The sequence below is a fragment of the Arcobacter roscoffensis genome, assembly GCF_024267655.1.
GTDB classification, from domain to species: Bacteria; Campylobacterota; Campylobacteria; order Campylobacterales; family Arcobacteraceae; genus Arcobacter_B; species Arcobacter_B roscoffensis.
On the sequence record NZ_CP100595.1, the window covers coordinates 2,018,507 to 2,133,849 of the forward strand.

Consider the following 115,343-nt stretch of genomic DNA (forward strand, 5'->3'; position numbering starts at 1 on the left):
TGGATTTAATAGTTATAGAAAAAGCCTTTGAGCAAATAAAGAAGACTAATTATAAAGGCTTATTATTTATAAATTTATCTCCCAAATCCCTAATAGTAGGTGATTTTATAAATAAAATAAATGATTTAGTAAAAGAGTACGAAATACAAAAAGATCATATTGTTTTTGAAATCACAGAAAGAGAAACTGTTAAAAACTTCTCACTATTAGAAAGATTTGTACAAAATCTAAAAGCTGAGGGATATAAGTTTGCTATTGATGACTTTGGTTCTGGATTTTCTTCATTTCATTATATTAAGAAGTTTCCTATTGATTATCTTAAAATTGATGGAGATTTTATTATCAATATCAATAAAGATGAAAAAGATAAAGCCTTTGTAAATAGTATTTCAACACTTGCACAAGAATTAAATGTCAAAACAATTGCTGAGTTTGTAGAAAATCAGGAGATAGTTGAAACCTTAGATACTTTAAATATAGATTACTGTCAAGGTTATCATATGGGAAGACCAGCTTTAGAGTTTCAATCTAAATAAAAAGAAGCACTAAACTAGTGCTTCACTCAACATTCCTATAACAAAACCTAAATTAACTCCCATTGCCAAAAATCTACTATTTTTAATTCTAATTGATGGAGCTATATCTTGAAAAATCAAATAAAGTATTCCACCTGCTGCAAATATCATTAAAGCAGATGTTATCTCATAAGTATCTTTTAATAAATAGTATCCCAATAAAGAAAAAATAAGCCCTATAAAACTCAAACAAAAAAGTATAACTAAAGACTTATATTTAGAAAAATGAGAATTTCTTAATTCAATATAAGAATTAAAAGATTCAGGGAAATTTTGAAATGCAATAAAAATAGCAAGTAGCACACCTACATTATGATCATATACAAATAGTGCTCCTAAAGCTATTGATTCAGGAATAAAGTCTAAAAGCATTGCTAAAACCTGAGGAATATTAGCACTATTCTTTTCAATAAAACTATCTAAGTAGTAAAATGTAAGTGCCCCTAATAAAAATATAACTACACTAGAGCCAATATTTAAACCTTCCATACCCTTTGGAATTAAAACAAATGCTACAGCAGACAACATAATACCAGTTACAAAAGCCGTCAAAAAATGAACTATTTTTCTTTTTACGACTCTATTTGTAATAGTTTTTTCAAAAAAGTATGAGATTAAACCACCTAAAAATACAGTGATACCCGCAATAAATGAAAAGAGAATAATCTCAATAAGCATAATTAACCCTATAAATATAATATTTCTATTATATCATAGAGTTAATTTTTAAGTATTAATTCTTTTGTTTTTTCTTTTTTTCAATAGTTTTAATATTTATAAGCATTAATATTGAAACTATAAAAGCAAGTACAAAGAATCCAGCAAAAACATATAGTGTTTGAGAATAAGACCCTGTTGAGTCTTTTACAAGTGAGATAATTAAAGGACCAACTAATCCTGCTGCTGCCCAAGCTGTAAGTATATAACCATGAATAGCACCTAATTCTTTTGTTCCAAAAATATCTCCAATATAAGCAGGTATTGAAGCAAAACCTCCACCATAACAGCTCATAATAAAGTAAATAATCACTTGGAAAATAACTATCTCAGTAATTGAAGGAAGTACATAAAATGCAATTGCTTGTGTTAAAAAGAAGATTATATAAACAACAGGTCTTGTTAAATAATCAGATAATGAGGCCCATACAATTCTTCCTGCACCATTAAATATTCCCATAAGTCCAACAGCAGCAGCTGCTGCTATTGCTGAAATACCTATAACTTCTTGAAGCAAGGGTGAAGCAACACCAATTAGTGCAATACCACATGTTACATTGATAAATAGCATTATCCAAAGACCATAAAATCTTGGTGTTTTAATAGCTTCATTTAATGTCAATAATGATAAATCTTCTTTTAATTTCTTTTTACCCTCTTTTAGTTTCTTTTTAAACTTTTTAGGAAGATAATTCTCTTCTGGCTTTTCTAAATACAGTGCAGAAGCAAACATCACTACAAAATAAATAGCCCCTAAAATAAAGAATGTTCCAGAAATTCCAACTTTTTCAATCAAGATTTTAATAGTAGGCCCCCAAACAGCAGAAGCAAAACCAAATCCCATTATTGCTAAACCTGTAGCCATACCTCTTTTATCAGGGAACCATTTTACTAAAGTTGATACAGGTGAAATATACCCTATTCCTAATCCACATCCACCTAAAACTCCATAAAAAAAGTATAAAAGCAGTTTTGACTCCATCAAAATTGCTAAACCAGAACCAGCTGTTCCTAAACCAAAAAGTGATGCTGCAATAATTGCAGATACTCTAGGACCATTTTTCTCAACAAACTTCCCCATAAGTGCTGCTGATAATCCTAAAAAGAAAATTGCAATACTAAATGCAATTGTAACATCAGTTAATGTCCAAGACATTTGCTCTTGTATTGGATTTACATATACACTCCAAGCATATACAGACCCAATACAAATATGTACACCCACAGCACTTAATGCCATAAGCCATCTATTTTTTTCAACCATAACTCTTCTTTCTTATAAAATGTAAATGAATTTTATAAAAAGATTGTATAAGAGTATATTAAGTATATGACTTATATGAGATAAATCATTTTTTAAAAACTAAATTTTTAAGACTTCTTTCTTCATCACTACTTGGAAAAGTATCTAAATTACTTAATCTTTTTACATACTGGAAACTTCTTGCATTTTTTGAAAATATATCTTTTAAAAATTGAACATCAAGTTCTGGGGCATTTAAACAAGCTAAAACAACACACTCATCATTTGCTAGTTCATCAAGTTTTTTTATAATCTTTTCATAATCTTTTGTAGCTGCAAAACTTCCTTTTTGAAAGCTTGGTGGATCAATAATGATAATATCATAGGGTCCATCTTTTCTTATTCTACTCCAAGATTTCAAAATATTATATGGCATAAACTTAATATTTTTAGTATCCAAATTATTTATATGATGATTTTTACGCCCTTGACTTAAAGCGCCTTTTGACATATCAACATTTACTACCTTTGAAGCTTTTGACTTACTTGCTACAACAGAAAAAGCACAAGTATAAGAAAAAAGGTTTAAGACATTTTTATTTTCACAAATAGAAGAAATGAACTCACGACCTTTTTTCATATCAAAAAATAAGCCTATATTTTTGTTTTTGAAGTTTAAAGTATATTTCAAGTCATTCTCAAGAGTAAAAGAGTCTTCTTTTAACTCTCCTTTTATAAGTTCAATAGGAGAATTAGACAAAAATCTTTTTTGAAGTAAAAGAGTTTCAAATTCATACTCCTCATAGATTTCTAAAAAAAGCTTTTTTAAATCTTCTTCTAATCCTAAAGGAATTTTCTCAAATAAACTTACATATAAAATCTTATCAATTGAATCAATTGTTAAAAAGTTGTAAGCCCTATAAAAATTACCTCTACCATGAAAAACTCTTTTAACTTCATCTGTTTTATTATTTAGATTATTTTTTATAATTAATTTTAACTCTTCTATATTCATTATCTACCTTATGATAAACTTGCCATTTTTATCTCTATTATTTCATACTCAAAAATTTTTGAGTTTATACTAAATTCAAATTCATCATCTATGCTTTTGCCAAAAAGTGCTTTCCCTAAGGGTGATTTTATTGAAATTCTATTTGCACTAGGATTTGTCTCATATGTTCCCACTATTGTAAACTCTTTTGTTTCATTGTTTTCCAAATCAAGAAGCTTTACATGTGAACCAAAGTTTACTTTTTGATGATTTAGTGTTGTAATATCAATTACCTCTGAATTATTTATAATTTTATCCAAAAATCTCAATCTCTTATCTATATTTCTTATTTGTTCTTTTGCACTAATATATTCTGCATTTTCACTTCTGTCCCCATGTTGGGCTGCTATTTGTTTTTCTTTTACCCAGTAAGGTTTTTGGTTTTGAAGTAAATCTTTAAACTCTTTAAGGATTTTATCGTAGCCATTTAAACTAATTAATTCTTTTTTCATTCTCTTATTATATTTAATTTTTCAAAAAAAGTCATAAAATTTGTATTTAAACTATCTTTATGCTAAAATAATTTTAGTACTGGGTTTTATATTTAAACAATATATTCAATTGCAAATAGAAAAAAACCAAGGTAGATACTATGAAATCTATATTTTTTAAACTAACTATTATACTTCTTTTAATCAACACACTATTTGCAAATTCTAGAATTAGAGAAAATAATGAAAATGTAATACTACAATTGCAGTGGAAAAACCAATTTCAATTTGCAGGATACTACATAGCAAAAGAAAAAGGTTTCTACAAAGACTATAAAATAAATGTAACTATAAAACAAAGAGAATACGGACAAAATGTTGTAAATGAAGTATTAAATAAAAAAGCACACTTTGCTACAGGTAGATCATCTCTTATAATAGACAGAGTAGATGGTAAAAAAGTGGTTTTATTAGCCTCTATTTTTCAATCTTCCCCTGATATATTAATAGCACTTAAAAATTCTAATATTAAAAACTTACAAGACTTAAAAAATAAAAGAGTTATGATTACAGGAAATGCAAAAAATGATATAGTTCTAAAAAGTATGCTTTTTTCAAAAAAGATACAAGATAAAGATATTATCGTTCAAAAACATACATTTGATTTAGCTGATTTAGTCTATGGAAATACTGATGTTATGGCTTCTTATATTTCAAATGAACCTTTTATTTTAAAAAATAAGTACCATTTAGAAAGTAAAATCTTTGACCCTAAAGATTATGGTTTTGATTTTTACTCAGATATTTTATTTACCCATGAAGATTTTGTTAAGAAAAACCCTATGTTAGTCAAAAAGTTTAAACAAGCTTCATTAAAAGGTTGGGAGTATGCCTTTGAAAATATAAATGAAACTGTAAATATTATATATGAAAAATATAATACTCAAAACAAATCTAAAAAAGCCCTACTTTATGAAGCAAAAGAGTTAAAAAAACTTGCTTTTTATAATACAAAAAAATTAGGTGAAATCAAAAAAGAAAAAGTGGAAAAAATATATAACTTCTATAAATTAATGGGAGAAGTTAATAAAGAAATAGACTATGATAAATTTATTTTTAAAAGCAATGCTTTGCAACTTAACTCTACGCAGTTACAGTATTTAGAAAATAAAAAAAGATTAAAGCTATGTATTGATCCAAACTGGCTTCCTTTTGAAAAGTTTGATAAAAATAAAAAACATGTGGGATTAACAAAAGATTATTATGATATGTTCTCAAAAAAATTAAAAATTGATATAAAGCCTGTTTATACAAACTCTTGGAATCAAACCTTAGAGTTTATCAAAGAAAAAAAGTGTGATATTTTATCCCTAGCAATGCAAACAAAAAAAAGAGAAGAGTATCTTAATTTTACAAGTAGTTATGTAACTGTTCCTTTAGTATTAGCAACAAAAATAAATATTCCTTTTGTAGATAATCTAATGCAAATAAAAAATAAAAAAGTTGGTATTGTTAGTGGATATGCCTTTGAAGAAACTCTTAAAAATCATTATAAAGACATTGAGTTTGTATCTATTAAAAATATCAAAGATGGACTAAAGAAAGTCGCTGAAGAGAAAATATTTGGAGTTATAAGTAGTATTGCTGATATAAGCTTTGAAATTAGAAACAACTATACAAATGAACTTAAAATCACTGCTAAATTGGATGAGAAACTTGAAATGGCAATAGGTCTTAGAAAAGATGAACCTATTTTAAAAGATATTTTTCAAAAACTTTTAGACAATTTAAACCCTAAATTTATTACAGATATTCAAAATAAATACTTTAGTTCTCAAGTTGAAAAATACAAAGATTATACACTTTTTTGGCAAACTACTATTTTCTTCTTATTTATAATTACAATTATTTTATATTGGAGTTATAAACTAAAAATAGAAAAAACTAGAAATGAAGAGATTTTAAAAGAGTTAAAAGCTACACAAAATGAATTAAAAATAAAAAATAAAAGATTAAAGTTTTTAGCTAGAGTTGATAAACTCACAGGAGTATACAACAGAACAAAACTAGATGAAGTTTTAGAAAAAGAGATAAATAGATCAAAAAGATTTAAAAGAGATTTTTCTATTATGTTAATAGATATTGATGATTTTAAAAATATAAATGATACATATGGTCATCTAGTTGGAGATAAAATACTTATTGCCCTAGCAGATCTTCTAAAAATACACACTAGAAATGTAGATACTGTTGGTAGATGGGGTGGAGAGGAGTTTTTGATTATTTGTCCTGAAACAGATAAACTAGGTGCAGTAAAACTTGCTAAATATTTACAAGTAAAAATAAATGAATTTACTTTTGAAGAAAATCTAAAAATCACTGTTAGTATAGGTCTTTCAATGTTCAAAGAAGACACAAGCGATACAATCCTTAAAAAAGCAGATATAGCCTTATATGATGTAAAAGAGAATGGGAAAAACTCTATTGAATTTATGGATGATTTACCTAAGGATTGATAGGTAAATCAACATAGAAACATGCTCCCTCTTTGCCATTATAAACTCCTATTTCACCATTAAAATGCTTTTCTACAATAGTTTTGCACATATAAAGACCTAAACCTGTACCTGATTTTTCATCTTTTGTACTAAAATATGGTTCAAATAGTTTATCTGTAATATTTTCAGGAATACCACCTGCGTTATCGCATATTGTAGTTCTTAATATTTTATCATTTAATGTAAATATCTTAACTCTTACTTCTCTTTTTTCTTTCCTGTTTTGAACCAAGGCTTCTTTAGCATTCTTAAAGATATTTAAATACACTTGAAGTAATTCTCTTGAATAAAGCATAACTTCAATAGAACTAGTTTCATCAATAATAATCTCTATCTCATTATTTTCTAAAGCTTTTTCCATAATTTTTAAAGATTCTTCTAAAACTCTTAAGCATGTTGTTTTCTCTTTTTCTTTATTGGGTCTAAAGAAATCTCTAAAATCTTCTATAGTTTGAGATAAATATTTAGTTTGTTCTAACATAGACTCTGTATTTTCTCTTAATTCATCATTATCAAGCATTTCAAGTTCTATATCTGCTAAAGTATTATTTGCAGCCATTGCAATAACAGATATAGGCTGTCTCCATTGGTGAGCAATCATTGAAATCATCTCACCCATAGCTGCATGTCTTGATTGGGCTATCATAATCTCCTCTTTATCTTTTAGCTCTTGTTTTAACTCTTCTATTTTTGTAATATCAGCATGAACACCAAGCATTCTAACAGCTTGACCTTTTTCATCAAAAATAGTTTTACCCTTATCTAAAATCCAAACCCAAGAACCATCTTTATGCTTTATTCTATGAATATTTTCATAAAATTCAGTCTCTCCTGCTTGATTTGCTTTTATTTGGGAAATTGCTTTTTGTTTATCATCAGGATGAACTCTAGTTTCCCAAGACTCTAGTAAACTAGGTAATTCTTCATCTTCAAAACCTAACATTTTTTTCCAAATTTTTGAGAAATAAACTTCATTTGTTTTCAAATTCCAATCCCATAAACCAAGATTTGATCCAGTAACTGCATAATCATATCTATCGTAAAGAATTTTATATTTGTTTTTTAACTCTCTTACATGTAATTGATTTTTATAAATCCTATTGATAATCATAAATAAAATAATAAAAATAATAATTGCAAAACCAACAACCAATACTCTTTGATAAGTATAGTTTTGATTTAATACTTCAAAATTCTCTTCATAAACTTCCAAGGGTATGGTAACTCTAATTCCACCTCTTGTTTGACCTATTTCATAACCTTGCACGGCATGACATTGTAAACAACTTTCCTTCACTGTAAGTTTACCCATAAAATTGAAAACGTCATTTTCTTTATCAAGTTTTGTATAATAATTAATATCTGGATTCTTATCAAACTCACTTAAAGCCTCAACTTCAAACCCATAAGCTTTATTATCAGGATTCATAGGCTTTAAACTTGTGATTTTATAATTATAATCAGTTAAGATATTCATCATTTCTGAAACTTGTTTTGTCATCCAAGCAGGGTTGATTTTAATTAATCTCTCACCTTCATTTGTAAATAGCTGATTATTTACCAAATATTTATTAGGTTTTATACCTTCTTGCTCTTTTACATAAACGCCATTATATTGGGCATTCCAAGCTCTAAAGACTTTAAAATACTCAAAATGAGTTTGTGCTTCTTGAAAGATTGTTTTATTAAAATACTCTTTATTAGTTTCATGTATTTTTTTTTGATAAGTTAATATTTGAAAAGTAAAAATAAATATTAAAGCAAATACACTTAGAATTATTAGATTTTTTATATTTTTCATTTTAATCCTATGAATGCTGGAATTTTTCTTTAAATTCTTCGATTAATTCTGCTTCTCTTTTAAAAATAAATTTTTGTAAAGTAGATTCTGTTTTAACATTTTCTTCTTTTATTAAAACTCTCATATCCACACTATTATTATCTTGGTGATCAATTTTAAATAAAGTAAGATTTAAATTTAAATACTCAATTGGTTTTTGATTTTCATCAATTGATAAAATAAGCACCAGTTTTAATACATCATGTTTATCGTAAATAAATTTGTCTTCTTCCATATTTAAAAATAATTCTTTTCTTGAAATACCTAAAACCTTAACTTCAATTCTTGTTTTAGCATCTTTTAAAATATAAGCTTTCATGGATTCGTGGGGTTGAACTATTATCTCATCCCTTTGTTTAGAATCAGGATAAAACACTTCTTCTTTTTTTAACACTACTTCATAGTCATCATTTTTTATCTCTACTAGTGAGCATTTTATATCTTCACTAACTAGTGAGGAATCAAGAATAGCAAAACCTTCTTCTTTGATTGCTAGAAGTTGAATATTTGTAGTTCTTAAAGTAATATTATCATCTTCTATTTTTACTATTTTGCCACTATTTATTATTGGTACGCCTTTATAATGATTTACAATATCTAATTTCGTGCCATTCTCATATAAAAACTTTAAAATCTCTGAACTATCCTTACTTAACTCACCTACTCCTCCAGCTAACTCTAGAAACTGGTACTCTTTTCTTTTCAGATTTGATAATACTTTTAGAAAAACAGTTATCATTTTGGGAGCATTAACAGGCTTTGCTATAAAATCACTAACTCCTATATGAAAAGACTTCATTAAAGTTTCACTATCTGAGTGAGCTGACAAGATTATAATTTCAGCATCAGGATTTATTTTTTTTATTTCTCTTATCATTTCATGACCTGTCATCTTTGGCATCGTAAGATCAGTCAAAATTAAATCGGGCTTTTTATCTTCATACATTATTAAGCCTTCTTGTCCATCAGAAGCTACATAAACTTCTTTAAATAGTTTACTTAAAAACTTCATTATTTGTTTTTGTAAAGCCTTACTATCTTCAACAAAAAGTATTGTATGATTTTTTGCGATTTCTTTTAACTTAACTATATGTTCCATATTTTCCATATCTAAATCCTTATGACCTATATTGTTTTTCTAAAGTATCAATTATTTCTCTTAATTTATTTGTATCTAAACCAAAGTTTTCACTAAGTTCTAATGCTTTTAAAATATTATCTTTTCCAAAAGGTTTTGTAAAATCACCTAAAGTACTTATAACCCTTAGAATTCTACTCTCGCTTATAGTATTTACATCATCTAAAGACTCAATTATATTAATAAAAGTATCGTTAATTTCCCATTTTCTTAATATCTTAGCACTTAAATCATTTGATTTTATACCTACAAAACTATCTTCTATTTGATAAATATTACTTTGTTTTATCAAAGCATTAAAGTTTGAACTTTTACCTTCTTTTACTAAGTAATCAGATATAAAAAACTTTCCAATATCTTTTAAAAAAAGCGGTAATATCAAGTTCTCTTTTAAAGAGGCTTTATCCTCACTTATCCAAGAAAAAAGAGTTTTAAATAAGAAATCATTTAATTTTGTAAACTCACTTATTTGTATTCCATAAGGTTTTAAATTAAACCTAAGTGAATTTAATATTAACTCAACTACACAAACACAAACAGTAAAATTTAAACCAAATAAACTTGAAGCTTGTGTTGCACTATAAATCTTATTTGTAAAACCAAAATGTTTTGAATTTGCTAATTGAAGTATTCTTGTGGATAAAATTGGATCATATTCAATAATTTGTGATAATTTTTTTGTATCGTAATTTCCACTGCTTTTTATATCTAAAAGTATATTTACTTTATCAGGTAATATGGGTAGTTTTTCAAGTCTTTGTGCTATATTTAACATGATGTTATACTCTATTATTTTTATTTATAATAACATAATATTTTTTACTTTAACGAAAAAAAAGATAAGTTTAGTATTATTATACAATTTATTGTAAAGGTATGTAATGAAATTTGAAAAACTATATAAGGGTAAACTAGTAAAAAGATATAAAAGATTTTTAGCTGATGTTATTTTAGAAAACGAAGAAGAAGTAACTGCTCATGTACCAAATAGCGGTGCTATGACTTCATGTATTGAAGATAATTGTCCTGTTTGGGTCACTTATCATGACAATCCAAAAAGAAAATTAAAATACACATTAGAACTTACAAAAATGGGTGAAAACCTAATCTGTACAAATACAGGAGTTGCAAATAAAATAGCAATTGAAGCAATTAAAAATAAAACTATAAAAGAACTGCAAGGCTATGATACTTTAAAGCCAGAACAAAAATATGGTCAAAACAGCAGAATTGATATTTTACTTTCAAATGAAAATGATGAAAAAAAATGTTATGTAGAAATAAAAAGTGTAAGTCTAAGACTTGATAATACATTGGCATTTCCAGATGCTGTTACAACAAGAGGAACAAAACATCTAAATGAGTTAATGGATATGGTAAAAGAAGGACATAGAGCTGTTATGCTTTATATTATTCAAAGAACTGATGATTTAGGATTTGAGATTGCCAAACAAATTGATCCTAAGTATTTTGAAGCTTTCCAAATTGCCAAGGATAAAGGTGTTGAAATATTAGTTTATCAATCAGATATAAGTTTAGATGGAATAAATGTAGCAAAAAAAGTTGAGTTTAAAAGCCTATAAAAACATAATATAAGTAATTCCTAACTTTAGTATAAGTATAACTAATTCTTATTAAATTTAATGTAAGCTATATAAGTTATAATTATAGTATAAATTAAAAAAGGAATTAAAATGAATAAGTTTGATAAATTTAGAGCATTTTGTAGACCGTTTAGAGTTGTTATAGGATTAGTTCTTATTGCGATAGGTTTTTTTACAGGGATTGCTTGGTTTTATTTAGGAGTTATTCCACTTATTGCAGGACTTGCAGACTTCTGTCCTTTATGTATGATAACAAAAAAATGTACTCCAAAAAATTTAAATTAGATATAAAAAAAGCTTAGCTTTACGCTAAGCTTTAGTTTAATTCTACTCCACAGTTCTGACAGTTTTTTCTAAACCATCCACGTCCTGGATACTTACCACACTTTGGACATTTCCACATCAAAAACATAAATCCAAGATATATAACAAATCCTGCAATTGAAGCATTTAGCCAAGTATCTTTTGGTAATCCAAACATTTCTGTTTTTTCTTTCACTGTAAGTACTAAACTTGGAGTGAATAGTATAAAAAATAGTGCAGCTGTTATCTTAGCATTTCTAATAACCTTTGCAAACTCTTTTTTTACATCTTGATCTTTCATTCACTTCCCTTAAAAAAATTTGAATATTGTATCTTTTTATATTTTTTTTGTCAAAATAAACATAAAAAATGATAGAATTATGAAAATTCAAAATAACAAGGCAAATATAAATGTTGATGTTGACATATTTCCTAATAGCAGTAGGAATATCATTTTTATGTTCAATACTTGAAGCAGTATTACTATCAATAACACAAGCTCATATAGAAATCGTTAAAAATAAAAACTCTACACTTGGTAACTTAATGCAACACCAAAAAGATAATATTGATTTATCAATTGGTGCTATTTTAACTTTAAATACATTCGCACATACACTAGGTGCAGCAGGAGTAGGAGCAGAGGCTGTGAAACTGTTTGGGGAAGAGTATATGTTTTATATATCAGCTATTCTAACTCTACTTATTTTAGTATTTTCTGAAATTATCCCTAAAACACTGGGTGCTTATTATTGGAGTTCATTAAGTGGAATCTGTAGTAGAATAATAAAAGTATTAGTTTTAATAACTTACCCTCTTTTAATAATCATGAATAAAATGACAAATCTTCTAACTCCAAAAGAAAAAAGAGATAAAATTACAAAAGAAGAGATAAATGCAGCAGCAAATATCGCTCAAGAAAATGGAATTATAAAAGATAAAGATAGTGATATTATTGAAAATCTTCTTAATTTAGAAGATATAAAAGTAAAAGATATTCATACTCCAAGAAGTGTTATGGTTGCTTTTAATGAAGACGTAGTAATTGAAAGTTTTGAAGATGGTGAAAAAAACTTAGATTTCTCAAAATTAAAAGAATACTCAAGAATACCTGTATATTCTTCAAATGTAGATAATATCGTAGGTATGTTTTTCTCAAAAGAATACTTCCATGAGTATGTAGAAAACAATATGAAAGATAAAAGTAAAATCATCAAGCCTATTTTCAAAGTAAATGAAAACATTCCTATTTCAAAACTTTTAGATTTATTCTTATCAAGAAAAGAACAACTATTTTTAGTTGTTGATAACTATGGTCAAACTGAGGGTGTTGTAACCTTAGAAGATGCGATTGAGACTCTTTTAGGAATAGAAATAGTTGATGAACATGACCAAAATATCGACATGAGACAAGTTGCAAAAAATAGGATGAAACTTGTAAGAAACAATATTCTAAAAAAGAAAACTACTAACTAAGATTTTTTGGTAAAGAGATTTTAAAAACAGCTCCCTCTTTACCATTTTCTACACTAAGTTCGCCCTCAAAATGTTTTTCAATTATAGTTTTACACATATAAAGCCCTAATCCTGTACCTTTAAACTTGTGTTTTGTAGTAAAATATGGATCAAAAACTTTTGCTAAATTCTCTTCACTAATACCACCTGCATTATCTTCAATAATAATTTGTACAAACTTTACATCTTCTAAAAGATTTATTTTCACAAATCTACTACTTTTTATATCATTTTGAACAAAAGCATCTTTTGCATTATTCAATATATTTATTAAAACTTGTGAGAGTTCTTGTCCAACAATTTTTAACCTTACTTCTTTTTCATAATCAATATTGTTTACAAGTGTGATATGATTGTTTTTTAAAGATGCACTAACTATTTTTAGACTTTCATCAATTCTTTTTTGAAGGAGCTCTTCATTTTTGACTTTTTTTTCTTTTATAAAGTCTTGAAAGGTATCAATAGTTTCTGATAAATATTTACAATTAGACACAATAATATCCATACTCTTTGGAATATCTTCTTTTTTAATCATTTCTAATTCATGATTTAGTTTCACACCACTTGCCGCTGTTGATATGGTACTTAAAGGTTGTCTCCATTGATGGGCTATATTTGCAATCATTTCTCCCATTTGAGCCATCTTTGACTGTTCTAAGAGCTGTTTATCTTTTTGTATTATTTTATTAAAATTCTCTTTTAGTATAAGTCGTTTTAGATTTTGCTGATACACTACAAAAACAATTAGTGCAATTAAAATAAATACCATAAATTTTATCATTTTATAGTAATCATTTAAAGCTCTAAACTCATGACCTTGACTAATAATTGCTACAAATGCTAACTGATCATAACTTATACTATTTAGTATCGGTATAGTAGTGATTATTACATCGTCACTATCTAGAAACATAGAGTTTATGTTTTTTCTTTCAGCTTGGGAATAAATAGTTCTAGATGTATTCTTTGAAGGTTTTATTTCTTTTAGACTTTTATTAGCTACCCTTTGAAGCTCTTTTAAAACCTTAGTATTATGCAAAAAACCTTCATTATGAGCTTTTTGATATACATTATTTGTTTCTAAAAAACCTTTATCAAAATATTTTTCTTTTATGATTATATTACTTAGGATACTATAGTCTCTCATTAAAGAAGAAGTTAAAAATTGTTCTGAAAAAGTAATCTCAATTAAACCTAAATATTTTTTATCTTTAAATATAGGGTAAATTGAACTAAACCCTGCACTATTATTTTGAATATTATATGTATGAAGTGGAGTTTTATTCTTATAAACATAAGAATAAAGTTTTGAGTCTTTATTTATTTTGCTTGTAGCAATAAAAATATCATTTTTAAATGAAACTAACTTTATACTTTTTACAAAATTCTTATCTAAACTATTTACTCTTTTTTTTAACTTACTTAAAATTGTGTTATTGATATGATTTTTTTGTTCTTGAGTTTTGTTTTTATAATCTAAAATAATGTCTTGAAGTTCTGTTATTTCTAATATGCCTGAATAAATAACTTGTGATAGTTGTTTTTGTTGTGAAATAATATTAGTATATGCATTTGTATATATTTTTTGCACATCTTTTAAGTACTTTTTATTGTTTTCATTTTTATTAAGACCTACGATTAGGTAACTTAAAATAAATGTGATTATAAAAATGATAAAGAATTTGATTTTTAAAGATAATTTATTTCGTTCGATAATGATCCTTTGGAAAATTACTTTGAAATATTATAACATTATTTTGTGATTATTGGAAAGTGTTTTGTAAGAATTGGTTGCGGGAACAGGATTTGAACCTGTGACCTTCGGGTTATGAGCCCGACGAGCTACCGAGCTGCTCTATCCCGCGTCTTGTCTTTGTTGATGGGATTGTAGCTGTTTAAACTTAAAGGAATATCAATAAAGACTCTTTTATCAAGTAATTTGTGATATTATTGCAAATTCGCAAAAAAAGGATTGAAATTGTCAAAAGCCAGTGCAAGACATATACTAGTAAACAGTGAAAAACTAGCAAAAAAACTAAAAAAAGAGATTATCTCAAAAGATATCACATTTGAAAAAGCTGCAAAAAAGTTTTCAAAATGTCCATCAGGAAAAAGAGGTGGAAGTTTAGGAACATTTTCAAAAGGAGAAATGGTAAAAGAGTTTGATAATGTGATTTTTGCAAAAGATGCACAAATAAACAGAATCCAAGGTCCTATAAAAACACAATTTGGATTTCATCTAATAGAGATTTTAGCTAAGTATTAAAAAGAAGGTAAACTAATCCCTTCTTTTTATTTATTAAGAGTTATGTCCATTTCCTGCTGCTATTAATACACCTAGGATTGGTATTAAAATTAAAAATAGTAATTGTACTCTTTGAAACATAACTATTTTTTTAGGAATAACTACAATTTCATCTGTAGTATTCTTATTTTTACGATAATACATTGTTGGAACTATTGAAAATAAAGCCATAAGAACAAACATAGTAAATTTTACATGAAAAAGTGGATTTGAACTATAAAAGCTAGCTTCTTTTCCAACTCCTAACCATAATAAAAGACCTGTTATTAATACAACTAAGGCACTTAAACCATAAAAAATATCTGTTTTACATACATCTTTAAAGTTTGCGTTTGTAACATCACCTCTTAAAAGTAAATGTTGATGAGCTAAAGTACCACTTAAAAATATAATTCCAATAAAATGAAAATATCTAACAATTAAATCTTCCAATAAAAAATCCTTCTAAAATTTTGGTTTTAAAAGAAGTATTTTACCACTATCTGTAGAAAAATAGATTAAACCATTTGGCGATTGGACTATATTTCTTATTCTTTCATTTAAATTTTCAAGAATTCTTGTCTCTTTTAGAATATTGTTTTTACTATCTACTGTTAAAATATTTATATGAGTTAGCTTTAAAGCTCCTGCTAAAAGCTTACCTTTTAACTCTTTATACACATTACCATTATATACAATAAGTGAACTTGGTGAAATTGAAGGAACATAGTACTTTATAGGTTGAAGCATACCTTTTTTATGCGTACCCTCACCAACATCAAGTGGTCCCCAATACTCTTTTCCATAAGATATCACAGGCCAACCATAGTTTGCACCTCCTTGGATAAGATTTACCTCATCACCACCTCTTGGACCATGCTCAATTGCCCAAAAAGTACCTCTTTTCTTATCATAAAAAATACCTTGTGGATTTCTATGACCATATGAATATATCTCATCTAAAGCATTTTTATCATTTACAAAAGGGTTGTCTTTAGGAATTGAGCCGTCTAAATTAAGTCTTATTATTGTTCCAGCATGATTTGAAAGGTTTTGAGCAGTATCTCGAACCCCTCTATCTCCTACACTAAAAAACAAATGACCTTTTTCATCAAAGGTAATTCTACTTCCAAAATGTCTTGTTGTTGATGTGTTTGATTTTGTAATAAGTAAATCTTCATGTTTTACAAAACTATTGTTTTCTAATTTTGCTCTAGCAAGAGTAGTTGCACCTTGGTTATTGATATTTTTTGAGTAAGTAAAATATATCCAAGAATCTTTTTTATAATTTGGTGAGACTTTTATATCAAGTAAACCACCCTGCCCTTTATAAAAAACTTTAGGAATATTTTTTATTTCTTGTAAAGCTTTTGTTCTTAAATCTAAAACAAAAACCTTTCCATTTTTTTGAGTTAAAATAAGTCTATTTTCATCTAAAAAATCCATACCCCAAATAACACCAAGATTTGATACTATTTCTTGTGTTTTATAAGTTGTACTTGCAAATACACCTAAATTTAAAAATATTAAAAAAACTAAAGATTTTAATAAAACCTTCATAGTAACTCCTTTTATTTGCTACTTGTTTTTCCTTGTTGTTCTCTTAATTTATCTTTTTTACTCTTTCTTTTACCTTTTACAGGAGCTTTACCTTTAGGCTTTGTAAATTCTCCAATTAACTCAAAGCCTTCAATAGTTTCAAGCTCTAAATCTATCTTTAAACGCTTTTGTATTAACTTAAAATGCTCGTAATTATCTAATGTAATAAAAGATATAGCAATACCAGTTTTACCAGCTCTTGCTGTTCTTCCAATTCTATGGACATAATCAGCAGGAGATCTAGGTAAATCATAGTTTACTACACAATCAATATCATCTATATGTAAACCCCTAGAAGCTATATCAGAAGAAAAAAGAATATTGATTTTTTTAGCTTTAAAATCTTCTAAAGTATAGTTTCTCTCTTCTTGCTCTAAATTACCATGAAAAGACTCTGCATTAAAACCGTATTTTCTAAACTTGTTAGCTATATTATCAGCTGCTCTATTATTTGCCATAAATACTAAAACTTTTTTATATTTATTTGACTTTATCAACTCTCTTAAAAGAGTTGATCTATTTTCTTGATTTACTTTTATAGCTCTTTGTTTTATTAAATCTACTGTTTCATTTTCTTCTAAAACTACTTCTTTATACTCTTGACTTATTTTTGAAGCTATTTGTAATATTTTTGGTGAGTATGTAGCTGAAAAAAGTAGATTTTGTCTACTTTTTGGAAGTTCTTTTAAAAGTTGTTCTAACTCTTCGCTAAAACCTAAATCAAGCATTTTATCTGCTTCATCTATTACAAACTTTTCTACTTTTTCAAAGTTTATTTGATTTTTTCTATAAATATCAAGTAATCTTCCAGGAGTTGCTACAACTATATCACAGCCCTTTTGTACATCTAAAAGCTGTTGAGATATACCCTCTCCACCTATTATAGTTACTACTTTAGGTAATTTCTTGAAGTATTTACTTAAAGTTTCAAAATTACTTGAAACCTGTAAAGCTAACTCTCTTGTTGGTGCTAAAACCAGTACTTTTAGTTTAGCTTTGCCCTCATAAGGATTATTTAACCAATCATTTAAAATAGGCAGTGTAAAACTAGCTGTTTTTCCTGTACCTGTTTGAGCTTTAGCTACAACATCATGTCCTTGTAAAACTAAAGGTATTACTTCTTTTTGAATTTGCGTGGGTTCTTTGTAGTTATTTTCTTCTAAAGCTTGTGTAAATAAAGAAGATAAGTTAAATTGAGAAAATGCCATATATAATTGTCCTTTTAAATCTATATGGCATTTTAGAGTTTTTTTCCTTTAATATACTCTTTTATCTATTTTTTCATCCATTTATCTATTAAAGTACTTAAATCTTCTGGTACTTCCAAAGGAATATTATGGCTAGTTCCTTCTCTACATACAACTTTCATTTTATGCTCAACAGTATCAAGTCTGTGAATAGAGTTTTGATTTAGTAATCTATCATCTTTACTATAGAAGAACCAAATAGGTATATCTAAATGAGTTAAGTCTTCAAACAAATCTTTTCTATAAAAAGTAGATGTAAGTTGAGATACAAAAGTCTCTTTACCTAAATCTAAAAACATATCTTGAATTATTTTTATAAGTTCTTCATCTTCTTGCTTTTCTACTAAAGACTTTGCTTTATCATATGTAAGACCTTGAAAGCCTTCTTTTTCTATTACAATAAACTTCTCTTTTCTTCTTTCAATCTCTGCTTCTGTTGAAGCACCAGGAGTTGCTGCTACGGTAAAAAGCTTGTTTACTCTGTTTGGATAAGTAATAGCAAAATATGAAGCAATATATCCTCCTAAAGAAAACCCTATAAGATTTACTTTCTCTTCTGTAAACTGCTCAAACAATATATCAATAATCTCATCAAAATCCTCACTATGAGGAATAGGAGTATGTACTATTTCATATTTATCTTCTAATAGTGGCGTTATTCTACTCCAAAGTCTCTCATCAGTCATAAGACCTGGTATCATATAAATTTTTTCTTTCATAACAATCCTATACTTTATAATATTTATAATGTTGTATCAAAAATATTATTAAAATAGTTTTAACATCAAAAAATTATAATATATTATTGACAAGTATATCCACCATCAACTGGTACTAAAGAGCCTGTCATAAAACTATTTTCATCAGATAGTAAATAACAAGCCATATTTGCTATTTCCTCAGGTTTTGCAATTCTTTGAATAGGTTGGGCTTCTTCTAAAAGTTTTACAACCTCATCATTTTGCATACCAGTTAAAGATTTGAATTTATCAACAGCCTTATCTAAAAGTGGAGTATCTATAGTTCCTGGACATATACAATTTACTTTTATGTTATAAGGTGCATAATCAATTGCTGTACTTTTTGTAAGTTGAGCAATAGCCCCTTTAGTTAAACCATAAGCAGAGCTTTTTCCTTTTCCTACAAAAGATTGATCTGAGCCCATAAGTAAGATTTTACCTTCATTTTGAGACTTCATAATAGGAATAATTTCTTTTAAAATATAGTAAACCCCTTTGATATTTACATCAAGTACTTTTTCAAACTCTTCGATAGAAGTTTCTTCTATATTTGCAAATAAGTGAATCCCTGCATTTGCAAAAAGTAAATCGATTTTACTTTCTTTTTCAAGGACTTTTTTAACAGCACTTTTTACACTAGTATAATCACTTACATCACATTTAACAAAGTTAATACCTTTATGCTCTTTTTGAACTATATCTAGATTATAAACCTTTGCGTTTAAAGAAAGTAACTTTTTAGCTGTTGCCTCACCAATCCCTGTAGATGCACCTGTAATAATAAGCACTTTTTGAGTAAAATCCATAATGTTTCCTATAATATTTAATTTATAATAAAATTATATATGTTTATACTTTTATTTTTGATTAATTTTCATAAGTTTATTTATACTATTTTCTCTAACTTAAAAGTATATAATTTCATATAAATAATCTATTTATTACATAAAAATTGCTATATTACATTTATTAAAATATTAGGAAAACTATGAGTAAACTTCTAAAAAATGAAGAGTTAAAAAACTATTTACTAATCACCTTTGCTTCTATTATTTTAGCCTTAGGTGTTGTTGGTTTTTTCACTCCAAATATGATTATTACAGGTGGAACAGCAGGACTTTCACTTCTTTTGTATTATATTACAGATTTAAGTATTGGTACTTTAATTGTAGCTGTTAATATTCCTTTGCTTATTGTGGGCTGGAAATATTTAGGAAAAATGTTTGCAATAAAAACTGTATTTACTATTGCTATAATATCTTTACTTATTGATTTTTTTGACAAGGTTTTAAATATACAAGCTTTTGTAAAAGACCCTTTTTTAGGTTCAATATTTGGTGGTATTTTTATTGGTATAGGATTAGCTCTAGTTATAAAAGCAAATGCAAGTGCAGGTGGTTCAACTATTGTTGCTAAAATAGTAGCATCAAAAAGTGAGATAAAACCCTCAACTGTTATTATGGTAATAGATTCATTCATTATTCTTTCTTCACTATTTATCTTTGATGATACGGCAAGGGTCTTATATAGTATTGTAAGTATCTATGTAAGTTCTAAAATAATTGATACAATTTTAACAGGTAGGCTAAATAAAAAAGTGGTTTACCTTGTAACAAATGAAACAGAACTTCTAAGAAAACTAATAGCAAAGCAACTTGGACCTGAAGGAACTATAATAAAAGGTGATGGTTTATACCAAGACCAAGAGAAAAAAATGATTTTGTTAGTTGTAGAAGTTGGAAAACTACAAGTTCTAAGACAGATTGTAAAACAAAACGATCCAGATGGCTTCTTAATAATCACAGAAGCCACTGAAATGCTAGGGAGAGGTCACTAAACCTCTTTTTAGTCTCTCAAATTTGAAAGTGTTTCTTTGGCATTTGACATTCTTGCAGCTTGCGCCACTTCTTTATCAACAACAGTTTTTCCAATAGGAGCTAAAGAAATAGCAGCTAATTTTAAATGTTGTATAGAAAAAGGTATTCCTATAATAGTAATAAAACAAGCAATTGCAGAAATCATATGACCTATTGCTAGCCAAATACCTGCAAAAATAAACCATAAGATATTTCCAATAAGACCAAATTCACTAGTTCCGATATCTTCTTTATGTGTTAGCTCATCTCTTGAAATAGCTTCTCTTCCAAAGGGAAAAAAAGAAAAGCCAGATATCACAAAACAAGCCCTACCCCAAGGTATTCCAATAATACTTACAAAAGCCAAAAGACCAAAAAATGCCCAAGCAATTCCCATAAATATTCCACCAAAAATAAACCAAATTATATTTCCCAAAAGACTAAGCATTTTTTATACCTTTAAATTTATAATATGACATATTATCCAAATTATATTTAGAATTAGAAAATAAGTATTTTTAGATAAAATGTCAAAAATAAATATGTAAAAGAGATAAAATATAACATGACAACAAGAAACCTTTTTATAATTACATTTATCGCAATTATTGGTGTATATTTATATGTATTTGGAGAAATAAAAACAATAGAAATGTTAAAAGAAGAATATCTTTTTCTTTTAGCATTAGTTCCATTATTACTTGTATTTGTATTTTTTAAAGTTAAACTTAAAAACTATGAGTTAATAGATTTTAATAAAAACAGTAATCTATCCCTAAAGACTACTATTATATTTTTTCTAGTATTTCAAGTAATTGACTATGTATCTTATGATGGTTTTATAGGAATGATAAGTCAATGGATTTTATACTGGATTATGGGACTTATTGCCCTACTAGTAATAGAAAATATAAACTTTTATAGAAATTATAAACTAGCCAATAATAAGTCTTAAAAACTTGTTATTTTAGCTACTTTATTTTAATAGGTAGTAAACTCAAAAAGCTTAAAGCCTCAGGCAAAGAAAACACTGCATTTTCTATATCGTTTTGTTTTGGGTCAATCAAATAGTTTTTTGAATTCTCAAAATTTGCATTTTTTAAGTCATTGTTATAAAAAGTAGTAAGTTCTAAATCACAGTTTTGAAACACTGCTTTTTGTAAATCACACTCTTCAAAACCAGTATCTTTAATAAGTGAATCTTTAAACTTCATACTTCGTAAATTCATAAGATGAAAAGAGTTTTGTGAGATATTACAATTATTGAAAATTACATCATAAGGTTCATCACAAGAACTCCATGAAATACCAATTAGCTTAGAGTCTTTAAACTCTACATCATTGAAAGTACAAGATTTCAAACTAGTAAGGGATAAATCACAATTTATAAAAGTACATTCTGTAAACTTACAGCCTTGCATAATACTTTTTGTAAAATCACACTTTACAAAAGTACATGAGTCAAAATATATTTTATCAAACTGTTTTTCTTGAAGTTTTGTAAACTCTTCTTCCCAATAATCATTAGTTTTAAACATGCAAATCTTTTTTATTTGGATTTTAACATATTTTCAAAAAAGTCTATTTAAAAAACTTCCTAAACTCTTCTATTACTTGTGTTGCTGATTCTTCTGCTAAAAAGTGACCACAGTCTAAACTTTTGCCTTCAATATTTGAAGCATACTGTTTCCAAACATCTACTACATCGTAAGTTTTTTCTATGAAACCTTGTGCTCCCCACAGAACAAGTAAAGGCATTTCGATTTTTTTTGATAAGTCTTTTTCATCATCTTCCAAATCAATAGTAGCAGCAGCCCTATAATCTTCACATGTTGCATGAATATCTTCATAAGTTTTAAAACATCTTATATATTCATCAACAGCTTCTTTTTTGAAAGTTGAGTTATTTGCACTCCATCTAAAAAGTTTTTCCATTAGATAATACTTAGGATTGCCAGCAATCATATTTTCAGGTAAATCATTTGGCTGAATTAAAAAATACCAGTGATAATAGCCTGTAGCAAAATCTTGGTTAGTATTTTTAAACATATAATCAGTTGGAACAATATCAAGCATACAAGCTTTTTCAATCATAGAAGAATAATCTTTAGTCATTCTATGTAAAACTCTAGCTCCCCTATCATGACCTGCTGCGAAAAACTTATCATATCCTAAGTGTTTCATCAAGGTTATAATATCTTTACTCATATTTTTTTTACTATAAAGTTCATGGCTTTCATCTTTTGAGTTAGGTTTTGAGCTATCACCATAACCTCTTAAATCAGGACAAACTATATGGTAATTTAAATTTAATTCATTTGCTATGTGATGCCACATCACATGAGTCTGAGGAAAACCATGTAATAAAAGTAATGGCTTTTTTCCATAGTTATCATTGTGTCTAAAGTTTATTATTATATCTTCTTGTACTTCTAATTGTTCAAGCTTAAAATTTTTTTCAAATAACATGATGACTTTCTTTATAGTGTTTGTTTAAATATGATTAGAAGTTTATAAACTCTTATAACTTCGCCTTTTATATAAGCCAAAAAGATTATATAAAAGGATTGTAGCAATAAAGTAGTAATTTTGTTATATTTCTAATTTCTTAAAGTAGCGATCAATCTATTTTCATCTTTTAAGTATGCAAAAACATCAAAAATACTCTTAACTAAAATATCAGAATTTAGTAGAGTTTCAGTACATAATCCCTCATCTTGTAGTATGGCAATACCTAATACTGAATGCTTTAACATAAACTTATCATTTCGTCCATTTCCAACACTTAAAGTATTCTTTGCACCAATACTTTCAATAAACTCTAACTTACTCTTATCCTGTGTATTCTTGCCTATTGTAATCACATCACATTTTGTATTCTCAAGCTCTTTTTGTACGCTTCCATAGGTATCAGCTGTTATCACATAAAAGCTAAAACTACTTGAAAGTTCATTTATAATTTCAGATACACCTTCTATTAGTTTTCCATCAATAGCAATAGTGCCATTATAATCAAAAACAATATTTTTTATCTCTAGTACTTCTCTTCCCGGGATATCTATCTTCATCATTAACCTTAAACAAAATTTTTAATTTATATCTTTCATTTTAAATATATATAGAAAAAGAGTATACTAAATATTATGAAAAAGTTATATTTAATGATTTGCGTTTTACTTTTAAATTGCAATATTATTTATGCTTTTACTTGGGAGGATTGTGTAGAAAGATATGAGAAAGTAAAACAGTTTAGTGATAATATCCGATTATCATATCTGTATTTAAAATCTACAAGAACTTGTTTAGTAAAATTCAAAACTATTTTACTACAAAATCCCAACCCTGATTTTACAGTAGAAGCTATGAATGATAATATCAATATGATTGATAAAAATATAAAAAACTTATTGCCAAAATATATACATCCCAAAAATAGCTTACAAGATATTCCAAAATATATAAATATCAATACAGAAAACCCTTTAATAAACAAAAAATATACCTACATCAAAAAGTTTAAAAACTGCAATGGCATACATGCAAACAATAAAATATACACAGCAAAACACTGTAATATCAAAGATTCAAAGAATCTTCATTTTGACCTTGACTATATAAAAACAAAAACTAATTCTAAATTAAAAATAGGAAGACTTGATTTAAATAAAACAGGCGTTTTTAAATACTACTCTATGTCAAAAGTAGGAAGATTTTATACAACTCCACTAAAAGAAAAAAACTGTAAATTTTATGAGGCTAAAAACAGTATAGCAGGACTTAATCTTACTCTTGATTTAACAGATCTTACAAAAAAAGTAGAGATTAGAAGTACTTGTCTGGCAATTCCCTCAAATAGTGGTGGAGGAGTATTTCAAAATGGAAAGCTTGTTGCTATTATTTCAAAAACTGTATTTAACAAAAATAGATTTTTATATAGTATAGTTGAACCTATTATTCCAAGAAATGAAATAATAGCTTCAAATTAAACTACTTCTTACTAACTAAAATACCACCTAAAACAATAAGTGAAATTCCTATGAATGTATACATATCAGGTATTGAGTCACCTAAAATAACACCAAAACCAATAGCAAATGGTATATTTGAGTAACTTACAACTCCAATAATACTTGCCTTACTTAAACTATATGCACGAGTTAAAAACCATTGTGAAGCAGTTGAGATGATAGCCATAAAACAAATCAATCCCCAAATAAAAGGGTCAGTATGTAGTTTAAAATCAGCATAAGGAGTAAAAAATAAAGCAATAGGAATAATCATTCCAACACCCATAAATGAAAGCATAATAAGCCTTGCATCATATATTTCTTTTATTCTTTTGATAGTTGCATAAGCTGCTGCTGCAAAAAAACCACCTAAAACACCTAAGATATGTTCAAATGATACCTCGACACCAAAAGGTTTCATAATAAATATAATTCCTAAAAAACCAATAATTAAAGCAAAAAATGTTCTAAGACTTATTGTTTCTTTCATTAGATAATATGCAAGTATTGTTACAAAAAATGGCGAAGTTTTATTTAAAACAACAGCTTCACCTAAGGGTATTGTAGCAATTGTATAGAAGAATAAAACCATAGCAAGAGCTCCAAATACTCCTCTTAAAAGTAATAAATGAACCTTTGATGTATCAAAAGAAACAGTTACTTTTTTCAGACTATAAAGAACGATTAAAACCCCTAAAAAATTCCTATAAAAAACAATCTCCATAGGATCCATGCTTTGAGATAAAAACTTTGCAACTGCTCCGTTTAATGCACCGATTAAAGTACTCAGAAGCATAAAAAGTATGCCTTTGTCTATGGACTTAAAAAATGATAAATTATTTGTATTTTCTGACATTAAATTCCTTTGAAGATGGAATTGTAGTCAAAATTTATAAAAAAAGAGTTTTAAATACAACTCTTTTGATATTGTTCTTGAAAGAATGAAGGCATAACTTCAATTGTAAAAGGATACTCTTTTAAAATCTGAATTAATACATCGTATATAACTGTAGTATCTTCAGAGGCATATTTGATTTGACTTGTACTTAAATCTTTTGATTCCCAATTTGACTTTGACATTTTTTTTGATTTTTGGAGATTTTTATCTAAGATTATTAGAGCTGCTCTTTTTGCACCTAATTGGTTTTTTGAAGATAAGCTTTTGAAGACATTTTCTAAATCAATTGTTGATTTTAATTTTAATCTAAACTGTCTAAAAAGGGCTTCTTTATCACCTCTTAAACCACTACCTACTTTTATTATATTTTCATCTTCTAAGATAGCTATTAAAGGCTTTAAATCCCTTACTTGTTTTGTTTGAATAATATAACATTTTGATTTTGTTGCAAGTTGGATGATAGAAATACCATGCGAGGCCTCACCTTTTTTAAATGTAGGTTTTTGCTCACTATCAAAAGCTACAAAAGGAGTTTTCTCAATAGTTTTCATAGCATTTGCTAACTGTTCTGAGGTATTTATTAGTTCAATAGTTCTATTTCCTATATTATAAGAAGCTTCATTTGGCTTGATTTGCATTTCATGGGCATTATCTATTAGTGTAAAAAGTTTTATCATTGATTTTAAAGACTCTGAACCATTTGCTATGAGCTCTTGTAAATTCTTTTCTACTTTCTCTTCAAAATTATCATCTGAAAATTTTTGAATAAGGTCTAATCTATCTTTATTAAATAAGGTGTTTGCTATTTTGATTTGATACTCCTAAATAGTTTGGAAACGTTTTGCGTATTATAGCATAAATTAGTAGTTTATTTTTTAAGAAATAAGGAAAAACAAAGATGAAAAGAGATATTTCTCTTTTTATCCTTGATTATACAAATTTAGATGATAATTCATTTAAAATTTTTGGTACTTCAAAAGACTCACCATTATATTTAACTATCTTTATACCTTCACTTGTAAATGACCTTGCCGTATTTTTACAAGCAGTTTTAACTACTATATAATCACACTCATTTAAAACTCTTCCCATTTTATTGTGCTGTTCAATATGATCTGCATCATCAGAAGAGTGATTACAAGCATGATCTTCTTCAGGATTATCATGGTCTATATCATTTCTTGGATTTTGTTTTATTTCATTTAGATTAAACGATTTAAACATACCATTCCCTGCCATAGTATAAACTGCAAACTTTGGAGTATGTCCTGCATTTGCAAAAAAGTTTAAGTTTTCATCTTTTACTGGAATTGCTATTTTCATTTTCTATCCTTTTTTATATATCAATTTTTTAAATTTTTTAAAAGTAGTTTTTCTTCTTCAAGAGACAAAAACCTATGTTCACCACTTTTAATATCTAATTTTAATGAGCCAATACTTACACGAGTTAAGGTTACAACCTTTAAAGGTGTACCAAACTTGGGGTCTTTTAAACTTCCAAAAAGTCTTCTTATATGTCTATTTTTACCCTCATCTATTTGAACTCTTAGTTTTGTCTTTGCTCCACCCATACCAATTTTTTCAACTTTTAAAGCCTTTAGTAAACCATATTTACTTTCAACACCTTTTAAAGCTTGAGAGATATGATCTTCTGTCACATGACCTCTAAGCCATATTTCATATATCTTCACACAACTTCCTGGTTTTGTTAGGGCATTGTTTATCTGTCCATCTTGACTAAATAACAAAAGGCCTTTTGATTCTAAATCCAAACGTCCTATTGGCATCCATTGATTATCATAAGCCCAAGAAGGTAAGATATCATAAACAGTTTTTCTTTTTAAATCATCAGATCGTGTAACTAAATAGCCTTTTGGTTTATTTAGCATAAATAGTTTTGCACTATAATTAGAAGTGTTATTCATATAAAGTATTCCTTATAGTTTTAGCAGTTGAAAACTAGGATTATTTATAATAAATAATAATCTTTGAGTTTCTCGTGTATTAGATATATTATAGTGAAAAAATTCTATTTATAGTATTATTCACCATTCAAAACTGACATTACTGTAGCTCTACTTGTTTTAAGTTCACTTGTTATCTTTGATATATTTATATCTCCACTTGAAGTATAATATTCTTCATCATCTAGCATACGTAAAATCACATCTTTTTTTTCAAGTACTTGTTGTGATGTTGACTTTTTTTGAAAAGTGAAATCCTCTTCACTCATAGTTTCTAAGGCTTCTAAATCTCTTTTTATAGTAGGTACTGTAACCTTTAACTCTTTTGCTAAATCTTTTGGCTCTTCAATTCCTCTATTTATAAGCTCACGCAAAGCTATTCTTCTTGTTTTTATTTTTCTTCTTCTATGATATGAAATCTTCATTTTTCTTTATTCCATAAGTTTTTTTCTATTATATCATCAAAAATAAACAGCAAAATTAAAAAAATAAGGTTAAGAAGATATAATTTTATAAACATAACTACGGACGGATAAATGAACTTAAAAAAATGGATATTCATAGCAGTACTTTTAGTGATATTTTACTATGCCTTTATTGTTAATTTTTTTATTACTCTTTCAATTATTGCTTCTTTATATGTGGCATTTAGAGTATATAAAATTTATGCAAGAAAAAAGCTAAATAAACTATCAGCTTCAAAAGAGGTATTTAGAGCAAGTGAACTTGGACACTTTATAGCACTTGTAGCAAAAGTTGCAAAGGCAGATGGAAGAGTTGATGAACTTGAAGCGCAACTAATCAGTATGATGTTTGATGATATAACAAAAGTTTTTGATGAAAAAGACAAAACAAGAGCTATCATGAAAGAAATCTTCAATGAAGAAAAACAAAAAGAAGATGATACAAAAGAGATAGCACAATCTTTAAATCAGTTGTTAGGTAAAGGTTTACATAAAAGAAAACAATTTGTAGGTTTTTTGATTCAACTTGCCTTTATAGATAATGGAATAAGTAAAGATGAAGATAAAGTCTTAAGAATCATCACAAATGAACTTGGAATTTCAACAGAAATATATGAATCTATCATAAGAAACTTTGAAAATAAGATGAAAAATAAACAGCAAACTATGAATCCGCAAGAAGCCTATAAAATTTTAGGTGTAAGTGAAAGTGATGATATGAATACAATCAAAAAAGCTTATAGAAAACTAATAAGAGAATACCATCCAGATATAATAAGTTCACAAAATAAAGATGAAGCTTACATAGAAGAAGCTACAGCAAAAACTCAAGAAATAAACCAAGCATATCAACTTATAAAAGACTTAAAAGGGAAATAAACTCCCTTTTAAACAACTATATATTTGCAGTTGTAAGAATCATTAGATAGTATTTTCATTGCAGATTTATGCAATACAGCAGGATAAACTATCGCATATCTAAACTCTACTTCTTTATCATCTAAATCATTTGTTTTAATATAATTCTTTGCATCATTAATAAAATCTTTTATATCTTCTGCTAAGATTGATTTTGATTCATTTGCATTATTACATTTTATAAGTAGTATTTTATTGGCTTTGAAACAGTATACATCTAGCCCTTGTTCTTTATCATATGAAATCTCATACCCTAAATCTTCGTATTTTTTACCTACACGAGATTGTAAACTTAAACCTTGTTTTTCATGTTCTTCACTAATTTTAATTCTTCGTTTTTTGTCTTTTGAATTTAGTAACTTTCTAAATAGTATAATACCAATAATTATCGGTATTATGTGCCAGATTTTTAAAAAAGATGCGATTACCATATCAAGCATTTTATTTCTCTTTTATTATTCTTGTGATTCAGTAGAATCTTCAGGATCTTTGTTTTCTTTTGCAGCTTGTTTCTTAAGACGTTTTTCTTCTTTTTTCTTTTGTTTTTCTATCTCTCGAGCTCTTTTTTCGTAGTTGTAGTTTGGTTTAGCCATTTATTTCCTTTTTTCTATTTAATAAATAGAACAATTAATAATCTCTAATAAAAGGAATATACCAAATGCCCTAAAAACTAATGTTTTCGCGTTATTACTGAGTATAACAAAGTTTTTAATATTTCATCTTAATCAAAATACAATTTTTCTTTAATAGCCTTTTTTTTCATCTACAAAGCTTGGATTTATTCCCTTATCATAATACTCACAGATATGCTTAGCAGCTATTTTTGAAGCACTTCTCATATTTGTAGGAGCTGAAATATGAGGTAAGACTGTAATATTTTCATTTTCCCATAAAGCAGAGTCTTTATGCAGTGGTTCCTCGTGAAATACATCTAAAACAGCATGAGACAATTCAGCTTTTTCAATTTTTTCAAGTAAATAATCGTAATCAATAATTGCACCTCTTGCAAAGTTGATAAGACTAGCACTTGATTTAAGTAAATCTAGTTTTTCTTTATTTAATAAGTTCTTTGTTTCACTTGTAAGAGGTAATAAACAAACTACTATATCAGCACTTTTCAAAGATTGCTTTAAACCCTCATTTCCATGATAAATAGTAATACCATCAATATCTTTTTTAGTTCTAGCCCATCCAGATACACTAAAACCATTACTTTTAAGTTTTAAAGCACTTTTAAGACCTAATTTACCTAAACCTAAAATCAAAATATTTTTCTCTTCAGGAAGTAATTCTAAGTGTTGTTTCCATAGTTTTTGGCTTTGTTGTTTTCTATATAAAGGCATATTTTTATGTAAGTATAAAGTCCATGCTAAAACTGATTGAGCCATAGTATCTGCTAGTATGGGGTCTGTCATACGAGCTATTTTAAAAGAAGCATTTGGAATGTCTAAAAGAAGTTTTTCAACTCCCGCCCAAAGACTTTGAACCCAAACTAAGTTTTTCATTTGAGCTATTTCTGAGGGCTTTGGGTTTGCTACTATTGCAACTTGGGCATTTTGTATTTGAGTTTCTGATAAATCTTTAAAGGGTACTATTTTATACTCTATCATTTCTTTTTGTAAGTACTTTAACCATAGAGAAGTTGAAACTTCATCTATATCACTTACAAAAGGTATTACTTTTTTTATCAAAATTCACTCTATTCTAAATGGTTTTTGATAACAGTGTAAAGTCTATCAATATCAGTTTTACCAACAAAACTATCAACACCTATTTGAGCCATTCTACTTTTTACTGCATTTGTTGTCATTGAAGAGTTTATTATCACTGGAATGTTTGAATATTTACTATTTTGTTTTATAAAAGAGGCAACCTCATAACCATCTGCACCAGGCATTTCAATATCGCTAATAATTACACCAACATCATCTAAATTAATATTTTCTACTCTGTTTATAAGTGATTTACCGTCATTGTATATTTCATAATTTGCTTTTATTTTTTCTAAGAAATCAATAATTACACTTCTAGCAATAGCTGAATCTTCTGCAACTAGTATCTTCTTTTTTGATTCTAATACAACATTTTCATACTTTTGTATTTCTTTTGTTACATTTTTTTCTAAACCAATATCTTGAAGAAGTTGCTCTGCATTAAAAACAGTACATAAAATAGGTTCTTTCTCAATATCTACATATGTTGTATTCGTAACTTTGGAAGTTCTCTCTTCTGAATATCTTAGTTCATTTGTAGCTTTCTCGATAATATTTACCATATCTTTTACTAATAAACCTACTTTTTTATTACTAAACTCACAATAAACAATAAGTTTATACTCAGAGATATCTCGGGCTTTATTTCCTAACCAAACATCTAAATTTACTAATGTTATAGGTTCACCTCTTATGGTTGCAATTCCTGCGATGACATCACTATCTGAGGGGGTATCATTTATAGAGACATCAGAAGTAATTATAAAAGCTTTTACTTTTGCAATATTTATAGCATATACGCTATCGTCACCTGTATAAAATACTGCAAATTGCTGAATAACATTTTTTAAAACTTTATTTCCATTTTTATTTTTATCTAATGAACTTAACATGAAAACCCCTTTTTATTATCTTATACAAATATTATATCGATTTTGACTTCAAGTTATTTTATTTAAAGAGTATATTTTATATTTTTCTTTTTTATTAATTTAATGCATCATTAACATCAGGTAGACAAACAACTTCTGCAGGTAACAAATCATCAATATGAATATCACCAATTCGAACTCTAACTAATCTCAAAGTAGGAAAGCCAACAGCAGCAGTCATTTTTCTAACCTGACGTTTTTTACCCTCGCATACCGTAATAGATACCCAACTAGTTGGACCATGTCTTGAATCACGAATATTACGTCCACGATTAGGCAAGTTAGGCTCACCTTTTAAAGCAAAGGATTTACAAGGAAGTGTTAGATACTTTTTCCCACTTACAGTAATCTCCACACCATTTTGTAGCTTCGATACTGCTTCTTCTGTAATCACTCCATCAACTTGAGCGTAATACTCTTTTTCTATAGATTTGTTTCTTACCTTATGACTTGTTACACCATCAGTTGTAAGTAATAGTAAGCCTTCTGAATCATGGTCTAACCTACCAATAGCCATAGTTCCTTTGGGAAAGTCGTAAAAATCACCAAGTAGGCTTTTGTTTTTCATCTTTTCTTGAACAAACTGACTTAAACAGCCATGTGGTTTAAACATCTTAAAGTGATAGTGTTTTTTTTCTTGTTTTGAGATAGTTTATTCCTTAAGGTAGTTTTGTTGTTAATAAAAAATTGAATTTTTAATAGTTTTATTTTCTAATGATCTTTTTTGCTTCTTGTTTTGGTGCAGTCATAATTTACTCTAATCTTTGTCCATTAGATTTTGAATTATAATGGTTTATAGAAATTGGAAACTCAACACCTGACCTATTTCAGGGGAGTGCTAATCATAAGCTTGTTATCTATGTTTAAAATCAACAACTGCAATAATTAGTTTATCATCTTCGATAAGATAAAAAAGTCTATAATTTCCAATCCTATATCTATAATAACCTTCAAGATTATCTTTTAACTTTTTAATATTTGTTCCATAAAAAGGATTTTCTCTAAGCTGAGGATAAACAAAGTTTACAATTTTTGAATATAGCTTTTTATCTATCTTTTTTTTAACTTTTTCAAAAGTTTTAGTTTCAGCAATTTGATACTTAGACAATTGTGTAATCACCATTTTTAAAGTCATCTAAACCATTCATTAGATTTTGAACTAGTTCTTTATCATCCATTATTTCAGCCATCTCATCATTCTCTACAAATTGTGATGATGTTAAGTATTGTATTGTTGCAAACTCTATGAAATTTGAAAGATTTCTTTTTTGACCTTCAGCTGCAAGTTTTATCATATCATAAACTGAATCATCTACTCTCATAGTTACTGTTTTCATAGTATATCCTTTGAATATTTACTAATACTATTGTATTCAATTTTATTCAAATTGTCAATTAAACTAAGGTGTTAGGTGTTGAATTGTGAATTTAGTTTTAAAAGTGGAAATTCATGACCTGACCCCTATTTTTCCTATTTTTATATTGCTCTTTTAAAATTGAATTCTTTATTTCTTCATAATCTGAAGTTCTCCACATTGCCATTTACATTTGCTCCTATATATAACGTCATAGTTGAAAAACAACGGTGGATTTATACAAGATTTATTTACTCTTTAATATATCTGACTTTATAGAGTAAATGCTTATAATTTTTGTAACGTAACCTTGTTTTTCTTCCAACGATTTGTTATATAGTTTTATACGTGCTCTACTTTAATTCTATCTATAATACCATAGTGTTCTGCAAATCCTTCTATATAATTTTTAAAGAAAATATCTTGATTTCTTATTTTAAAAACTATATTACATGTTGTGTCATTCATAATTCTATTAATAATTTCAGCTTTATGACTAATTGCCATTTGACTTTCTATTACATCTATAACAAAGTCTTCACATTCATTATTTTTAGATTTTTTTATAATTTCATCAATTAAAGTATTCCTAATTTCAAAATGAAATAGTTCATCTCCTTGAATCATTACTATACAATCCTCATTAATCAAATTTCTATTATTTTCAAATGTAATTATTAATTCATTTCTATTATCTTTATATTTGTATTCTAATGATAATTCCTTTATATTATTTTTTATATGGTTTATGGTGTAACTACCTCCACCAGTTTTTTTTGATAATTCAATTAATGGATTAAATCTTTTACCATCATCAATGAATATAAAAGAATTTTGTTGTTTTATTATTTGTACATCATTTGCATAGCCATGTTTTTGTGCATTTAATAATAACTCTTGAAAAAGAAAATTTATATATTTCAATTCATTTGGAGATAAACTATTATCATATTTTTTTAAAAAAATATTTATATTTTTTAATGAAGGTGGGCTAAAATTAGTTAAGTCAATATTTACAAATTTATTATTTGGAACTGTATGTTGATGTATTTCATGTATTTGCAAAGCTTCTTGTATATTAAATATTGAAGAATATACCTTTTCTTGTTTTGCATAATTAATTAAAGTGCTTCCCTCTTTATAGTCAATAACAATATTATTAAGTTTATATTGTTCAATAATACTTTTTTTCATTTTATTAAACCAAATAATCTCATCTTTGGTTAAATCTTTCGGTAAACAGAGATACCATGCAGTTAAATTATAATCTTCATGTTCAATTGCACGAATAAGAGATTTTTTAATTTGTTGTTTTTGTGAATCATTTAAATTATTAAGAAAATATTTACATTGATAAATATCAATTGGATTAATGCCTAGGTCACCAATATAAATATCTATCCCTCCATCACCTTTATATCCTGCTTTAACCGTATGTGCATTTTGATACTTTGATTCTAAAATTGACAAACATGACTTCTCGTAAAAATCTCTAGCTCCAACTTCACCATACATGCTTTTTAAATCATGAAAGTCTTTTTCTTCCATATTTTACTTCCTTTAAATTTAGGTATTTTAATATTTAAAAGTTCACTTATATAACGACTGAAGTGAGGGACGATGTAACCCTCAATCAGTTTGCTGATTTATTTTAAATAACCAATATATTCAAGCTAATTAATGCTTAAATATTCGCTGGGTTACTCGTTCCTCTCCTCTGTTTTGTTATGTATCTAATTATAAAGTAAATCCGATGTTTTCTTTATATCATCAATCATTGCTTTTAATATTTCAAGTCTTGCATTGCTTAAATCTTTTATCGTATTAAAATCTTTGTTGAAATACTTTGTATATTTATTATCATTTTTACTTTCTTTTTTTTCTACATTTTTTGCATTATAGTTTAATTCTATTGCTTTATGCAGTTTAGGAATTAGTGATACAACGCTATTCTCAAAATAAAGTAGCAACATTTGAGTTTTTGATGATAATAGGTTCATATGCTTATGATATGTAAAGGTTTTCTTTAGAACATTATTATTAAATTTTGGATTACAATCAAGAATATTATTTTTACATATATCTATATTAGCTGATAGTTCAGCTTGTGATAATTTATAATCTTTTGCTAGAACTTCTAATACTAATATTCCAGAATTTATTTCTTCTAATAAGTTAACTTTTCTATTCAATAATTCTTGTAGCCTTTCCTGTTTCATTCTATTTTTCCAATATTCTTGTTCAGATTCTAGTTGATAGTTCATTAAAAAATATGACGAGACTAGTGTTGCAAGTGATGTAAATATTGCAGTTAAAACTATCTCAGTTAGTCCAATACGTTTTTTTTCATATTACTCCATTTTATATACATAACTAATTATTAGTACTGCATTATATATAAATAATATATAAAAGCACCTAATAGTACTACATTTTTTATGATAAGATACTAAATTGATATAAAGTCCTTAAATAAGCTATTTCTAGGATTTTTTTAAATAATATATTACTATATGTAATATTTTTATCATAATTTATATATCTGATATAATTTTCAATGTTAGACTATTAATGTATATCAGTAATAGCTTATCAAAATGATATACTAGAGTTCAAGAAAGAAAAAATATTACTGTAGTGCTTAGAATAAATAAAGCAGAAAATAAAAAATGAACTTAAAATCAGATTGGAAATTTCTAAGAAGTTTTATGTAGATTTTGCCAAGGTATGACAAAGGTGTACTACAAGTACATCGAAGTCATACTTTGGTGAAAGATGCGCCGAAATTACGGCAAAAATATTATTCCCACTCGATAGTTGCTGGTGGTTTTGAAGATATATCATAAACAACTCTGTTGATTCCATCAACTTCATTGATGATTCTTCTTGAGATTGTTTCTAAAATATCATGAGGGATATGAGCAAATGTTGCTGTCATACCGTCAGTTGCTTCTACGATTCTAACACAAACTGTGTTATCGTAAGTTCTGTTATCACCCATAACACCTACTGATTTTACGTTTAGTAAAACTGTAAATGCTTGCCATGTTTTATCATATAATCCAGTAGCATGTAATACGTCTAACATAATAGTATCAGCTTTTCTTAAAAGCTCTAAGTCAGGCTTATTTACATCTCCCATAACTCTAATAGCAAGTCCTGGTCCAGGGAAAGGATGTCTTCCAATCATATCTTTTGGAAGTCCAAGCTCTAAGCCTAAAAGTCTTACTTCATCTTTGAAGATTTCTCTTAAAGGCTCGATTAACTCAAATGTCATCCAATCAGGTAAACCACCTACATTGTGGTGAGATTTGATAGTTTTTGAAGGTCCTTTTACAGATACAGACTCAATAACATCTGTATATAAAGTACCTTGTGCTAAAAACTCAATACCATCGTGCTTTTTAGCTTCTACATCAAATACTTCGATGAAAGTCTCACCAATGATTTTTCTTTTTGTTTCAGGGTCAGTAACACCTTCAAGTCTTGAAAGGAAAGTTTCACTAGCATCAACAGTGATTAAAGGAACACCTCTTGATTTAAACATAGCTTCAACTTGTGGTCTTTCGTTTGCTCTTAAAAGTCCATTATCAACAAATACAGGGATTAGTTGGTCACCAATAGCTTCTGCTAAAAGTGTAGCAACAACAGATGAGTCAACACCACCTGATACACCACATAATACTTTTTTAGATCCTACTTGGTCTTGGATTTTTTTGATTTGCTCTTTTGCAAATGAACCCATATTCCATGTAGATTCACATCCACAAATATGTTTTGCGAAGTTTTTAAGAAGTTTAGAACCCTCATCTGAATGGTAAACTTCAGGGTGGAATTGGAATGCATAAATTAATCTATCAAGATCAGCAATAGCTGCATAAGGAGAGTTTTCAGAAGTAGCGATTTTTTCAAATCCTGAAGGAATTTTTTCAACTCTATCTCCGTGAGACATCCATACAGTTTGACCATCTGTTGTATCTTTGAAAATATCAGATTGCTTTTCAAAGTTTAGTTTAGCTTTTCCATACTCATGGTGATCAGCTGGAATAACAGATCCACCAAAGTGTTGAGAAATAAGCTGCATACCATAACAGATTCCTAGAATTGGAAGTCCAAGCTCAAATACAGTTGCATCTGGGTGATATGAATCTTCTGCATAAACTGACGCTGGACCACCTGAAAGGATAATTCCCTTAGGAGTTCTTGCCATAATATCTTCAATACTTTCAGAATAAGGTACTATCTCAGAATATACACCAGATTCTCTAAGTTTTCTAGCAATAATTTGTGTATATTGACTACCAAAATCTAAAACTACTATTGGTACATGTTTCATATTTTTATATCCTCTATGTGATTAAATAAAATCATTAATAAGAGCAGATTATATCCAAGTAGAGGTAAATTTATAGTTAAGTGAATTTTTTAAGCATAAAAAAAGGCTTGGCTAAAAAGCCAAACCTTTATAGTTTTACAATTTGAATAGTAAACTAGTGTCCTATTCCTAACATTTGATATTGTAAATACCAAACAGCGATAGAAACAAAGTATCCAATTACAATAGTCCAAGCATATTTCATATGTGCACCAAATGTATAAATACCATGTAATTTACCCATTACTCCAACACCAGCAGCTGAACCAAATGAAATCATAGATCCACCAACACCAGCTGTTAATGTAACTAGCATCCATTGGTCAAGACCCATTGTTGGGTTTGCTTTTAATACTGCTGACATTACAGGAATATTATCAACAATCGCAGATAAGAAACCAACACCTATATTAGACCATGTAGGACCTAATACACTTGGATCGTATACTACTGCTGCTAATGCTAACCAACCAATAAAGTATAATGCACCAACTGCGGCTAAAATACCAAAGAAGAACATTAAAGTATTATTTTCAATTTTTGCAATTGAATGGAAGATATTAAAATGCTCTGAACCATACTTTTTCTTAAGTCCATAAGAATAAACTTTAAGAACAGCAAGACCAAACATCATACCCCACATAGCAGGTAAATGTAATACTTGGTGAGATAATACTGCTGTTGCAATTGTAAAGATACCAAGAACCATAACTACTTTAGCACCCTCAGCCATTTCAGGTTTTTTCTCTTTTTCTGCATCAAAGAAAGGAACTTCTTCTGGTACAAACTTAGATAAAATAAATGCTGTTGCTAAATAACCAATTAATGAAGCTGGTAATAAGAATAAGAAGTCAGCAAAAGTACCTTTTCCTGCTGTCCATGCCATAAGTGTAGTAATATCACCAAATGGAGACCATGCACCCCCTGCATTAGCCGCAACTACGATATTAATAGCACCAGGAACAAGGAAGTCTTTTCTCTCTTTTTCAATTGTGATTAAAACTGTTGCTAAGATTAAAGCAGTAGTTAAGTTATCAGCAATTGGTGAAAGGAAAAATGCGATAAATCCAGTTACCCAAAATAATTTTCTATAAGTATATCCCTTTGTTACAAGGTTATATTTAAGTCTGTCAAACACCCCCATGTGAATTAACGACTCAATATATGTCATAGCAACAAATAAGAAGAAGAAAATACCTGCAATCTCTAAAATTAAGTGATTAACTTCATTTTCTAATAATCCTACATCTAAACCATTTAAGGCATAATAGATAGCGATTAATATAAACATAAACGTACCAATAAATAAAGCAGGTTTTGCCTTATCGATTTCATACTTCTCTTCTGCTGCAACAAAGTAATAACCTATTGCGAAGATAAATAAACATGCAAATCCGACCCATGTCATAGTCAGATCTGGCGTTTCAGCTGTACTAATTGCACCACCACCAGCATAAAGTGCTGCTGAAGTGAAAAGTAAAGTCAGTAAAACTTTCAACATTAATTCTCCTTGATATAGTGTGCTCCTAGAGATTTCTCCCTATTTTGAGCAGATGTTAAAATAGATTTTGCCGTAAGCAACCTTAAAAAAAGCAGTCTACCAACATCCTCTTGCAGATATTTTTCAACCAACTCTAAGGTTTCCTTGATTTTTTTAGGGTTTCTTACAATTGATGCAGTATCCCACATCGACTTTCGTAAACAGTTCTTGATTTCTTTATCAATATCCTTGTTTCTCACATATGATTTTATATCTTTCATATAATTTTTATATGATATTTTAAAATTATTTTTTATAGAATCCTCAACTGCAATCGATGAAAATACAACACCTTCAAGTAAAGAATTTGAAGCTAATCTGTTCGCACCATGCACCCCCGTACAAGCTGCTTCACCGATAGCATATAGGTTTTTCATACCTTTAACTTTTGCATCAAGTGTAGTTTCTATTCCTCCCATACTATAGTGAAAAGCAGGAGAAATTGGAACTTTATCATAAGGCAATTCATAACCTAAATCTTTTAAGTTTGCATAGATATTTGGAAATCTTTTTTGAAAGGCTTCTTTTTCAAAGTTTTCAAAAGATAGATATATTTTTGAACCAGTTTTTTTATGATAATCAAAAATCGATCTACTTACAACATCTCGTGGAGCTAACTCCCCATCTTTGTGATAAGTAAATAAAAATCTATTATCTTGCTCATCAACGATAAAAGCACCCTCACCTCTTAAAGCCTCACTTAAAAGTGGCTTTCTAGCAAAATGTGTTCCTTTTACAACTGTTGGGTGAAACTGCATCATTTCCATATCTTTTAAAGATAAACCTTTTTCTAAAATGATACCTTGAATTTCACCTGCAATTGCAGTTGAATTTGTATGATATCTATAAATAGATCCAACTCCACCACTTGCAATAATTGTATTATGAGCATAGGCTACTTTTTGCTCTGTTTCACTTACGAAGTATTGAACTCCATAACAAATATCATCTTGAATTAGTAAGTCATTTACTACTGTGTTGTTTACTATTTCATGTTTACATTGAGATAATAAGAAAGTATGTATCATTCTTCCTGTTGCATCACCATCTGCATGTAAAATTCTGCTTCTACTATGAGCTGCTTCTTTTGTATAAGCTAGTTCACCTTTTGAATTTAAATCAAATTGTAAACCTGAATTTATCAAGCTTTTTACTGCTTCTTGTGATTTTGCACTTAAAAGTTCAACTGCACTTTTGTCATTGTGATTAACACCTGCTGTAAGAGTATCTTGAATATGATCTTTTATATCATCATCATTTACAGCACTTGCTATTCCACCTTGAGCCCAATATGTATTACAATCAACTGGCTCTTTTTTACAAAGTATTAAAACTTTTTTATCCTCAGGAATTAATCTTGCAGCATTTAAACCTGCAATTCCTGTACCTATAATAATATAATCATAAACCATTAGTTTTTTTCTTCTTTTAAATTTTGAGATTTATCACTATCGTTTATATAAACTGGATCTCCTTTGTATCCACACCCATTAAAAGATAATATAAATCCTGCTATAATAAAGTAAATTAAATATTTCATATTTTTTGTTACATCCTGTGTACAATATAATTTGCTTAATGCTACTAAAGAAATACTAATAAAAACCTTATTAAAGGGGACATACACCCATGCAAGAAGAAGAACTTCTAACATTTAAACAAGAACTTAAAAAAAGTTTTTTCACTTTTGAAGATAAAAAAGTAAATAGAAATATACCAAATTATAGCACTTTTAAAACAACAAATAATGTACTTACTAATATAGCAAACAAAAGAGAATTCTCAGAAGTTAGAAAAAGATATAGAGTTCATAATTTTTTAGAAAAGATACTTATCAAAAAAATATTAAACTATATTTTATTCGCTTTTTATAGAAATGAGAAACTTTCAATTGCAGTTTTACACCCTGTTGCCCAAAGTGAGTTGAACTATCAAAAAAAGATGATTATGGACTATGCTAAAATGGTTCCTGATTTTAAAGACATAAAAGAAGTAGCTGTTTTTAGATATGATAAATTATACTCTTTTAGTAAAAACTTTGACAAAAAAAGCTTTGATGAATTTACTTCACCCTTTAAAGAAAAAAAAGAAAGTGAACCAGAACCTTTTTATAATGAAAGAGCCCATGGGATTTTTCAAAATAGAATAAAAGATGAAAAGCTACATGCAAAACTTGAAGAGATAAGACAAATTATAAAAAGCTCTTAAGTAAAGCTTCTCTTCTTTTATAATCAGGACAATACATCTCAACTAAATTCCAAAACTTTTTTGAATGATTTTTATGCTTGATATGAGCTAATTCATGTATAACCACATATTCCATAACTTCTATGGGAAATTTACAAAGTTGGGTATTGAAGTTTAGTCCATTTTTGTAATTACATGAACCCCAAGTGTTTTTATTTTTTCTATACTTTATTGAAGATGGGTATAGTTTCATTTTTTTTGAGTGTTTATCAACTAAATAAGGAATATACTCTTTTGAAAGGTTTTTATAATAAGTATCTAAATCTTTAACATTATAATCTGATTTTTTTTGAACTTTCCCAAAATATAAAAACTCATCATCATTTAAACTATTTTTTTCTAGTTTTTTTAAACCTTTTAAAATCCAGTCTTTCTTTTTTTCTATTAGATTTAGTGCATCAAACTTTGTGAAGTACGTATTCGCCTTTATTTGAATACTATTTTTTGAAGTTACTCTAAGATAACAATGTTTCATTCTTTTTTTATTTAAAAGTTCAACATTTAGGCTTAAAGAATCCATATTTATTTGAAAAGTCACACTATACCTTAAGTATTATTTTTGTATAATCTGCGAATTATATCATAAAAATATAATGTAAATTATATGTGAGGAAGAAGATTTATGAAAATTGCAAAAAGAATGGAGAATCTGTCTCCATCGGTTACTATGGCAATTACTGCCTTAGCTAGAGAGCTTAAAGCTCAAGGTAAAGACATATTAAGTTTTAGTGCAGGTGAGCCTGATTTCAATACTCCTGATGTTATTAAACAATCAGCTATTAAAGCTATCGAAGATGGCTACACTAAATACACTGCCGTAGAAGGAATTACCGAAACCAAACAAGCAATTATTAATAAACTTAACAGAGATCATGGTTTAGAGTATTCATTAGAACACATTGTTGTTAGTAATGGAGCTAAACACTCATTATTTAACCTTTTTCAATTACTAATTGAAGAAGGTGATGAAGTAATTATTCCTGCTCCTTATTGGGTTACATACCCTGAGCAAGTAAAATACTCTGATGGTGTTCCTGTATTTATTGAAACTGATGATACTACTTCATTTAAAGTAACTGCCCAGCAAGTAAAAGCAGCTATTACTGATAAAACAAAAGTATTGTTATTAAACTCGCCATCAAACCCAACTGGTGCTGTATATACTAAAGAAGAGTTATTAGCAATTGGTGAAGTTTTAAAAGGTACTGACATTTTAGTATTCTCTGATGAGATGTATGAAAAAATCATGTACAATGGTGAAGAGTTCACAGCAGCAGCTAGTGTTAGTGATGATATGTTTGAAAGAACTGTAACAATTAATGGTTTAAGTAAATCAGTTGCTATGACTGGTTGGAGATTTGGATATATAGCAACTCCTAAAACTGAGCTTGTAAGATCTATGATTAAACTTCAAGGTCAAGTTACATCAAATGTAAACTCTATTACTCAACATGCAGCAATTACTGCACTTGAAGGTCATGCAGATGCTGACATTGAAATGATGAGAAAAGCATTTGAAGAAAGAAAAGAGATTGCTGTAAAATCTTTCAATGATATTGAAGGGATTTCTTGTATTGAACCACAAGGAGCATTTTACTTATTTGTAAATATCAAAGAAATTACAGATAACTCTATGAAATTTTGTGAGCAACTTTTAGAAGACAAAGGTGTTGCTGTTGTTCCTGGACTTGCATTTGGTACAGAAGGGTATTTCAGATTCTCTTTTGCTACAGACTTAGCAAGTATCGAAGAAGGAATTAGAAGAATCAAAGATTTTGTAGAAAACAACTAATATTATGACTTTACAAAAAAGAGCAACAGTAGTTTCAACTTCTGTTGCTGCACTTCTTACACTTATGAAACTTGTGATAGGTATTGCAAGTGGTTCAGTTGCAGTTCTTGCTTCTGCTGTTGACTCAGTTCTTGATATGTTCGTATCTATTTTTAACTATTTTGCAATCTCAAACTCTGAAAAACCTGCTGATAAAACTTTTAACTATGGAAGAGGAAAAGTTGAAGCCTTAGCTTCTGTGATAGAAGGTACTATTATTACAATATCAGGTCTTTTTTTACTTTATCAAGCAGGAAGAAAAGCAATAGATGGTTCTGTGTCACAATATATGGATATATCTATAGTTGTAATGATATTATCTATGTTTATTACAATTTTCTTAGTAATGTTTTTAAATAAAATAGCTAAAAAAACAAACTCTATGGTAATCAAAGCAGATGCACTACACTATAAAACAGACGTATACTCAAATGCAGCTGTATTAATATCACTTTTATTAGTAAACTTTACAGGATATGAAATAATTGATGTTATTGTAGGTGGAGCTATTGCTTTATTTATTATTTACTCTGCTTATGAACTTATTCATGATGGAGTTTTAGTTTTACTTGATAGAGCTGTTGATGATGAAATTGTTCTTGGAATTGAAAAAGTTATTAGAAATAATGACAGAGTAAATACATATCACTTACTTAAAACAAGAGAAGCAGGTCATCAAACATTTGTTGAAGTTCATCTTGTTTTTGACTGTATTATAACCTTAATGGATGCCCACAGAGCAACTGATGATATAGAAAGAAGAATAAAAAAACTTGATGAAAAAAGAGATTGGGTTATAAATATTCATATGGATCCATATGATGACTTTTCAATGGATGAAAAATAATATGAAACTTGTATTTAGTATTTTAATAGTACTTTATACAAGTACCCTACTTTCAAATGATGTAAACTTTCAAACTGCAAAACTTTATAAAGCTGACATAAGTGCCCAAGAAGCATATAAAATGCAACAAAATGGTGCTATACTAATTGATGTTAGAACAAAGCGTGAGTTTAATACCCTAAGAGCTAAAGACTCTCATAACATCCCTATTTTTTATGAAAAAAACAAACAAAGGGTTTTTAATAAAAACTTTCTAAAAGAGATTTATCTATACTCTAAAAAAGACATAAACAAAGAAATAATTCTTATTTGTAGAAGTGGTTCAAGAACAAAACTTGCTTCAAATCTACTAGCTTACCAAGGCTTTAAAAATATCTATAATGTAAAATATGGATTTGACTTTGATTGGATTAAGCAAAAACTTCCAAGTACTAAGTAGTTTTAGTCTAAGACTTACAAAATATACACTAAATAGCAATAAATAACATATAAACTTCACTCATTCAATATTTTTATTATTAAAAAAAGCTATAATATATAATAATTTTTGAATTTAAAGGAATATAGTGAATTTTATAAATATATTAGGAGCAAGTGGAAGTAAAACTAAAGATACAGGAACAACATCATTTCAAATATTTACAGATATTTTAATTGATGCAGGGAATGTAATTAGTGTTTTAGGTGAAGAGGCTATAAAAATAAATCATATATTTTTGACACATTCCCACTCTGATCATATTCTTGATTTGCCTTTTATAATAGAAAGTTTTTTTGAAAGTAGAAAAGAGACTTTATATATTTATGCTTCTAAAGAAACTATAAAATCACTAAAAGAACATACTTTCAATGACTCAATTTGGCCAGATTTTTCTAAAATAAATCTTCTAAATAGTGATAAAAAAGCACTAGAATTTATAGAAATAGAAGCAAATCAAACACTAATATTTGGTCCTTATCAAATCACAGCTTTTAATGCTAATCATATTCCAGGAGCTTATGGTTATGAAATAATAAAAGACAAACATATTGGATATATTATAAGTGGTGATACGTACGAAAATCAAGAACTGATTGATAGAATAAATAACAACGACAAAATAAAAGCTGTTTTAATAGAGTGTTCTTTTCCTAGTCACATGGAAAAGTTAGCCTATGATAGTAAACACTTAACACCTAAACTTGTTTCAAAAATAGTAAAACAACTCAAAAGAGATGATATTCAAATATTTTTATATCACCTAAAACCTCTTTATTATAAAAAAATGGCAGAAGAGATTAAAGACTTAGAAATACTAAAAAATGGTGGAAAAATTCTACAAGAAGGTGATGTGATTCATGTTGATAAAGGACTCTATGAAAGAGACTTAATAAGTCAATATAAATTTGAAAGAATAATGGAAGTAAACCTTGAACTATCAAGTGAAATAGACAAAGATAAGCTATTTGAAATGATTCTTACTTTAACAAGAGAGCTAACTCATTGTGAAGCGGGAACCTTATATATACTTTCAAAAGACAGAAAACACTTAGATTTCAAAGTAATTCAAAATGACCCTTTAGAAATATATATGGGTGGAACAAAAGATGAAATACAATGGGATTCAATACCATTATATTTAGAAGATGGTTCTAAAAACACAAAGATGGTAGCAACCACTTGTGCCCTAGAAAATGAAATCATTAATATCCCAGATGTATATGATGAAGAAAAATATGATTTTCAAGGAACTAAAAAATTTGATAATAATACAGGATATAGATCAAAATCTATGTTAGTTATTCCCTTAGAAAATCATGAAAAAGATGTAATTGGTGTTTTACAACTGATAAATAAAACTGAGTCTTTAGAGAAAATCAAAGCCTTTACTAGTGAAGATGAAAAGATTATAAAAGCCTTAGCTTCGCAAGCTGCAATGGCACTTACAAATAGCTGGCTAATTAATTCACTAGAAGAATTTCTAAACAGTTTTATCACTACAATAGGTCATGCAATTGATGCAAAATCTCACCATACAATGAACCACATTGCAAATGTAGAAAAAATTTCTCTACTTTTAGCTCAGGCTATTAATGAAGATGAAACAATATATAAAGATGTAAAGTATACAAAGAATGATTTCCAACAAATAAAAATTGCAGCATGGATGCATGATATTGGTAAAATCTCTATGCCTGAATCAATTATTGATAAAGCTACAAAACTTTATGCCATAACAGATAGAATAAAACTTGTAAAAGAAAAATTTGAGGTTTTAAAAAGAGATAGTGAAATTGCCTACTTAAAAAATGAAATTACTAAAGAAGATTATGAAAAGCAAATCAAGCAATATGAAGAAGACTACCTATTCTTAGAAGAAACTAATATTGGTGGGGAATTTATGGATGATGATAAAATCAAAAGAATAGAACAAATCTCAAAATACACATATATAAAAGATGGATATGAGCAAGAAATACTTGATGAAAATGAAAAGTATAATCTTTCTATCAGAAAAGGTACTCTAACAAAAGAAGAGAAAGATATTATGAACAATCATGCAAAACTCTCTTTAGAAATGTTATCAAAACTTCCTTTCCCTAAAAAATATAAAAATGTCTTAGATATAGCAGCAAATCATCATGAAAAACTAAATGGAAAGGGTTATCCAAGAGGATTAAGTGATAAAGACCTTACTTTAGAAGATAGAATTATGATTTTATCAGATATATTTGAGGCTTTAACATCAAGTGATAGACCATATAAAGATGCTAAGAGATTATCAGAAGTATTTAAGATTTTATCATTTATGGTAAAAGATTATGAAATAGATGGTCAACTTCTTAAGTTCTTCCATGAGCACGAAGTTTTAAAAAAGTATGCTAATGAAAATCTAAAACCTGCACAAATAGATAAATCTGAACTTTTATTCTAAAATGAAAAAACCTGATTTAAAAAAACTATTTATATATATAAATGTAGCATTGATACTCTCAGTTGCTTTATCATTTATATATATTTTTTTACCAAAACTTCCTGATTCTATTGATAATAGACTAAGAGATTATCTCTTTACAATAAGAGGTGAAATTCCCACATCACAAAATGTTGTTATTGTTGATATTGATGAAAAATCTCTACAAGAGCTAGGTCAATGGCCTTGGTCTAGAAATAAAATCTCTCAAATACTAAATAACATGGCTGAGGCACAAGTTGCTATAATTGGTTTTGATGTTGTGTTCGCAGAAGAGGATAGTAGCTCACCTCATAAAGTACTAAATGAACTTAATATAAAAAAAGATAATATCCCAAACTATGATTTAGATTTTGCAAAAACAATCGCTTCAACTCCAACTATTCTTGGATACTTATTTGAACTTCAAGATAAAGAGTTTATAAATAAAGAAGCTCCAAGAATTCCTGCTATATATATAGAGAAAAACAAACAAATAGGTGATAATTTTCTTATAAATGCAAAAGGAGTTGTTATGAATATTCCACTTATTCAAGATAACTCTTACTCTAGTGGTTTTTTTAACAATATCCCAGATGAAGCAGGAATAATAAGAAGTGTTCCTTTGGTAATTTCATATGATGATATAATTTATCCATCATTAAGCCTAGAACTTCTTAGAATTTTACTTGATACAAATAAAGTATTTATAAATTATGATGAGCAAGGTGTCTCATCCATAGCTTTAAATAATATAGAAATTCCTACAGACAGACATGGTAGATTATTAGTAAATTTTAGAGGAAAAGAAAAAACTTTCAAATATATCTCTGCAAATGATGTATACAATAATACTTTTAATAAAAAAGACATTGAAGGAAAGATTGTCCTAATAGGAACCTCAGCAGCAGGTCTACTTGATCTTAGGGCAACTCCTTTTGAATCAGTATTTCCAGGAGTAGAAGTTCATGCAAATGTTATTGATAATATAATTCAAGGAGATTTTATATATAAAGCTTCATGGGTAGATGGGGCAAATATCTTTATAATCTTTACCTTGTCTATTTTGATTGTACTTCTAATTAAATATAGTCCTTTTTGGATGAATCCTATTATATCTGTAGTATTTTTAGTTGGAATTACTTTTATTTTATATGAAATATTATTTACATACGGAATTGTTTTAAATATCTTCTTTCCACTACTTACCATAGTTTCAGGTGCAATTTTAGCTACATTATTTGACTATTTTTATGAGATAAAACAAGAAGAAGCAATAAAGAAAAAGTTTGCATCAAAAGTATCAAAAGAAGTAATGGAAAGCCTTTTAAAAAACGTACATAGTAATGAATTTGAAGCTATGGAAAAAGAAGTTACAGTGTTTTTTAGTGATGTTAGAAGTTTCACAGAAATTTCTGAAAAAATGGCTAATGCAAAAAAACTAATTGAGTACCTAAATCAATATATGGAACCTATGAGTAATATTATTATTAAACATGAGGGAACTATTGATAAATACATAGGTGATGCGATTATGGCATATTGGAATGCTCCTGCTGATGTAAAAAATCATGCTGATAAAGCCCTATTAGCTTCAATAGAACAAATAGAGTCACTTAAAGATTTAAATGAAAACTTAAAAAAACAAAATAAACCTCTAATTGATATAGGTATTGGATTAAATACTGGACCTGCTGTAGTAGGTGAGATGGGAAGTGTTGGTAGAAGTGATTATACTGTAATTGGAGATGCTATTAATCTAGGGGCTAGATTAGAATCCTTATGTAAATTTTATGACTCTAAAATTAATATCTCAAATTATACAAAAGAAAAACTAGAAGGTAAATATATTTTTAGATTTCTTGATTTAGTTACAGTAAAAGGGAAAAAAGAACCAGCTCAAATCTGGCAAGTTCATGGAAAAGGTGAAGCTTCTAAGCAACTACAAGAAGAGCTAGATATTTATCATAAAGCTATACAACTATATAGAGACTCTGAGTTTATAGAAGCACTTGAAATCTTTAAAGATTTAGAAAAAGATGAGAACAAAAGCAATAAAAAAATATATAAGATTTATATAAAAAGATGTGAAGAGTTTATAAAAAACCCTCCTTTGGACTTCAAAGGAGTATTTGAACACTCTACAAAAGCATAGTAGGTGTTCAAATTACTTAGTCTAGATTTACATTCCAAATAAGGTTTGCTTTCATGGTATGCTTGTTGTATTCAGAAGAAGCATGACTTGAGTCTTTTTTTGTATATGAACCACCAAGATTTAAATGTAAATCTTTTTTTAGTGGTTTTATAATAGCGATAGAAGCATCCATTTTCTTATCTCGTTTTCTTGATTGGAAGCTTGCATTTGTATCTTTGTATAAATACTCTTTATAATTAAGTGATGTTTGAAGTAAATAATCTTCTGATAATTCATACACATTATTTAAATAAGTGTTCATATATTTATAATTTACATCTATTCTATTACCTCTGATTCTTCTCTCTTCGCCAAGATTAAGTCCAAAGCTAAATAAACCATAGTTTGAAGATGCATATTTAGCTGAATTTTGTAACTCAAAGATATTTGCATCTCTTTCTTCATCTTTTACAAAACTTACCCTACCTGCTTTTAAACCTAAAGTATAAAGAACTTCACTATTTAAAATAGTTGTATATTTAGGATTTAGATAAATATTGTTTTGATAAGATTCATGTCCTAAATTTACTTTATCAAATAAAATAGGTAGTTCAAGCTTATACTCTTTTGATAAATAAGTAGGAGAGATGTTTAAAGATAAAGCATGAATATCTTTTTCTTTATGATTATTGTACTTCATTAACACTGCTGTAGCTGAACTATTTAATATAAAGTTATCACTATATTTATATGTATTATTAAGCTGTCCAACAACTTGATAAATTGTTGCAGATTTTTTTTCACCTGTTTGAATTTTGTTATCAAAATTATCCAAATAAAAAAAATCAACTTCTGGAGTTGAATTTATATTTGAATCGTATAAAATACCTGCAACTGCTGTTGCATTAAAGAAACTTTTCTTTTGTAGTTTCTTTATATAATCTACTTTTTCATTTACTCTTTTTTGCACTACAACTGGCAGATTTTTATCTTCTAAAACCCTATTGAACTCTTTTAAAGACTGAGTAAATAGCTTCATTTTAAAATATGTTTGAGCCATTTCAAGTCTCGCTCTTGAATTGTTTGGATTTACTATAAGTATTCTATCGTATGCACTTAAAGCAAACTCATATTTACCTAACTCATAAGCACTTCGTCCTAAATAAAAATTATAAAGTACATCTTGCATGCTACTTAAAAACAAAGTGTTAAACTGTTCATAAGCCTTTTCATAATTTTTTTGCCTAAAATTTTTCAAAGCTACATCATACAACTTTTTTGTACTAGAAACTACAAGAGATGAAGACTCTTTTTTATTAAAAACACTTTCATTTGCAAAAGAAGATAAACAAATAAAAGGTACTAAACTATAAATTACTACTGATTTTTTCATTTTTTTAATGCCTTAAATACACCTTGTGCTTTGTGAGTAATACTATCATCAGCCCCAGGGTTTTGAGTTAAATTTGAGTTAAAACTTCCACCTACACTTTTAATACTATCACTTCCGTAAAATTTACCTTCTAAATTTCCTGTAATATTTGTTCCTGATAAACTTGAAGAGAAACCTGTATTTGAAACGTTTGCACTGCTATTTATATTCATATTCCACTGTGTATTTTTTGAAGAAAAATTCATAACACCACTTGTTAAAGCATTATCACCTGCACCTAAATCAAAGTTTAATGTAACTTTATTTGCAGTTGAACCATCTAATATAATTGACTCAATAGTTCCATTACTTCCATTTAAAACACTACCTATTACAGCACCTTCAAAAGTATATCTTGTATTAGAACTAGCATTTAATACATCATCAACTACAGAAGTTGGTGTTTCAACACCTGCTACCCATGTGGCAAAAGGTGAAACAAAGAACTGACTTCCACTTGAACTTCCATCACTAAACTTTGCAGTCCAATATCCCCATGAACTATCATCATCACTTGTTAAAGGATTATCATTTGAATCAAATACTTTAAACTCATTATCTACGATTTTTCCATCTGGAACTGCTATTAAATACCCTGTGTTATCATTTAAATCGTATTCATCATTTCCAGCTTTATATGTACTATCACCTTTTTTAGCCATTACTCCAAAAATATCATCATTTATATAGTATGATGTATCACTTGCAATTTCCCCATCAAAACTCATAGAAATTTGATTATCTACATCTCCTTCAGAATTATTAACAGATGCTGTTCCTGTAATCTTTCCTGTTTGAGCATTTAGGTCTAAAGAAAGATTATTACTTGCTTTTCTCATATGAATATCGTAACTACTTGTACCATAGGTATCAGCATTTATATAACCTTTTAGATTTGAAGTTCCACTCGTTTTTGCATCAACTATTTTGTCTTTTTGTAAAAATGAAATTCCATTTGTTTGTCCTGATGTTGTACTTGAACCAAGACTATTTCCATAAGTATTTGTTGTTTCACTATTTGATAAACTATAATTTAAAGCTTGAATATCTGAACCTAAGAAGTTTAAGTTCGCATTATTGCTTGCTGAAATATATGAGTTTAAGTTTGTAGAAGAGTTAGAATATGTAAAGTTATATTTATTTCTATATGATTTTACTTTTTCATTATTTCCTATTATAAACTCTTGTGCTCCACTTGCATAAAAGTTTTTATTTAAATGTGTAAAAGATTTTAAATGTGAGTTATAGTATTGAAAACCCGTTGCACTTGTATCAAGTTTTGTTTCAGTATAGTGATTTGATGAATTCTTCTTAAAACTCATACTTGCAAAATCTTTATAAACATAGATTTTTGTTTTATCTTCATTATCAACTGAGCCTTTTTTACCAAATACTATTAGTTCATTGTATTCTCCTTGCCCCTCAGATATATCAAAAACATCTCCATCATAATAAAAAGCAAAAACTTCTCCCATATTATCAGCTTCAACTTTATAATTACCACTTAGTGTACCACTATTTGTTGTATATGAAAAAGATATAGGATTACTATTATCACTTATATCAGAGTGTCCTGTATATCCACCATCTTTAGGAGTTCCTAAAGTAAATGTTTTTTCTACTTTTTTAGATAATGTTGTATTTTCTGAGTTTGGTGATACTTTTGTTAATGTTTCATCAAATGAAATTTTAGAATCTTCTCTTTTTGCAGTAAAATCACCAACTGTACCATCAGTATCTGTTTCATCTTGATAGTTAAAACTATTAACTCTTGCATCTGAAGTTTGTCTTTCAACATATGCACCTAAAGCCTTACCAGATAAATCAAAGCTTATTGCTTCATCTTTTGTTTCAACTTCTGTGTTAGTACTATCTTCTATAACATCTTCTACTTTTTTACTTATTAAAGATGAATCATTATCAGTAGAGTCATTTGAGTTATCTAAAGAATCTAAATTCTCATTTGAAGTTCCACTATTAGTAAGGGAACTATCTTCATTTTTTGAGTTATTATTTGCTGTGTTTAGATTGTCATCTTTATTTTTGTCTGAGGAGTTGTTAGCATCTGGTTCTAACTGATTTGATAATTCATTTAAAGTCTCTTGATTGTATTCAACAGGCTTTGATAGTGTTCCATCATCTTGAATTATAGTCATTTGATTTTGAGGTACAATCACCTGTCTATTTTGAGAAGTTACACTAATCTCTCCACTTAAACAAGCAATAGCAGTTTGATTTGCTAAAATAACTGTACCTCTAATTCCAATAGTAGAACTTTTTGTTCTAAGTTTAAATTTTTCCTTATTGATTTTCCCAATATTTCCAGTTATGGCTTTAAATGCACCCTTAAAAAAATTCAAATTGGCTTTTGAATTCTTAGGAGTTTTAGTATCATATAAATATTCATTAACATCCAAAGCAGAATTTTTACCAAGAGTAATAATAGTATTATCTTTGAATATCAGTTGCAATTTAGAATTACTACTTGTATTTATAATATCTTTTTCAAAGATATCCAAACCAACATTTGCAATAATTTTTTGCTCACCTCTTTGAACAGTAGCCTCACCTACTACTGTTGACACCTTTGCAATACTTGCAAAAGAGATTGTGACAAAAAAGAAAAAAAGTAAAACATGTCTCATTTTCAAACTCTTTATTTTGATTTAATAACAATATATAACCTTTATAATACCTAATTATTTATTAATAATATACTTATATTAACAAGTGATTTAGTTAAAATTCATATTTTATAATTTTATAAAAGACATAAATAATATTTTTTTAGTTTAAATAATTTTAACTTACTTAATTTCTTAAAAGCCATATGTAACAAGTTTTTAGCTAATATATCTTTTATATAAAGCTATTTAAAATAGCTATTTTATGGGAGTTATTAAAATTTTATGGCACTAATCGATCTTCAAAACATAAACAAACAATACGATATTAAAACAATTTTAAAAGATGCGAACTTTACTTTAACGCAAGGTCAAAGAATTGCTGTTATTGGTCAAAATGGACAGGGGAAATCTACACTTTTTAAAATCATAATGAATCAAGTAGAACCTGATAGTGGTATACTTTCAATAGATAAATCTTTAAAGATTGAAATGCTTGACCAACAACCAAAATTTAAATCTGGCATAAATGTAAGACAGGCTATAGAAGAGCAACTAACGGAAATCAAAAAAGCTAAAAAAGAGTACGAAGATATTACTTTACAGGTTTCAACAGATTATGAAAATCAAGACTTATTAAAAAGACAAAGCCAATTGGCAACTTTTATTGATTTTCATAATGCTTGGGATTTAGATAATACTATTGAAAGAGTACTAAAAGAGTTTCAACTAAAACAGTATGAATTTAAAGATGTAAACCTTTTAAGTGGTGGGGAGCAAAGAAGAGTTAGTCTTGCAGGACTTTTACTGAAAAAGCCTGATGTACTTTTACTTGATGAGCCTACCAATCACCTTGATGTTTATATGGTTGAGTTTTTAGAGAGTTTACTTCTAAAAAACAATTTTACTTTACTATTTATCTCACATGATAGATACTTTATAGATAATATTGCAACATCAATTGTAGAGGTTGAAGGTGGAACTTTAAAAAGATTTAATGGTGGATATTCTTCATACCTAGAGCAAAAACAACAGATGCTTGAAAACATGCAAAAAGACCATGAGAACTTAATAAGATTAGTAAAAAGAGAAGCTCACTGGATGCAAAGAGGTGTTACAGCTAGAAGAAAAAGAAATGAAAGAAGAAAAGCAGAATATTTTGATTTAAAGAAAAAAGCAAAATCAAACCCAGCAGCAATTAAAAAGATGAGCGTAGAACTACAAAGAGAACAAAAAGCCTTTAATAGTGAAGAAAAACAACAAAATAAAAAGAAAATGCTTTATGAGTTAGATGATATTTGTAAAAAACTAGGAGATAAAGAATTAATCAAAGACTTTACAAGTAGGATTTTACAAAAAGACACTATTGCTATTGTAGGTCCAAATGGAAGTGGTAAATCAACTTTACTTAAAATCTTTATGGAAAAAATGCTTGTGGATAGTGGTAAATTCAAAAAAGGTGACTTCAATATAGGATACTTCGATCAACAAAGAGAAATGCTTGATGATGATAAAAACCTAATGGAGACATTCTGTCCAAATGGTGGAGATAGAGTAGCACTAAATGATGGTAGAAATCTTCATGTTTATGGATATTTAAAAAACTTTTTATTTCCAAGAGAATACTTAGATAAAAAGATTGGTGTTTTAAGTGGTGGTGAGAAAAATAGAGTCGCCCTAGCCTTACTTTTTACAAAAGACGTAGATTGTTTAATCTTAGATGAGCCTACAAATGACTTAGATATTCCAACTATTAATATTTTAGAAGAGTATTTACAAAACTTCCAAGGAGCTTTAATCTTTGTAAGTCATGATAGATACTTTGTAGATAAAATAGCAAAAAAATTATTTGTTTTTAAAGGCAATGCTCAAGTTGAAGAAAGTTTCCAAGCTTATACTGAATACTTAGAAATAGAAAAAGAACTTAGAGATTTAGAAGAGCTTGAAAGAAATACAGCTAAACAACAAACAGCACCAAAAGCTAAAAACTCACAAAAAAAGCAAACAAAACTTTCATATAAAGATCAAAGAGATTATGATAGCCTACCCCAAGAGATAGAAGAACTTGAAGAAAAAATCGAAGAAATAAACAACTGTCTTGCAAACCCTGAATGTTATGAGCAAAAAGGAATAGTTGCTGTATCAAAAGAACTTGAAGAAACAGAAGCTATTTATGAACAAAAAGTTGAAAGATATTTAGAGCTTGAAGAGTTGATTGAAAGCTTTAATCCATAAAAAGATATAATTATTAAAATTGTGATTATTAAAAAATAAAGGAATATAATGAGTTTAAAACAGCAACTTAAAGATGATGTAAAAACTGCAATGAGAGAGAAAAATATTGTAAAAAGAGACTCTATTAGAGCTATTAATACAATGATTAAACAAATTGAAGTTGATGAGAGAAAAGAATTAAGTGATGAAGATATAATCAAATTAATTCAAAAAGGTATCAAACAAAGAGAAGAAGCTGTTACTCAATATAGTGAAGCAAATAGAGAAGATTTAGTAGCAAAAGAGCAAGAACAAATTGATATATTTGTTGAGTATCTTCCAAAACAATTAACTGATGAAGAACTTGAAAATGGTCTAAAAGAGATTATTGAGCAAGTAGGAGCTACATCAATGAAAGATATTGGTAAGATTATGGGACAAGCAACAAAGAAATTTGCAGGTGTTGCAGATGGAAAAAGAATAAACCAAACTACTAAAAAACTTTTATCATAGATTTTAAATAAGGCCAAAAATGGAAATAAATGACTTCTTAGATGATTTAACACAAAGAGAACAAAGTGATGTTAAATTAAATCAAATAGATACATTTCCCAAGTTAGTATCACTTTTACTAAAAAGAGTATCAAAAGAAAATGTTGCTCCTTTAGCAACACTCTTAAAACAATCTGTATTACCATCTATTTGTATTGAAATAGATGATGAAATAGAACATCTTTTTATAAAAATAGATGCTAATCCTGAGATTTTATTTGAAAAAGAAATACAAGAAAAAATTGAAGACTTTATATTTAAAAGATTTGAAGCTGATAAAAAACTTGTAGTTGAAAAAACTTCTGATATATCTCAGGTTGTTACACTTATGGGACAATACCTAAATGATGCCATATCAAGCAGTGGGAATGGTTCTAAAAATGTTCTAACAATAAAAGAAAAGATTGAAGCAATTGACCTTTCAAAAAATGGTATTGCTGAACTAGGTGTATTACAAAAACAACTAGTTAGTGCCGCTTCATCAATTGAAAATGAAATGAACACAGTAAGCACTAAACTAAAAACAGGTAAATCAAAAGTTGAAGAGCTTGAAGATAAAGTAAAAACCCTAGAAGAAGAACTAAAAAAATCTAGAAATGAAAGTATGAAAGACCATTTAACAGGTCTTCTTACAAGAAGAGCTTATGAAGAAGAAGTAAAAAGAATTGACAGTAATCACAAACGCAATGGAAGTGAATACGCTGTAGTATTCTTTGATATAGATCATTTCAAAAAAATTAATGACACTTATGGGCATGACTGTGGAGATGTAGTACTAAAGATATTTGCAAAAATTCTTGAAAAAGCTACAAGAGATCATGATATAGTAGCAAGATATGGTGGTGAAGAGTTTGTTGCTCTTGTACATTTTAATCTTGCAAGAGAACTTCTTCAATACTTAAAAAGAGTAAAACAAATAGTAACTTCAAATAGTTTTATATATAAAAACAATAAAATCAAAGTTACATTCTCAGCTGGAGTTACTTTTAGAAGTAGCCATTCTTGCTATGAAAATGCTATACAAAAAGCAGATATGCTTCTTTACCAAGCAAAAGAAAACGGTAGAAATCAAATAAAATTAGAAGATGGTAGAACTATAAAGTAGCAGAATGTTATTTTTTTAATTAATTAAAAAAGTCATAAAATAATAAAAAGCTTAAGTTTTTTAACTTAAGCTTTTTTTATAAGTTTTACACACTTATTTATTAGTTCATTGAGTAACCAATATTTGAATGGTTTTTAATTAAATCGTAGTAAGTCTTATCTCTTAAAGTTTTAACTTTATTTCTTAATGTAAATCTTGTCATATTTTTACCCTTCCAAGCTACATTATGGATAGTTTCAATAGAAACAATTTCACCTCTATTTTCTAATAGTAAAGAGAATAAAGCCTCTTCAATTCTAGTAAGCTTAACTTCATCATTAAAACTATTAAATAGTTTTGAATTAGCTTTGTTATAGTGAAAACCATTATCTAATTGAACAATACTATTAATATCTTTATCAATTAACCTACTTACATATTCATCTAAAGAAACGTCCAGTTTTTGAACTTTACTTTTTAACTTTTCATTATTTTCATCTGTGATAGAGATGCTGATGTTTAAATTTTCCATACATTATCCTTTATCTTTGTTTTTTCTAAAATTATAATAACATTTTTCTGTGTAGTACTTATGTATAAAGCATTATATATTAATAAAGAAATAAATATATGATATTTTTAAAATAATTTAAACCTAATTTAGGTCGTTTTACTAATTAAACTATGCAAAAAACATACAATTTACAAGAAAAATGTTAAAAAACCAACACAAAATAATACTAAAATTTATCTTTTAAGCATTTTGTAACTTATTGACACATTTGTAGCATTTTTAGCTATTTTGAAAGAAGTATAGCTATTTTTGCTATAAAAGACACTAAAAAAAATGTGATTTTTATGTTTTTTTCTGAATTTTATAAAAAAATTGTTCTTTTATTATATAAGGTAAAAAAAATTTTACTTGATAGCCATAATGTAATTATTATGGCTATAAAATTTATTAATTAGTTAAAAGTTTTGAATATAAAGTTTCTAAAGCAGCATCAGCTACATTTTGAGATACACCAATATGAAGTGATACTTTTGAAGGACTCATATCAAACATATCAAAAGAGATATTGTTCTCTTTTAAAGCAGTTATTGCATCAACTATTGCAAAAGTATTTTGCTTAAGACCTATTCCAACTAAAGTTATTACAGATAGATTGTAAGCAACATAAATATTTCTAGTTTTAAGTCTTCGCTCAATCTCTCTTCTAAACTTATTTATATTACCTTTTAAATCTTCTTGATCAACTAGTATAGCAATATCATCTTTATCCGTTGGATAGTGATAAGTATTTATTCCAAACTCTCCAAAGATTTTAAGTAACTCAGCTGTGAAACCTATCTCATCAGCAAGCATATCTTTTTGAAGATGAATTGAAGCCATATTATCAAGTTTTGCAATACCAACTAAATCTTCCATTGGAACTCTTTCATTTAAGATAATAGTTCCTTCATGTTCAGGATTATTTGTATTTCTAATATTAATAGGTATTTTACTTTTTTTACAATTTAGCATTGCGTCAAAGTGAAATACGTTAAAACCTTTTGAACTTAAAAGTCTTAATTCTTTAAAAGTAAGTCTTGGAATTACATTTGCATCACTAATAACTCTTGGGTCTACTTCATAAACTCCATTTGTATCAGTCCAGTTTTCATAAATATCTGCATCCAAAGCATAAGCTAATTCACCACCTGTTAAGTCAGAACCACCTCTACTCATAACTGCAATTTCTTTATCTTTCGTAATTCCATAAAAACCAGGAACTAAATACATCTCATCTTTTTCAAATTTGAATTTATCTGCAATATTGTTATGAGTTTGTTTTTGAACTTTTCCATCTGTATAATCACTACTTAAAATAAATCCAAACTCTTCTGGAAGCATAAGTTTTACATTTAAGCCATTTTTTTTCATATATTCTGTGATTATTGTTGCGTTATAGTGTTCACCTCTTGATAAAAAATATGCTTCTCTTTTTTCATCTTTAAAAGTATTATTTATTAAATCTTCTTCAAGTTTCTTTAAAACTACTTTTTTATCTATATTTAAATCATCACATAACTTATCAAACTTAGTTAATATTGCTGTTAAACTTTGTTCTGTTGTAACTTCTATTTTTTGTTCACAAAAATGTTTACCATTTGTTGCTAAATTTAATAAATGATCTGTGATTTTTTCATTGTGTTTATCATCTCTTCCTGGTGCTGATACTACTATTACTCTTCTATTCTTATCACTTTTGACAATGTTAAAAACTTTTTTTATCTGGGAGGCATCTTTTACTGAACTACCTCCAAATTTACAAACTTTGATATTCATTCTAACGTTTCCTTATTTTAGGTTCTTTTTCAAATCATATATAGAGGCATTTAACGTAGACACTATTTTAATTAGTAAAAACTATGTTACTTGATAGCCTCTATGTCTTATTGTATTTATAAAGTTATCTTCAAAAGTATTTTTAATACCTTTTCTAATGATATTTATATTTACTTCTACTACATTTTTTACAACCCATTCAGGGTCATCCCAGATCACATCTAATATCTCATCTTTTGAGATTGATGGTCTGTGTCTATTTTTTATTAAATACATTAAAATACTAAAAGGCTTACCTTTCATAACTAATTTATTGTTGTTATGATCAGTCACAGAGTTCTCCAAAGTATCAATCCAATATTTATCTTTAAACATAAATCTTCTTTGAAAATTTTCTCTGTGTATAGATTCAAGTTTTGCTAAAATTAGCTCATTGTTAGCAGGTTCTTTTATAATCGATAAAGCTCCATACCTTAAAAGATTTTTTTCAAATTTCTTTTCACTATTATTTGAAAGTATTACTACAGCAGTTAGTCTTGGATTTACATGCTTTAATATCTGTCTTAAATTATTATATGAGTCACTTTTTATAATAATTAGATTGTAATATCTAACTTCACAGTGATATATAGCATCTTCCATATCAGTTGCTCTATCACAAATGTAAAGTTCATCATTTTCAAGTTTGTTTATTAAACTTCTATTAATATCTAAAGATAGTAATCGCATGGCTTATAAATAAATCCTTTTTTTATTGTTTTCATCAAAAGTCAAAGTTAAAACTTCCCTATCTAATAAAAGTGACTCTAGGGTTTTAACATCAATAAAAGACTCTTTTTTAAAATAATCCTTTATTTCTTTAAATGCATCATCAATATTAGAGTCCTCTGAAAACTCTAGTATTAATGAATTGTCACTTAAAATAACTTTTTGATTTTGAACTCTACATTTTTTAAAACTACTGATAAATTTAAAAAAAAGAAGCTTAGATTCTCTTGGTATATTTAAATAGTTTTTTATGTATATAAAGTTCATGATTAATCCTCTAAAGGATATACTCCATTTTCATCATGGTGCTCTGTTCCTTTAATTGGAGGATTAAATACACAAATAAGTCTCATGTCTTCACTTCCTCCATAAAGGTTATGGTCATCATGATTATTTAAAGCATACATTACACCATCATAAATTTCATGAACTTCACCAGTTGCTAAATCTTCAATTTTTCCATTTCCAGCTACACAATATACAGCTTCTAAGTGATTTTGGTAATGAATATGTGTTTTAGTATTTGCTTTGATGATTGTTTCATGGAAAGAAAATCCCATCCCCTCATCTTTTAAAAGCATTCTTCTACTAATCCACTGTCCACCCTCAGCGTGAACTTCTCTATCTGTTCCCATTACATCTTTTTTTATATCTTTTACTATCATTTTAGAACTCTCCTGATAACTTTTCTTTTTTATCAGCCATTAGTCTACTAACAGCTTTTTCAAATCTTTTTAGACCTTCAACTAAAGTCTCTTCATCAATGATTAATGGTGGTAAGAACTTAACAATTTGGTCTTCACTACCACAAGTTTCAACAATCAATTTTTCTTCAAATGCATAAGATGAAAGTTCCCCTGCAATTGAGATGTCACCTTTAATATCAAAGGCACAAGCTAAACCTCTACCTCTTACTTCTACTTCTAATTCATCTTTGAATTTATCAGCAATTTTTTGAAGCTCTTCTTTTATAATTTTTTCTTTATATTTAACAGCATTTGTTAAATCATCATTTTGCCAATATTGTTCAATTGCAACTTTTGCAGCAACGAAGGCTAAGTTGTTTCCTCTAAATGTACCTGTATGCTCACCTGGCTTCCATTGGTCTAAATCTGGTTTTAGTAATACAACTGCCATTGGTAAACCACCACCAATTGATTTTGACATAGTTACAATATCTGGATTAATACCAGCAAATTCAAATGAGAAAAACTCTCCACTTCTACCATTACCAACTTGAATATCATCAATAATTAATAAAATATCATACTCTCTACAAATTGATTCAAGTTCTTGTAACCACTCTTTAGAAGCGATATTAATTCCACCCTCACCTTGAATAGTCTCAACAATAACAGCTGCTGGAATATCTACACCACTACTACTATCTTCTAAGAATTTTCTAAAGTAAGCCATAGTATTCATATCACCAAAGTAACCATCAAATGGCATAAATGTTGCATTTGTTCTACTAATATAACTCTCATCTCTATAGTCATTATTACCTGTAACAGAAGCTGAACCTTGAGTTAAACCATGGAAACCATTTGTAAATGAAACAACATTTGATCTTCCCTTTACAAGTCTTGCAAGTTTAAGTGCAGTTTCAACAGCGTTTGTTCCAGTTGGTCCTGTAAACTGAACTTTATAGTCTAAGTTTCTTGGAACTAAAATAGTATCTTGGAATGTTTGTAAAAAATCTTTCTTAGCACTTGTAGCCATATCAAGACCATGAACAACACCATCTTTTTGGATATATTCAATTAATGCTTTACTGATGTGATCATTATTGTGTCCATAGTTTAGTGTTCCAGCTCCTGCAAAGAAGTCAATAAAGTCCTCACCTTGTTCATTTGTTAATATAGCACCCTTTGATGTTTCAAATATCGTTGGGAAACTTCTAATATAACCTCTAACTTCAGACTCTAAATTTTCAAAAATTCTCATTTTATTCTTTTCCTTAATTTTGTTTGTTTTATTGTTTATAGTTCTAATTATTTTTTAAATGGTCCTATCTTATATAGAACCTCTTCTTCATGTTGATGTTCAAAATCTTCTGCTACAAAGAATTCAAAACTTTCCATTTTTGTATCGAAATGTTTCGCAACTTTTTCAAAAACTCTAATTGAAGCATTATTACTAGGAGATACAGTTGTATGTAAATAATTAATACCTAACTCTTCTCTATTAATAATCTCCATAATTAGTCTTCTTGCAAGATCATTTCCTCTAAAATTATCATCAACAGCTACCTGCCAAATAAATAAAGTATCAGCTTCGTTTGGAATCATATATCCTGAAACAAAACCAATTACCTTATCTTCATAAGTAGCAACTGAACATAAATCTTGAAAGTGTGTTGATTGTAAAAGATATAAATATTCAGAATTTACATCCAATACCTTTGTACTCTCCACAAGTTTATGAATTTTCTTACCATCTTCTTTTCTTGGTTTTCTCAATATTATGTTACTTTTTTCCAAAAGTTATTCCTTTCAAACTTTATGATTGGAATATATTTACACATTTTGTGTAAACTTTTTACATAAAGTATGTCAAAATTATATAGAAGTATTCTTAAAAAGTTCTTAACTTATATTAATTTAATGATATTAATTTGTAAATTTATGTAATAAAAATATTTAATTTGAAGTTTTTTTGTGTATTTTTTTTGAAGTTTTTGTGTTAGATTATTAATTACAAAGCCTGTATATTAGGCTTTGTAGTATTTAAATAAGTATATATATTCTAGAAGCTTTCACCTATGTCTTCATCTTTTAGAAGCTCTTGTGAAAATTTTACAACTTTATTTCTTCCCGTTTGTTTTGCCTCATAAAGACACATATCTGCAAATTTGATACATTTCCAGATACTATCACTATCAGTTGGGAACATAGAGCATCCAACACTAAGTGTTTTAGAAAAGCTCTCACCATTTGCAGTGATTTTTTCTTTTGAAAAGGCAATTCTTATATTTTCTGCTATTTTTAGTACATGACTTTCTTCACAATTATATAAAAGAACCAAAAACTCTTCTCCACCATATCTAATTGCAATATCTGACTTTCTAATATTTGTTTTGATTACCCCAGATACTATTCTAATAGCATCATCTCCAATATCATGACCGTAAGTATCATTTATCATTTTAAAGTAATCTATATCTATCATTAAAACAGCATAACTTATTTTTGCTCTAGCTGCTTGTGGAATAGATACATCTACAAACTCATCTAAGAATTTTCTATTGTACATACCTGTAAGCTGATCTACTCTTGCCATTAGATTTAACATTTGCATCAGTTTTTTACTTACTATTGCAGGTCTTGCAGTAGTTACATAATCTTCAATATCACTAGTAAGTTCCCTTACTCTTATAGTCTCTTCTTTTGATTTTGTTACTATTGTTAAAACTAAAGTTAGTTCATTTGAAATAGTATAAGGAATACATATATACTCTTCCCCATCTTTATCATTATATAAAGAACAAGACTTTGCAAAAATACTTGAGTCTACATTTGCATGTGTTCTATTTGCTCTACACTCACCTTCAAGTATTCTACAATGACAATCATTTTTACTATAAACTATTTTTTTGCTTTTCGAGTTATTATCGATCTCAGTTAAAGTAAAATCATCAAGTTTGAAATTATATTCTAGAACATATGCAAGTCTATTATATATATCTTCAAGCTCTTTATCATTTTCAATTGTCTGCTTAAACTTATATATATCTGATAATCTATCAATAGTATTATTTACATTTTTTAAAGGATCACTCTCTTTTACATAGTTTTTATTTTTGATAAAAACATATACTTTTCTATCTAACTCTTCAAGTGTATGTTGAAGTTTTTCTAGAAGAGTATTTAATAAATCAGATACATTTTTACTCTCAGGATTACTATAAGTTTGTACTCTTTGTGAATAATCGCCTCTATAGGCTGCTCTCATAACATCTTGAATTGAATAAAAAATACTAACATATGGTTTAATAAATCTATTTATCAAAAGAAAAATCAAACTAATAAGAATTAAAGTTAAGATGACATTGTACATCAAGGTTTTAAAACTACTTGTTCTAACATCAGTAATATCCATAACCATACTAACTGTTCCTAAAACCTCTCCCTCTTTGGCATTATGACAGTTCATGCAATTTGGATTGCCAAAAGCTGATGCTTCAAAAGGAATTGTAACTCTCATTAGACTTTTTTGTGCTGTTTCGGTTACTTTTGTTATTTCTTTTCCATTTTTTAAAACATCTCTGTCAATCTTATCTCTTGGTATTTCATTATTAAAGCCCTCGCCATACTGCTTTATAACAGTTGGTGACCTTGATAACCAAAGCTGATTTATATTTTCAGCTTGCTCTATTTGCTGTAGAAAAAACTCCCTTTCTTTCATCATACCATTTACCATATGTGCAGTAAGACCTGATTTAATTACTTCTGCTGTTAAGTGTGCTTTTTTTTCTGCTGATTTAAGTCCATAATCTCTAAAGTTATAAAGTGTACTTATACTCATTGCAATAAAAAAAGAAACCAGTAATACAATAAGTGAAATTATCACTTTTTGCTTTGAATTCATTTAATACCCCTATTACTATTAATAATTTGTATAAAATCATATCTAAATTAAATTTTTATGTAAAATAACTAAAAATACTCCTAAAATAAAGATTTTCTTTTAATTTATAATAATATGTTCTAATTTTTATTTTATTTATAATTTTTATATGTTTATTATAATAAGTGTTATATTATAAGAATAAACTATATTAAGGTAGCCTGTATCATGAAGCAAAAATATTACCTATTAAGTCTCTTAGCTATATTTACTCTAATAATATATATAGCATTCACTCCTGTTGTAAAAAATACGAATCAAACCAAAAAAGATACATCTGCTCAAATAAAAGAAGATACCTATAATCTAAGATTTGGTCATAATATCCCAACTTCTAGTATTTTACATAAAGCCTCAATTTTATATGCTAAAAAAGTTGAAGAGAAAACAAAGGGAAAGGTTAAAATAGAGGTTTATCCTGCTCAAAAACTAGGGAATGACCATCAAATGGTAGAGATGGCAAGAGAAGGAGAACTTGATATTATTTTAACTCCTACTGCTAAATTAAGTCTTGCTATGCCATCTATGCAGTATGCTGATTTACCATTTTATTTTCCTAAAAAAGAGGATTTATATACACTTCTAGATGGAAAACCTGGGCAAATATTACTTGAAAACCTTACAAAAATAGACTTAATAGGTGTGACTTTTTGGGAAAATGGATTTAAACACTTTACAGCAAATAGTAAACTTGAAACACTAGAAGATTTTAAAGATAAAAAATTTAGAATTATGAAAAGTAAACTTATAAAAGATCAATTTAATGTCCTTGAAGCAAGAGCTATTCCTATTGATTTTCACTCAACTAAAAAAGCTTTAGAAAATGGAATTGTTGATGGGCAAGAAAACCCACTTATTGCAATCACGAGCATGGGCTTTCATGAAGTTCAATCACATATAACTATAAGTAATCATGCATATTTAGGTTATGTATTTTCAATCAGTGGAAAAGTCTTTAAAACTCTTCCAAGTGATATTCAGGATATTTTAATAAATACAGCAAAAGAAATAACAAAATATGAAAGGCAAGAAACTGCAAAAAAAGAGAAAGAATTATTAAAAATAATTGAAAATGCTAAGCTTAATATTCATATCTTAGAAGATGAAGAAAAAGAAAGAATTGCAAATAAGATGCAAAATATTCCAAAATCTTATGAAGAGATTATTGGTTCAGATATTATCTCTAAAACAGAAGAATATCTAATAGAAAAATATCAAAATAGTGATGAATATGTATACTTAGGTTTAGATGCAGATTTATCTATGGGTGCAAAAGTATCTGGATTAGCTATAAAAAGAGGAATTCAACTTGCAATAGAAGATATAAATAATCAAGGTGGTCTTTTAGGTAAAAAAGTATTATTAATAGCAAGAGATCATAGTGCAAGGGCTCATAAGAGTTTAAATAATATAGAGTATTTTAATAAAAAAGAAAACCTTATTGGATTAATAGGAGGTCTTCATAGTGCAGTTATTTCAAGTAATTTTGAGCAAATAGAAAAGTCAGATATACCTTTTATTATACCTTGGGCAGCAGCACCAGTTCTTACAGAAAAGACTTCAAATAATATCTTTAGAGTATCTGCTAATGACAAGTATGCTTCTGCATTTATATTAGAAGAAGCCCTCAAAAAATTTGATAAGCCTGCTATTTTAGTAGAAAACTCTATATGGGGAAGAAGTAGCTTAGAAGTTATGAAAAAGATATTAGAAAAAGAATCAAAAGCTTTTTCTAAAGTTATTAAATTTAATAGAGGAGAAAAAGACTTTTTAGATGAAATAAATAAAATCAATAAAGCAAATGCAAATGGTATTATCATGGTTTCAAATCCTATTGAGGGATCAAAGATTGTTGATGCAGTTTTTGAAACTACAAAACTACCTATTATTTCCCATTGGGGAATTTTAGGTGGGGATTTTTTTGATAAACAAAAATCCAAATTAGAAGAAATCGATTTACAATTTATTCAAAGTTTTTCATTTATAAATAATCAAAGAAAAGAAGCAAAAGATTTAGCCACAAAATATATGAATAAATATAATGTAAAAACTATAGACAAAATAAAAGCCCCAGCAGGTGTAGCACAGGCCTATGATGCCACTATGTTATTAGCAAAAGCCATAGAAAGTGCTAAAAGTTTTGAAAAACAAAACATAAAAAATGCATTAGAGAGTATAAAAGTGTATAATGGAATAATAAAAGACTACAAAAATGTATTTACAAAAAACAATCATGATGCACTAGAGAAAAAAGACTTTTTTATGGCTAAATTTAATGAAGATGGACTTATTTTAAAAGTAGGAAAATAATAAATGATTATATCAAGTATCTTAAAACCATTTAACAAAAGTATTAAAAATAGAGTTGTACTTCAAGTCTCAGGACTTATTGCAACAGCTATTATACTTATGATTACAATGGTTAGTTTTATGATGGTAAATAATATTAATACTGAACTTAATAAACTACTAAAAAATAAAACCCTTGATTCTCAAAAAAGATTAGAACAAAGACTATCTTACTTAATTGAAAGTTCAATAATTTTATCAAAAAATGAACTTATTATAAACTCACTAATTGATAAACAAACAAAAGAAAAAGTTCTTAATATTTTAGTTAAAAACTATATGCAAGACAAAAGTGTAGTATCTTTAAGTGTAGTTGATTTTGATGGTAATGCAATATTTAAAAGCCTTAAAAAGATACCAAAATATAATAGTTCTACAAAGTTAAGAGCAACTCTAGCTTTAGGAGAGATAACTACATACATAAAGAATGACACAAATAATATTGTAGTGATTGTTCCTATTTCTTACTATAATACAACACAGGGTGCTTTAATAACTGTATTTGATTTAAATGCAATTGGGAAAAATATTACACTTAAAAACAATACCTATGACTATTTAAAACTAAAACACTTAGATAATATGATTTTTTCCTACAATTATCAAGATGATACAAAATACTATAGTTATGTTACAAAATCTCATAATAATAATTATTATATAAAAAAGTTAGGAATTGACGTTGAGCTTGGAACACAAAGTTCTAAGTATGAAGAACCAATAAAAGAAGCTCTTATCAGACTTATAAGTATTGGTATATTATTTATTCTAGCAGGACTTTTAATATCACAAGTGCTTGCAAAGGAGATAACAGAACCTATTTTAAGACTATATCACAAAGTTAAGTCTTCAAACAAAGATACACTTTGTAGTCCAATAGGTACAAATGATGAACTAGAACAACTTGCACAGGCCTTTGATGAGAAGTCTTTAAAACTTCAGTATCAAGTAGAACATGATAGTCTTACAGACCTTCCAAATAGGGTTTTGCTACTTGATAGAATAAATCAAGCAATTAAACACTCAAATAATATCAATAAAAAACTTGTGATATTTTTTATTGACTTAGACCACTTTAAAGAAATAAATGATTCCCTAGGACATACAACAGGAGATGAACTTCTAAAAAAAGTATCTATTATTTTAACTAATATTACAAAAGAACATACTAATACAGTAGCAAGATTAGGAGGTGATGAGTTTGTAGTTTTTGTTGAAAATATTTCTACAAATGAACAAATTATAGATATAGCTCAAAATATTATGGACTCATTTTCTTTATCCAAAATCATAAATGGCTATGAACTATTTATCTCATGTAGTATAGGTGTAAGTGTATTTCCAGAAGATGGAAAAACAACAGAAGCCTTAATAAAAAATGCTGATGCTGCTATGTATAAGGCAAAAGAACTTGGAAGAAACAACTATCAATTTTATTCAAAAGAAATGACAAAAAAAGCTATGGAGAGAGTTGAGATAGAAAAAGAACTTAGAAATGCTATTCAAAATGAAGAGTTTGAAGTACATTTTCAACCACAGATTAGTATAAAAAATGAATCCATCATAGGAGTTGAAGCTTTAGTTAGATGGATGCATCCACAAAAAGGTATGATCTCTCCTATTAAATTTATTCCACTTGCAGAAGAAATAGGAGTAATTGAATCCATTGATAAAATTGTAATGAAAAAAGCAATGAAAAGTTTTGTTGAGATAAAACAAAAAGGCTTTGATTTAGGGACTTTGTCTTTAAATGTCTCAATGCTTCAAATAAATAAAGACAATAACTTTATAAAAGACCTAAAACAAATCATAGAAGACACGAAAATAGATACCACTAAGATTATAATAGAAATAACAGAAACACAAGTAATGAAAGATATTAATAAAACGATTAAAATCCTAGAAGAGATTAGAAGTTTAGGAATGAAAATAGCAATAGATGATTTTGGAACAGGTCAATCTTCTCTTTCTTATCTAAAAAAACTTCCAATAAATAAAATAAAAATAGACCAATCTTTTATTAGAGATTTACCACAAGATAAAGATGACTATGAACTAACAAAAGCAATCATAGCTATAGCAAAAAGTATGAATATGAATTTAATAGCTGAGGGAGTTGAAACAAAAGAGCAAGCAGAACTTCTTCTAGAAGAAGGCTGCTTTGAAGCTCAAGGGTATTACTATTATAAGCCTTTAGGAATAAAAGCCTTAAAACAAGTTATTGGATTAAGCTAATTATATTAAATTTTTTCTTGTGAAAAGTTCTAAGTAATCAATTAAGTCATCAACTGCTAATTGTGCTTTTTCCTTGTCTTGTTCTAAAACTTTTTCAAGTATATACTTATGTAATTCTTGACCTTTTTTATGATCTTCTTTTTTAGCATAAAAGTACCAAAATCTATGAGATAAACCTTGTACTTTTCTTAGTTCATCAAAAATAAACTGATTTTTTGTACACTTTGCAAGTACTTTATTTCTTTTTTTTAGCCAATATAAAAACTCGATATCATCTTTTTGAGCTAAAATATCTAGCAGTTCTTGTATGGCTTTTTTATCAATTTCAGTTAATCTATCAATAGCTTTTTCTATACATAATTTTAAAATAGCTCTTCTTACTTCTAGTATTTGGAGATGTGTAGAACCACTTATTTCAGGTATTAAAACCCCTATTCTTGAAACATTTACTAATGACTCATTTGCTAACATTCTTAAAGCTTCACGAACAGGAGTTCTTCCTGCACCAATCATTTCTGATATTTCTGATTCTGTTAGTACAGTACCTGGTTCTATTTCACAAAAAACAATAAGGTCTTCAAGCTTTTCATAAACTTGTTCTGTCATTGTTTTATTTTTATCTCGTTTTAATTTCTTTTTCATGTAGCTACCTAAAATATAGATTTGTTTTTCTATTATACATAAATATATTTTAAATATATTAACTACACATTTATATCGTCAATTAGTCTATATCCAATACCTTTTAAGTTCTTTAAAATACAAGGAGGTATCTTTTTCTTAAAGTTTTTTACAAAGCCTTTTACTGCATTTTCACTAGCAAACTCACCATTCCAAATAAACCAATTCATTTGCTCATATGTAACAATCTTATTTTTGATTAATAACTTGAAAAAAGTCAACTCTCTTTTTGTTAAAAAAAAAGTCTTATTAGGACTTATAACTGCACTATTTTCTTCATCTAAAATCCAATCATCACATATATGCTTTAATTCAAACTTTTTAAACTCTTTACAAAACCAATCTATTATTTTTTGGTTTTCTAGGTTTAAAGGTATTTTTATATTTACAATATTTTCTTCATCGTTTTTGTTAAACTCTATTCCGTTATTTATAAGATTAGACTTATTCATAATAAACTCTTCTTTTTATTAAACTTTATGTAATGTAATATCAATAAACTTATATGAAGGAGTAAAACTTTTATTATCAAAATGATTTATAGAAACCAAAGGTGTAGCCTCAGGGAAATAAGCTGCTGAACATCCCTCTTTTATATCATAAGCTACTATTTCAAATCCATAAAGTTCTCTTTTTATATTATCTTTAGCATGAGATTGAATATTTACTAAATCGCCATTTTTAAAGCCTAATCTAGCTATATCTTTTTCATTTAAAAAGATGATTTTTCTTTTGTTTTTTATCCCTCTATATCTATCATTTGTATCATATACAGTTGTATTAAACTGATCATGAGACCTCATCGTCATTAAAATAAGATGTTCATCTTCTATTTTTAAATCAGGTGTTTTATTTACAATAAAATTTGCTTTTTTTGTACTTGTTTCCCAAACTCTATTTTTAGCACTATTATATAACTCTAAGCTATCTTTATTTTCCATAACTTCATTGTATGAAGTAAATAAAGGCAGTACTTCTTCAATTTTTTCTCTAATCTTATTATAATCTGTAATCAAATCTAAAAAATCAACTTTTTCATTTCCAAAAGTTGCATTTGCTATTCCTGCAATTATTGCAGGTTCTGATTTTAAATCTCGTGAAGCTGGAATATTACTACCTTTTGACGCATGAACCATACTCATAGAGTCTTCTACAGTTACACTTTGCACTCCATTTTGTTGTATATCTAACTCTGTTCTTCCAAGACAAGGTAAAATTAAAGCTTCTTTTCCACATACTAAATGACTTTTATTTAAATGTGTAGAAATATGAACAGTTAAAGCACAAGATTCTAAAGCTTCATAAGTTACTTTCGTATCAGGAGCTGCATCTGCAAAATTTCCACCAAGTCCTATAAATACTTTATTTTTTTCTTTATGCATAGCTTTTATTGCATGAACAACATCATAACCATGACTTCTAGGACTTACAATATCAAATACACTATCAATCTTTTTTAGGAAATCCTCTTTAGGTGCTTCACTAATTCCTACAGTTCTATCACCTTGAACATTACTATGACCTCTAACAGGACAAGCACCAGCACCTTCTTTTCCAATATTACCTTTTATAAGTAATAAATTCATAACTTCTTCAATAGTTGCAACGCCATGTTGATGTTGAGTTAAACCCATAGCCCAACAACAAATAGTTTTTTTAGAACTTGCGTAAAGTTTAGCAATTTCAATAATCTCTTCTTCTTGAAGCGATGTTTCTTCAACTAAACTTTTCCAGTCTTTTTGTAGTATTTCATTTTTATACTCATCAAAACCTGCTGTATGCTCATTTATAAAATCTTTATCCAAAGAAGCTTCATCATTTTCTAAAATGTACTTGATAATAGCTTGAATCAAAGCCATATCACTACCCATTTTTACTTGATAATAATGACTTGAAATTGGAGTTGCTTTATTTGTTAGCATTTGTCCTACATCTTGAGGATGAGTAAAAGATACTAAACCAGACTCTTTTAAAGGATTGATAGATATTATCTTCGCACCTCTTTTATTTGCTTTTTGTAATTCACTTAACATTCTAGGATGGTTTGTTCCTGGGTTTTGCCCAAAAATCATGATTAACTCAGCTTTATCAAAATCTTCTAAAGATACAGTACCTTTTCCAATTCCAACAGACTCACCCATTCCTACACCAGAACTTTCATGACACATATTTGAGCAATCAGGGAAGTTATTAGTTCCTAACATTCTTCCCATAAGTTGATATAAAAATGCAGCTTCATTTGATGTTCTTCCTGATGTATAAAATATTGCATCATCAGGATTATTTAAAGCTTGTAAATGTTTTGCAACTATTTCAAAAGCACTATCCCAAGAAATAGGCTCATATTTATCTTTTTGCTTATTATAATAAAAAGGTTCAGTTAATCGACCTTGATTTGTAATAGTATATACGTCATACTCATTTAATTGGGATACTGTTTTCTCTTCAAAAAGCTCTTTTGAAGCTCTTCTTTTTGTTGTTTCAAAAGCAATTGCTTTTACACCATTTTCACAAAACTCTGTTATTGAACGTTCACCATCACTTGGATCAGGCCAAGCACAGCCAGGACAATCAAAACCTTTTACTTGGTTAAGACTAAAAAGAGTTTTTGAACCTTTAAAAAATCCTTCTCTCATCAAAAACTTACCAGAGGAAATAAGAGCACCCCATCCTCCAGCAGTTTTTACATTTAAATGTTGATTTTCCATTTTAACTCTCTACTACCCCACCGGCATCGTTTCTTGAGCTTTCACTAGACTCAACATAAATTGCTTTTGCTACTTCTTTAAGAGCATTCCAATCCTCTAAATTAATCACAAGACCATTTTCAGAAGCATCGTTAAATGCTTTTTTCAATTGTTTTGAGCTGATTAATTCTGAACTATCACATTTAGTCTTTATATCTTTAGTACTGATTTCAATAAACAGTGTTCTTTTATTAAAACCGTTACTTGAAGAAATACAAACCTCTGGAAATTCTTCATTTGCACCAATTAAGTAAGAAATACTTTTATCATTAGATGAATTATCCCATGAGAATCTAGCACTTAGACCTTTTTTAGCAATTCTAAGAGCCTGAGGGAATACTAACCATCTATTATGACAGTTTTTAATCTCCAATGTTACGGTATCATTATTTGGTATAAATTCTAAAGCATATGCTATTAAAATTTGAATATGTCCTAAAATAGTATCATTATTTAAATCTACTATAATATGAGAATCTTCTGAGCTAATATTTAATGCTGTCTTATTACTATCTTTTAAAAATTTTAAAGCATTTGCGTAATGTTTTACACCGTCTAATCCAACCATTTCAGTATCTACAACCATTTTAGAGATTATGTCAGCTTCACCTGAATCTCTTTTTAATCCATTAAAAGCATTACTACACATAGTTCTTAACTCTGTTCTTGAAACAGATATTTTTCCCTCTTCGATATTTAATCTATCATCTTTACTTTTTGGAATTTGTGGGAATAACCACTCACCATTATGAATTTCATTTGCTAAAGGTGCACTTTGGAAAAATGTAACTTGAACCCATCTATCAGATCTTGGATCAAATTTAGTAGCTCCAAACATAGCAAGTTTTGCTCTAAGTAAATCCATAGGTAGAAAATCTTCATCTAAAACATTTGCTTGAATCTCACCCATTTGACAAGCACCCATAGTCCAAACTCTTCTTACAATTGCAGAATATTGAGGGTTTTCAAGTAAATACTTAGTTACTGCCTCATCATCTTCTACATTTTCTAAGGCTGCATTTAAATTAGTAACTCTTCTTGCAATATCTAAAGGAAGCTCTAATTCATGTCCTTTATCTACATTTCTAACACCAAGTCTTGGTTCACCCTTGTCTTCTGAAACATACCAAAACCAATAGGTACTTTTTTCAGTTGAGAAGTCATAATTTAAAGCCCATGAATAATGAGATTTTATTTTCTCTTTTAAAGCTTTGATTTTTACACCTGCTAACTCTAAAGGCTGTTCATCTACCCTCATATGATTTTGATGACAATCTACAAGTTCTGGATATAATTCAATTATAGAAGAGATTAAAACTTCTTGAGCTTCATAAGAAGCATTTGTTGAACTTTCAATTAATTCTTTGAAAGTACTTCCAATTAACTTTTTAGTAGAATCTATAATTGATGGAAGTTCTATTGCCGCTTGAATATTTAGTTTTTTTTGATTTTCATTTATTGTTACCACATCTTCTAAATGAGTAATAGCTCTATTTAAATATCCAACTAATTCTTGAGCTTTTTCTTGAGTAATTTCTTCTAATGATACTTTTCCTAATGCTTGTTCTCTTTGATATAACCAATTATCAACAACTTTTGGATGTCTTATTAAATAAGGAGCCATACCTAAACCTGTTGCATTTCCTATTCCTAAAAATCTTTGAATATCTTTATCTAAAGTCACGGCTTTATCACCGCCTTTATTTTTAGCAATATAATTAGCCCAATCTAAAGAAAACTGTCTTAAGATATATACAGCGCACATCTCTGCACTAAAAGATTGAGAAAAATCAGGGTTACTTTCTAGTGCAACATAATCATTAATTCCAAACTTTCCACTACCATATACAGCAGTAGTTCTAAGGATGTAACCAACCTTAGCAACCTCTTCAATATTTGGTTGTTCACCTGAGGCTAAAGAATTAATTACATGATCAAACACTCTAACAGATTTATTAGCTCTTGCTAATACAAAAGCTCTATTAGTATTTCTACCTGCTTCTTGTAAAGGAACGTTACTTTTAAGTACTTCTAGTAACTTATTACTAACATCACCCTTAATTAATGTAAAAGTTGTATCCCATTTTTCTGCAATTACCCTATCATTTCTTTCTTCATCTTTAATATGATTAGAAAAAATCACTACATTGTATGTATTATTTGGTGTTTTAAGTTCATAGATAGCTGTTCCATATCCATCTTTACATAAATCCCATTTTGTATTTGTTATTGTCCAGTTTTCATTTGCCATTTTTCTTATTAATGTTCTTGTAAAACTGATTCTAGATTGGTGCATTGCACCCATTCTTTTTAAATCCATTACTACACTTGGATCTCTTAATAATGGTTTTTGTGTGTTATTAATATTTTTACTCATTTCTCTCTCCTGAAATTTTTTATAAAAAGAAGTATTAAATACTTCTTTTTACTATTTTAAACCCTGTTCATCTGCCATTTTGATAGCTATTTGTGGTGCACTCCATAGTGCTGGTAATAATACAAGTGACACTGGCACTGCTGTAATTACAATAAATGATTGTAATGCCGAGATACCACCTGATCCAATTGATATTAATATAATTGCTAATACACCCATTAAAACTCCCCAGAACATTCTTAAGTATGGACTAGGCTCAGTACTTCCACTTACAACAACACTCATTGTATATGTCATTGAATCCCCAGTAGTTACGATAAATACTGTAGTTAAAATTAAGAACAGTATTGAAGTAACCATTGGTAGTGGTAATGATTGAGTAATTGCTAATAATGATGCAGGCAAATTAAAACCTTTAAATGCTTCACTAATAACACCTGGTTGAGCAATTTCAAATGATAATCCAGCACCACCTACGATAGTAAACCAAAACATTGTAATTAGAGGTGCAAAAATACTCACTGCTAAAATTAACATTCTAATTGTTCTTCCTCTAGAAATTCTTGCAATGAAAATAGCCATTAAAGGACCATATCCTAAGAACCATCCCCAGAAGAACACTGTCCACCAACTTAACCATCCAGTATCACCTCTAAATGTTGCCATAGGAAGGAAGTTTTGAATAGCTGAACCTACACCTTGAATATATGAATCAATGATAAATGCAGTTGGTCCAAAGATTAAGATAAAAAACATTAAAGCAATTGCTAAAATAATATTCCATCTAGATAAAATCTGAATACCTTTTGTTAATCCAGTTAATGCGGAAATAGTATAGATTATAATTGCTATTATAATAATAGTCATTTGTGTTGTAAAACCATCTGCAATTCCAAATAATGCATTCAAGGCATATGAAATTTGTAACCCTAAGAAACCAATTGGCCCAATTGTTCCTGCTGCAACTGCAACAATACAAAATGCATCAACAACAGAACCTAATGGTCCATAAATAACTTTATCACCAAATACAGGATAAAGTAATGTTCTAGGTTTTAAAGGTAAACCTTTATCATAATGCAAATGAGATAATACAATTGCCGTTAATGTTCCTAATATTGCCCATGCTAAGAATCCCCAGTGCATAAATGATTGAGATAATGCATTTACAGCTTTTTGGAATAAATCAGTTTCGGCACCATATAATGGAGGAGGAGAAACAAAGTGTGCAATAGGTTCACCTGCTGCCCAAAAAACTCCACCACCTGCTAGTAATGTACACATAATTATTGCAATCCATTGGAAAGTACTCATCTCAGTTTTATCCGTATTACCAAGTACTACTGAACCAGTTCTTCCTAAAGTAAGTCCAATACCTATTAGGAAGGTTGCTAATAATAAGAATTGCCAATATGCTCCAAAAAACTTAGTTGACCAAGCGAATCCACCATTTACAACAGCACTTAATAATTTTGAATCAACTAAGGCTAAAACAACAAAGGCCATTAAAAATCCACTACTAAGAACTAAAGCCAATTTATCAACTTTATGATTGCCTTGATCTGATTCTTTTAAAGTCTCTTCTTTTTCTATAATGTCAGATATTTCCATCTTCATATCCTTTTTATGATACTTTTGATAATATCACCTAAAAGTTTTTCTTATAAGATTAACTTTTAGGTTCTAAACCGTCTTTTAAGAAGCTATACCAGTTCCCGCCAAGAATTTGATTAGCTTCTTTCTCTTTAAATCCATATTTAAGTAAACCATTGTAAATATTTTCCATTCCTAACTCATCTTTAAACCAAGATAAATCATCAGGCCATCCAGAATTTGAAGCATTACCCTCTCCATAATCCATAGCTTTTGACCATTTTCCATTTCTCATCCACTCTAAAACTTCTTGTGGTTGGTTTAAACATAAATCACTTCCTATACCTAAATGATCAACACCAACTAAATCAGCTGTTTTTGCTATCATTTCACAGAAATCATCTAAAGTACAAGCACTTCCATTTGGTAAATGAAATGGATATAAAGAAAAACCTAATAATCCACCTCTTGAAGCCAATGATTTAATAACTTCATTTGATTTATTTCTTAAAGCATCATGAGCAAAAGTAGGGTTTGCATGTGAAATACAAATAGGTCTTGATGAAATGTCAATTGCTTCAAGTGTTGAACGTTCAGCACTATGAGACATATCTACAATCATTCCAACTCTATTCATTTCCTCAATAGCTTGTTTACCAAATCTAGTAATTCCACTGTCATTTTGTTCATAACAACCTGTTGCTAATAGACTTTGATTATTATAAGTTAACTGCATAATAAGTAAACCTTGTTTTCTCATTACTTCAATTAAACCTATTTCATCATCTATTGGAGAGCAATTCTGCGCTCCAAAGAAGATACCTACTTTTCCAGTAGATTTTGCCTTATGAACATCTTCCATGTTCATTACTGGCATAATCAAATCACTATTTTGTTCAAAATACTTATTCCATTGAGCAAATCTTGTTAGAGTTTCTCTCGCCATTTCATGGTAAACAAGAGTAACATGAACAGCAGTTATTCCACTTTTTTGAAGTGAAAGGAAATAGTCTCTGTCCCATTTACAATACTGTAAACCATCAATAATAATTTGATCTTTATACATGTTAATCCTTAATAAGGTTTTTGGTATGCAGTTTTTACGATTGTATAGAATTCTCTTGCATACGAACCTTGTTCTCTTGGTCCAAAACTTGACTCTTTTCTTCCACCAAATGGTACGTGATAATCAGTTCCAGCTGTTGGAAGATTTACCATAACACAACCACTTTGAGCCTCTTTTTTGAAAATTGCTGCTGTTTTTAAACTTTGAGTAATAATTCCAGCTGTTAGTCCAAATCTAGTATCATTTGCCGTTTTAATAGCTTCGGCTAAGTCTTTTACTTTGATTACACAAGCCATTGGTGCAAAAACTTCTTCTTGGTTAACATCCCAATCATTTTTTGTATCAACAAAAAGTGTTGGACTCATGTAATAACCTTCTTTTTCCATTGATAGTTTTTCACCACCAAATGCAAGTTTTCCACCTAATTCTTTTGCTCTTTCAATCCATTTGAAGTTTGAATCAAATTGATTTTTATCAGAAACTGGTCCCATGAAGATTCCATCTTCTAAACAATGTCCAACTTTTAATTCAGCCATTCTTTTAACCATAGCTTCTACAAATTCATCATGAATATCTTCCATTACAATTAGTCTTGAAGAAGCTGTACATTTTTGACCAGTACCTGAGAAGGCACCAGCAATAGCTGCTTCAACTGCAACAGAAATATCAGCATCAGATGCAACAACAAGTGAGTTCTTACTTCCCATTTCTAATTGACATTTAACAAAATTTGCTGATGTTGCTACTGCAATTTTTCTACCTGTTTCAACTGAACCTGTAAATGAAATAGCATTAATCTCTTTTGAGTTAATTAATGTATCACCAACTGTTCCACCAGAACCTAAAACTAAGTTAAATGTACCTGCTGGAATATCTTGTCTTGAGATAATTTCAGTTAAAGCAACTGCTGATGCAGGTGTTAAGTTTGCAGGCTTCCAAATAACTGCATTTCCAAAAGCAAGTGCAGGTGCAATTTTCCATGCTGCTGTTGCTGTTGGGAAGTTCCAAGGAGATATAATTCCAACAACTCCTACAGCTTCTCTTGTAACATCAATATCAATACCTGGTCTAACAGATGCTGCATTTTCACCAATCTGTCTTAATACTTCAGCTGCATAATACTGGAAGAATTGCCCTGATCTATAAATCTCACCTTTACCCTCAGCTTTTGACTTACCCTCTTCTCTTGCTAAAAGTTCACCTAACTCTTCACATCTTTGGATTAACTCATCACCAATTGCTTGAAGTACATTTACTTTATGCTCTAAAGGAGTTTTTTCCCATGATGGCTGAGCTGTTTTTGCAGCAGTAATTGCTTCATTTACTTGCTCTACACTTGCTTGTGCAACACTTCCGATATTTTCAGAAATATCTGATGGGTTGATATTTTCTATTGTAGAAACACCTTTTTGCCACGATCCATTGATGTATAAACCTTCTTCGTAATTATAAGTCATCTATCTTCCTTTGTATTATTATTGATTTTAATTATTTGCTAGCTTGCGCATATACTACAAACTCTACAAGCATTTCTTCTCTTGCAAGTCCAGCTACTACAACTGCTGCCCTATTTGGATAAGGAGCTTCAAAATATTCAGCATATACTTTATTTACTGTAGCTAAATATTCCCTATCAGTAACATAAATTAACACTTGTAACACTTCATTTGTACTAACTCCTGCACACTCTAATGTATGAACTAGGTTCTCAAAAGTTTTTCTTGTTTGAGCTTCAATTCCGCCCTCAACTACTTTTCCTGTTTCATCAATTGGGATTTGCGCTGTATATAAAGTATTATTTGCAGTAATTGCCCACTCTAATGGTGCCTTCGAAGCAAATAATTCTGTTTTAACTGGTGTCTTTTTATTACTCATAAATTTCCTTTTCTTTTATCTGTATATCTTATATATAAATGATATAAAAAAAGTTTACTCCATGTTTACTTAATGTAAACTTAAAATATATTGTAAGTTTACATTAATATTGATTTTAATTAAAATTAGACTCTAAATCTAATAAATAAAAACTAGTTTTTATGTTTTTAAAATGAAATATTATTTTGAAATAGTTTGTAAATAGAGAATAAAAATAAAACTTAGAAGACAAAACTATCATTTAAAAATTTAGGAGAACAAATGATAATTTTGTCTTTTAAATTTATATTAATTCCTCAAAAGAGGAACTAATATTTAGAATTTATAAGATGCGTAAAGTCTTGACTGGTATTCATTACTAGCATTATCTAGCTGTCCATGTAACCATCTTAAAGAAAGGTCTTTAGATACATTATAATCAAGTATAAAATCTGTTTCTTTTGTAGTAGAACTTGTACTTGTTTTCCAACTTATATGCATAATATTTGCAGATAAGTCTTCTGTAAATTTATACCCAGCTTCTACTTTTGTTGCTTTCATATCTGCTGAGTATCTAGAGCCTGCATACCAACTCCATGTATAAATATAATCAGCTCCGTTTCCTAGATGCCAAGCATCAACTCCACCATCTTTTGAAACTTCACTGTATGAAGCAGCTAAAGATAAATCATTTATATTTGTTGAGGCTTTTAAAGCATAAGCATTTCCATCATTATTTGCTGCACCATTATCATCAGAACCATAATATTGAGCACCTAATTTAAAGGCATCAAAATCATACTCAGCATTTAAATAGTAAATACTTACATCTTTAGTATTATTAGCTACTAAATCTTTTGCTTCAACATATTGACCTACTAAACTTAAATTTTCGATTGACTTGTTAGTTGCATAAATAGAAAATACTCCATCACCTAATTTTTCAAAAGAAGGAGCACCCTCTTTTCCATCAGTTCTTCCTTGGTACTTATTTACATACATTAAAGAAATTGAAGTATCTTTTATATCTGTATTTGTTAAAGTAGCAGCTTGAAAAGATTCTTTAAAGATTCTTGAACCAGAAGAAGCTATAAGTGGTGTTGCCAAGTATTGTCTACCTACTTTTACTGTTGTATTATCCATCTTGTACTGAATATAAGCTTGAGATAAAACTGCACCACTAACATTTTGATCTGCATCATAAGCATTTGGATTTTCATCTAAATCTTCAGTGCCTACTGATGCACCTTGAAAAGTAAATCCTGAACTTAAACCATTGTAATCACCTGTAATATATGAAAGGTTTAAACCATTTGTCCAAATATTAACTGTTTTTGAATCACTACTCTCTTTTTGATAAAACTGTGATTTTAACTCACCTGATACCTTTCCATTTGAAAAGGCTTCTGATAAACTACCTGCATTTGCTGTATTAAAAATTGCTAATGTAGCTATTAAACTAAGACTTAATTTTTTCACTTTTTCTCTCCTTAAAGTTAAGTTCAAAAATTTTATCCGATGATTACTTTAAGTAAACTTAAAATATATTATAAGTTTACATTAAGTTAAAGTGTAAAAAAAGTGTAATGCCTTAAAGGATTTAGATTGAATTTTCAAGCTAATATTATCTATCGAAGCTCAGTTTTCAATAGATTTTATTGTTTTTGTAAGTTTTTAATATTTGCAGAAATATTTTTGAATTGTTAAATTGAGTTTTTTTTCACGAAGTTTTCTATATAGTCTATAATCTCATCAACATATTTTACAGCATCATCTTCATTTTCATCATATACTGCTTTTAATATCTTTTTATGTAAATCTCTAACTACAATATTATCTTCTTTTTTTGAATAGTAATACCAAAATCTTCTTGATAAACCTTGTACATTTCTAAGCTCTTCATAAATAAAAAAATTCTTTGATGCCTTTGATAAAACTTCTTGTCTTTTTTCTAGCCAGTTTAAGAATTCAGGCTCTGTTAGGTCATCTACAGAGTCTAATAACTCAGCAATATTATCTTTATCTACTTGAGTAAGTCTTTTTATGGCACATTCTACACAAGTTTTTAAAATAGGTCTTCTCATTTCTAAAAGTTGTAATTGTATTGATGAGTTCATCTCTGGAATCATAATACCTAATTTAGAAAAGTTAATTAAAAAGCGTTTTGATAATAAAAGTAGAGCTTCACGAACAGGTGTTCTTCCAGCACCTAACATATCACAAATCTCTTTTTCTGTTAAAACACTTCCTGGTTCAATCTCACAAAAGACAATCATTTGTTCTAACTGTTTATAAACTTGTTCTGTAATTGTTTGGGTTTTAGATCTTTTTATTTTTTTTACGCTCATTGTACTATAGCCTATTTTATTATTTTCATTTATATGATATGTTATTAACCAAGGCTAGTGATAAAACTAGCCGTGATAGTAATATTACCTTATTTTAAAGCTTCTGCTACTAATTTATTTACAATCTGAGGATTTGCTTTTCCACCTGTAGCTTTTAAAACTTGCCCTACAAAGAAGCCTAAAAGTTTATTATTTCCTGCTTTGAATTTTTCTACATTATCAGGATTTTTTGAAATCACCTCATCAATTATAGGAGAAATTACAGCTGGGTCACTTATTTGAACTAAACCTTTTTCTTCTACTATTTGTTTTGGTTCTTTTCCTGTTTTTGCCATTTCTTCAAATATTTGTTTTGCAATTTTTGAAGAAATAGTTTTATCATCAAGCATAGCCACTAAAGAGGCTACTTGTTTTTCATTAAACTTTATTTCAGCTGTGTCTTGTTCTTTTAGAACTCTTGCTACTTCTGTTACTACTATATTTGCTAAACTAACTTTACTATTTTTTATGTTTTCTAAAGCTTTTTCATAAAATGAAGAAAGAGATTCATCTCTTGCTAAAGTATTTGAAACAGCATCGTTTAAACCATAGTTTTTAGTATACTTTTCATAAAGTGCTTTTTGTGCATCAGTCATAGGAGCTTCAACACCGTCAATTTGCACTTTTTTTTCTTGAGCTTTTGGTGTAGCTTTTTCTTGTGGTTTTGCTTTTTGAGTTTTCTTACCCCAAGAGTCTTTTAATCCTACGATTTTATTAAATACTGGATTTTCTTCACAATAATCAACAGGGTCAGCATAGAAATAACCTTGTCTTTCAAACTGGAATCTTTCATCAGGTTTTTCAGTAATCACAGCAGGTTCTATCAAAGCATCTTTTATAATCTTAAGTGAAGTGGGATTTAAATCATCTAAGCTTTCAGGTGCTTCATTTTTATAAAGTCTATCATAAAGTCTTACTTCAACTTTTTTAGCCTCTTTTGCACTAACCCATTGAATAGCACTTTTTACTTTTATTCCACTTGTATCACTTCCACTTTTTGAGTCAGCGTAATATTGGGCTTTAATTTCAGTGATATTACCTTCATTATCTTTTACTACTTCTTTACAAGCAATAATATATCCATGTCTTAATCTTACAGGCTGTTCAGGTGTTAATCTATAAAACCCTTTTGGAGGATTTTCACTAAAATCTTCTCTTTCTATATAAAGTTCACCACTAAAAGGTATCTTTCTTGTACCTTCTTTTGGTACATCATGAGGATAATATGAAGCTTCAAGCTCTTCACTTCCTTCATAGTTTTCAATAGTTACTTTTAAAGGATCAAGTACAGCCATAACTCTTGGAACTTTTGTATTTAAATCATCTCTAATTGAGTACTCTAACTGAGCTACATCAACCATAGAATTTGCTTTTGCAATACCTATTTGATCACAGAAGTTTAAAATAGACTCTTTTGTATACCCTCTTCTTTTATATCCAGCAATTGTAGGCATTCTAGGATCATCCCAACCACTAACATAATTTCCATCAACTAACTCTAAAAGCTTTCTTTTACTCATAACTGTATAGTTTATACCAAGTCTTGCAAACTCATGTTGATATGGTCTTGGAGGAGTTAACTCTAAAGTGTCTAAAACCCAATTATAAATATCTCTATTATTTTCAAACTCTAAAGTACAAATAGAGTGAGTTACACCTTCGATGTAATCAGATAAACAATGAGCAAAATCATACATAGGATAAATACACCACTTATCACCTGTTCTAAAATGATGTGCATGTCTAATTCTATATAGAAGTGGGTCTCTAAGCTTCATATTTGCTGCACCCATATCAATCTTTGCTCTTAACACATGTTCTCCATCTTTGAACTCACCATTTTTCATTTTCTCAAAAAGGTCTAAATTTTCTTCTATGGTTCTATTTGCATATTCGCTTCTTTTACCAGCTTGTGTAACAGTACCTCTGAACTCTCTCATTTGTTCTTCATCCACACTATCTACATATGCTTTACCCATTTTAATAAGCTGTACTGCGTACTCATATATTTTTTGGAAATAATCAGATGTAAAATATACACTTTTCCCCCAATCAAAACCAAGCCACTGTACAGCATCTTTTAATGCTTCTACATACTTTGTGTCTTCTTTTGTAGGGTTTGTATCATCCATTCTTAGATTACAATGACCATCGTAATCACTTGCAATACCAAAATTTATACAGATTGATTTAGCATGTCCTATATGAGGGAAACCATTTGGTTCAGGAGGAAATCTTGTAACTACCTCTTTATATTTACCAGCTTTTAAGTCCTCTTCTACTTTAACACGTAAAAAATCTTTATTCTCACTCATTATTATTAAACCTTTTGAAACTTTTATAAGGCGGATATTTTATCAAATTAGTGCTTATATCATCTTTTCAAGACAATTTATATTTGATTTATATGTATCTAACTGTCTATATCATATAATCCTTTTCTTAAAAAACTGCAAAAAAGAGAATTATGATTGAATTAATAAATATATCAAAAAGCTATCCAACTGGGGAACTATATAATGATTTAAACCTTAGAGTAAACCAAGGGAATAAAATAGGATTAGTAGGAAGAAATGGTACTGGAAAATCAACACTTTTTAAACTAATATTAGGTGAAGAACCACAAGATACAGGAGAGATTAAATTTCCAAAAGCTTATAGAATTGGTGCTTTAAAACAGTATTTTGATTTTACTGAGAAAAAACTAATAGATGAAACAGCACTTGCTTTAAATGAAGATGATAAATATGATATTTACAAAGCTGAAAAAATGTTATTTGGTCTTGGATTTAGTGAAGAAGACTTAGAAAAAGACCCAAAATCTTTCTCAGGTGGTTATCAAATAAGAATAAACCTAGCAAAACTACTGCTTACTGAGCCAAATATGCTTTTACTAGATGAGCCTACTAACTACTTAGATATTTTATCAATTAGATGGTTAAAAGCCTTTTTAAAGTCTTTTCAAGGGGAAGTTATTTTAATCACGCACGATAGAGAGTTTATGGATAGCGTGTGTACTCATACACTTGGAATAATAAGAAGAAGTGCTTTTATGGTTCAAGGTGGTACTAGAAAGTTTTATGAGCAAATCCTAGCAAATGAAGAACACCACGAAAAACAAAAAATAGCACAAGAAAAAAAGATAAAAGATTTAGAAGAGTTTATCGCTAAAAACAAAGCAAGAGCAGCAACAGCAACACTTGCCCAATCAAAAGTAAAAATACTAGAAAAAATGGAAATCCTAGAAGATATAGACTATGATGCCAACCTAAACTTTGACTTCAACTATAAAGATACAGCAGCTAAGTTTTTACTTGAAGTAGAAGACTTAAGCTTTGGATATACATCTGATAATATACTATTTAAAAATATCAACTTTGCCCTTTCAAAAGGTGAGACTATAGGTATCATAGGGAAAAATGGTAAGGGTAAATCTACGCTATTAAATACAATAGCAAAAGAACTTGAAGCTTTAAGTGGAAATGTAAAATACCACCCTTCATGTGAATATGGACACTTTGGACAAACAAATATTTCACATTTAAACAAAGACAACACTATCATGGATGAAATTTATAGTGTAAATCATAAACTTCCAGAAGCAGTTATTAGAAGTATATGTGGTCTTATGATGTTTAGTGGAGATAATGCAAAAAAGAAAATCTCACTTCTTTCAGGTGGTGAAAAATCAAGAGTAATGCTTGGAAAAATCATCGCACAAGATGTAAACTTACTTTTCCTAGATGAGCCTACAAACCACTTAGATATAGACTCTATTGATGCACTTACAACAGCTATCAAAGCTTTTGAGGGTTCTTGTATGATTGTAACGCACTCAGAAGAGTTACTAAGAGCTGTTTGTGATAGACTTATCATCTTTACAAATGATGGCGCTGATTACTTCAATGGAACATACGATGAGTTCTTAGAAAAAGGTGGTTGGGATGATGGTCAAGATGAACCAAAGAAAAAAGCAGTAAAACCTAAAAGAAATAAAAAAGAGATTAGAAAACTAAGATCAATTATCGTAGCTGAAAAAAGTAAAGCTACAAAACCACTAAAACTTGAAATAGAAGAGATTGAAGCTTTAGAGGGAGTTGAAAAACAGAAAAAACAAGCAAGATTAGCAGAACTTCAAAATGAACTTGAAAAACTAAATGCCGAGTTTGAAAAAAGAATGGATGAAGTTTAATAAAAAAAGACTGGCAAATAGCTGGTCTTTTTTTGTTTATTAAGCTGCTAAACTTATAAAGTTTTCTTATATATAAAAATAACACTATAATATTATTGTTTTATTATAAAAATTCTTCAATTATTTATCTACAAATATCTCATATTTTACATAATTTTCTTTTGAAACGATTCTTTTTAACTATTTATTGATTATAATGATAACAATAATAACAAAGGATTAAGTTGGAATTCTTATCTTCTAGATTTAAAATAATTTTTGCATATGCTTTATTTGGTTCATTATGGATCTTTTATTCAGATAAACTGGTATCTATTTTAGTAAATGATATTAAAACATTAAACACAATTCAATCATATAAAGGTTGGTTTTTTATTTTTATTACGTCTTTACTACTTTTATATTTAATAAAACATTTTGAAAAGCAAAGAAATAAAATAGAAAAAAAACTAAGAGAGAAAGACTTACTACTTATACAACAATCAAAAATGGCCACAATGGGAGAAATGATTGATAATATTGCACACCAATGGAAGCAACCTTTAAATAATATTTCAACTTGTTCAACAGGAGTAAAGCTACAAAAAGAGTTAGATATTCTTTCCAATGAAAACTTAATAAAAGAAATGACAAATATCCATGACTCAGTAAAATACCTATCAGAAACAATAGATGATTTCAGAGATTTTTTTAATACAGATAAAACAAAAAAAGAATTTTCTTTAGAAAAATGTATTGATAAAGTTTTTTTACTTGTAACTTCAAAACTTAAAAATAGAAATATTCAGATAATAAAAAACATACAAGAAGATAAGATTGTAGCTGTAGAAAATGAGATAGTTCAAGTGATTATAAATATAATAAATAATGCCATAGATGCTTTAGATAATTCTATGTATGAAAACAGATATATTTTTGTAGATACACAAAGTAAAGACAATCAAATCTATATTTCAATAAAAGATAATGCACAAGGTATAAATGAAAATATAATAGAAAAAATATTTGAATCTAGATTTACCACAAAAAAAGAAGGAAAAGGTACAGGTATAGGACTTTATATGAGTAAAGTTATCATCAATTCATACAATGGTACAATTGAAGCTAAAAACTGTAAGTTTGAATATAAAAACAAAGAGTATGTTGGTGCAAAATTTGAGGTTTGTATTCCAATTGAGTCTAATTAATTTCTATTATATTCAACTCTATTTCTTCCTTTTTCTTTTGCTTCATATAAAGCTTTATCAGCACGTGCAATAAGTTCATCTATATTTTCATCTGTCCAAGTAAGATTTAAATCAATTGCTTTAGGATACTGAATATCTTGTTTACGTATTTTACTAGTAAACTCCTCTAAGGGTCGTCCTAAATATTTTTTTATGAAATAATATATGATAAACCACAATGCAATTGTTTTGATAATAGAATTAACTAAGATTAAAAATATAAAGTTATGTATGAAGTGGTAAATCTATCTGAAAAACAGCACCTTTAAATAGTATGTTGTTATAGTTAAAAGAAGTATTATATACTTCTACTTTACCATTCATATTTTTCACGATTATCTCTCTACTCATATAAAGTCCTATACCCGTACCTTGACTTTGATGTTTTGTGGTAAAGTAAGGTTCAAAGACTCTATCTATAATATCTTCAGGAATTCCTCCTGCGTTGTCTTTAACTTGAATTTTGATTGAATTATCTTCTTTAAATACAGATAAGAAAACTATTTTTTCAAAGTTTTTATCTTTTTTAATAAGCTCATCTTTTGCATTGTTTAGAAGATTTATTATTACTTGGATAAGCTCATTTTTATATGAGTTTATTTCATAGTCTTCACTATTTTTGATGATTTCTATTTCTTTATTATGAAATGAAGTTTTTACCAAAGATATAGCATTATCAAAAGACTCTTGTACAGAAAACTGGCTTTTTTCTTTATCTGTTCTAAAAAAGTTTCTAAAGTCATCTATTGTATTTGATAAATATTGCACTGTATTATTAATATTATCAAGTCCATCATATAAATCTTTATCATCGATGATATTTAACTCTTTTTGAAGTTTTAAACCAGTAGATACAGTAGAGATAGTTGATAGAGGTTGTCTCCATTGATGGGCGATATTTCCTATCATCTCACCCATAGCTGCCATCTTTGATTGTTGAGAAAGTAAAGTATGTTGTCTTGTGTTTTCTAAGGCTTTTTCTTCAATAGCTTTTTTATATCTTAAAAATCTTTTTTGTAAAATCTTTGATAAATAAGTAGAGATTAAAAGTAATAACACAGTTACTAAAAGTGTAACTTCCAAAGTATTTAAAAGATAGTTTTCAAATTGATTTTCTAACTGTATTTTTCTTTTTTTTATAGAACTTTTGATTTCATCTTCATAAAAGCCTGTACCTATCATCCATTGCCACTCATTTAAGCCTTTTACATAACTTGTTTTTGTGATAGGCTCATCAATACCTGGTTTTTTATTTTGAATATAAGAATAGTACCCTTCCCCATTTTTAGAAATATCTATTAGCTCTTCAATAACTTTTTTTATATCTACTGTATCATTGTTTGCAACTGCATTTTGATTTATAAAGTTTTTTCGAATATGACTTAAATATATAGAATCATAGTTTATGATAAAGATATAACCACTATTCCCATATCTAATCTCTCTAATATGATTTAAAACTCTTTCTTGCATCTGTTTTTCAAAATCCTGCACATACTCACCAGTACCTATAAACCAATCAAATGGCTCAAAGTTTCTAACTAAACCTAGCTTTTTTCTTTGTTTATCAGGATTTTTTGGATTGTACCAGTACCATTCGTAAAAGGCTTTATCTTTTTTACTAAGTAGTGAAGTCATATCTTTTATGATGTATGAACCTTTTGCATCTTGATGTTCCCAAAAATCTTTGCCTTCAAGTTCAGGATTGTGGGGAAGAAGGATATTTTTCCCAGTGTTTTCATATACAAAATAGTAACCCCTACCATCTAAAAAACGAATATTTCTTAAAGCATCAATTATCAGCTTTTTTATTGTTTGTATATCTTTATCTTTATTTTGGTTATAGATTGTAGAAGCTATGGCATAGGCATTGTCAACCGCTTCATTTAGTGAAGATTTTAGTTCATATTCAGTTTGTTCTTGTTCTCTTTTTATAAAGTCATAAACTTCTGAAACTCTTTGTTTTATAAGTTCTTTATTTTTCTGTGAATAGTCAGTTTGTATTTTGTTTTTTTCGTTTTCAAAACTTGTTTTGGTTTTTGTGTATTGGATTAGTAAAAATATAGTCGTTACAATAATAATAAAAACTGTTGGTGCGAATTTTATTATTTTTAATAGTTTTTTTTCATCTTCAAATATCATTTATGCCCTTAATGTCATCATGATTATAACATATTAAAGTTATAAGTTGACTACACTTATAACTCTTTGGGGTATATGGGTTTTTATAGATTTGTAAAATAGTGATACTTCAAACATTTCTTTTTGTTTTGAAAAATCATACAATTTCTAACTTTTTTTATTTAGTATACTTTGTAATCCACTTGGAACATTTTTGTTATGTTCTTTTTGTAAAGGAAGATGCTTTAACCTAAACCTTTTATCCCAGTTTTTTGCAACACCACTTAAGTTTCTAAATGGACTTGAAATATAAATACTTTTTATATCTCTTTTAGAAACATTAAAGGTATTAACAAAATCTTCTAATTCGTTTACTTCTAATTCTTTAAAAAACTTTGAATAAATAGTTTGTTCCTTGATAGTTCCAGCATGATAATCTTTTTTACTAAAAGCTTTTCTTATTTCATCAAATGTTGACTTTGAGTTATCATCAATATTTCTATTTAAAATACTAAAAACTCTATGATTAACTTTTTTATTTAATTTTTGTACAACATCACTTTTATCAAGACTTATCAATAACTGATATAATTTATATCTATTACTATCTTCTTTTTTCCAATCATTCAATGTTGTCAATGGTATATCTAAATATTTACTAGTTTCTGTCTGTGTCATTTGATACCCCTTTTATTGATCTGTAACTTCACTTTAACATTCTAATTTACACCATCCATAAATACTTCAATAAAATCTTTTATCTTATTTTTAAGTCTCTCTACTATTCTTTTTCTTTCACGATAAGAAGGTTTTTTTTCTAAAAGATTTATTATCTCGGTACTTCTTGGTTCATCTTTTTTGATTGCATAGGTTCCAATAAGCTTATTAAATCCCTCTTTATTTAGATGTTCTTTTTCACATAGAACATTTATAGCTTTTTGCTGTTCATCATCCCAATAATTCATAAATGCTTCTTCAAGGTTATCATCTTCACCAAGTTGTATTAAATGTTCATCAATAAATTTTTCAATTAACTCTTTTTTACTTCTTAATTTAGACTCTCCTAACATCATTTTTACTACAGCTTCTTTTTGTTTATGATAATCTTCTGCTGTTCCTTTTTTCATTTTTGCTAAAAGTTCTAATATATAAGCTACATTTATTTCATCTTTATGTAAAAGTTCAAGTTCAAAATCTACCTCATCTAATATAGATTCTTTTTCATTCTCTTGATTTCTTTTTACTTTATCTTTTAAATCAAGATATTTACCGATATAGTCTTCAAATTCTTGTTCACTCATCCCTAAATCTTCCCATGAAAAATCAGAAAAATTTGACATAGTATTTTTAAGTCTTAATATCTCTCTAAATGCCTTAATAAACTTTAATTCATCCTTTTCATCTTTTAGTTCATCCACACTTACAACTGTAGGAGCTATCACTTTTAAAATTTCTAATGCATCTTTAAACTTCAGTAGATACTCTTCATAAGTATCTAAAAACACATCTTGCATATTTACGGTTTCATTTGCTTTTTCATCATTAAAAAGTGCTATTGCTTCATCTGTATTAGCCTTTAAGTTTCTAAAACAAACTATATTACCTTGGGATTTTTGTTCATTGTCAATTCTATTTGTTCTACTAAAAGCTTGAATCAGTCCATGATAATTTAGGTTCTTATCTACATATAAAGTATTTAGCTTTTTACTATCAAAACCAGTTAAAAACATATTTACTACTATAAGAATATCTATATTTGTATTTTTAACTTTTTTTGATATATCGTTATAGTATGTATAATAACTTTGCGTATCTTTTAATGAATGATTTGTATCAAACTGTTTATTAAAATTTTCTATAAAAGATTCTAACTTAGACTTATAAGTTTTATCTATTTTTGATTCTTGTATCTCTAGTTTTTCCTCTTCTATAAGTCCAAATGATTCTTTTGGTTCCTCATTCTGTCCATAAGAAAAAATAGTTGCTATATTTAAATTATGTTCTTGATTTTCTTTTTTTTGTTTAAATAATTCATAGTATTTTATAGCAGCATCAACACTTCCCACACAAAACATAGCAGTAAAGTTTCTATGATGTGTTTTTCGTCCATGTATACCTACGATATAGTCTGTAATTTTACCTATTCTATCATCAGATTCCATAGCCTCTTTTTTATCTATTTTAGATACGTCAATATCTATTTTTGTTTTTGAGTCTTCTTTTTGTTTATATTTTCCTATATATTCAACTGAAAACTTTAATACATTTTCATCTTTTATAGCATCTTTGATGACATAAGTATGAAGTCTTTTACCAAAAAGGTCTTTTGTAGTTCTCTTCCCTTTTTCATTTTTAACGGCATTATCTTCAAAAATAGGTGTTCCTGTAAATCCAAACATTTGATTGTTTTGAAAAAACTCTTTTATTTTATCATGAGTATCTCCAAATTGGCTTCTATGACACTCATCAAATATAAATACAACTTTCTCATTTTGTAGATACTCAATAGCTTCTTTAAACTTATCTTTTGATATAGCATTGTTAAGTTTTTGTATCGTTGTAACTATCAGTTTTGTATCTTCTGTATTTGATGTAAGTTGTTCTATAAGTTTAGATGTATTATCAGTACTATCAACACTTCCTTTTCTGAAACTATTAAATTCCTGTGCTGTTTGATAATCTAAATCTTTTCTATCTACTACAAAAAGTACTTTTTTTACATCAGAATTTTCTTTTATAATTTGTGATGCTTTAAAAGAGGTAAGAGTTTTACCACTTCCAGTAGTATGCCAAATGTATCCACCATCAACCGAATCTTTAACTTGCTTTACAATATTTTCAACAGCATAATACTGATAAGGTCTTAATATCATAAGCTTTTTTTCTGTCTCATTAACAACAATATATTGACCAATCATAGTAGATACGTGACAAGGTTCTAAAAACTCTTTTGTAAAATCTTTTAAATCTGATATAGAATTGTTTTTCTCATCTGTCCAAAAAAATGTTTGTTTAAATGTTTGATCAGGGTCATTTGCAAAATATTTTGTATTTACCCTATTACTTATGACAAATAACTGTACATATTGAAAAAGTCCATGACTAGCCCAAAAACTATCTTTTTGATATCTATTGATTTGGTTAAATGCCTCTTTTAGTGCTACTCCACTTCTTTTAAGCTCTATTTGTACAAGTGGTAAACCATTTATCAAAATAGTTACATCATATCTATTAGTATAAGTTCCCTCTATAGTTACTTGATTTGTAACTTGATACTCATTTTCACACCATTTTTCCATATTGAAAAATCGTATTCTTTTTGTCGTTCCATCATCTCTTTTTAGAGGGAACCAATCTCTTAATATTTCAGCTCTTTTTACTATAGCACCATCATTTAAAAAGTTTAATATTCTTCTAAATTCAGATTGAGATAGTTCTATATTATTATGTCTTTCAAGTTGCTTTTTTAAATTTTTCAATAATTCATCTTCATTTTTTATTGATACTCTTCTATATCCTAAACCTTCAAGATCTCTGATAAGCTCTTTTTCCATAAAGTATTCTGATTGTTTAGCCACTTTCAATCCTTTTTAATCTTCATATTTATGAACTAAATAGTTACTCATTCCACCTAGCTCTGGGTAAACTGAACCACCATGTATATTCATCACTTCTAAATCATCAAGTAAAGACTTCTTAACATCATAATCTATTACTAAATACTTAGATACAAAACTCTCCACATCTTTATTTTCTTTTGAATGTTTAATCTCTTCAGTGCCTTCTACTTTATCAATACCTACAAAAATAAAATCTCCACTTTGATTATCTATTCTTTTATTTTTAGCAATACCTCTAATAAAATGATTTTTATTTAAAAACTCTTTTCCTTCTGTTCTAATTGAACTAATATTTTGCTTTACAATGTCTGTCAAATCTTTTACTCTTTTATCATCAGGGTTTAAAAAAATATGTTGAAGGTTCTCTTCAAAGATATAAACCAAGCCATCCTCTTCTGCTCGAGCTAAATTGTTACAAGCAAAATATAAAGCAATCAAAGGATTTCGAGTAACATCTAATAGTCTTGTAGGTAGTCCATAGTGTTGCATAGTAATAAGTCTTTCATAATCAGTATGATCATTCTTAAAGTCATTTGGTTTTAGTGCTAAAATCTTATGAAAAAGATCATTTTCATTATTTAAAAGGTTTTTAGTTCTTGCAATACTAGGTCTTAGCATCCAATTAGAATAAGCCTGCCCCCTAAAATAGAGTTTATTTTTTTCTACATTACTTTTACCTAAATTTTCAAGTGCATATCTCAATTCCTCTTTGTCATCATTATCAGAAAAATGAAATACAAAGTCCATATTGTGTTCAAAGTTTTTATTAAGCCATAAATTATTTATTCTATTTTTTAATTTATCATTTATTTTATTATTAAATTCATTTAGAAATTCTCTATGATTACTAAAACTACCGAACTTATTAAACCCATCAAAATAAAATGCTTTATCCTCTTCTATGTAGTACTTTAAACATGAAAATATAAAATTAGTTTTTTGATTCTTTAGAAGTTTTTTATAATGTTCTTTATTTTCTTTTTGTTCTTCTTCATCTATTGACTGATAAGCTTCATCTAATATTCTAAAAAGAATATACTCTTTTAAATATTCAGAGTGTTTATTAAAACCTATAATATATTTTGATATATTTGTAAAGTCTAACTCATTTCTAAGAGAACTCTTTTTTATACTAAAAGAACCATCATTTAGAAATATTTGTTTTCCTCTATCATTTATATCGTCTTTTAATTCATTAAAAATCTCATAATATTTAAACTCAACGCCTTCCATTCTTTTAAAATACTCTTGTGTCCAATAAAAATATTTTTTATCTTTGATAATTTTATTTATAAATAGTTCAAAATCTTCTTGGGCAATATTTGTTAATTCTGATTCTTCTATTTTCATAATTGTCATACAAACATCCTTTGTAATAATCCTTTTTTAAACTCTTTTGTTTGTTCTAGTATATTTTGATTATTTTCCATTTTTTTATCTATTAACGATAAAAAATTTGCTATTTTTGATTGTTCATCAATATGAGGAATTAATAATTCCATCTTTTTAATAGATGGAAAGTTTACATAAATTTGAGTACCTCCTTGAGATAAAGAAAATACTCTTTTTCTAACTTTATTAGAATTTAATAAATGCCAAGCAAATAAAGGGTTAATAGTTTTTTTACAAATTAACCTTTCACTTCTTTGATTGTAAATATACTTATTATCTTCATCTATTAAGATTGATGAACCAATTATATCTCCTGTAGAAGTTTTGTCATTTAAGACCATAACTAAATCATTTTTATTTAATAGTTTAGTTTTGCTTTTTTCATTTAAATCAATCTTTTGTTGATTATCAATATATTTACCATCTTTTGTATAGTTTCCAATAGAGACAATATTATATTTCCCATTTTTATTTATATATTTTTCTAAAGAAGTACCTCCAAAATTATCAAATAAATCCAGAAATTTCATGCTTTTCCAGTTAGCAAATTTACTTCCATCATCTTTTTTAAATCTAATCTCTTGATTAAATATTTTTTGAATAGCACCTTTTTTGTATTCATTTAATAATTCATCCATATTAGATAATTGCTCTATTTTTTTATCTATACTTTCCAAAAATAATGCTATTTTTTCTTGCTCTTCTTTATCAGATGGAATATATAATTTAACTTTTGATAATCTTCCCATTGAAAGTCCTAATACTTTTGTTCCTTGTGCTTCTCTCATAATTTGCTTTCTTGCTTTCCATGACTGAAGCATATATCCCATAAAGCCAAGTGCAATATCAAGTTTTTCAGGTCTAGCTAAAAAAGTATGAAGTCCTGCAAGAAGCTTTTTAGAATCTAAATTAACTATCTCAATAGTTTTCCCAATATCTTTATAATCTTCTGAAGCATCTGCTATAATTAAATCCCCAATTTGACAATAACTTTCATCTTTTATTCTTGATGTATCAATATCACTATTTATATAGGGAACTTCCTCTTTTTCAATATCAAAAGTTGTTGAAAATTTTGTATGTATATCTCCATAGTGAATATTATATATCTCCCCTTTTTCATAATTTAATTTTTCTCTAGATAAAGAGTTTGTTGAATAAAAGTTATATATATCACCATAACTTTTTTCAATCCATTCATCATCAAAACCTTTAAACCTTTCTTGGGGGATATTACTCATCTTTTAACCTTATAAATGGTAAAGCAATCTCTAATTCATCACATAAGTCCTGCAGTATTTTATCTGTATCATTCATACTATTTTCATATTTTTCAATTTCTGCAGATACCTCTTCTAACTTTATTTCTTCCTCATCTTCAAATATATCAACATATCTTGGAATATTTAAATTATAATCATTTTTTCGTATTTCTTCTAATGAAGCTTTATAAGAATATTTATCTTTATTTTCTCTTGCTTTGTAAGTTGTGATTATCTCTTCTATAGCAGTATTAAGTAGCTTTTGTTTATTATTCTCTTTTTTGCAATTTTCTTCTTCATTTGCAGCATATATAAACATTATATCATTTGGGTTTTCCCTACATTTTTTAAGTACCATTATACTAGTAGGTATAGGTGTCCCAAAAAATATATTTGCTGGAAGTCCTATAATAGCATCAATATAATTCCTATCTTCTATCATATACTTTCGTATATGTGCTTCAGCATTACCTCTATAAAGTGCTCCATGGGGAAGTACTACCGCCATAGTTCCATTGTCTGCCAAATGATGTATCATATGTTGTACGAAGGCAAAGTCCGCTTTTGTTTTAGGTGCTAGTTTTCCATAATGTGAAAACCTATCATCACTTAAAAACAGCTCCCTTGCTGACCAATGAGCTGAAAATGGAGGATTAGCAACGATTGCCTCAAATTGCATATCTTTATGTTGTGGATGTTCTAAAGTATCTTCATTTTTTATATCAAAATCACGATAGTGTACACCATGAAGTATCATATTCATACGAGCAAGGTTATATGTTGTTCGTGTAAGTTCTTGTCCATAAAATTTAGGGTGTTGGTCTTTTGGTAATACTTTTGCAACTCTAAGCAAAAGTGAACCAGAACCACAAGTTGGGTCATAAATTGAAGCTATATTTTTTCTTTTACTTGTAACTAATTCAGCCAAAAGAGTAGAAACTTCTTGAGGAGTATAAAATTCACCTGCTGTTTTCCCTGCACCACTTGCAAACTTACCAATCAAATACTCATATGCATCACCCAAGACATCAGACTTTGTATCTTGAAGTTTAAAATCTATCTCATCAAGTTTTGCTAAAACTTTTGAAATAAGTTCATTCTTTTGTTTTTCACTTTTCCCAAGTTTTGAAGAAGTAAGGTCTAAATCCTCAAAAAGATTTTCATAGTCCTCTTGTGAACCTGTTCCCATTGTAGAAGACTCAATATTTTTTAAAATAGTTTCTAAATCATCTAAAATAAAATTTGATTCTTCTTTTGATTCATTATTACCTTTTTTTGCAATATTAGAAAAAAGTTCATTAGGCTTTAAAAAATACCCAAGCTCTTCAACCGTATCTTTTTGTAAGTCATTAAGTAGTTCTTCATAGTCCTCAAAAGACTCGTCAATATTTGCAAACTCAAAGTCATCCGCACCTAAAAGATCAGTATTTATAAAAATCTCAATTTTTTCTGATAAATATTTATAAAAAATAAACCCTAATATATAATCCTTATAATCATCTGCTGTCATTTTTCCTCTAAGGATATTTGCTATAGCCCAAAGTTTTTCTTCTAGTATTTTTTTTTGTTCTTCACTCATTATTTTCCAATCCAATACAATATAAAAAAGATTATATCTAATATTAACTTTGGTGCTTTTCTATAACTAATAAGGTTTTACCTATAAAAACACTACCTTATAAACTTTCTCTTAGTTTGAAACTGATTTTTGAACTATAATATATAATTTTAATGACTATGACTACTGGAATAAAACTCTAAGTAATCTTGATAATCTTATTTAATTACCTAAGTAAAATAAAATTATAGTTTACTCCTTCTACTATTTTTATTATCCTTAATTTCTAAAACTTGTTTAACATTGTTTTCAATATCTAATAATGTATCATCACAATTTAAATAATCAGATAACCTTGTTAATAAACTATCCATACGTTTATGTTCATCCTGCATATTATTTAGTACCTCTAACTTTTCAGTTAATAATTTATTTCTCAAAGTTTGAACATCTGCATTTAAAAGTTGATTTAAACCTAAAAAACTGTCTACTATTTCGGGGTTATTCCAGATTCCATATCAATCCATTTAGCTAACTCTTTCTTAGTTCACCAATATGAAATATCTTTTCTATATGTATATACATCCTTTTCTTTAATTTTATGTTTATGTTTTTCAGAGACTTTTTCTATTACAGTCTCTAACTAAATAGACATTGATTCTGGTAGTCCTATATTATCTATTTTGGTACATCTATCTTTTGCAAAATCTAAATATGGCTCTAAACTCATAGATTGTAATGACTTACTAAATATAATGAGTATTATATTTCTTATACTTCATATGCTCAAGTATTAGTGCTATATTAAATGCTAAAACATTTATATTGTAAAGATATTTATTTTTTATACCAAGAGGTACTTTGAGTATCATCTTATAATTACATATTATTAAATTTAATTGTTGAATATAGAATGTTATATTTTCATTCTTTCTTGAAGCTTCATGCATAACATGTTGAAATATTGCAAGTTCTAACATCTCAAACTTATTTTTCTCAATTGGTAATATATTCATGTCGATTAAAAAACTTTCATATCGTTGACGATCAGCTGTTTTATCTCTTTCAATATCAAAAATATCAGATGGCTGAAATACTCTTTTGTTAACCCCAAATATTCTCCAAAAGAATGAATTAAAACTTTTAGCATTTTTCTTTCTCATTTTAACTCCAAAACGTATATGAAGTGTACTTTTTTATTTTAATACAGTCATATATTCTCTATTTAAAAGAGTTATAGCATCTTTTCCTGACCAATCCGATAAAGCGCAAAATCATACTTTACAGGGTCACTTAAGTCAAACTCTTTTAGTTTTTCAGTTATTAGAAGTGCAGATTTTAAATCATAGGTTTTTCTATCAAGTAAACCTAGTTTTTGTGATACTTTAAAAGTGTGGGTATCTAGTGGTAGGATTAGGTCTTTTTTGTTTATTTTTTTCCATAGTCCCATATCAAGTTCATCTTTTCTTACCATCCATCGAAGGAACATATTCCATCTTTTGTATGGGGCATTTCCTATTTGTTTTATATTTCCTTGTTTATCTCTTTTAAAAGGACTTGATACTAAGAAGGTGAAGCCTTGGGATTTGTAGTTTGCTATTTGGTGGATTTTTGTGATTAGTGTATCTAAACCTTCTAGGATACTGTTCTCTTTTTTGTAGCCTTCATAAAAGATATTTTCCATACTATCTTCTTGTCTTAATTTTTTAAAAGTCTTGAAGATTGTTTTTACATCTTCACTATTTTGAAACCTATAGTAGTATCCATCTAGTGCTTTGTCTATTTGCTCTTCACTTTTATCAAGAAGTGAAAAATCAAGCGAATCCAAAAACTTCACTATCAATCTTGCATTTCCATATGCAAAAAGTGCACATAGAAGTATGATATATTCATCTTTGTATCTACTTGCCACTAAAAGGGGGTCTGGTTTATCATATGATAACTCACAGTTACTATTTCTACTACAAACTTCTTTATCTAAAAGCTCTTTTATATCTTGCATAATCCTACCTGTTTTTTTCATTTGGTATAATATCAAGAAATTAAAAAAAAGAGTTTAAAATGAATTATGATGAATTAAAGAGTTTAGTCACAAATGCAAGAACTACAAGAAGATTCAAAAAAGAATCAAAAGTTACAAATGAAGATTTAAGAGACCTACTAGATATTGCAAGACTTACATCCAGTGCTAAAAATATGCAACCTATAAAATACATCCTTGTTACAAAAAAAGAAGATGTTCTAAAACTAGCAAGAAGTGTTTCTTGGGCTAGCCATTTAGATGATTGGTCACAAAGTGAAGAAGAGCGACCAAGTGCTTTTATCTTGATGTTAAATGATCAAATGATAGATGGTTTTCCTATGTTTGATGCGGGAGCTTCATTTACAGCTATTTCTTTAGCGGCTAAATCAAAAGGCTTAGCTACAGCTCCTCTTGCATCTATAGATAAACATTTATGTCGAAATCTATTCGTAATTCCTGATAACCTAGATGTTATGATAGGTATAGCAATAGGAGTTGAAGATGAAAACATCAAATTAGTTGATACAACAAACTTTGATACAAACTACTATAGAGAAAAAAACGACACACATTGTGTACCAAAAAGAGCTTTAGAGCAGATAATCATGGGGGAGTATTAAAACTCCCATTATTTTTATATGTAAAATTTCCTTAAAATAAGGATTATAATTGTATTATTAAGTATATTTTAATAGCTAGGATTAGTATTATGAAATCTATTTTTTTATACATTTTTTTATTTGTTTTTTTCACGTACTCTTCAAGTGCAAATAGTTTTAGAATACTTACAAATGAAGAACCACCTACAAACTATTTAGATAAAAATAAAATTATTACAGGTATTACAGTTGATATAGTAAAAAAGCTTCAAGAAGAACTCAACCTAGAAAACAAAATCGAGCTTATGACTTGGGCAAGAGCTTATAACATAGCTCAAAACAATGCAAATATAGCTCTATTTACAGCAGGTAAAACATCTCATCGTATACAAGAAGGTTTTTATTTTATAGGGCCTGTTATTACTAAAAAGCATATTCTTTATTCAAAATTAAATAAAAATATCTCAATAAACTCTTCACTAGATATCAAATCAAAAGATTTAAAAATAGCTGCCATGAGAGGTGATTGGAGAGCTAAATATTTTAAAGATAAAGGTTTTGAGGTTTATGAAACTGCAAATCATGAACAGAATATAAAGAAACTAATGTTAGAAAGAGTTGATTTATGGACCTCATCAAATATAGAAGCAGCTTTCATAGCAAAAAAAGCAGGAATCAAAGTATCTTCTTTGAAAGCCTCATATGAATTCAAAGAAATCCCAAGCTATATAATGCTTTCAAAAGATACTTCAAAAGAAGATGTAAGAAGATGGCAAAAAGCTTTTTATGATTTACAAAAAACAGACTTCTTTGAAAAAATTGCAATAAAATGGAGTCTTATTTTAGATATAGATTTACAATACTCTAAATACAAAGGTTTCTATAAAAACTAATAATATTTTATTTTGATATAATGTGCTTTTTAAAATTGAATACTTTATAAGACAGGATACAAAATGCAAAATATTTTAATAACAGGCTGCTCCACAGGAATAGGACTTCAAACAGCCAAAACACTTAAAGACAATGGATACAAAGTCTATGCAAGTGCAAGACAAATAGAAGATGTAAATATGCTAAAAGCCTTAGGCTTTGAGGCACTTAAAATTGATGTTACAAAAAAAGAAGAAATCTCACAAGCCTTAGATTATATTTTAGACAAAGATAAAAAACTAGATGCAGTATTTAACAACGCAGGATATGGTCAACCAGGAGCAGTTGAAGATGTAAGCGTAGAGGCCTTAAAAGAACAGTTTGAAACAAACTTCTTTGGTCTTCATGAAGTGACACTTCAAACTATGAAGATTTTTAGATCTCAAGGTTACGGAAAAGTTATACAACACTCATCAGTATTAGGAATAATCTCTCTTAAATTTAGAGGTGCTTACAATGCTTCAAAATATGCTATTGAAGGTTTAGCTGATACTATGAGACAAGAAGTTATGGGAACTGATATTTTTATTTCATCTATAAATACAGGACCTGTTACTTCAAAGTTTAGAGAAAATGCCCTAAAAAAATTCAATAAAAACATTGATATAGAAAATAGTTCTTTCAAAGATACATATAAAAAAGAGTTAAAAGTAAGACTTGAAAATGAAAAAGACAACACTCCTTTTAATCTTCCAGCAACATCAGTAGCAAATGTGATTTTAGAAATCATGAAGTCAAATAATCCAAAGCCAAGATATTATGTAACAAAAGCTACATATATCTTAGGCTTCTTCAAAAGAGTTCTATCTACAAGACTTTTAGATAAGCTTTTAAATAGAATATAAAAGAAGAGTTTCTCTTCTTTTATTTTGTTATATAAGGTTTCCCATAAAATCTTATCACTAAGAACACTACAAGTAATCCAAGAGGCAGTAAATAGTATACAGGCACTCCAAATGCAGCTGGAATATATCCACATATAATAGCAACAGAACCTACAAATAAAGCATAAGGTAACTGCGTAGCGATGTGATCCATATGATTACAAGATGAAGCCATCGATGATAAAATAGATGTATCAGATATAGGAGAACAGTGATCTCCAAAAATAGCTCCCGTTAATACAGCTCCAACATTTAATACTATATAACTATGAAGTTCATTTCCTTCTAAACCTGTATGAATTCCAACAGCATTTGCTAAAGGAATTGTTAAAGGCATCAAAATTCCCATTGTTCCATAAGATGTTCCTGTTGAGAAAGATATAATAGAACCAAGTATAAAAATCACAGTTGGTAAAATAAATTGAGGTGTACTATCTGATAAAAGTGTTACAAGATACTGTGCAGTTCCTAGCTCTTTCATCACAGAAGATAAAGACCAAGCAAGGATTAAAATAACAGCTGTAATAACTAAAGCTTTTACACCATATACCCAAGTCTCAATTGCTTCATGCAGTGAGAAAATCTTTTGTTGTAAACCCATACCAATAGCAACAAGTGAAGCTAATAATGCAGCCTCAAAAATAACTATAGAAGCATCAGCAGCACCAAAAGCCTCTCTAATAGCAGCAAATGAATAAGGAGCAGCTTCTACAATCTTTAAAGCTTCACCTTCAAGTCCTGAAACACCATTTACATAAAATCCTACAATAGAAACTACAATAAGTACAGCAATAGGAATAATTGCATTAAAAATCGAATAAGTAACACCCTCTTTTGGCATCATAAAAGAGTTTTCTTGGTTCATTAAAGTACTGTCTGTTTTAGGGTTTGTTAATTCACCTTTTTCGTAAGCTCTTTTTGAAGCTTCATACATAGGACCAAAATCTCTAAGTGTAAAAGCTGTGAAGAAAACAAAGGCAAGCATTAAAATATTATAAAATCTATAAGGAAGAGTCTCAACAAAAACAGCAAAAGCATTTACCTCAGGCTGACCTATAGCAACATAGGCATCTTTAATAAGTGATAATTCATATCCAACCCAAGTAGAAATAAGTGCAAGTCCAGCAATAGGAGCAGCTGTTGAGTCAATAATAAATGCTAGTTTTTCTCTAGCAACTTTTAGCTTATCTGTAACAGGTCTCATAATAGGACCTACAACAAGTGAGTTTGCATAGTCATCAAAGAAGATGAAAAATCCCATCACCCAAGTATATAGTTGAGCAGTAGCAGGAGTTTTAGCACGTGCAGCAAGCTTAATAGCAATAGCTCTAGGACCACCCATTTTTGTAATAACTGCAATCATACCACCAATTGTTAGAACTTGAAGAACAATACCTGCATTCCATGAATCAGCAAGTGAACCAACCATTTTTGATGACATATCAACTAAAGCGTTAAAGAAAGTTGCGAAAATATTCGCTCCTGTAATATTTACCATAAAAGTTCCGGTAAATATACCCATAAATAAAGAAAAGATTACATTTCTTGTTACAAATGCTAATAATATAGCAACTAAAGGAGGAAGTAAGGTCATAGCTCCAAATGCAACAGAATTATCTTTTGTGTCAGCTAGTAAGGCTATAGGAAGAATAGCTACTAGTATAAAAGTTTTAAAAAAACTAGTCAAAATAATCCTTTAATAAAAAATCAAAGCAATTATTATACTCTTAAATTTCTTTAAAGTTACAATATAGTTACAAAAAATTAGTATTTTATAGTCTTTAATCTTGTTTCATACTTTCAATATGCTTGTAAACAAGGTTGTTTATAGAAGCTTCTAAAAGCTGTAAAAAAGCCCTTTTATTTACAAAAACATCAGAAAGTCTGTAGCTTTTTTGAGATATATTTGTTTCATTTACTAGCTCACCTGTATAAAGTTCTTGACCATTTGTATTTACAACTCTTACTTGCATATAGATTTTCATATATGCATTTCTTGAAAAGAAGTTCTCATCTATTTCATATTTTTTTACATAAAGATTTATTATAGCATCAGAACCAAAGGGTACAAATCTATTTTTATAAAAACTATCCTCACGCATTTTTCTTTTAAATGAAGTTTTAATTTTATCTCCAAGGGAAATATCAAATTTTTCTAAAGCCCTTTGAAAATTTAAACCCTCCGAATTTTTAATATCAGGTCTTACACTACTTCCCACATGAATACCCACATGCTTTGATATGTATCCACCTAAACCTAAATTTAAAGATACAGGTGACTTTACAGTTTGTGCAGGTCTTGCTACTATTATAGTTTCATTTAAAGATATAGATTGAAGCTGTTTATTAAAACTAACTTGATTTTTTGAAGAGCATCCAACAGTAAATAAAACTATAATCCCTAAAAATATATATTTAAAATAATTCAAAAAATCTCCAATACAAAACTTAATTAATAATTCTTATCCAATAACTAAATCTTTACCTAGCTTTTTTGCTTTATAAAGATTTTTATCAACTCTAGCAAATAGACTTGTTATTGTATCATCTGCTCTAAACTCTCCTACACCAACACTTGCAGTAATACTCTTATCTGTAAAATCAAAGTTATATTCTCTTAAGTTCATAGCTATTTTTTTAGCAGTTTGAATAGCATTATCTAGATTGGTCTCAGGTAGTACTATCAAAAACTCTTCACCACCCCAACGTCCAATCATATCTGATTTTCTAACGCTTTCTTGAAGTATATTTGAAAAACTTTTTAAAACAATATCTCCTACTTGATGACCAAAGTTATCATTTAAAAGTTTAAAATCATCTAAGTCTAAAATTAAAATAGAAAAATTATGACCATATCTATTAAATCTACTTAACTCTTGATTTAAAAATTCATCTATTTTTGCTCTATTGTAAAGTCCAGTTAAAGAGTCAGTTGTAGCTAACTTTTCTAACTTTTTATTTGCATCTTTTAACTCTTTTGTTCTTTTCTCTACTTCCCCTTGAAGTTCATGAGTAAAATTAGAAATCCTTTTACCCATAGCATTAAAAGCAACTATAGCTTCACTTATTTCATCATTCCCATGTGTAGTTATTGGTATAAATTTATCATTTTCATACTGTGTCGATGCTTCTTTTAAAGCATTTATCGGTTTTATAATAAAATTTGATAAATATTTTGCCACTAATGATGTAATAATCAATAATGCAATATATAGCAAAAAGATATTTATAATCATATTCTTTAAAGTATCATGATAATAGTCATAAGGTATTAATGCAACTTGACAAAAAGATAGTTTGGGAACTTTATTACATGTAGATGCGATAAATTTTTTACCATCTAAACTTACAATATTGTTTAATTCTAAATCTTTTTTTTCAAAAGAGTAGTATTTATCTTTTGTAATAATCCAGTCTTTTTCTTCTGATTTTAGATAAAGATGATTAATGTTATAAATTTTATCTTCATTTAATTTATTTTGTAAAAAAAGTATTGGATTTGTAATTAGTACTACTTTTGAGTTACTAATACTAAAATCAAAACTATGCTTTATCAATAACTCCGAGATATTATCATTTTTATTTACTGCATTTACTAATATCTTATTATCTTTATAAAAGACCATCGATTTTAAGTAGGGATGAGTTTTAAATATTTCTTTAAATTTTTTTTTAGTTTTAGCAACTCCAACTATAGAAAGCCACTCAGTGTCATCATACGCAAGAGCTATATCACCATCTTTTTCGAGTATTTTTAGCTGTGCTTTATTGTCATTTATAATTAAACTTAATGAATCAATATAAGTTTTATTTACTACTTTTGCTTGTTGTTTCTGGTTCTTAATCAAAACAGAATCAAAATGAACATAATATGCCCAAGATGATAAAATAAATACAAAAGTAAATACAAATATAAAACCAAAAAGAATTTTATGTTTAATCGTCACAATTAGCTACTTTATTTTATTTTTGAAACTAAATCATTATAACTTTCTAGTGTCATACCTGTATAGTACTCTAACTTTTTAGAAAATTCATTTGAAAGTTTATACTCTTTAATAAAGTCATCTACTTTTTTATTTAAAACTTTTGTTTTATGATCCATACCCCAAGCCAAAAATGTTTTGTTGATTTTTACAGGAAAATAAGGTCTAATATTTTCACTATAATAACTATTTGAGAAAAGTCTAAAAATAATTCCTAAACTATCATTTATACTAGCATCTATTGTTTTATTAGCTAAATAGTGATAAATAAGCTTACCATCATACTTTTCGTTTACAGGAAAAACATAAAGATTTACCTTGTCATTTCTAACTTCATATTTTTCTTTAGGTTTTATTGTATCTTTGTCTTTTTGAACATAAACCATGTTATAAGGTATATTTCTTCTTTCAAGTTCTTTTTTAAATACATCTAAAAATGCCATACTTTCATAAAGTAATATTTTCTTACCAATTAAATCATAATAATTTTTTATAGGTTTATTAATATCTCCAAAGAAAAGTTCTATATTTTCTATATAAGGACTCATATATATTAATTTTTCTCTTTTGGGAGTTACTGTAAATGCCTCGGTTACTATATCAACCTTATCATAAATATCAGGTGTGTCATATTTTTCAGTTTTTAAAAGAATTTCACCATCTTTTTTCCAAAAATCTGAAAATGAATCAACAGTATGAATCTCTAGTTTTAAATTATTTTTTTGAGCAAAAGCTAAAGCCATTTCATGTAAAAAGCCTGGATAGTCTTTACTCTTAGAGTTATAAGCCAAAGATGAAATATCTCTAGTTGCAATTTTTAAAACACCTGATTCTTTAATTTCACTCCATGATCTTGCAAAAGTTGGTGAAACATAAAATGTATGCAGTAATAAAACTGCTATTATAAATTTGTACTTTAAAGTAAGCATATATTTTCCTATAAAATTGATAAAATATTATTTAATTGATTTTAACGCTAAGTACATTAAAATATTATAAATTCATTATATCAAAGAATTTAACATATTTTATACATTTCCGTATGTTAAAATAAACAAAAAGTAAAATCATGAAAAAACAAATAATTAACATATATATGATATTTCTTATTATATTATCTTCTACTTCTTGGGCAAATAATTATAAAGAGATTAGTTCATCAATAGTTACAGGTCAATACTTATCTTGCAAAAGTTTAAGAGCTGAAATTGAAAAAACTCAGAAGTTTATTGATAATTTAAAAAATAATAAAACTGAAAATGTATCACTTGCAAAAAGAATGCAATTAAATAATGAAGAAAAAAAACTAAGAGATTTAAAAGATATAGAAATAAGCAAGAATTGTTACTAAAAAGAGATTTCTCTCTTTTTAGTTTTATCTAAATACGTCTGCCATTTGGTTTTGATACCAAGCCACAGCATATTCTGCTTCTAAATTTCTAAAAGACATAGGAGCATTCATAGGACTTAATCCACCAGCACCTGCAACTTTTACGATTTTATCTTCATGTGCTTCATATACAGCAGCTACAGAGATACCATATTTTGGAGCAATTAAACTATAACAAGTATTAGCTAATTTTGGAGGATTAACTACTGCTTGTTTTCTTAAAAGTCTTGAAATTTGCAATGCAGCAATTTTACCTTGTGAATTTGCAGAGAATCCAGATTTTGGCATTTTTGTAGCAATTGAAGCATCACCAATAACATGTACATTTTTTACAAGTCTTGATTCAAAAGTTTTAGTATTTACAGGACACCAATCACCTTGCGTTAATCCAGAATCAAAGGCTAACTGACCTGCTTTTTGAGATGGAATATAATTTAAAACATCAGCTTTAACTACTTCATCTTCTGTAGTTAATTCAAGAGTTTTTGGATTTACTTCTAAAACCTTACCTCCAAACTCAGCACTTCTCCATTCAATCATATCACCATAAAGTTTTTCCCAACCTTCTTGGAATAATCCTTGTTTAGAGAACTTGTTTTTTTGATCTAAGATAATAATCTTAGAGTTTGGTTTATGAGTTTTTAAATAGTGAGCTACTAGTGAGATTCGCTCATAAGGCCCAGGAGGACATCTAAATGGATTTGGTGGTGCTACCATCACATAAGTTCCACCATCTTTCATACCTTCAAGTTGTTCTCTTAAAAGTGAAGTTTGAGGTCCAGCTTTATATGCATGAGGAGCATACATTTCAGAACCTTCTACATAACCTTTGTCATATTTGAAATCAATTCCAGGAGATACAACAGCTCTATGATATGGAATTACATCTCCATTTTCTAAGATTACACTATTTGTAGCTCCATCAACTTTTTTAACTTTTGCATGAATAACTTTAACTTTATATTTACTCTCTAAAGTTTTATAATCATGTTTAATATACTCTATGTCATTTAAACCTGCTATTACAGTATTTCCAAATGGACAAGTATAATACTCTTTATTTTGCTCAATCAAAATAACTTCTGTTTCAGGGCTAAATTTTTTAAGATACTTTGCAGTAGTTGCACCACCAAAACCACCACCTACAATAACAACTCTTTTTTTATCTTTAGGTAAAGATACACTTGTAAGACTACTACAAGCAGTAAAAGAAAGAGCAATAGAACCAACAAGTAATTTGTTAAAATTTCTTCTATTCATCATCTCTTATCCTTTATCTCTTAACTTTTGAAAAATAGTAAGCTATTTGTTCTAACTCAGCGTCAGTGAAACCTTTTGCATGTTTTTGCATCATTGTTCCTTCTTTCCTATCATACTTATAATCAAGTAAAGTTTGATACATACTAGCCTTTCCCATTCCAGCTATATATGGAGTAATCATTTCTGACTTCCCATCTGTACCATGACATGATGCACATGATAGTGACAACATTTTCCCTTGAAGTTCATCATACTCTACACCAAATGACAAACTATAAAGAGACACAAGAATAACTGCTATCCTTTTCATCTTAACCCCTTTGTGCTTTTAGATTTGTTGAGTTCTTCACTCAACATTTAAATTATAAAATATAAACATAACAAAAACATAGCATTTTTTTATGTTTTCTGAATTTCTTTTTGATTTGCTTTTGATTGAAGATAATCTGATATTTGCATCAGACAAAATGTTATGATAAAAATCATAAGTCCAGGAAAGAAACTAACCCACCAAGCAATGTCTATAACAGCCTTTCCATCACTAAGAAGTGATCCCCATGACATATCAGGAGGATTTATTCCAAGTCCTAAAAAAGAAAGTCCTGATTCAGCTAATATAGACCCACCTACTCCAAATGTAAATGAAATCAAAAAGATAGGTGCTAATAATGGCGCAAAGTATTTAAAAATAATCTTAAATGTAGAAACATTTGATAGTTTTAAGATTTTTATAAAAGGTCTGTTACTTATAGCAAAGCTTTCACTTCTAATTAGTCTTGCCATACCCATCCAACCAGTAATTGATATTACGATGATTAAAATAAGTGCTGATGCTTGAATGTAAGAAACAAGTGCTAAAAGCAAAAAGAAAGTTGGGAATGTTAGAAATAAATCAATTATTATAGTAATAGATTTATCAATATTACCCTTAAAATAGCCGGCATTAATACCGATAAAAAGTCCTATTATTGAAGAAATAGCTGCAGCTAGAAATCCAATAATTAGTGAAGTTTGTCCACCTTCTAAAATTCTTGCTAAAACATCTCGTCCAAGTCTATCTGTACCAAACAGATGTTCTAAAGATGGTGCTTGAAGGATTTTGTCAGGGTTTAATTCATAAGGAGATACGCTATAAATAAAAGGCAATAAAAATACTAATAAAATCGTAGTAATTAGTAAATATAAAGCCCATTTAAACATATCTTAGTTCTCATCCTTATATGTGTAATATGAAAGTGAACTTTTACCAAACTTTTTAGTTTTATCTAAACTAAATTTACCTAAAATTTCTGGCATTTCAAGTGTTGATACATGTTCAATTATTACAATATAAATATTGTCATTTTCAATCTCTTCTATCATTTTAAAAGATTTGTTATAAATCTCTTCCATTCCCTCTCTATAATCAAATGGAGGATCAACATATAAGACAATCTCATCTTCTGAGTTTTTTAAACTATTTAAAATAGTTGGCGTTTGAACAAAAGTGTCACCTTGCATAGTTTGACATGAGTTCATATCAAGTGATTTACAGTTTCTCACTAAAATATTGTAAGAGTTTCTATCTAACTCTACAAAATATGATCTTCTTGCATCCCTACTTAAAGCCTCTAAACCAATAGAGCCAGAACCCGCAAAAGATTCAACAAAAATCTTATCAATTATATCAAATTGTAATACATTAAATAATGACTCTTTTAGTCTTGCCTTTGAACTTCTAGTAATTTCTAAAGAAGGTAGTTCTAAAACCTTCCCTTTGTATTTTCCTGCAATAATTTTAGTCGTTGGTTTATTCTTTTTCATATTCTTCTTTATCTTTAAATTTATCTAGCGTATGATTCAGCTCTTAGTTCTCTAATAACATTTACTTTAATCTCACCTGGATATTGAACTTTTTCTTCAATCTCTTGGGCAATTTCAGTAGCTAAGATAACTGCTTCATCATCATTTACAAGCTCGGCTTGAACAATAACTCTAACTTCTCTACCTGCATTAATTGCATATGCATTTAATACACCTGTTTTTGATGTAGAAATTTTTTCAACCTCTTCAACTCTTTTTAGGAAGCTTTCAAGTACTTCTCTTCTAGCACCTGGTCTTGCGGCACTTAGAGCATCAGCTGCACAAACTGCTGCACTTTCTACGTTTATAGGCTCTTCATGTCCATGGTGAGCATAAATTCCATTGATTACAGTAGCACATTCATCATATCTTCTACAAATTTCAGCCCCTAAATGCACATGTGAACCTGGCATTTCATGAGTTAATGCTTTTCCAATATCATGTAAAAGGCCTGCACGTCTTGCTAAAATAGCATCTCCACCCATTTGAGCAGCTAATAATCCTGAAAGATGAGCAACTTCTAAAGTATGAGCAAGTGCATTTTGACCATAAGAAGCTCTATATCTTAGTTTTCCAACAAGTTTTACAAGCTCTGGATGCATAGATTTAATTCCTAATTCAAGAATTACATCTTCACCCTCTTTATGAATATTTCTATCAAACTCTACTTTTACATTTTTGTAAACTTCTTCAATTCTTGCAGGTTGGATTCTTCCATCTTCTAATAACTCTTTAATAGTCTTTGTAGCAACTGCTCTTCTATAAAGATTAAAAGAAGAAATAGTAATAGTATTAGGAGTATCATCAATAATAATATCCACACCCATTAACATCTCAAGGGCTTTAATATTTCTTCCTTCTTTACCAATAATCTTACCCTTAGTTTCTTCATCATTTATAGGAATATTATTAATAAGTCTCTCAGCTGCAAATTCACCTGCATACCTTGTAACAGCATGTGATAACATATTGTTAATCTCATTTTTACAATTTTGCTCGGCTAACTTATATTTTTTTCTAAAAATTGAAGCGATTTTACCTCTTGAATCTTCTCTAACTTTTTTAATCATTAAGTCAGTAGCTTCATCTTCTGTAAGACCTGAAGCATTTTCTAAAATCTTAATAGCTTCTGCTGTTTTTTCTTCATAAGTTTTCTTTTGCTTTTTAAGTCCCTCTTTTAAAGTACTTAATTTGTTGTTTTTATCAACAATCTGAGACTTCTCTTCTTTTATTGCATTTAACTCTTTTTCTAAATGCTCATTTAACTCTTTTTCTTTTTTCTCAATTTTTGCAAGCATAGAATCATAATCTCTCCTTGCATTTTTAAACTCTCTATCACAGTCAGTTTTAGCTTTTAACTGTGCTTCTTTTAAAGCAACTTCCGCCTCATGTTCAATAACTTTTGCTTTTGCTTTTGCTTGTTCTATGAAAACTTGAAGTTTAGCTTTATCAATTTTTCTTACTACAAAAATACTAATTGCAGAACTTAAAAGTGCTACAACTCCCCCTACGATAATATATTCCATTTTTTAAACCTTAACTAGTAATTATATAATCTGCTTGAATATCGTGTTTTTCTGAAAGTATTTCATCGCTTTTACAAAGTGTTAATTGAGTAAAGACTAGAATAGGTTTATAACCAAGTCTGTCAAAAAATCTATCATACATACCTTTACCAAAACCAATACGTTTACCTATAATATCAACCCCAACAATAGGAATTATAGCCATATCAATTTTTTGTGCTTTATAAAAAGAATTATTTGGCTCTTTTATTCCAAACTTTTTCCTATGTAACGGTAATCTATACTTAACAATTTTAAAACTATCTTCATACATAAAAGGAACATAAATATTTTTGTTTTTATTTTTTCTTAATTTATTTATTAAAGGTTTTGTATCAACCTCTGTTCCTAAAGGTATATACAATAATATATTTTTTGCTTTACTCTTATCTATTAAGTTTTCTAACTTTTTAATAATTATTTTGTCTTTATAAAACTTTGAAAAACGACTCGAAAACTCTAATTTTTTTATACACGATTTCCTAAAATCACTTTTGTGATTTACATTCATATTTAAGCCTCACTTGGGTAGAATTCTAACCCAACAAATAATTTTACCCAAAGGAATTAAAATGCAGTTTAAAACCTTGGCATTTTTGTCTATTTTATCTATTTTATTCTTTACTGGATGTAGTTCTGAAGATAAAAAAACAACAGATGTTACACAAGAAGAAACAGTAATTAAAAAGTCAAATGAGATAAGTTTAACTACAATAGATAATAAAACTATAACAATAATAAATGATGATAATAAGTATAAAATAAAAGAGTATCCTAATAAAATTGTACTATTAAACTTCTTTGCAACATGGTGTCCTCCTTGTAAAGCAGAAATTCCAAATTTAATAACTTTACAAGAAAAATATCAAGGGGATTTTAAAGTAATCTCTGTTTTACTTGAAAAAAACAAATCAAATGAAGAAATAGTAGAGTTTTCAAATAAGTTCAATATAAATTATGATGTAACAAATACAGAAGATAATTTTAAACTAGCAGATAAAATTGGTCCTATAAAATCAATCCCAACAATGTTTATGTTAGATAAAAATGGTGATGTTTTTCAAAAGTACATAGGTATTGTTCCTGTTGAAATGATGGAATTAGATATAAATAGATTATTAAAAAAGTAGAAGGTAATTAATGTTTAGTTTTTTTAAAAAAAAGAAAAAAGAAGAACCTAAAAAAGAAGAAGAACAACAGCTTCCAGAAGTTCAAGAAGAGATAAAAGAGCAAGAAGTTCCTGTACAAGAAGAGTCTAAGATAGAAGAAATATCTGTACAAGAAGAAATTAAAGAAGAAACAATCAAAGAAGAGCTTATTGTAAAAGAAGAACCTAAAAATGAAGTAATTCAAGAAGAGGCAAAAATACAAGAAGTTCAAGAAGAAGTAAAAAAAGAAGAGCCTAAAAATGAAGAGAAAAAAGGTTTCTTCTCAAGAGCTTTAGAAAAAACCTTTGGAAATATTAAATCTGTTATACCTCAAAAACAAGAAAAAATCGCTTTTGAAGACATCGAAGAGATGCTAATTGAAGCAGATATGGAATATGAAATTATTGAAAAAGCAATGGATGGTTTACCAGAAGAAATCACAAGAAAGCAGTTAAGACATAGATTAGTAATGTTATTTGAACATGCCCCTGATGTTGACTTATCAAACCTACCAAAACCTTTTGTAAGATTAATCATAGGTGTAAATGGTGCAGGTAAAACTACAACTATTGCAAAACTTGCTAATAAATCTAAGAAAGAAGGTAAATCAGTAATTTTAGGTGCTGGAGATACATTTAGAGCAGCAGCAATTGAGCAACTTTCAACTTGGGCAGATAAATTAGATGTGCCAATTATTAAAACAAAACAAGGTCATGATGCAAGTGCAGTAGCTTATGATACTATATCTTCAGCAACTGCTAGAGATATTGATAATGTAATTATTGATACAGCAGGAAGATTACAAACACAAACAAACCTAAATAATGAGCTTAAAAAAATAGTAAAAGTTTGTAATAAAGCATATGAGGGAGCACCTCATCAAAAACTTATGATTTTAGATGGTACACAAGGTAATACAGCAATTGCACAAGCAAAAGCCTTCAATGAAATCGTTGGAGTTGATGGTATTATCGTTACAAAACTTGATGGAACTGCAAAAGGTGGAGCATTATTCTCTATCTCTAATCAACTTGAATTACCTATCTTCTTTGTTGGAGTTGGTGAGAAACAAGATGACTTAATAGAATTTAGTCCAGATGCTTTTGTAGATAGCTTATTAGATGAAATCTACACACCTGAAGATAATTAAAGAGAATTCTCTCTTTAATTATTAAAAAAACTATCTATTTTTCTAAAATATCTCTCTATTCCTTCAAAAGAGTGACTCCCACCCTCTTCTATTTCAAGATTTGTTTCTTCTAGCTTTTCCACTGCTTCTTCATAATCTAATACTTCATCCTCAGCTTGTAATAAAGTCATAAAATTATTTGGATTTTTTAATTCATAAACATCATAGTTTTCTAAAGATGAAATATGTTCATGTGTAAACTCAAAGCTACTACTATCATAATAATTTTGTACCATTTCCACTTCTTCATATCTATTTAAGGTATCCATTGGATTTACAGCTGGATTTATAAGAACTGCTTTTAAATCATATTTATTAGCTAAATAAATTGAGTAAAAACCTCCTAAAGAAGAGCCAATTAGACTTACTTTTTCACCTTTTCTTAAAAAAGCTTCTATTATTTGTTCTAAAGTATTAATAGCTAAATTTGGAATATTTGATAAACTTGGTGTGATTATCTCATCTTCAAAATACTCTACAAACTTTTGAGCTTTAGCACCATAACCACTACTTGCAAATCCATGTATATATATAATCATTCATTTTCTCCTTTTATAAACTCTCTTAATGTATTTCGTGAAGCTTTATCTACTAAATTAAAAGCTTTATCTATTTCATCTTTCAAACTACTTTTTTTATGACCTTTTACTTTTATAAACTCTATTTCATATTTATCTAATAAAAAATAAAACTCTTTATATAAAAGCTCATTTTTAACTATTTTATTTGTTGATGTTCTAAAGTTGTTTTTTTCAAGTTTTTCTCTTCTATTTAATAGGCTTAAAATATTTTGGCAATCTGTATATACTTGAATTTTTTCTTCTATATTCATATCTTTTAAAGCCCATAATAAAACTTCTAATTCAAGTTTTGTAGAAGATGTATTTTCAAACTTTTTTGTTTTTATATTTTGATTTTGAATATTTTCATCTAAAATAAAATAAGCCCCAAATCCTATTTTCATTTGTGGATTTACACTACCATCGCAAAAAAGTTTCAAGAGTTTAGCCTTTGTATTTAAAATTGAGGGATTTTATCATAGTTTTTTATTTATTAAACTTTTGATTCTCCACAATTCCAACAAACACTAAATTGTCCTTCATGAACCTCCCCACAATTTTTACATGACCAAGATGATAAATTTTCAGTTTCTACTTCTATAATAGCTTTTGCTTTTTCTAGATCTTCTTCTTTCACTAAAATAAATACACCAATTGTAGCTTGCAAGTGAGGATGCATACCTCCTGCATCATCTTTGTCGATAATAGCTTCAATATTTTCATCACTTAAGTGAGTAACTAAAATTTGTGCTTCCATTTCACTATAAACTTTTTTTAGTTCTACAAACATATGTATCCTTAGTTTCATAAT

The 115,343-nt window shown here is 28.1% G+C and carries 109 protein-coding genes and 1 tRNA gene (1 of these 110 cut by a window edge); 29 read left to right on the plus strand and 81 right to left on the minus strand.

The genetic code is table 11. The features are described from left to right. Window positions 1–536: the final stretch of a putative bifunctional diguanylate cyclase/phosphodiesterase gene (locus NJU99_RS09525; RefSeq protein ID WP_254575685.1), read on the plus strand. The gene continues 2,020 nt to the left of window position 1, outside the view; only the last 536 of its 2,556 coding nucleotides appear in the window; its start codon lies beyond the left edge, outside the window; it ends in the stop codon at window positions 534–536. A 9-nt stretch (window positions 537–545) separates the two neighbouring features. Here the strand turns inward: NJU99_RS09525 and NJU99_RS09530 are convergent, their stop codons facing one another. From NJU99_RS09530 to NJU99_RS09545, 4 genes are all read right to left on the minus strand, one after another. Continuing rightward, window positions 546–1,253, minus strand: coding sequence for a ZIP family metal transporter (locus NJU99_RS09530; RefSeq protein ID WP_254575686.1), 708 nt, complete (start codon window positions 1,251–1,253; stop codon window positions 546–548). Window positions 1,254–1,308: 55 nt separating this feature from the next. After that, the gene (locus NJU99_RS09535) at window positions 1,309–2,556 is read right to left on the minus strand and encodes an L-lactate MFS transporter (protein WP_254575687.1); all 1,248 of its coding nucleotides are present in this window, start codon (window positions 2,554–2,556) and stop codon (window positions 1,309–1,311) included. An 85-nt stretch (window positions 2,557–2,641) separates the two neighbouring features. Next, window positions 2,642–3,550 carry a class I SAM-dependent methyltransferase gene (locus NJU99_RS09540; protein WP_254575688.1) on the minus strand — a complete coding sequence of 303 codons (909 nt, stop codon included), beginning with the start codon at window positions 3,548–3,550 and terminating at the stop codon, window positions 2,642–2,644. An 8-nt stretch (window positions 3,551–3,558) separates the two neighbouring features. Then, complete coding sequence (locus tag NJU99_RS09545) at window positions 3,559–4,041, minus strand: GreA/GreB family elongation factor (protein WP_254575689.1); 483 nt, start codon at window positions 4,039–4,041, stop codon at window positions 3,559–3,561. Window positions 4,042–4,181: 140 nt separating this feature from the next. Here NJU99_RS09545 and NJU99_RS09550 point away from each other — a divergent pair, with 140 nt between their 5' ends. Further along, window positions 4,182–6,536, plus strand: coding sequence for a diguanylate cyclase (locus NJU99_RS09550; protein WP_254575690.1), 2,355 nt, complete (start codon window positions 4,182–4,184; stop codon window positions 6,534–6,536). Here NJU99_RS09550 and NJU99_RS09555 read toward each other — a convergent pair. From NJU99_RS09555 to NJU99_RS09565, 3 genes are read right to left on the minus strand one after another with little or no spacing between them, the layout of a single operon-like run. Then, the gene (locus NJU99_RS09555) at window positions 6,526–8,379 is read right to left on the minus strand and encodes an ATP-binding protein (protein WP_254575691.1); all 1,854 of its coding nucleotides are present in this window, start codon (window positions 8,377–8,379) and stop codon (window positions 6,526–6,528) included. The genes NJU99_RS09550 and NJU99_RS09555 overlap by 11 nt on opposite strands. A gap of 7 nt (window positions 8,380–8,386) precedes the next feature. Next, window positions 8,387–9,526, minus strand: coding sequence for a response regulator transcription factor (locus NJU99_RS09560; protein ID WP_254575692.1), 1,140 nt, complete (start codon window positions 9,524–9,526; stop codon window positions 8,387–8,389). A gap of 10 nt (window positions 9,527–9,536) precedes the next feature. Then, complete coding sequence (locus tag NJU99_RS09565) at window positions 9,537–10,331, minus strand: HDOD domain-containing protein (RefSeq protein ID WP_254575693.1); 795 nt, start codon at window positions 10,329–10,331, stop codon at window positions 9,537–9,539. A 106-nt stretch (window positions 10,332–10,437) separates the two neighbouring features. Here NJU99_RS09565 and sfsA point away from each other — a divergent pair, with 106 nt between their 5' ends. Together sfsA and NJU99_RS09575 are read left to right on the plus strand one after the other, a co-directional pair. Beyond that, window positions 10,438–11,139, plus strand: a complete 702-nt coding sequence (sfsA, locus tag NJU99_RS09570) for a DNA/RNA nuclease SfsA (RefSeq protein ID WP_254575694.1) — start codon at window positions 10,438–10,440, stop codon at window positions 11,137–11,139. Window positions 11,140–11,250: 111 nt separating this feature from the next. Then, complete coding sequence (locus NJU99_RS09575) at window positions 11,251–11,445, plus strand: YgaP family membrane protein (RefSeq protein WP_254575695.1); 195 nt, start codon at window positions 11,251–11,253, stop codon at window positions 11,443–11,445. Between the two features lie 31 nt (window positions 11,446–11,476). On the opposite strand, the gene NJU99_RS09580 is transcribed toward NJU99_RS09575, so the two are convergent. Beyond that, a complete protein-coding gene (locus tag NJU99_RS09580; RefSeq protein ID WP_254575696.1) occupies window positions 11,477–11,764 on the minus strand; it encodes a hypothetical protein in 288 nt (95 codons plus the stop codon). Window positions 11,765–11,874: 110 nt separating this feature from the next. Between NJU99_RS09580 and NJU99_RS09585 the strand changes: the two genes are divergently transcribed. Beyond that, the gene (locus tag NJU99_RS09585) at window positions 11,875–12,939 is read left to right on the plus strand and encodes a CNNM domain-containing protein (protein WP_254575697.1); all 1,065 of its coding nucleotides are present in this window, start codon (window positions 11,875–11,877) and stop codon (window positions 12,937–12,939) included. Here the strand turns inward: NJU99_RS09585 and NJU99_RS09590 are convergent. After that, window positions 12,932–14,569, minus strand: a complete 1,638-nt coding sequence (locus NJU99_RS09590; RefSeq protein ID WP_254575698.1) for a sensor histidine kinase — start codon at window positions 14,567–14,569, stop codon at window positions 12,932–12,934. The genes NJU99_RS09585 and NJU99_RS09590 overlap by 8 nt on opposite strands. Before the next feature lie 197 nt (window positions 14,570–14,766). Next, window positions 14,767–14,843 (minus strand) — tRNA-Met (locus NJU99_RS09595). A 113-nt stretch (window positions 14,844–14,956) separates the two neighbouring features. Here NJU99_RS09595 and NJU99_RS09600 point away from each other — a divergent pair. After that, on the plus strand, window positions 14,957–15,244 hold the full coding sequence (locus NJU99_RS09600; protein WP_254575699.1) for a peptidylprolyl isomerase: 288 nt from the start codon (window positions 14,957–14,959) through the stop codon (window positions 15,242–15,244). A gap of 33 nt (window positions 15,245–15,277) precedes the next feature. Here the strand turns inward: NJU99_RS09600 and NJU99_RS09605 are convergent, their stop codons facing one another. From NJU99_RS09605 to NJU99_RS09625, 5 genes are all read right to left on the minus strand, one after another. Beyond that, on the minus strand, window positions 15,278–15,715 hold the full coding sequence (locus tag NJU99_RS09605) for a DUF2214 family protein (RefSeq protein ID WP_254575700.1): 438 nt from the start codon (window positions 15,713–15,715) through the stop codon (window positions 15,278–15,280). 12 nt (window positions 15,716–15,727) lie between these two features. Next, the gene (locus NJU99_RS09610; protein WP_254575701.1) at window positions 15,728–16,822 is read right to left on the minus strand and encodes a PQQ-dependent sugar dehydrogenase; all 1,095 of its coding nucleotides are present in this window, start codon (window positions 16,820–16,822) and stop codon (window positions 15,728–15,730) included. Window positions 16,823–16,833: 11 nt separating this feature from the next. Then, a complete protein-coding gene (locus tag NJU99_RS09615) occupies window positions 16,834–18,069 on the minus strand; it encodes a DEAD/DEAH box helicase (protein WP_254575702.1) in 1,236 nt (411 codons plus the stop codon). Window positions 18,070–18,134: 65 nt separating this feature from the next. Further along, window positions 18,135–18,827, minus strand: a complete 693-nt coding sequence (locus NJU99_RS09620) for an alpha/beta hydrolase (protein ID WP_254575703.1) — start codon at window positions 18,825–18,827, stop codon at window positions 18,135–18,137. Window positions 18,828–18,910: 83 nt separating this feature from the next. Then, window positions 18,911–19,654: an SDR family NAD(P)-dependent oxidoreductase gene (locus NJU99_RS09625; RefSeq protein WP_254575704.1), complete on the minus strand. Its 744-nt coding sequence runs from the start codon at window positions 19,652–19,654 to the stop codon at window positions 18,911–18,913. A 182-nt stretch (window positions 19,655–19,836) separates the two neighbouring features. Here NJU99_RS09625 and NJU99_RS09630 point away from each other — a divergent pair, with 182 nt between their 5' ends. Continuing rightward, entirely contained in the window at window positions 19,837–20,685 is an 849-nt protein-coding gene (locus tag NJU99_RS09630) for a YitT family protein (protein ID WP_254575705.1), read from the plus strand. Window positions 20,686–20,693: 8 nt separating this feature from the next. Here the strand turns inward: NJU99_RS09630 and NJU99_RS09635 are convergent, their stop codons facing one another. Beyond that, window positions 20,694–21,152, minus strand: a complete 459-nt coding sequence (locus NJU99_RS09635) for a YccF domain-containing protein (protein ID WP_254575706.1) — start codon at window positions 21,150–21,152, stop codon at window positions 20,694–20,696. A gap of 117 nt (window positions 21,153–21,269) precedes the next feature. Here NJU99_RS09635 and NJU99_RS09640 point away from each other — a divergent pair, with 117 nt between their 5' ends. Continuing rightward, window positions 21,270–21,659 carry a hypothetical protein gene (locus NJU99_RS09640; protein WP_254575707.1) on the plus strand — a complete coding sequence of 130 codons (390 nt, stop codon included), beginning with the start codon at window positions 21,270–21,272 and terminating at the stop codon, window positions 21,657–21,659. Between the two features lie 16 nt (window positions 21,660–21,675). Here NJU99_RS09640 and NJU99_RS09645 read toward each other — a convergent pair whose 3' ends face one another. The 3 genes from NJU99_RS09645 to NJU99_RS09655 form a co-directional block, all read right to left on the minus strand. Further along, the gene (locus NJU99_RS09645; RefSeq protein WP_254575708.1) at window positions 21,676–22,242 is read right to left on the minus strand and encodes a pentapeptide repeat-containing protein; all 567 of its coding nucleotides are present in this window, start codon (window positions 22,240–22,242) and stop codon (window positions 21,676–21,678) included. A 43-nt stretch (window positions 22,243–22,285) separates the two neighbouring features. Further along, on the minus strand, window positions 22,286–23,173 hold the full coding sequence (locus NJU99_RS09650) for an alpha/beta fold hydrolase (RefSeq protein WP_254575709.1): 888 nt from the start codon (window positions 23,171–23,173) through the stop codon (window positions 22,286–22,288). Window positions 23,174–23,304: 131 nt separating this feature from the next. Further along, entirely contained in the window at window positions 23,305–23,772 is a 468-nt protein-coding gene (locus tag NJU99_RS09655) for an HAD family hydrolase (protein ID WP_254575710.1), read from the minus strand. Window positions 23,773–23,847: 75 nt separating this feature from the next. On the opposite strand from NJU99_RS09655, the gene NJU99_RS09660 reads away from it, so the two are divergent. Further along, a complete protein-coding gene (locus NJU99_RS09660) occupies window positions 23,848–24,690 on the plus strand; it encodes a hypothetical protein (RefSeq protein ID WP_254575711.1) in 843 nt (280 codons plus the stop codon). 1 nt (window position 24,691) lies between these two features. On the opposite strand, the gene NJU99_RS09665 is transcribed toward NJU99_RS09660, so the two are convergent. The 5 genes from NJU99_RS09665 to NJU99_RS09685 all read right to left on the minus strand — a co-directional run bounded on the left by NJU99_RS09665 (window position 24,692) and on the right by NJU99_RS09685 (window position 27,998). Continuing rightward, complete coding sequence (locus tag NJU99_RS09665; protein WP_254575712.1) at window positions 24,692–25,567, minus strand: DMT family transporter; 876 nt, start codon at window positions 25,565–25,567, stop codon at window positions 24,692–24,694. A 50-nt stretch (window positions 25,568–25,617) separates the two neighbouring features. Further along, on the minus strand, window positions 25,618–26,286 hold the full coding sequence (locus NJU99_RS09670; protein ID WP_254575713.1) for a 3'-5' exonuclease: 669 nt from the start codon (window positions 26,284–26,286) through the stop codon (window positions 25,618–25,620). A gap of 253 nt (window positions 26,287–26,539) precedes the next feature. Next, window positions 26,540–26,932 (minus strand): NifB/NifX family molybdenum-iron cluster-binding protein, encoded by a 393-nt coding sequence (locus NJU99_RS09675; RefSeq protein WP_254575714.1) that lies wholly within the window; start codon window positions 26,930–26,932, stop codon window positions 26,540–26,542. A 20-nt stretch (window positions 26,933–26,952) separates the two neighbouring features. Further along, window positions 26,953–27,534 carry a pseudouridine synthase gene (locus tag NJU99_RS09680; protein ID WP_254575715.1) on the minus strand — a complete coding sequence of 194 codons (582 nt, stop codon included), beginning with the start codon at window positions 27,532–27,534 and terminating at the stop codon, window positions 26,953–26,955. Between the two features lie 116 nt (window positions 27,535–27,650). Then, window positions 27,651–27,998: a hypothetical protein gene (locus NJU99_RS09685; RefSeq protein ID WP_254575716.1), complete on the minus strand. Its 348-nt coding sequence runs from the start codon at window positions 27,996–27,998 to the stop codon at window positions 27,651–27,653. Between the two features lie 111 nt (window positions 27,999–28,109). Here NJU99_RS09685 and NJU99_RS09690 point away from each other — a divergent pair, with 111 nt between their 5' ends. After that, window positions 28,110–28,916 (plus strand): DnaJ domain-containing protein, encoded by an 807-nt coding sequence (locus NJU99_RS09690; RefSeq protein ID WP_254575717.1) that lies wholly within the window; start codon window positions 28,110–28,112, stop codon window positions 28,914–28,916. 8 nt (window positions 28,917–28,924) lie between these two features. On the opposite strand, the gene NJU99_RS09695 is transcribed toward NJU99_RS09690, so the two are convergent. From NJU99_RS09695 to NJU99_RS09750, 12 genes are all read right to left on the minus strand, one after another. Beyond that, window positions 28,925–29,395, minus strand: a complete 471-nt coding sequence (locus tag NJU99_RS09695; protein ID WP_254575718.1) for a hypothetical protein — start codon at window positions 29,393–29,395, stop codon at window positions 28,925–28,927. 15 nt (window positions 29,396–29,410) lie between these two features. Beyond that, window positions 29,411–29,548: a hypothetical protein gene (locus tag NJU99_RS09700; RefSeq protein WP_254575719.1), complete on the minus strand. Its 138-nt coding sequence runs from the start codon at window positions 29,546–29,548 to the stop codon at window positions 29,411–29,413. 150 nt (window positions 29,549–29,698) lie between these two features. Beyond that, window positions 29,699–30,646: an NAD(P)-dependent oxidoreductase gene (locus NJU99_RS09705; RefSeq protein WP_254575720.1), complete on the minus strand. Its 948-nt coding sequence runs from the start codon at window positions 30,644–30,646 to the stop codon at window positions 29,699–29,701. A gap of 8 nt (window positions 30,647–30,654) precedes the next feature. Next, the gene (locus tag NJU99_RS09710) at window positions 30,655–31,560 is read right to left on the minus strand and encodes a chemotaxis protein CheV (RefSeq protein ID WP_254575721.1); all 906 of its coding nucleotides are present in this window, start codon (window positions 31,558–31,560) and stop codon (window positions 30,655–30,657) included. Window positions 31,561–31,654: 94 nt separating this feature from the next. Continuing rightward, window positions 31,655–32,212, minus strand: a complete 558-nt coding sequence (locus NJU99_RS09715) for a pseudouridine synthase (protein WP_283256423.1) — start codon at window positions 32,210–32,212, stop codon at window positions 31,655–31,657. A gap of 240 nt (window positions 32,213–32,452) precedes the next feature. Continuing rightward, complete coding sequence (locus NJU99_RS09720) at window positions 32,453–32,707, minus strand: type II toxin-antitoxin system RelE family toxin (protein ID WP_254575723.1); 255 nt, start codon at window positions 32,705–32,707, stop codon at window positions 32,453–32,455. Next, window positions 32,700–32,936 carry a CopG family transcriptional regulator gene (locus NJU99_RS09725; RefSeq protein ID WP_254575724.1) on the minus strand — a complete coding sequence of 79 codons (237 nt, stop codon included), beginning with the start codon at window positions 32,934–32,936 and terminating at the stop codon, window positions 32,700–32,702. The genes NJU99_RS09720 and NJU99_RS09725 overlap by 8 nt, the downstream gene beginning before the upstream one ends. 360 nt (window positions 32,937–33,296) lie before the next feature. Beyond that, entirely contained in the window at window positions 33,297–34,502 is a 1,206-nt protein-coding gene (locus NJU99_RS09730) for a hypothetical protein (RefSeq protein ID WP_254575725.1), read from the minus strand. A 185-nt stretch (window positions 34,503–34,687) separates the two neighbouring features. Continuing rightward, window positions 34,688–35,146, minus strand: a complete 459-nt coding sequence (locus tag NJU99_RS09735; protein ID WP_254575726.1) for a hypothetical protein — start codon at window positions 35,144–35,146, stop codon at window positions 34,688–34,690. Between the two features lie 608 nt (window positions 35,147–35,754). Further along, on the minus strand, window positions 35,755–37,290 hold the full coding sequence (gene guaA / locus NJU99_RS09740) for a glutamine-hydrolyzing GMP synthase (protein ID WP_254575727.1): 1,536 nt from the start codon (window positions 37,288–37,290) through the stop codon (window positions 35,755–35,757). Between the two features lie 154 nt (window positions 37,291–37,444). Next, complete coding sequence (gene nhaD, locus NJU99_RS09745) at window positions 37,445–38,830, minus strand: sodium:proton antiporter NhaD (RefSeq protein ID WP_254575728.1); 1,386 nt, start codon at window positions 38,828–38,830, stop codon at window positions 37,445–37,447. Continuing rightward, window positions 38,830–40,281: an L-aspartate oxidase gene (locus NJU99_RS09750; protein ID WP_254575729.1), complete on the minus strand. Its 1,452-nt coding sequence runs from the start codon at window positions 40,279–40,281 to the stop codon at window positions 38,830–38,832. The genes nhaD and NJU99_RS09750 overlap by 1 nt, the downstream gene beginning before the upstream one ends. Before the next feature lie 217 nt (window positions 40,282–40,498). Here NJU99_RS09750 and NJU99_RS09755 point away from each other — a divergent pair, with 217 nt between their 5' ends. Next, complete coding sequence (locus NJU99_RS09755; protein WP_254575730.1) at window positions 40,499–41,077, plus strand: DUF721 domain-containing protein; 579 nt, start codon at window positions 40,499–40,501, stop codon at window positions 41,075–41,077. On the opposite strand, the gene NJU99_RS09760 is transcribed toward NJU99_RS09755, so the two are convergent. Next, window positions 41,061–41,654, minus strand: coding sequence for a M48 family metallopeptidase (locus tag NJU99_RS09760; RefSeq protein ID WP_254575731.1), 594 nt, complete (start codon window positions 41,652–41,654; stop codon window positions 41,061–41,063). The two genes, NJU99_RS09755 and NJU99_RS09760, sit on opposite strands and share 17 nt — an antisense overlap. A gap of 84 nt (window positions 41,655–41,738) precedes the next feature. Between NJU99_RS09760 and NJU99_RS09765 the strand changes: the two genes are divergently transcribed. From NJU99_RS09765 to NJU99_RS09785, 5 genes are all read left to right on the plus strand, one after another. Then, the gene (locus NJU99_RS09765) at window positions 41,739–42,908 is read left to right on the plus strand and encodes a pyridoxal phosphate-dependent aminotransferase (protein WP_254575732.1); all 1,170 of its coding nucleotides are present in this window, start codon (window positions 41,739–41,741) and stop codon (window positions 42,906–42,908) included. A 4-nt stretch (window positions 42,909–42,912) separates the two neighbouring features. Continuing rightward, entirely contained in the window at window positions 42,913–43,794 is an 882-nt protein-coding gene (locus NJU99_RS09770) for a cation diffusion facilitator family transporter (RefSeq protein WP_254575733.1), read from the plus strand. Further along, window positions 43,766–44,233, plus strand: a complete 468-nt coding sequence (locus NJU99_RS09775; RefSeq protein ID WP_254575734.1) for a rhodanese-like domain-containing protein — start codon at window positions 43,766–43,768, stop codon at window positions 44,231–44,233. Before NJU99_RS09770 ends, NJU99_RS09775 begins: the two co-directional genes overlap by 29 nt. Window positions 44,234–44,360: 127 nt before the next feature. Beyond that, window positions 44,361–46,709 (plus strand): HD domain-containing phosphohydrolase, encoded by a 2,349-nt coding sequence (locus NJU99_RS09780; protein ID WP_254575735.1) that lies wholly within the window; start codon window positions 44,361–44,363, stop codon window positions 46,707–46,709. Window position 46,710: 1 nt separating this feature from the next. Further along, window positions 46,711–48,882, plus strand: a complete 2,172-nt coding sequence (locus NJU99_RS09785; protein ID WP_254575736.1) for a CHASE2 domain-containing protein — start codon at window positions 46,711–46,713, stop codon at window positions 48,880–48,882. Window positions 48,883–48,898: 16 nt separating this feature from the next. Here NJU99_RS09785 and NJU99_RS09790 read toward each other — a convergent pair whose 3' ends face one another. Continuing rightward, window positions 48,899–50,254 (minus strand): tetratricopeptide repeat protein, encoded by a 1,356-nt coding sequence (locus tag NJU99_RS09790; protein ID WP_254575737.1) that lies wholly within the window; start codon window positions 50,252–50,254, stop codon window positions 48,899–48,901. Continuing rightward, the gene (locus tag NJU99_RS09795; protein WP_254575738.1) at window positions 50,251–52,938 is read right to left on the minus strand and encodes a FecR family protein; all 2,688 of its coding nucleotides are present in this window, start codon (window positions 52,936–52,938) and stop codon (window positions 50,251–50,253) included. Before NJU99_RS09795 ends, NJU99_RS09790 begins: the two co-directional genes overlap by 4 nt. A gap of 264 nt (window positions 52,939–53,202) precedes the next feature. On the opposite strand from NJU99_RS09795, the gene abc-f reads away from it, so the two are divergent. The 3 genes from abc-f to NJU99_RS09810 are packed head-to-tail and all read left to right on the plus strand — an operon-like array spanning window position 53,203 to window position 56,788. Then, window positions 53,203–55,152: a ribosomal protection-like ABC-F family protein gene (abc-f, locus tag NJU99_RS09800; RefSeq protein ID WP_254575739.1), complete on the plus strand. Its 1,950-nt coding sequence runs from the start codon at window positions 53,203–53,205 to the stop codon at window positions 55,150–55,152. A 48-nt stretch (window positions 55,153–55,200) separates the two neighbouring features. Beyond that, window positions 55,201–55,644, plus strand: coding sequence for a GatB/YqeY domain-containing protein (locus NJU99_RS09805; RefSeq protein WP_254575740.1), 444 nt, complete (start codon window positions 55,201–55,203; stop codon window positions 55,642–55,644). A gap of 19 nt (window positions 55,645–55,663) precedes the next feature. Further along, complete coding sequence (locus NJU99_RS09810) at window positions 55,664–56,788, plus strand: GGDEF domain-containing protein (protein ID WP_254575741.1); 1,125 nt, start codon at window positions 55,664–55,666, stop codon at window positions 56,786–56,788. 100 nt (window positions 56,789–56,888) lie between these two features. On the opposite strand, the gene NJU99_RS09815 is transcribed toward NJU99_RS09810, so the two are convergent. The 8 genes from NJU99_RS09815 to NJU99_RS09850 form a co-directional block, all read right to left on the minus strand. Further along, window positions 56,889–57,299: a winged helix-turn-helix domain-containing protein gene (locus tag NJU99_RS09815; protein ID WP_254575742.1), complete on the minus strand. Its 411-nt coding sequence runs from the start codon at window positions 57,297–57,299 to the stop codon at window positions 56,889–56,891. Between the two features lie 429 nt (window positions 57,300–57,728). Beyond that, window positions 57,729–59,096, minus strand: a complete 1,368-nt coding sequence (locus NJU99_RS09820) for an aspartate kinase (RefSeq protein WP_254575743.1) — start codon at window positions 59,094–59,096, stop codon at window positions 57,729–57,731. Between the two features lie 81 nt (window positions 59,097–59,177). Beyond that, window positions 59,178–59,825, minus strand: coding sequence for a winged helix-turn-helix transcriptional regulator (locus NJU99_RS09825; protein WP_254575744.1), 648 nt, complete (start codon window positions 59,823–59,825; stop codon window positions 59,178–59,180). Between the two features lie 3 nt (window positions 59,826–59,828). Next, window positions 59,829–60,131, minus strand: coding sequence for a hypothetical protein (locus NJU99_RS09830; RefSeq protein ID WP_254575745.1), 303 nt, complete (start codon window positions 60,129–60,131; stop codon window positions 59,829–59,831). A 2-nt stretch (window positions 60,132–60,133) separates the two neighbouring features. Beyond that, window positions 60,134–60,529, minus strand: a complete 396-nt coding sequence (locus NJU99_RS09835) for an ectoine synthase (protein WP_254575746.1) — start codon at window positions 60,527–60,529, stop codon at window positions 60,134–60,136. A 1-nt stretch (window position 60,530) separates the two neighbouring features. Further along, the gene (gene ectB / locus NJU99_RS09840) at window positions 60,531–61,811 is read right to left on the minus strand and encodes a diaminobutyrate--2-oxoglutarate transaminase (RefSeq protein WP_254575747.1); all 1,281 of its coding nucleotides are present in this window, start codon (window positions 61,809–61,811) and stop codon (window positions 60,531–60,533) included. 47 nt (window positions 61,812–61,858) lie between these two features. Next, on the minus strand, window positions 61,859–62,347 hold the full coding sequence (gene ectA / locus NJU99_RS09845) for a diaminobutyrate acetyltransferase (RefSeq protein WP_254575748.1): 489 nt from the start codon (window positions 62,345–62,347) through the stop codon (window positions 61,859–61,861). A gap of 265 nt (window positions 62,348–62,612) precedes the next feature. Beyond that, the gene (locus NJU99_RS09850; protein ID WP_254575749.1) at window positions 62,613–64,454 is read right to left on the minus strand and encodes a GGDEF domain-containing protein; all 1,842 of its coding nucleotides are present in this window, start codon (window positions 64,452–64,454) and stop codon (window positions 62,613–62,615) included. Between the two features lie 207 nt (window positions 64,455–64,661). Between NJU99_RS09850 and NJU99_RS09855 the strand changes: the two genes are divergently transcribed. Next, complete coding sequence (locus NJU99_RS09855; RefSeq protein ID WP_254575750.1) at window positions 64,662–66,803, plus strand: DctP family TRAP transporter solute-binding subunit; 2,142 nt, start codon at window positions 64,662–64,664, stop codon at window positions 66,801–66,803. Between the two features lie 3 nt (window positions 66,804–66,806). Beyond that, window positions 66,807–69,077, plus strand: coding sequence for a bifunctional diguanylate cyclase/phosphodiesterase (locus tag NJU99_RS09860; protein WP_254575751.1), 2,271 nt, complete (start codon window positions 66,807–66,809; stop codon window positions 69,075–69,077). Here the strand turns inward: NJU99_RS09860 and NJU99_RS09865 are convergent, their stop codons facing one another. From NJU99_RS09865 to NJU99_RS09915, 11 genes are all read right to left on the minus strand, one after another. Next, window positions 69,078–69,719, minus strand: a complete 642-nt coding sequence (locus NJU99_RS09865; protein WP_254575752.1) for a GntR family transcriptional regulator — start codon at window positions 69,717–69,719, stop codon at window positions 69,078–69,080. Window positions 69,720–69,781: 62 nt separating this feature from the next. Next, on the minus strand, window positions 69,782–70,210 hold the full coding sequence (locus tag NJU99_RS09870) for a winged helix-turn-helix domain-containing protein (RefSeq protein WP_254575753.1): 429 nt from the start codon (window positions 70,208–70,210) through the stop codon (window positions 69,782–69,784). A gap of 18 nt (window positions 70,211–70,228) precedes the next feature. Then, window positions 70,229–72,466: an FdhF/YdeP family oxidoreductase gene (locus tag NJU99_RS09875; RefSeq protein WP_254575754.1), complete on the minus strand. Its 2,238-nt coding sequence runs from the start codon at window positions 72,464–72,466 to the stop codon at window positions 70,229–70,231. Between the two features lies 1 nt (window position 72,467). Continuing rightward, complete coding sequence (locus NJU99_RS09880) at window positions 72,468–74,882, minus strand: DUF3726 domain-containing protein (RefSeq protein WP_254575755.1); 2,415 nt, start codon at window positions 74,880–74,882, stop codon at window positions 72,468–72,470. Between the two features lie 51 nt (window positions 74,883–74,933). Next, window positions 74,934–76,493 carry a BCCT family transporter gene (locus tag NJU99_RS09885; protein WP_254575756.1) on the minus strand — a complete coding sequence of 520 codons (1,560 nt, stop codon included), beginning with the start codon at window positions 76,491–76,493 and terminating at the stop codon, window positions 74,934–74,936. A gap of 58 nt (window positions 76,494–76,551) precedes the next feature. Continuing rightward, complete coding sequence (locus NJU99_RS09890) at window positions 76,552–77,541, minus strand: membrane dipeptidase (RefSeq protein WP_254575757.1); 990 nt, start codon at window positions 77,539–77,541, stop codon at window positions 76,552–76,554. Window positions 77,542–77,549: 8 nt separating this feature from the next. Then, window positions 77,550–78,998, minus strand: a complete 1,449-nt coding sequence (locus tag NJU99_RS09895; protein WP_254575758.1) for an aldehyde dehydrogenase family protein — start codon at window positions 78,996–78,998, stop codon at window positions 77,550–77,552. Window positions 78,999–79,029: 31 nt separating this feature from the next. Continuing rightward, window positions 79,030–79,416 (minus strand): RidA family protein, encoded by a 387-nt coding sequence (locus tag NJU99_RS09900; protein WP_254575759.1) that lies wholly within the window; start codon window positions 79,414–79,416, stop codon window positions 79,030–79,032. A gap of 315 nt (window positions 79,417–79,731) precedes the next feature. Next, a complete protein-coding gene (locus tag NJU99_RS09905; protein WP_254575760.1) occupies window positions 79,732–80,874 on the minus strand; it encodes an OprD family outer membrane porin in 1,143 nt (380 codons plus the stop codon). A gap of 224 nt (window positions 80,875–81,098) precedes the next feature. Then, entirely contained in the window at window positions 81,099–81,743 is a 645-nt protein-coding gene (locus NJU99_RS09910; RefSeq protein ID WP_254575761.1) for a GntR family transcriptional regulator, read from the minus strand. 89 nt (window positions 81,744–81,832) lie between these two features. Beyond that, the gene (locus NJU99_RS09915; RefSeq protein ID WP_254575762.1) at window positions 81,833–84,097 is read right to left on the minus strand and encodes a glutamine--tRNA ligase/YqeY domain fusion protein; all 2,265 of its coding nucleotides are present in this window, start codon (window positions 84,095–84,097) and stop codon (window positions 81,833–81,835) included. A 152-nt stretch (window positions 84,098–84,249) separates the two neighbouring features. On the opposite strand from NJU99_RS09915, the gene NJU99_RS09920 reads away from it, so the two are divergent. Next, window positions 84,250–85,974 (plus strand): ABC-F family ATP-binding cassette domain-containing protein, encoded by a 1,725-nt coding sequence (locus NJU99_RS09920; RefSeq protein WP_254575763.1) that lies wholly within the window; start codon window positions 84,250–84,252, stop codon window positions 85,972–85,974. 224 nt (window positions 85,975–86,198) lie between these two features. Further along, the gene (locus NJU99_RS09925; RefSeq protein WP_254575764.1) at window positions 86,199–87,161 is read left to right on the plus strand and encodes a sensor histidine kinase; all 963 of its coding nucleotides are present in this window, start codon (window positions 86,199–86,201) and stop codon (window positions 87,159–87,161) included. Here the strand turns inward: NJU99_RS09925 and NJU99_RS09930 are convergent. The 10 genes from NJU99_RS09930 to NJU99_RS09975 all read right to left on the minus strand — a co-directional run bounded on the left by NJU99_RS09930 (window position 87,158) and on the right by NJU99_RS09975 (window position 99,155). Beyond that, window positions 87,158–87,379: a hypothetical protein gene (locus NJU99_RS09930; protein ID WP_254575765.1), complete on the minus strand. Its 222-nt coding sequence runs from the start codon at window positions 87,377–87,379 to the stop codon at window positions 87,158–87,160. The two genes, NJU99_RS09925 and NJU99_RS09930, sit on opposite strands and share 4 nt — an antisense overlap. Window positions 87,380–87,425: 46 nt before the next feature. Continuing rightward, on the minus strand, window positions 87,426–89,342 hold the full coding sequence (locus tag NJU99_RS09935; RefSeq protein ID WP_254575766.1) for a sensor histidine kinase: 1,917 nt from the start codon (window positions 89,340–89,342) through the stop codon (window positions 87,426–87,428). Window positions 89,343–89,489: 147 nt separating this feature from the next. Next, window positions 89,490–89,999, minus strand: a complete 510-nt coding sequence (locus NJU99_RS09940) for a hypothetical protein (protein ID WP_254575767.1) — start codon at window positions 89,997–89,999, stop codon at window positions 89,490–89,492. A 41-nt stretch (window positions 90,000–90,040) separates the two neighbouring features. Continuing rightward, entirely contained in the window at window positions 90,041–92,899 is a 2,859-nt protein-coding gene (locus NJU99_RS09945) for a type I restriction endonuclease subunit R (protein WP_254575768.1), read from the minus strand. 12 nt (window positions 92,900–92,911) lie between these two features. After that, a complete protein-coding gene (locus NJU99_RS09950; protein WP_254575769.1) occupies window positions 92,912–94,300 on the minus strand; it encodes an FRG domain-containing protein in 1,389 nt (462 codons plus the stop codon). Continuing rightward, the gene (locus tag NJU99_RS09955) at window positions 94,297–95,574 is read right to left on the minus strand and encodes a restriction endonuclease subunit S (RefSeq protein WP_254575770.1); all 1,278 of its coding nucleotides are present in this window, start codon (window positions 95,572–95,574) and stop codon (window positions 94,297–94,299) included. Before NJU99_RS09955 ends, NJU99_RS09950 begins: the two co-directional genes overlap by 4 nt. Further along, a complete protein-coding gene (locus NJU99_RS09960) occupies window positions 95,567–97,174 on the minus strand; it encodes a type I restriction-modification system subunit M (RefSeq protein ID WP_254575771.1) in 1,608 nt (535 codons plus the stop codon). The genes NJU99_RS09955 and NJU99_RS09960 overlap by 8 nt, the downstream gene beginning before the upstream one ends. A 224-nt stretch (window positions 97,175–97,398) precedes the next feature. Continuing rightward, complete coding sequence (locus NJU99_RS09965) at window positions 97,399–97,548, minus strand: hypothetical protein (RefSeq protein WP_254575772.1); 150 nt, start codon at window positions 97,546–97,548, stop codon at window positions 97,399–97,401. A 351-nt stretch (window positions 97,549–97,899) separates the two neighbouring features. Then, window positions 97,900–98,316: a hypothetical protein gene (locus NJU99_RS09970; RefSeq protein ID WP_254575773.1), complete on the minus strand. Its 417-nt coding sequence runs from the start codon at window positions 98,314–98,316 to the stop codon at window positions 97,900–97,902. 71 nt (window positions 98,317–98,387) lie between these two features. Then, on the minus strand, window positions 98,388–99,155 hold the full coding sequence (locus NJU99_RS09975) for a TIGR02757 family protein (protein WP_254575774.1): 768 nt from the start codon (window positions 99,153–99,155) through the stop codon (window positions 98,388–98,390). Window positions 99,156–99,214: 59 nt separating this feature from the next. On the opposite strand from NJU99_RS09975, the gene NJU99_RS09980 reads away from it, so the two are divergent. From NJU99_RS09980 to NJU99_RS09990, 3 genes are all read left to right on the plus strand, one after another. After that, window positions 99,215–99,796: a nitroreductase family protein gene (locus NJU99_RS09980; protein WP_254575775.1), complete on the plus strand. Its 582-nt coding sequence runs from the start codon at window positions 99,215–99,217 to the stop codon at window positions 99,794–99,796. Between the two features lie 89 nt (window positions 99,797–99,885). Continuing rightward, on the plus strand, window positions 99,886–100,668 hold the full coding sequence (locus NJU99_RS09985; RefSeq protein ID WP_254575776.1) for a substrate-binding periplasmic protein: 783 nt from the start codon (window positions 99,886–99,888) through the stop codon (window positions 100,666–100,668). 63 nt (window positions 100,669–100,731) lie between these two features. After that, complete coding sequence (locus NJU99_RS09990; RefSeq protein ID WP_254575777.1) at window positions 100,732–101,553, plus strand: SDR family NAD(P)-dependent oxidoreductase; 822 nt, start codon at window positions 100,732–100,734, stop codon at window positions 101,551–101,553. Between the two features lie 19 nt (window positions 101,554–101,572). Here NJU99_RS09990 and NJU99_RS09995 read toward each other — a convergent pair whose 3' ends face one another. The 4 genes from NJU99_RS09995 to NJU99_RS10010 all read right to left on the minus strand — a co-directional run bounded on the left by NJU99_RS09995 (window position 101,573) and on the right by NJU99_RS10010 (window position 106,507). Next, complete coding sequence (locus NJU99_RS09995) at window positions 101,573–103,279, minus strand: Na+/H+ antiporter NhaC family protein (RefSeq protein ID WP_346731808.1); 1,707 nt, start codon at window positions 103,277–103,279, stop codon at window positions 101,573–101,575. Between the two features lie 94 nt (window positions 103,280–103,373). Next, window positions 103,374–104,021: a hypothetical protein gene (locus NJU99_RS10000; protein WP_254575778.1), complete on the minus strand. Its 648-nt coding sequence runs from the start codon at window positions 104,019–104,021 to the stop codon at window positions 103,374–103,376. A 33-nt stretch (window positions 104,022–104,054) separates the two neighbouring features. Further along, on the minus strand, window positions 104,055–105,539 hold the full coding sequence (locus tag NJU99_RS10005; RefSeq protein ID WP_254575779.1) for a diguanylate cyclase: 1,485 nt from the start codon (window positions 105,537–105,539) through the stop codon (window positions 104,055–104,057). Window positions 105,540–105,550: 11 nt separating this feature from the next. Next, window positions 105,551–106,507, minus strand: coding sequence for a transglycosylase SLT domain-containing protein (locus NJU99_RS10010; RefSeq protein ID WP_254575780.1), 957 nt, complete (start codon window positions 106,505–106,507; stop codon window positions 105,551–105,553). 140 nt (window positions 106,508–106,647) lie between these two features. Here NJU99_RS10010 and NJU99_RS10015 point away from each other — a divergent pair, with 140 nt between their 5' ends. Then, the gene (locus NJU99_RS10015) at window positions 106,648–106,929 is read left to right on the plus strand and encodes a hypothetical protein (RefSeq protein ID WP_254575781.1); all 282 of its coding nucleotides are present in this window, start codon (window positions 106,648–106,650) and stop codon (window positions 106,927–106,929) included. A 24-nt stretch (window positions 106,930–106,953) separates the two neighbouring features. On the opposite strand, the gene NJU99_RS10020 is transcribed toward NJU99_RS10015, so the two are convergent. From NJU99_RS10020 to NJU99_RS10045, 6 genes are all read right to left on the minus strand, one after another. Then, on the minus strand, window positions 106,954–108,228 hold the full coding sequence (locus tag NJU99_RS10020) for an NAD(P)/FAD-dependent oxidoreductase (protein WP_254575782.1): 1,275 nt from the start codon (window positions 108,226–108,228) through the stop codon (window positions 106,954–106,956). A 13-nt stretch (window positions 108,229–108,241) separates the two neighbouring features. After that, on the minus strand, window positions 108,242–108,538 hold the full coding sequence (locus tag NJU99_RS10025) for a c-type cytochrome (RefSeq protein WP_254575783.1): 297 nt from the start codon (window positions 108,536–108,538) through the stop codon (window positions 108,242–108,244). Window positions 108,539–108,627: 89 nt separating this feature from the next. Continuing rightward, on the minus strand, window positions 108,628–109,428 hold the full coding sequence (locus NJU99_RS10030) for an ABC transporter permease (RefSeq protein WP_254575784.1): 801 nt from the start codon (window positions 109,426–109,428) through the stop codon (window positions 108,628–108,630). A gap of 3 nt (window positions 109,429–109,431) precedes the next feature. Next, on the minus strand, window positions 109,432–110,031 hold the full coding sequence (rsmD, locus tag NJU99_RS10035) for a 16S rRNA (guanine(966)-N(2))-methyltransferase RsmD (RefSeq protein ID WP_254575785.1): 600 nt from the start codon (window positions 110,029–110,031) through the stop codon (window positions 109,432–109,434). 20 nt (window positions 110,032–110,051) lie between these two features. Beyond that, window positions 110,052–111,596, minus strand: a complete 1,545-nt coding sequence (gene rny, locus NJU99_RS10040; RefSeq protein WP_254575786.1) for a ribonuclease Y — start codon at window positions 111,594–111,596, stop codon at window positions 110,052–110,054. A gap of 10 nt (window positions 111,597–111,606) precedes the next feature. Next, a complete protein-coding gene (locus NJU99_RS10045; RefSeq protein WP_254575787.1) occupies window positions 111,607–112,146 on the minus strand; it encodes a 5-formyltetrahydrofolate cyclo-ligase in 540 nt (179 codons plus the stop codon). 61 nt (window positions 112,147–112,207) lie between these two features. Between NJU99_RS10045 and NJU99_RS10050 the strand changes: the two genes are divergently transcribed. Further along, window positions 112,208–112,765 carry a TlpA family protein disulfide reductase gene (locus tag NJU99_RS10050; protein WP_254575788.1) on the plus strand — a complete coding sequence of 186 codons (558 nt, stop codon included), beginning with the start codon at window positions 112,208–112,210 and terminating at the stop codon, window positions 112,763–112,765. A gap of 235 nt (window positions 112,766–113,000) precedes the next feature. Beyond that, a complete protein-coding gene (gene ftsY, locus NJU99_RS10055; RefSeq protein WP_429726355.1) occupies window positions 113,001–113,933 on the plus strand; it encodes a signal recognition particle-docking protein FtsY in 933 nt (310 codons plus the stop codon). A gap of 14 nt (window positions 113,934–113,947) precedes the next feature. On the opposite strand, the gene NJU99_RS10060 is transcribed toward ftsY, so the two are convergent. From NJU99_RS10060 to NJU99_RS10070, 3 genes are read right to left on the minus strand one after another with little or no spacing between them, the layout of a single operon-like run. Then, window positions 113,948–114,511: a YqiA/YcfP family alpha/beta fold hydrolase gene (locus NJU99_RS10060; protein WP_254575789.1), complete on the minus strand. Its 564-nt coding sequence runs from the start codon at window positions 114,509–114,511 to the stop codon at window positions 113,948–113,950. Further along, entirely contained in the window at window positions 114,508–114,972 is a 465-nt protein-coding gene (locus NJU99_RS10065; protein WP_254575790.1) for an RNase H family protein, read from the minus strand. Before NJU99_RS10065 ends, NJU99_RS10060 begins: the two co-directional genes overlap by 4 nt. 53 nt (window positions 114,973–115,025) lie before the next feature. Next, window positions 115,026–115,322 carry a putative signal transducing protein gene (locus tag NJU99_RS10070; protein ID WP_254575791.1) on the minus strand — a complete coding sequence of 99 codons (297 nt, stop codon included), beginning with the start codon at window positions 115,320–115,322 and terminating at the stop codon, window positions 115,026–115,028. Window positions 115,323–115,343 lie beyond the last annotated feature (21 nt).

Excerpts from the sequence above, each read along its gene's own strand:
- NJU99_RS09530 (WP_254575686.1), bottom strand. The coding sequence starts at position 1,253 with ATGCTTATTGAGATTATTCTCTTTTCATTTATTGCGGGTATCACTGTA.
- NJU99_RS09535 (WP_254575687.1), bottom strand. The coding sequence starts at position 2,556 with ATGGTTGAAAAAAATAGATGGCTTATGGCATTAAGTGCTGTGGGTGTA.
- NJU99_RS09540 (WP_254575688.1), bottom strand. The coding sequence starts at position 3,550 with ATGAATATAGAAGAGTTAAAATTAATTATAAAAAATAATCTAAATAAT.
- NJU99_RS09545 (WP_254575689.1), bottom strand. The coding sequence starts at position 4,041 with ATGAAAAAAGAATTAATTAGTTTAAATGGCTACGATAAAATCCTTAAA.
- NJU99_RS09550 (WP_254575690.1), top strand. The coding sequence starts at position 4,182 with ATGAAATCTATATTTTTTAAACTAACTATTATACTTCTTTTAATCAAC.
- NJU99_RS09555 (WP_254575691.1), bottom strand. The coding sequence starts at position 8,379 with ATGAAAAATATAAAAAATCTAATAATTCTAAGTGTATTTGCTTTAATA.
- NJU99_RS09560 (WP_254575692.1), bottom strand. The coding sequence starts at position 9,526 with ATGGAAAATATGGAACATATAGTTAAGTTAAAAGAAATCGCAAAAAAT.
- NJU99_RS09565 (WP_254575693.1), bottom strand. The coding sequence starts at position 10,331 with ATGTTAAATATAGCACAAAGACTTGAAAAACTACCCATATTACCTGAT.
- sfsA (WP_254575694.1), top strand. The coding sequence starts at position 10,438 with ATGAAATTTGAAAAACTATATAAGGGTAAACTAGTAAAAAGATATAAA.
- NJU99_RS09575 (WP_254575695.1), top strand. The coding sequence starts at position 11,251 with ATGAATAAGTTTGATAAATTTAGAGCATTTTGTAGACCGTTTAGAGTT.
- NJU99_RS09580 (WP_254575696.1), bottom strand. The coding sequence starts at position 11,764 with ATGAAAGATCAAGATGTAAAAAAAGAGTTTGCAAAGGTTATTAGAAAT.
- NJU99_RS09585 (WP_254575697.1), top strand. The coding sequence starts at position 11,875 with ATGTTGATGTTGACATATTTCCTAATAGCAGTAGGAATATCATTTTTA.
- NJU99_RS09610 (WP_254575701.1), bottom strand. The coding sequence starts at position 16,822 with ATGAAGGTTTTATTAAAATCTTTAGTTTTTTTAATATTTTTAAATTTA.
- NJU99_RS09615 (WP_254575702.1), bottom strand. The coding sequence starts at position 18,069 with ATGGCATTTTCTCAATTTAACTTATCTTCTTTATTTACACAAGCTTTA.
- NJU99_RS09620 (WP_254575703.1), bottom strand. The coding sequence starts at position 18,827 with ATGAAAGAAAAAATTTATATGATACCAGGTCTTATGACTGATGAGAGA.
- NJU99_RS09625 (WP_254575704.1), bottom strand. The coding sequence starts at position 19,654 with ATGGATTTTACTCAAAAAGTGCTTATTATTACAGGTGCATCTACAGGG.
- NJU99_RS09630 (WP_254575705.1), top strand. The coding sequence starts at position 19,837 with ATGAGTAAACTTCTAAAAAATGAAGAGTTAAAAAACTATTTACTAATC.
- NJU99_RS09635 (WP_254575706.1), bottom strand. The coding sequence starts at position 21,152 with ATGCTTAGTCTTTTGGGAAATATAATTTGGTTTATTTTTGGTGGAATA.
- NJU99_RS09640 (WP_254575707.1), top strand. The coding sequence starts at position 21,270 with ATGACAACAAGAAACCTTTTTATAATTACATTTATCGCAATTATTGGT.
- NJU99_RS09645 (WP_254575708.1), bottom strand. The coding sequence starts at position 22,242 with ATGTTTAAAACTAATGATTATTGGGAAGAAGAGTTTACAAAACTTCAA.
- NJU99_RS09650 (WP_254575709.1), bottom strand. The coding sequence starts at position 23,173 with ATGTTATTTGAAAAAAATTTTAAGCTTGAACAATTAGAAGTACAAGAA.
- NJU99_RS09655 (WP_254575710.1), bottom strand. The coding sequence starts at position 23,772 with ATGAAGATAGATATCCCGGGAAGAGAAGTACTAGAGATAAAAAATATT.
- NJU99_RS09660 (WP_254575711.1), top strand. The coding sequence starts at position 23,848 with ATGAAAAAGTTATATTTAATGATTTGCGTTTTACTTTTAAATTGCAAT.
- NJU99_RS09665 (WP_254575712.1), bottom strand. The coding sequence starts at position 25,567 with ATGTCAGAAAATACAAATAATTTATCATTTTTTAAGTCCATAGACAAA.
- NJU99_RS09670 (WP_254575713.1), bottom strand. The coding sequence starts at position 26,286 with ATGATAAAACTTTTTACACTAATAGATAATGCCCATGAAATGCAAATC.
- NJU99_RS09675 (WP_254575714.1), bottom strand. The coding sequence starts at position 26,932 with ATGAAAATAGCAATTCCAGTAAAAGATGAAAACTTAAACTTTTTTGCA.
- NJU99_RS09680 (WP_254575715.1), bottom strand. The coding sequence starts at position 27,534 with ATGAATAACACTTCTAATTATAGTGCAAAACTATTTATGCTAAATAAA.
- NJU99_RS09685 (WP_254575716.1), bottom strand. The coding sequence starts at position 27,998 with ATGAAGATTTCATATCATAGAAGAAGAAAAATAAAAACAAGAAGAATA.
- NJU99_RS09690 (WP_254575717.1), top strand. The coding sequence starts at position 28,110 with ATGAACTTAAAAAAATGGATATTCATAGCAGTACTTTTAGTGATATTT.
- NJU99_RS09695 (WP_254575718.1), bottom strand. The coding sequence starts at position 29,395 with ATGCTTGATATGGTAATCGCATCTTTTTTAAAAATCTGGCACATAATA.
- NJU99_RS09700 (WP_254575719.1), bottom strand. The coding sequence starts at position 29,548 with ATGGCTAAACCAAACTACAACTACGAAAAAAGAGCTCGAGAGATAGAA.
- NJU99_RS09710 (WP_254575721.1), bottom strand. The coding sequence starts at position 31,560 with ATGTTAAGTTCATTAGATAAAAATAAAAATGGAAATAAAGTTTTAAAA.
- NJU99_RS09715 (WP_283256423.1), bottom strand. The coding sequence starts at position 32,212 with ATGTTTAAACCACATGGCTGTTTAAGTCAGTTTGTTCAAGAAAAGATG.
- NJU99_RS09725 (WP_254575724.1), bottom strand. The coding sequence starts at position 32,936 with ATGAAAACAGTAACTATGAGAGTAGATGATTCAGTTTATGATATGATA.
- NJU99_RS09730 (WP_254575725.1), bottom strand. The coding sequence starts at position 34,502 with ATGGAAGAAAAAGACTTTCATGATTTAAAAAGCATGTATGGTGAAGTT.
- guaA (WP_254575727.1), bottom strand. The coding sequence starts at position 37,290 with ATGAAACATGTACCAATAGTAGTTTTAGATTTTGGTAGTCAATATACA.
- nhaD (WP_254575728.1), bottom strand. The coding sequence starts at position 38,830 with ATGTTGAAAGTTTTACTGACTTTACTTTTCACTTCAGCAGCACTTTAT.
- NJU99_RS09750 (WP_254575729.1), bottom strand. The coding sequence starts at position 40,281 with ATGGTTTATGATTATATTATTATAGGTACAGGAATTGCAGGTTTAAAT.
- NJU99_RS09755 (WP_254575730.1), top strand. The coding sequence starts at position 40,499 with ATGCAAGAAGAAGAACTTCTAACATTTAAACAAGAACTTAAAAAAAGT.
- NJU99_RS09765 (WP_254575732.1), top strand. The coding sequence starts at position 41,739 with ATGAAAATTGCAAAAAGAATGGAGAATCTGTCTCCATCGGTTACTATG.
- NJU99_RS09770 (WP_254575733.1), top strand. The coding sequence starts at position 42,913 with ATGACTTTACAAAAAAGAGCAACAGTAGTTTCAACTTCTGTTGCTGCA.
- NJU99_RS09775 (WP_254575734.1), top strand. The coding sequence starts at position 43,766 with ATGATGACTTTTCAATGGATGAAAAATAATATGAAACTTGTATTTAGT.
- NJU99_RS09785 (WP_254575736.1), top strand. The coding sequence starts at position 46,711 with ATGAAAAAACCTGATTTAAAAAAACTATTTATATATATAAATGTAGCA.
- NJU99_RS09790 (WP_254575737.1), bottom strand. The coding sequence starts at position 50,254 with ATGAAAAAATCAGTAGTAATTTATAGTTTAGTACCTTTTATTTGTTTA.
- NJU99_RS09795 (WP_254575738.1), bottom strand. The coding sequence starts at position 52,938 with ATGAGACATGTTTTACTTTTTTTCTTTTTTGTCACAATCTCTTTTGCA.
- abc-f (WP_254575739.1), top strand. The coding sequence starts at position 53,203 with ATGGCACTAATCGATCTTCAAAACATAAACAAACAATACGATATTAAA.
- NJU99_RS09805 (WP_254575740.1), top strand. The coding sequence starts at position 55,201 with ATGAGTTTAAAACAGCAACTTAAAGATGATGTAAAAACTGCAATGAGA.
- NJU99_RS09810 (WP_254575741.1), top strand. The coding sequence starts at position 55,664 with ATGGAAATAAATGACTTCTTAGATGATTTAACACAAAGAGAACAAAGT.
- NJU99_RS09815 (WP_254575742.1), bottom strand. The coding sequence starts at position 57,299 with ATGGAAAATTTAAACATCAGCATCTCTATCACAGATGAAAATAATGAA.
- NJU99_RS09820 (WP_254575743.1), bottom strand. The coding sequence starts at position 59,096 with ATGAATATCAAAGTTTGTAAATTTGGAGGTAGTTCAGTAAAAGATGCC.
- NJU99_RS09825 (WP_254575744.1), bottom strand. The coding sequence starts at position 59,825 with ATGCGATTACTATCTTTAGATATTAATAGAAGTTTAATAAACAAACTT.
- NJU99_RS09830 (WP_254575745.1), bottom strand. The coding sequence starts at position 60,131 with ATGAACTTTATATACATAAAAAACTATTTAAATATACCAAGAGAATCT.
- NJU99_RS09835 (WP_254575746.1), bottom strand. The coding sequence starts at position 60,529 with ATGATAGTAAAAGATATAAAAAAAGATGTAATGGGAACAGATAGAGAA.
- ectB (WP_254575747.1), bottom strand. The coding sequence starts at position 61,811 with ATGAGAATTTTTGAAAATTTAGAGTCTGAAGTTAGAGGTTATATTAGA.
- NJU99_RS09850 (WP_254575749.1), bottom strand. The coding sequence starts at position 64,454 with ATGAATTCAAAGCAAAAAGTGATAATTTCACTTATTGTATTACTGGTT.
- NJU99_RS09855 (WP_254575750.1), top strand. The coding sequence starts at position 64,662 with ATGAAGCAAAAATATTACCTATTAAGTCTCTTAGCTATATTTACTCTA.
- NJU99_RS09860 (WP_254575751.1), top strand. The coding sequence starts at position 66,807 with ATGATTATATCAAGTATCTTAAAACCATTTAACAAAAGTATTAAAAAT.
- NJU99_RS09865 (WP_254575752.1), bottom strand. The coding sequence starts at position 69,719 with ATGAAAAAGAAATTAAAACGAGATAAAAATAAAACAATGACAGAACAA.
- NJU99_RS09870 (WP_254575753.1), bottom strand. The coding sequence starts at position 70,210 with ATGAATAAGTCTAATCTTATAAATAACGGAATAGAGTTTAACAAAAAC.
- NJU99_RS09875 (WP_254575754.1), bottom strand. The coding sequence starts at position 72,466 with ATGGAAAATCAACATTTAAATGTAAAAACTGCTGGAGGATGGGGTGCT.
- NJU99_RS09880 (WP_254575755.1), bottom strand. The coding sequence starts at position 74,882 with ATGAGTAAAAATATTAATAACACACAAAAACCATTATTAAGAGATCCA.
- NJU99_RS09885 (WP_254575756.1), bottom strand. The coding sequence starts at position 76,493 with ATGGAAATATCTGACATTATAGAAAAAGAAGAGACTTTAAAAGAATCA.
- NJU99_RS09890 (WP_254575757.1), bottom strand. The coding sequence starts at position 77,541 with ATGTATAAAGATCAAATTATTATTGATGGTTTACAGTATTGTAAATGG.
- NJU99_RS09895 (WP_254575758.1), bottom strand. The coding sequence starts at position 78,998 with ATGACTTATAATTACGAAGAAGGTTTATACATCAATGGATCGTGGCAA.
- NJU99_RS09900 (WP_254575759.1), bottom strand. The coding sequence starts at position 79,416 with ATGAGTAATAAAAAGACACCAGTTAAAACAGAATTATTTGCTTCGAAG.
- NJU99_RS09910 (WP_254575761.1), bottom strand. The coding sequence starts at position 81,743 with ATGAGCGTAAAAAAAATAAAAAGATCTAAAACCCAAACAATTACAGAA.
- NJU99_RS09915 (WP_254575762.1), bottom strand. The coding sequence starts at position 84,097 with ATGAGTGAGAATAAAGATTTTTTACGTGTTAAAGTAGAAGAGGACTTA.
- NJU99_RS09920 (WP_254575763.1), top strand. The coding sequence starts at position 84,250 with ATGATTGAATTAATAAATATATCAAAAAGCTATCCAACTGGGGAACTA.
- NJU99_RS09935 (WP_254575766.1), bottom strand. The coding sequence starts at position 89,342 with ATGATATTTGAAGATGAAAAAAAACTATTAAAAATAATAAAATTCGCA.
- NJU99_RS09940 (WP_254575767.1), bottom strand. The coding sequence starts at position 89,999 with ATGACACAGACAGAAACTAGTAAATATTTAGATATACCATTGACAACA.
- NJU99_RS09950 (WP_254575769.1), bottom strand. The coding sequence starts at position 94,300 with ATGACAATTATGAAAATAGAAGAATCAGAATTAACAAATATTGCCCAA.
- NJU99_RS09955 (WP_254575770.1), bottom strand. The coding sequence starts at position 95,574 with ATGAGTAATATCCCCCAAGAAAGGTTTAAAGGTTTTGATGATGAATGG.
- NJU99_RS09960 (WP_254575771.1), bottom strand. The coding sequence starts at position 97,174 with ATGAGTGAAGAACAAAAAAAAATACTAGAAGAAAAACTTTGGGCTATA.
- NJU99_RS09965 (WP_254575772.1), bottom strand. The coding sequence starts at position 97,548 with ATGCAGGATGAACATAAACGTATGGATAGTTTATTAACAAGGTTATCT.
- NJU99_RS09970 (WP_254575773.1), bottom strand. The coding sequence starts at position 98,316 with ATGAGAAAGAAAAATGCTAAAAGTTTTAATTCATTCTTTTGGAGAATA.
- NJU99_RS09975 (WP_254575774.1), bottom strand. The coding sequence starts at position 99,155 with ATGCAAGATATAAAAGAGCTTTTAGATAAAGAAGTTTGTAGTAGAAAT.
- NJU99_RS09980 (WP_254575775.1), top strand. The coding sequence starts at position 99,215 with ATGAATTATGATGAATTAAAGAGTTTAGTCACAAATGCAAGAACTACA.
- NJU99_RS09985 (WP_254575776.1), top strand. The coding sequence starts at position 99,886 with ATGAAATCTATTTTTTTATACATTTTTTTATTTGTTTTTTTCACGTAC.
- NJU99_RS09990 (WP_254575777.1), top strand. The coding sequence starts at position 100,732 with ATGCAAAATATTTTAATAACAGGCTGCTCCACAGGAATAGGACTTCAA.
- NJU99_RS10010 (WP_254575780.1), bottom strand. The coding sequence starts at position 106,507 with ATGCTTACTTTAAAGTACAAATTTATAATAGCAGTTTTATTACTGCAT.
- NJU99_RS10015 (WP_254575781.1), top strand. The coding sequence starts at position 106,648 with ATGAAAAAACAAATAATTAACATATATATGATATTTCTTATTATATTA.
- NJU99_RS10020 (WP_254575782.1), bottom strand. The coding sequence starts at position 108,228 with ATGAATAGAAGAAATTTTAACAAATTACTTGTTGGTTCTATTGCTCTT.
- NJU99_RS10025 (WP_254575783.1), bottom strand. The coding sequence starts at position 108,538 with ATGAAAAGGATAGCAGTTATTCTTGTGTCTCTTTATAGTTTGTCATTT.
- NJU99_RS10030 (WP_254575784.1), bottom strand. The coding sequence starts at position 109,428 with ATGTTTAAATGGGCTTTATATTTACTAATTACTACGATTTTATTAGTA.
- rsmD (WP_254575785.1), bottom strand. The coding sequence starts at position 110,031 with ATGAAAAAGAATAAACCAACGACTAAAATTATTGCAGGAAAATACAAA.
- rny (WP_254575786.1), bottom strand. The coding sequence starts at position 111,596 with ATGGAATATATTATCGTAGGGGGAGTTGTAGCACTTTTAAGTTCTGCA.
- NJU99_RS10045 (WP_254575787.1), bottom strand. The coding sequence starts at position 112,146 with ATGAATGTAAATCACAAAAGTGATTTTAGGAAATCGTGTATAAAAAAA.
- NJU99_RS10050 (WP_254575788.1), top strand. The coding sequence starts at position 112,208 with ATGCAGTTTAAAACCTTGGCATTTTTGTCTATTTTATCTATTTTATTC.
- NJU99_RS10060 (WP_254575789.1), bottom strand. The coding sequence starts at position 114,511 with ATGATTATATATATACATGGATTTGCAAGTAGTGGTTATGGTGCTAAA.
- NJU99_RS10070 (WP_254575791.1), bottom strand. The coding sequence starts at position 115,322 with ATGTTTGTAGAACTAAAAAAAGTTTATAGTGAAATGGAAGCACAAATT.